General features: G+C 52.5%; 103 protein-coding genes and 2 tRNA genes. 52 read left to right on the top strand and 53 right to left on the bottom strand.

Going from position 1 to position 115,343, the window contains the following annotated elements; translation table 11 throughout:
• Positions 1–17 precede the first annotated feature (17 nt).
• Positions 18–1,406 (bottom strand): replicative DNA helicase, encoded by a 1,389-nt coding sequence (gene dnaB, locus BLS94_RS00535; RefSeq protein WP_072766227.1) that lies wholly within the window; start codon positions 1,404–1,406, stop codon positions 18–20.
• Here dnaB and BLS94_RS14745 point away from each other — a divergent pair.
• Positions 1,405–1,569: a hypothetical protein gene (locus BLS94_RS14745; RefSeq protein WP_176767752.1), complete on the top strand. Its 165-nt coding sequence runs from the start codon at positions 1,405–1,407 to the stop codon at positions 1,567–1,569. The two genes, dnaB and BLS94_RS14745, sit on opposite strands and share 2 nt — an antisense overlap.
• A gap of 70 nt (positions 1,570–1,639) precedes the next feature.
• On the opposite strand, the gene rplI is transcribed toward BLS94_RS14745, so the two are convergent.
• The 6 genes from rplI to rnr all read right to left on the bottom strand — a co-directional run bounded on the left by rplI (position 1,640) and on the right by rnr (position 6,332).
• Entirely contained in the window at positions 1,640–2,095 is a 456-nt protein-coding gene (gene rplI / locus BLS94_RS00530; protein ID WP_090957316.1) for a 50S ribosomal protein L9, read from the bottom strand.
• Positions 2,096–2,106: 11 nt separating this feature from the next.
• A complete protein-coding gene (gene rpsR, locus BLS94_RS00525; RefSeq protein ID WP_025041625.1) occupies positions 2,107–2,391 on the bottom strand; it encodes a 30S ribosomal protein S18 in 285 nt (94 codons plus the stop codon).
• 35 nt (positions 2,392–2,426) lie between these two features.
• On the bottom strand, positions 2,427–2,723 hold the full coding sequence (gene priB / locus BLS94_RS00520; protein WP_090957315.1) for a primosomal replication protein N: 297 nt from the start codon (positions 2,721–2,723) through the stop codon (positions 2,427–2,429).
• 12 nt (positions 2,724–2,735) lie between these two features.
• A complete protein-coding gene (rpsF, locus tag BLS94_RS00515; protein ID WP_072766230.1) occupies positions 2,736–3,113 on the bottom strand; it encodes a 30S ribosomal protein S6 in 378 nt (125 codons plus the stop codon).
• Positions 3,114–3,253: 140 nt separating this feature from the next.
• Positions 3,254–4,039, bottom strand: a complete 786-nt coding sequence (gene rlmB, locus BLS94_RS00510) for a 23S rRNA (guanosine(2251)-2'-O)-methyltransferase RlmB (protein WP_090957314.1) — start codon at positions 4,037–4,039, stop codon at positions 3,254–3,256.
• 97 nt (positions 4,040–4,136) lie between these two features.
• Positions 4,137–6,332 (bottom strand): ribonuclease R, encoded by a 2,196-nt coding sequence (gene rnr, locus BLS94_RS00505; protein ID WP_090957313.1) that lies wholly within the window; start codon positions 6,330–6,332, stop codon positions 4,137–4,139.
• Positions 6,333–6,412: 80 nt separating this feature from the next.
• Here rnr and BLS94_RS00500 point away from each other — a divergent pair.
• The 5 genes from BLS94_RS00500 to BLS94_RS00475 all read left to right on the top strand — a co-directional run bounded on the left by BLS94_RS00500 (position 6,413) and on the right by BLS94_RS00475 (position 13,297).
• Positions 6,413–6,499, top strand: a tRNA-Leu gene (locus BLS94_RS00500).
• A 1,282-nt stretch (positions 6,500–7,781) separates the two neighbouring features.
• The gene (locus BLS94_RS00490; RefSeq protein ID WP_090957311.1) at positions 7,782–8,555 is read left to right on the top strand and encodes a PEP-CTERM/exosortase system-associated acyltransferase; all 774 of its coding nucleotides are present in this window, start codon (positions 7,782–7,784) and stop codon (positions 8,553–8,555) included.
• A 165-nt stretch (positions 8,556–8,720) separates the two neighbouring features.
• A complete protein-coding gene (locus tag BLS94_RS00485) occupies positions 8,721–9,170 on the top strand; it encodes a type 2 periplasmic-binding domain-containing protein (protein ID WP_256325220.1) in 450 nt (149 codons plus the stop codon).
• Complete coding sequence (locus BLS94_RS00480; protein ID WP_090957310.1) at positions 9,151–10,377, top strand: porin family protein; 1,227 nt, start codon at positions 9,151–9,153, stop codon at positions 10,375–10,377. The genes BLS94_RS00485 and BLS94_RS00480 overlap by 20 nt, the downstream gene beginning before the upstream one ends.
• 28 nt (positions 10,378–10,405) lie before the next feature.
• The gene (locus BLS94_RS00475) at positions 10,406–13,297 is read left to right on the top strand and encodes a bifunctional diguanylate cyclase/phosphodiesterase (protein ID WP_256325219.1); all 2,892 of its coding nucleotides are present in this window, start codon (positions 10,406–10,408) and stop codon (positions 13,295–13,297) included.
• A 194-nt stretch (positions 13,298–13,491) separates the two neighbouring features.
• On the opposite strand, the gene aroC is transcribed toward BLS94_RS00475, so the two are convergent.
• Positions 13,492–14,664: a chorismate synthase gene (gene aroC, locus BLS94_RS00470; protein WP_090957308.1), complete on the bottom strand. Its 1,173-nt coding sequence runs from the start codon at positions 14,662–14,664 to the stop codon at positions 13,492–13,494.
• 215 nt (positions 14,665–14,879) lie between these two features.
• Here aroC and BLS94_RS14740 point away from each other — a divergent pair, with 215 nt between their 5' ends.
• Complete coding sequence (locus BLS94_RS14740) at positions 14,880–15,041, top strand: hypothetical protein (RefSeq protein WP_176767751.1); 162 nt, start codon at positions 14,880–14,882, stop codon at positions 15,039–15,041.
• Between the two features lie 74 nt (positions 15,042–15,115).
• Here BLS94_RS14740 and BLS94_RS00460 read toward each other — a convergent pair whose 3' ends face one another.
• A complete protein-coding gene (locus BLS94_RS00460) occupies positions 15,116–16,585 on the bottom strand; it encodes a M17 family metallopeptidase (RefSeq protein ID WP_090957306.1) in 1,470 nt (489 codons plus the stop codon).
• Positions 16,586–16,889: 304 nt separating this feature from the next.
• Here BLS94_RS00460 and BLS94_RS00455 point away from each other — a divergent pair, with 304 nt between their 5' ends.
• Both BLS94_RS00455 and BLS94_RS00450 read left to right on the top strand, forming a co-directional pair.
• Positions 16,890–17,684, top strand: coding sequence for a thymidylate synthase (locus BLS94_RS00455; protein ID WP_090957305.1), 795 nt, complete (start codon positions 16,890–16,892; stop codon positions 17,682–17,684).
• Positions 17,681–18,241: a dihydrofolate reductase gene (locus BLS94_RS00450; RefSeq protein WP_090957304.1), complete on the top strand. Its 561-nt coding sequence runs from the start codon at positions 17,681–17,683 to the stop codon at positions 18,239–18,241. Before BLS94_RS00455 ends, BLS94_RS00450 begins: the two co-directional genes overlap by 4 nt.
• 64 nt (positions 18,242–18,305) lie before the next feature.
• Here BLS94_RS00450 and BLS94_RS00445 read toward each other — a convergent pair whose 3' ends face one another.
• The 3 genes from BLS94_RS00445 to apbC form a co-directional block, all read right to left on the bottom strand.
• Positions 18,306–19,481 carry a type III PLP-dependent enzyme gene (locus BLS94_RS00445; protein WP_090957303.1) on the bottom strand — a complete coding sequence of 392 codons (1,176 nt, stop codon included), beginning with the start codon at positions 19,479–19,481 and terminating at the stop codon, positions 18,306–18,308.
• Between the two features lie 412 nt (positions 19,482–19,893).
• On the bottom strand, positions 19,894–20,460 hold the full coding sequence (dcd, locus tag BLS94_RS00435; RefSeq protein WP_025041641.1) for a dCTP deaminase: 567 nt from the start codon (positions 20,458–20,460) through the stop codon (positions 19,894–19,896).
• Between the two features lie 102 nt (positions 20,461–20,562).
• Entirely contained in the window at positions 20,563–21,651 is a 1,089-nt protein-coding gene (gene apbC / locus BLS94_RS00430; protein ID WP_090957301.1) for an iron-sulfur cluster carrier protein ApbC, read from the bottom strand.
• Between the two features lie 251 nt (positions 21,652–21,902).
• Here apbC and metG point away from each other — a divergent pair, with 251 nt between their 5' ends.
• The 11 genes from metG (at position 21,903) to BLS94_RS00375 (ending at position 37,639) form a co-directional block, all read left to right on the top strand.
• Positions 21,903–24,095, top strand: coding sequence for a methionine--tRNA ligase (gene metG / locus BLS94_RS00425; protein WP_090957300.1), 2,193 nt, complete (start codon positions 21,903–21,905; stop codon positions 24,093–24,095).
• Between the two features lie 696 nt (positions 24,096–24,791).
• On the top strand, positions 24,792–26,666 hold the full coding sequence (locus tag BLS94_RS00420) for a TonB-dependent receptor (protein WP_256325218.1): 1,875 nt from the start codon (positions 24,792–24,794) through the stop codon (positions 26,664–26,666).
• A gap of 77 nt (positions 26,667–26,743) precedes the next feature.
• Positions 26,744–27,916, top strand: coding sequence for a molybdopterin-synthase adenylyltransferase MoeB (moeB, locus tag BLS94_RS00415; protein ID WP_090957299.1), 1,173 nt, complete (start codon positions 26,744–26,746; stop codon positions 27,914–27,916).
• Positions 27,917–28,109: 193 nt separating this feature from the next.
• A complete protein-coding gene (locus tag BLS94_RS00410) occupies positions 28,110–28,553 on the top strand; it encodes a M67 family metallopeptidase (protein ID WP_090957368.1) in 444 nt (147 codons plus the stop codon).
• Between the two features lie 114 nt (positions 28,554–28,667).
• Positions 28,668–28,964 carry a MoaD/ThiS family protein gene (locus BLS94_RS00405; protein WP_090957298.1) on the top strand — a complete coding sequence of 99 codons (297 nt, stop codon included), beginning with the start codon at positions 28,668–28,670 and terminating at the stop codon, positions 28,962–28,964.
• 9 nt (positions 28,965–28,973) lie between these two features.
• Entirely contained in the window at positions 28,974–30,860 is a 1,887-nt protein-coding gene (locus BLS94_RS00400) for a CoA transferase (protein ID WP_218124707.1), read from the top strand.
• Positions 30,857–32,530, top strand: coding sequence for a class I adenylate-forming enzyme family protein (locus BLS94_RS00395; protein ID WP_090957296.1), 1,674 nt, complete (start codon positions 30,857–30,859; stop codon positions 32,528–32,530). The genes BLS94_RS00400 and BLS94_RS00395 overlap by 4 nt, the downstream gene beginning before the upstream one ends.
• Entirely contained in the window at positions 32,524–33,726 is a 1,203-nt protein-coding gene (locus BLS94_RS00390) for an acyl-CoA dehydrogenase family protein (RefSeq protein ID WP_090957295.1), read from the top strand. The genes BLS94_RS00395 and BLS94_RS00390 overlap by 7 nt, the downstream gene beginning before the upstream one ends.
• A gap of 132 nt (positions 33,727–33,858) precedes the next feature.
• Positions 33,859–35,064, top strand: coding sequence for an MFS transporter (locus BLS94_RS00385; protein WP_090957294.1), 1,206 nt, complete (start codon positions 33,859–33,861; stop codon positions 35,062–35,064).
• Between the two features lie 78 nt (positions 35,065–35,142).
• On the top strand, positions 35,143–36,303 hold the full coding sequence (locus BLS94_RS00380) for a glucuronyl hydrolase (protein WP_256325217.1): 1,161 nt from the start codon (positions 35,143–35,145) through the stop codon (positions 36,301–36,303).
• A 10-nt stretch (positions 36,304–36,313) separates the two neighbouring features.
• A complete protein-coding gene (locus tag BLS94_RS00375; RefSeq protein WP_256325216.1) occupies positions 36,314–37,639 on the top strand; it encodes an amidohydrolase family protein in 1,326 nt (441 codons plus the stop codon).
• Between the two features lie 6 nt (positions 37,640–37,645).
• Here the strand turns inward: BLS94_RS00375 and BLS94_RS00370 are convergent, their stop codons facing one another.
• The 3 genes from BLS94_RS00370 to BLS94_RS00360 all read right to left on the bottom strand — a co-directional run bounded on the left by BLS94_RS00370 (position 37,646) and on the right by BLS94_RS00360 (position 42,785).
• Complete coding sequence (locus BLS94_RS00370) at positions 37,646–40,738, bottom strand: efflux RND transporter permease subunit (protein WP_090957293.1); 3,093 nt, start codon at positions 40,736–40,738, stop codon at positions 37,646–37,648.
• 59 nt (positions 40,739–40,797) lie between these two features.
• Positions 40,798–41,934 carry an efflux RND transporter periplasmic adaptor subunit gene (locus BLS94_RS00365; protein ID WP_256325215.1) on the bottom strand — a complete coding sequence of 379 codons (1,137 nt, stop codon included), beginning with the start codon at positions 41,932–41,934 and terminating at the stop codon, positions 40,798–40,800.
• A gap of 164 nt (positions 41,935–42,098) precedes the next feature.
• Positions 42,099–42,785, bottom strand: a complete 687-nt coding sequence (locus BLS94_RS00360; RefSeq protein ID WP_072766253.1) for an ABC transporter ATP-binding protein — start codon at positions 42,783–42,785, stop codon at positions 42,099–42,101.
• Here BLS94_RS00360 and BLS94_RS00355 point away from each other — a divergent pair.
• Together BLS94_RS00355 and BLS94_RS00350 are read left to right on the top strand one after the other, a co-directional pair.
• Positions 42,784–43,467 carry an arylesterase gene (locus BLS94_RS00355; protein WP_090957291.1) on the top strand — a complete coding sequence of 228 codons (684 nt, stop codon included), beginning with the start codon at positions 42,784–42,786 and terminating at the stop codon, positions 43,465–43,467. The genes BLS94_RS00360 and BLS94_RS00355 overlap by 2 nt on opposite strands.
• Before the next feature lie 118 nt (positions 43,468–43,585).
• Positions 43,586–44,083, top strand: a complete 498-nt coding sequence (locus BLS94_RS00350; RefSeq protein ID WP_090957290.1) for a universal stress protein — start codon at positions 43,586–43,588, stop codon at positions 44,081–44,083.
• 60 nt (positions 44,084–44,143) lie between these two features.
• Here BLS94_RS00350 and BLS94_RS00345 read toward each other — a convergent pair whose 3' ends face one another.
• Positions 44,144–44,944, bottom strand: a complete 801-nt coding sequence (locus BLS94_RS00345; protein WP_072766256.1) for an outer membrane protein assembly factor BamD — start codon at positions 44,942–44,944, stop codon at positions 44,144–44,146.
• Here BLS94_RS00345 and rluD point away from each other — a divergent pair.
• The 10 genes from rluD (at position 44,943) to BLS94_RS00295 (ending at position 54,469) form a co-directional block, all read left to right on the top strand.
• Positions 44,943–45,941, top strand: coding sequence for a 23S rRNA pseudouridine(1911/1915/1917) synthase RluD (rluD, locus tag BLS94_RS00340; protein WP_090957289.1), 999 nt, complete (start codon positions 44,943–44,945; stop codon positions 45,939–45,941). The two genes, BLS94_RS00345 and rluD, sit on opposite strands and share 2 nt — an antisense overlap.
• A 30-nt stretch (positions 45,942–45,971) precedes the next feature.
• Positions 45,972–46,715: a peptidoglycan editing factor PgeF gene (pgeF, locus tag BLS94_RS00335; RefSeq protein WP_090957365.1), complete on the top strand. Its 744-nt coding sequence runs from the start codon at positions 45,972–45,974 to the stop codon at positions 46,713–46,715.
• A gap of 143 nt (positions 46,716–46,858) precedes the next feature.
• A complete protein-coding gene (locus BLS94_RS00330) occupies positions 46,859–47,665 on the top strand; it encodes a ZIP family metal transporter (RefSeq protein ID WP_072766258.1) in 807 nt (268 codons plus the stop codon).
• A 110-nt stretch (positions 47,666–47,775) separates the two neighbouring features.
• Positions 47,776–49,113 carry a 30S ribosomal protein S12 methylthiotransferase RimO gene (rimO, locus tag BLS94_RS00325; protein WP_090957288.1) on the top strand — a complete coding sequence of 446 codons (1,338 nt, stop codon included), beginning with the start codon at positions 47,776–47,778 and terminating at the stop codon, positions 49,111–49,113.
• Positions 49,114–49,204: 91 nt separating this feature from the next.
• The gene (locus BLS94_RS00320) at positions 49,205–49,687 is read left to right on the top strand and encodes a hypothetical protein (RefSeq protein WP_090957287.1); all 483 of its coding nucleotides are present in this window, start codon (positions 49,205–49,207) and stop codon (positions 49,685–49,687) included.
• A gap of 27 nt (positions 49,688–49,714) precedes the next feature.
• Positions 49,715–50,194 (top strand): hypothetical protein, encoded by a 480-nt coding sequence (locus BLS94_RS00315; RefSeq protein WP_256325214.1) that lies wholly within the window; start codon positions 49,715–49,717, stop codon positions 50,192–50,194.
• A gap of 729 nt (positions 50,195–50,923) precedes the next feature.
• Positions 50,924–52,060 carry an MlaE family ABC transporter permease gene (locus BLS94_RS00310; RefSeq protein ID WP_090957286.1) on the top strand — a complete coding sequence of 379 codons (1,137 nt, stop codon included), beginning with the start codon at positions 50,924–50,926 and terminating at the stop codon, positions 52,058–52,060.
• Between the two features lie 11 nt (positions 52,061–52,071).
• On the top strand, positions 52,072–52,854 hold the full coding sequence (locus BLS94_RS00305) for an ABC transporter ATP-binding protein (RefSeq protein WP_090957285.1): 783 nt from the start codon (positions 52,072–52,074) through the stop codon (positions 52,852–52,854).
• A 9-nt stretch (positions 52,855–52,863) separates the two neighbouring features.
• Positions 52,864–53,769: an MlaD family protein gene (locus BLS94_RS00300; RefSeq protein WP_090957284.1), complete on the top strand. Its 906-nt coding sequence runs from the start codon at positions 52,864–52,866 to the stop codon at positions 53,767–53,769.
• Between the two features lies 1 nt (position 53,770).
• The gene (locus BLS94_RS00295) at positions 53,771–54,469 is read left to right on the top strand and encodes an ABC-type transport auxiliary lipoprotein family protein (protein ID WP_090957283.1); all 699 of its coding nucleotides are present in this window, start codon (positions 53,771–53,773) and stop codon (positions 54,467–54,469) included.
• Positions 54,470–54,500: 31 nt separating this feature from the next.
• Here the strand turns inward: BLS94_RS00295 and BLS94_RS00290 are convergent, their stop codons facing one another.
• The 12 genes from BLS94_RS00290 to BLS94_RS00235 form a co-directional block, all read right to left on the bottom strand.
• Positions 54,501–55,181 (bottom strand): DUF4197 domain-containing protein, encoded by a 681-nt coding sequence (locus tag BLS94_RS00290; RefSeq protein WP_090957282.1) that lies wholly within the window; start codon positions 55,179–55,181, stop codon positions 54,501–54,503.
• Positions 55,182–55,265: 84 nt separating this feature from the next.
• Positions 55,266–56,210, bottom strand: coding sequence for a lipoyl synthase (gene lipA, locus BLS94_RS00285; protein ID WP_090957281.1), 945 nt, complete (start codon positions 56,208–56,210; stop codon positions 55,266–55,268).
• Positions 56,211–56,417: 207 nt separating this feature from the next.
• Complete coding sequence (gene lipB, locus BLS94_RS00280; RefSeq protein ID WP_090957280.1) at positions 56,418–57,059, bottom strand: lipoyl(octanoyl) transferase LipB; 642 nt, start codon at positions 57,057–57,059, stop codon at positions 56,418–56,420.
• 38 nt (positions 57,060–57,097) lie between these two features.
• Complete coding sequence (locus BLS94_RS00275; RefSeq protein WP_072766268.1) at positions 57,098–57,418, bottom strand: YbeD family protein; 321 nt, start codon at positions 57,416–57,418, stop codon at positions 57,098–57,100.
• Between the two features lie 163 nt (positions 57,419–57,581).
• A complete protein-coding gene (locus BLS94_RS00270) occupies positions 57,582–58,457 on the bottom strand; it encodes a D-amino acid aminotransferase (protein ID WP_090957279.1) in 876 nt (291 codons plus the stop codon).
• Positions 58,458–58,504: 47 nt separating this feature from the next.
• Entirely contained in the window at positions 58,505–59,644 is a 1,140-nt protein-coding gene (locus BLS94_RS00265) for a D-alanyl-D-alanine carboxypeptidase family protein (RefSeq protein WP_090957278.1), read from the bottom strand.
• An 89-nt stretch (positions 59,645–59,733) separates the two neighbouring features.
• Positions 59,734–60,009, bottom strand: coding sequence for a hypothetical protein (locus BLS94_RS00260; protein WP_072766271.1), 276 nt, complete (start codon positions 60,007–60,009; stop codon positions 59,734–59,736).
• A 197-nt stretch (positions 60,010–60,206) separates the two neighbouring features.
• Entirely contained in the window at positions 60,207–61,730 is a 1,524-nt protein-coding gene (locus BLS94_RS00255; protein ID WP_090957277.1) for a helicase HerA-like domain-containing protein, read from the bottom strand.
• A 103-nt stretch (positions 61,731–61,833) separates the two neighbouring features.
• Complete coding sequence (locus BLS94_RS00250; RefSeq protein ID WP_090957276.1) at positions 61,834–62,745, bottom strand: CobD/CbiB family protein; 912 nt, start codon at positions 62,743–62,745, stop codon at positions 61,834–61,836.
• Between the two features lie 42 nt (positions 62,746–62,787).
• A complete protein-coding gene (gene sucD, locus BLS94_RS00245) occupies positions 62,788–63,666 on the bottom strand; it encodes a succinate--CoA ligase subunit alpha (RefSeq protein ID WP_090957275.1) in 879 nt (292 codons plus the stop codon).
• Between the two features lies 1 nt (position 63,667).
• Complete coding sequence (sucC, locus tag BLS94_RS00240; protein ID WP_090957274.1) at positions 63,668–64,867, bottom strand: ADP-forming succinate--CoA ligase subunit beta; 1,200 nt, start codon at positions 64,865–64,867, stop codon at positions 63,668–63,670.
• A 131-nt stretch (positions 64,868–64,998) separates the two neighbouring features.
• Entirely contained in the window at positions 64,999–65,796 is a 798-nt protein-coding gene (locus tag BLS94_RS00235; RefSeq protein ID WP_090957273.1) for a Stp1/IreP family PP2C-type Ser/Thr phosphatase, read from the bottom strand.
• A 207-nt stretch (positions 65,797–66,003) separates the two neighbouring features.
• Between BLS94_RS00235 and nirK the strand changes: the two genes are divergently transcribed.
• Complete coding sequence (gene nirK, locus BLS94_RS00230) at positions 66,004–67,398, top strand: copper-containing nitrite reductase (RefSeq protein ID WP_176767749.1); 1,395 nt, start codon at positions 66,004–66,006, stop codon at positions 67,396–67,398.
• A 102-nt stretch (positions 67,399–67,500) separates the two neighbouring features.
• On the opposite strand, the gene BLS94_RS00225 is transcribed toward nirK, so the two are convergent.
• The 8 genes from BLS94_RS00225 to rpsU form a co-directional block, all read right to left on the bottom strand.
• Positions 67,501–68,394: a hypothetical protein gene (locus BLS94_RS00225; protein WP_090957272.1), complete on the bottom strand. Its 894-nt coding sequence runs from the start codon at positions 68,392–68,394 to the stop codon at positions 67,501–67,503.
• 281 nt (positions 68,395–68,675) lie between these two features.
• Positions 68,676–68,927, bottom strand: a complete 252-nt coding sequence (locus tag BLS94_RS00220; RefSeq protein WP_090957271.1) for a hypothetical protein — start codon at positions 68,925–68,927, stop codon at positions 68,676–68,678.
• Between the two features lie 363 nt (positions 68,928–69,290).
• Positions 69,291–70,067, bottom strand: a complete 777-nt coding sequence (locus BLS94_RS00215) for a hypothetical protein (RefSeq protein ID WP_256325213.1) — start codon at positions 70,065–70,067, stop codon at positions 69,291–69,293.
• Positions 70,068–70,394: 327 nt separating this feature from the next.
• Positions 70,395–70,471, bottom strand: a tRNA-Ile gene (locus BLS94_RS00210).
• Positions 70,472–70,503: 32 nt separating this feature from the next.
• Positions 70,504–72,732 carry an RNA polymerase sigma factor RpoD gene (rpoD, locus tag BLS94_RS00205; protein ID WP_256325212.1) on the bottom strand — a complete coding sequence of 743 codons (2,229 nt, stop codon included), beginning with the start codon at positions 72,730–72,732 and terminating at the stop codon, positions 70,504–70,506.
• A gap of 94 nt (positions 72,733–72,826) precedes the next feature.
• Entirely contained in the window at positions 72,827–74,608 is a 1,782-nt protein-coding gene (gene dnaG / locus BLS94_RS00200; protein WP_090957269.1) for a DNA primase, read from the bottom strand.
• A gap of 139 nt (positions 74,609–74,747) precedes the next feature.
• The gene (locus BLS94_RS00195; RefSeq protein WP_072766281.1) at positions 74,748–75,194 is read right to left on the bottom strand and encodes a GatB/YqeY domain-containing protein; all 447 of its coding nucleotides are present in this window, start codon (positions 75,192–75,194) and stop codon (positions 74,748–74,750) included.
• A 70-nt stretch (positions 75,195–75,264) separates the two neighbouring features.
• A complete protein-coding gene (gene rpsU, locus BLS94_RS00190; RefSeq protein ID WP_004179462.1) occupies positions 75,265–75,477 on the bottom strand; it encodes a 30S ribosomal protein S21 in 213 nt (70 codons plus the stop codon).
• Positions 75,478–75,627: 150 nt separating this feature from the next.
• On the opposite strand from rpsU, the gene tsaD reads away from it, so the two are divergent.
• Positions 75,628–76,668, top strand: coding sequence for a tRNA (adenosine(37)-N6)-threonylcarbamoyltransferase complex transferase subunit TsaD (tsaD, locus tag BLS94_RS00185; protein WP_090957268.1), 1,041 nt, complete (start codon positions 75,628–75,630; stop codon positions 76,666–76,668).
• A 6-nt stretch (positions 76,669–76,674) separates the two neighbouring features.
• Here tsaD and plsY read toward each other — a convergent pair whose 3' ends face one another.
• The gene (gene plsY / locus BLS94_RS00180; protein WP_090957267.1) at positions 76,675–77,268 is read right to left on the bottom strand and encodes a glycerol-3-phosphate 1-O-acyltransferase PlsY; all 594 of its coding nucleotides are present in this window, start codon (positions 77,266–77,268) and stop codon (positions 76,675–76,677) included.
• Between the two features lie 426 nt (positions 77,269–77,694).
• On the opposite strand from plsY, the gene BLS94_RS00175 reads away from it, so the two are divergent.
• Positions 77,695–78,054: a dihydroneopterin aldolase gene (locus BLS94_RS00175; protein ID WP_090957266.1), complete on the top strand. Its 360-nt coding sequence runs from the start codon at positions 77,695–77,697 to the stop codon at positions 78,052–78,054.
• A gap of 126 nt (positions 78,055–78,180) precedes the next feature.
• Here the strand turns inward: BLS94_RS00175 and BLS94_RS00170 are convergent, their stop codons facing one another.
• The 7 genes from BLS94_RS00170 to aroA form a co-directional block, all read right to left on the bottom strand.
• Positions 78,181–78,894, bottom strand: a complete 714-nt coding sequence (locus tag BLS94_RS00170) for a CBS domain-containing protein (protein ID WP_256325211.1) — start codon at positions 78,892–78,894, stop codon at positions 78,181–78,183.
• A 130-nt stretch (positions 78,895–79,024) separates the two neighbouring features.
• Positions 79,025–79,741: an orotidine-5'-phosphate decarboxylase gene (gene pyrF / locus BLS94_RS00165; RefSeq protein ID WP_090957265.1), complete on the bottom strand. Its 717-nt coding sequence runs from the start codon at positions 79,739–79,741 to the stop codon at positions 79,025–79,027.
• Between the two features lie 267 nt (positions 79,742–80,008).
• Positions 80,009–80,266 carry a LapA family protein gene (locus tag BLS94_RS00160; RefSeq protein WP_090957264.1) on the bottom strand — a complete coding sequence of 86 codons (258 nt, stop codon included), beginning with the start codon at positions 80,264–80,266 and terminating at the stop codon, positions 80,009–80,011.
• 160 nt (positions 80,267–80,426) lie between these two features.
• The gene (locus BLS94_RS00155; RefSeq protein ID WP_072766289.1) at positions 80,427–80,711 is read right to left on the bottom strand and encodes an integration host factor subunit beta; all 285 of its coding nucleotides are present in this window, start codon (positions 80,709–80,711) and stop codon (positions 80,427–80,429) included.
• 9 nt (positions 80,712–80,720) lie between these two features.
• Entirely contained in the window at positions 80,721–82,436 is a 1,716-nt protein-coding gene (gene rpsA / locus BLS94_RS00150) for a 30S ribosomal protein S1 (protein WP_072766290.1), read from the bottom strand.
• Positions 82,437–82,826: 390 nt separating this feature from the next.
• Positions 82,827–83,507, bottom strand: coding sequence for a (d)CMP kinase (cmk, locus tag BLS94_RS14420; protein ID WP_143021622.1), 681 nt, complete (start codon positions 83,505–83,507; stop codon positions 82,827–82,829).
• An 11-nt stretch (positions 83,508–83,518) separates the two neighbouring features.
• On the bottom strand, positions 83,519–84,859 hold the full coding sequence (gene aroA, locus BLS94_RS00145; RefSeq protein ID WP_143021621.1) for a 3-phosphoshikimate 1-carboxyvinyltransferase: 1,341 nt from the start codon (positions 84,857–84,859) through the stop codon (positions 83,519–83,521).
• A gap of 600 nt (positions 84,860–85,459) precedes the next feature.
• Here aroA and cysK point away from each other — a divergent pair.
• The 7 genes from cysK (at position 85,460) to BLS94_RS00105 (ending at position 93,881) form a co-directional block, all read left to right on the top strand.
• Complete coding sequence (gene cysK / locus BLS94_RS00140; protein WP_090957263.1) at positions 85,460–86,437, top strand: cysteine synthase A; 978 nt, start codon at positions 85,460–85,462, stop codon at positions 86,435–86,437.
• Positions 86,437–87,387, top strand: a complete 951-nt coding sequence (gene epsC, locus BLS94_RS00135) for a serine O-acetyltransferase EpsC (protein WP_072766652.1) — start codon at positions 86,437–86,439, stop codon at positions 87,385–87,387. Before cysK ends, epsC begins: the two co-directional genes overlap by 1 nt.
• Positions 87,388–87,614: 227 nt before the next feature.
• Positions 87,615–88,448: a tetratricopeptide repeat protein gene (locus tag BLS94_RS00130; protein ID WP_090957262.1), complete on the top strand. Its 834-nt coding sequence runs from the start codon at positions 87,615–87,617 to the stop codon at positions 88,446–88,448.
• A 301-nt stretch (positions 88,449–88,749) separates the two neighbouring features.
• Positions 88,750–90,165, top strand: a complete 1,416-nt coding sequence (locus BLS94_RS00125; RefSeq protein WP_090957261.1) for a dihydrolipoyl dehydrogenase — start codon at positions 88,750–88,752, stop codon at positions 90,163–90,165.
• 345 nt (positions 90,166–90,510) lie between these two features.
• Positions 90,511–90,993, top strand: coding sequence for a hypothetical protein (locus tag BLS94_RS00115; protein ID WP_090957260.1), 483 nt, complete (start codon positions 90,511–90,513; stop codon positions 90,991–90,993).
• A gap of 2 nt (positions 90,994–90,995) precedes the next feature.
• On the top strand, positions 90,996–91,388 hold the full coding sequence (locus BLS94_RS00110; RefSeq protein ID WP_090957259.1) for a SirB2 family protein: 393 nt from the start codon (positions 90,996–90,998) through the stop codon (positions 91,386–91,388).
• A 162-nt stretch (positions 91,389–91,550) separates the two neighbouring features.
• Positions 91,551–93,881: a penicillin-binding protein 1A gene (locus BLS94_RS00105; RefSeq protein WP_090957258.1), complete on the top strand. Its 2,331-nt coding sequence runs from the start codon at positions 91,551–91,553 to the stop codon at positions 93,879–93,881.
• A gap of 142 nt (positions 93,882–94,023) precedes the next feature.
• Here the strand turns inward: BLS94_RS00105 and hemB are convergent, their stop codons facing one another.
• The 4 genes from hemB to BLS94_RS00085 all read right to left on the bottom strand — a co-directional run bounded on the left by hemB (position 94,024) and on the right by BLS94_RS00085 (position 97,736).
• Complete coding sequence (gene hemB / locus BLS94_RS00100; protein ID WP_090957257.1) at positions 94,024–95,028, bottom strand: porphobilinogen synthase; 1,005 nt, start codon at positions 95,026–95,028, stop codon at positions 94,024–94,026.
• Positions 95,029–95,113: 85 nt separating this feature from the next.
• A complete protein-coding gene (yihA, locus tag BLS94_RS00095) occupies positions 95,114–95,794 on the bottom strand; it encodes a ribosome biogenesis GTP-binding protein YihA/YsxC (RefSeq protein WP_371130194.1) in 681 nt (226 codons plus the stop codon).
• Positions 95,795–96,000: 206 nt separating this feature from the next.
• Positions 96,001–96,762 (bottom strand): type III pantothenate kinase, encoded by a 762-nt coding sequence (locus tag BLS94_RS00090; RefSeq protein WP_256325209.1) that lies wholly within the window; start codon positions 96,760–96,762, stop codon positions 96,001–96,003.
• Positions 96,747–97,736 (bottom strand): biotin--[acetyl-CoA-carboxylase] ligase, encoded by a 990-nt coding sequence (locus tag BLS94_RS00085; RefSeq protein ID WP_090957255.1) that lies wholly within the window; start codon positions 97,734–97,736, stop codon positions 96,747–96,749. Before BLS94_RS00085 ends, BLS94_RS00090 begins: the two co-directional genes overlap by 16 nt.
• 129 nt (positions 97,737–97,865) lie before the next feature.
• On the opposite strand from BLS94_RS00085, the gene BLS94_RS00080 reads away from it, so the two are divergent.
• The 5 genes from BLS94_RS00080 to BLS94_RS00055 all read left to right on the top strand — a co-directional run bounded on the left by BLS94_RS00080 (position 97,866) and on the right by BLS94_RS00055 (position 103,585).
• Positions 97,866–99,593 carry a glutamine--tRNA ligase/YqeY domain fusion protein gene (locus BLS94_RS00080; protein WP_090957254.1) on the top strand — a complete coding sequence of 576 codons (1,728 nt, stop codon included), beginning with the start codon at positions 97,866–97,868 and terminating at the stop codon, positions 99,591–99,593.
• Positions 99,594–99,903: 310 nt separating this feature from the next.
• On the top strand, positions 99,904–100,230 hold the full coding sequence (trxA, locus tag BLS94_RS00070; protein ID WP_072766303.1) for a thioredoxin TrxA: 327 nt from the start codon (positions 99,904–99,906) through the stop codon (positions 100,228–100,230).
• A gap of 142 nt (positions 100,231–100,372) precedes the next feature.
• Positions 100,373–101,632, top strand: a complete 1,260-nt coding sequence (gene rho, locus BLS94_RS00065; RefSeq protein ID WP_025041073.1) for a transcription termination factor Rho — start codon at positions 100,373–100,375, stop codon at positions 101,630–101,632.
• A 132-nt stretch (positions 101,633–101,764) separates the two neighbouring features.
• Positions 101,765–101,989, top strand: a complete 225-nt coding sequence (rpmE, locus tag BLS94_RS00060; protein ID WP_072766304.1) for a 50S ribosomal protein L31 — start codon at positions 101,765–101,767, stop codon at positions 101,987–101,989.
• Between the two features lie 111 nt (positions 101,990–102,100).
• Positions 102,101–103,585: a M48 family metalloprotease gene (locus BLS94_RS00055; RefSeq protein WP_256325208.1), complete on the top strand. Its 1,485-nt coding sequence runs from the start codon at positions 102,101–102,103 to the stop codon at positions 103,583–103,585.
• 263 nt (positions 103,586–103,848) lie between these two features.
• Here the strand turns inward: BLS94_RS00055 and BLS94_RS00050 are convergent, their stop codons facing one another.
• Together BLS94_RS00050 and BLS94_RS00045 are read right to left on the bottom strand one after the other, a co-directional pair.
• Positions 103,849–104,511 carry a glycerophosphodiester phosphodiesterase gene (locus BLS94_RS00050; protein ID WP_090957253.1) on the bottom strand — a complete coding sequence of 221 codons (663 nt, stop codon included), beginning with the start codon at positions 104,509–104,511 and terminating at the stop codon, positions 103,849–103,851.
• 21 nt (positions 104,512–104,532) lie between these two features.
• Entirely contained in the window at positions 104,533–105,417 is an 885-nt protein-coding gene (locus BLS94_RS00045) for an alpha/beta hydrolase (RefSeq protein WP_256325207.1), read from the bottom strand.
• 144 nt (positions 105,418–105,561) lie between these two features.
• Between BLS94_RS00045 and ppa the strand changes: the two genes are divergently transcribed.
• The 3 genes from ppa to BLS94_RS00030 all read left to right on the top strand — a co-directional run bounded on the left by ppa (position 105,562) and on the right by BLS94_RS00030 (position 107,705).
• Positions 105,562–106,110: an inorganic diphosphatase gene (gene ppa, locus BLS94_RS00040; RefSeq protein ID WP_090957252.1), complete on the top strand. Its 549-nt coding sequence runs from the start codon at positions 105,562–105,564 to the stop codon at positions 106,108–106,110.
• 96 nt (positions 106,111–106,206) lie between these two features.
• A complete protein-coding gene (locus BLS94_RS00035; protein WP_090957251.1) occupies positions 106,207–106,839 on the top strand; it encodes a GNAT family N-acetyltransferase in 633 nt (210 codons plus the stop codon).
• A gap of 143 nt (positions 106,840–106,982) precedes the next feature.
• Positions 106,983–107,705: an intradiol ring-cleavage dioxygenase gene (locus BLS94_RS00030; protein ID WP_256325206.1), complete on the top strand. Its 723-nt coding sequence runs from the start codon at positions 106,983–106,985 to the stop codon at positions 107,703–107,705.
• A gap of 82 nt (positions 107,706–107,787) precedes the next feature.
• Here the strand turns inward: BLS94_RS00030 and lon are convergent, their stop codons facing one another.
• Complete coding sequence (gene lon, locus BLS94_RS00025) at positions 107,788–110,163, bottom strand: endopeptidase La (RefSeq protein ID WP_090957249.1); 2,376 nt, start codon at positions 110,161–110,163, stop codon at positions 107,788–107,790.
• A gap of 452 nt (positions 110,164–110,615) precedes the next feature.
• On the opposite strand from lon, the gene BLS94_RS00020 reads away from it, so the two are divergent.
• Complete coding sequence (locus BLS94_RS00020) at positions 110,616–110,927, top strand: hypothetical protein (RefSeq protein ID WP_090957248.1); 312 nt, start codon at positions 110,616–110,618, stop codon at positions 110,925–110,927.
• 27 nt (positions 110,928–110,954) lie between these two features.
• Positions 110,955–111,314, top strand: a complete 360-nt coding sequence (locus BLS94_RS00015; protein WP_090957247.1) for a cupin domain-containing protein — start codon at positions 110,955–110,957, stop codon at positions 111,312–111,314.
• Between the two features lie 91 nt (positions 111,315–111,405).
• Here the strand turns inward: BLS94_RS00015 and BLS94_RS00010 are convergent, their stop codons facing one another.
• Together BLS94_RS00010 and BLS94_RS00005 are read right to left on the bottom strand one after the other, a co-directional pair.
• Positions 111,406–112,317: a DUF6209 family protein gene (locus BLS94_RS00010; protein WP_090957246.1), complete on the bottom strand. Its 912-nt coding sequence runs from the start codon at positions 112,315–112,317 to the stop codon at positions 111,406–111,408.
• Between the two features lie 29 nt (positions 112,318–112,346).
• The gene (locus BLS94_RS00005; protein ID WP_090957245.1) at positions 112,347–115,082 is read right to left on the bottom strand and encodes a 3-keto-alpha-glucoside-1,2-lyase-like domain-containing protein; all 2,736 of its coding nucleotides are present in this window, start codon (positions 115,080–115,082) and stop codon (positions 112,347–112,349) included.
• Between the last annotated feature and the right edge of the window lie 261 nt (positions 115,083–115,343).

The raw sequence follows: 115,343 nt of genomic DNA, 5'->3' as shown, positions 1-115,343 counted from the left end.
GCGTTATTCAGCGGTTCTCAATAATGTCCGGATTTGGCGCAGCTCTCAAATCTGGTGTATTCGCCAAGGAAAGTAAGATCCACTTTGCCAATCGGACCGTTCCGTTGCTTGCCTATAATGATTTCAGCGATTCCCTTGTCTTGTGTGTCAGGGTTGTAGACTTCATCCCGATAGATAAAAAGAATCAGATCCGCATCCTGTTCGATGGCTCCCGATTCGCGTAGGTCGGACATGATGGGGCGCTTGTTAGGACGCTGCTCCAGGCTGCGGTTCAATTGCGATAACGCGACAACAGGCACTTGCAGTTCTTTTGCCAATGCCTTCAGCGAACGGGAAATTTCGGAAATTTCGGTGGCCCGATTCTCGCCTTGACCGGCTGAGGACATCAGCTGCAAATAATCGACCACGATCAATCCCAGTTCGCCATGCTGGCGATGAAGCCGCCGCGCCCGCGCTCTCACTTCAAGCGCATTCAGTGCCGCGCTTTCGTCAATAAAAAGCGGCGCCTCGCTCAGCTTGCCCAGGGCATGGGTCAGCTTGGACCAATCCTCATCCTGCAAGCGGCCGGTGCGAACCTTGTGCTGATCCAGGCGCCCTACCGAGCCCAGCATGCGCATGGCCAGCTGCGCCCCCCCCATTTCCATACTGAATACGGCTACGGGTTTTTCCAGTACCAGCGAAACATGCTCGGCAATGTTGAGCGAAAAGGCCGTTTTGCCCATGGAAGGCCTACCCGCGACAATAACCAGGTCACCCGGTTGAAAGCCGGAAGTCTTCTGATCGAGGTCATGGAATCCGGTAGCGATACCGGTCACATCGCTGGGATTATCCTGATTGTAGAGTGTCTCGATACGCTCCACGACCTGCTTGAGGAGTGGCTGGATATCGATGAAACCCTGCTTTCCCCGTGCCCCTGCCTCGGCAATTTCAAACACCTTCGCTTCAGCTTCATCCAGCAAGGTCGCCGCAGAGCGACCTGCAGGACTATACGCGGAGTCGGAGATCTCCGAGCCGACCTGAGCCAATCTGCGCATCACTGCCCGTTCGCGCACGATTTCCGCGTAACGCCGAATATTGGCTGCAGAGGGCGTATTTTGAACGATCACACCTACATAGGCCAATCCGCCTACGTTTTGCAGCTCAGCTGATATTTCAAGCGACTCGGCGACGGTCACCACGTCCGCAGGTTTGCTGTGCTCCACCAATTTGCAAATGTGACGATAAATGAGCCGATGGTCCTGCCGGTAAAAATCATCCTCGGTGATGACGTCAGCCACCTTATCCCAGGCATAATTATCAAGCATCAACCCGCCCAGCACAGACTGCTCCGCTTCAACCGAATGCGGCGGCATTTTGTATGATTCAAGCAACTGATCGTTGGTGGCTGCGGTAAGGAATTGAGCCATGGGATCCGGGTGGCGTTACGGGGAAGAGGAAGATTTTACCATCCGTACGATATGGAATACGGAAAAAGGAGAAAATTGCAGTGTAGCAGCCCTTGGGATACCTCTAAAGGAATCCGCTGTCGAGCCCCTGGTTGTCAACGCTGAGTTGGCAACCAGGACTTGAAATCAAGGGACTATTGACGGGTATTCAGAAGTACCCTGCAGGAATACCCCTGGTGCGGATGGAAGTGCTTTCAGGAAGCAGTCTCGCCCAAAACGGAGACAATAATATTTGCCAGCACCTCACTATGCAATGCAATAGTGACAGGATGATCTCCCACCTGCTTTAATGAACCTTGCGGCATGCGTATCATTGCCCGTTCAATCTCGAAGCCCTGGGCTTTTAACGCCGCCTCGATATCAGCATTGGTTACTGAACCGAACAGTTTGCCGTCAACGCCGGCCTTCTGGCTAATCTGCACCATTAGTCCGTCCAGTTTTTCTGCACGTGCCTGAGCAGCAGCCAGGACGTCCGCATGGGTTTTTTCCAATTCCGCGCGCTTCACCTCGAACTCGGCAATGGCCGCCTGCGTCGCCCGCTTTGCTTTGCCTTGCGGGATAAGGAAATTTCGCGCATACCCGTTTTTTACTTTGACAACGTCACCCAACTGGCCGAGATTGAGAATTTTTTCCATCAGTATGATCTGCATATCGTCGCTCCTCAGTGCAAATCGGTGTAGGGAAGCAACGCGAGAAAGCGCGCGCGCTCAATAGCAATACTTAGCTGGCGCTGATAACGCGACTTGGTACCGGTAATGCGGGCCGGAATGATCCTGCCGTTTTCATTGATGAAATCTTTCAATAACTCGACATCCTTGTAATCCACGGTTTTAATACCTTCTGCAGTAAAACGGCAGAATTTCCTGCGCTTGAACAATGGGCGGTTGGCTTTTTTGTCCTTGTCTTTGTCTTTGCCATCTTTACGTCTTGAGATAAAGCGAGCCATGATTTTTCCTGTCTTGAAATGAGGGCCTGAATAATTTAAATAAGGTCAATTTTGTTCACATGCAGCACCAGTTGCAAGCTCATCCGGCTTTTTTTTGCCAGAAAACCCGCGAGTTTCACTAGCGTACCGGGCGCTATGCCCGCAATCGCTTCAGCCATCTGTGCTAGCGCCACTGCCGAAATTTCGCACTCCACCTGGCGTGGCCTATCGGCTTCGATCTGTCGGGAGACGTGGCTAATCTTGAATTCCGTCACCGCCACCCCTGCTGGTGTGTAACGCAAACTGCCGATTTCGACAATTTTTCCGCAAATTACAGTCTGGTTGCAGTTCAATTATTGCCGAGCCTACGTCGCGAGTGTGGTTTCTTTAAGCTCCTCTGCTGCTGGCGCGGCTGACCTTGGTTTTTCTTCGCGCATCATCGGCGAAGCAGTCGTTACCGGGCCGCCCATTTTAGTGGTGAGATGCCGCAATATAGCATCGTTGAATTTAAATGAATGATCCAGTTCGTCCAGTGTTTCCTGATCACATTCAATGTTCATCAGCACGTAATGCGCCTTGTGAACCTTCTGGATCAGGTAGGTGAGCTGGCGGCGCCCCCAATCTTCCAGGCGGTGAACCTGGCCATTTCTGGCAGTAACGATTCCGCGGTAACGCTCGATCATTGCGGGAACCTGCTCGCTCTGGTCAGGATGGACAATAAAAACGATCTCGTAATGTCGCATGCAGTCTCCTCATGGGTAGAGCCTCCCGCGATGCGAACACGGTGAGGCAAGGGTTGAAAAACCGAGTACTATACTGAACCGGGAAAGAAATATCAATTGGCAAAGGCATTTAAACAGGCATCAATGAAACTCGGATAGTCTCACGCGGGCGCGGCAGTGGCTTTTGTAGCGGGCTGCCCGGCGGCTTCCTGCGCAGCGCGCTGCCGGCGATTCTCGAAGAGGCATATGCCGGCGCTGACAGAAACGTTCAGGCTTTCTACGCTGCCCAGCATGGGGATGGCAACAAGGCGATCACAGGCCTCGCGGGTCAGCCGGCGCATACCTTTTCCTTCCGCGCCAAGAACCCAGGCAACAGGTCCATCCAGCTTCACAGAGTTGAGATCGATGTCCGAATCGGCCGTTGCTCCGATTATCGATATACCGCGCTGTTTCAGTTCCCGCAACGTCCGGGCCAGATTAGTCACGGAAACATACGGCACGGCATCGGCTGCACCACTCGCTACTTTGTGCACCGTGGCGGTGAGCCCGACGGCACGGTCTTTCGGCGCGATCACGGCATGAACGCCAAAGGCATCCGCCACCCGTAGGCAGGCGCCCAGATTATGCGGGTCCTGTATGCCGTCCAGCACCAGAAGCAACGCAGGTTCAGTCAGCGTATCCAGCACATCGTCTATATCCACATAACTGCGAGAGGCATCTATATTCGCCGCCACGCCCTGATGGCGCGCACCACCGGCCATCGCCCCAAGCCTGGTGTTATCGCATGAGATCAACCGGACCTCCTGGGTTTCGGCAAGCTTTGCCAAGTCACGCGCGCGCTGGTCCCGGCGCTCGGCATCGAGAAAAATTTCCTTGATGCTGGCAGGATTTTGCCGCAGCCGGCTAGTAATAGCGTGGAAGCCGAATATAAGGCGTATATGGGACATCTATAAATAGGTCAATTGAGTAAGTGGACGGGTCAGGAATGTAGCGACTCCGGCTGATCGGAGCCCAATCCATCCTGCGCTCCGGGTTAACGCCGAGTTAACTCTGATCTCCCGTATCGCGCGAGCTGGCTCCAGCCAGAACAAAGTCGATCTTGCTGGACTCCAGATCGACCCGCACCAGCTTGACGCTAAGCCGGTCGCCGAGGCGGTAACGCTTGCCGCTGCGCTCACCCAGCAACATGTGCTTGCCGGCGTCGAAATGAAAATAGTCGCTGGGCAATTCGGAAATATGAACAAGCCCTTCCACATAAATACCATCCAGCGCCACGAAAAGGCCAAAACCGGTTACGCCGCTGATCACGCCTTCAAAGCGCTCCCCTATTCTATCCTGCATGTAATAGCATTTAAGCCACAACTCCACATCGCGGCTGGCATCGTCCGCACGACGCTCTGTCTGTGAGCAATGCACACCCAGTTCATGCCAATCGCCGGGAGAATACGTCCCGCCATTCAATACTGCCTTGATCGCACGGTGCACTAGCAGATCGGGATAACGCCGGATAGGCGAAGTGAAATGCGTATATGACTCATATGCAAGCCCGAAATGGCCAACGTTGTCGGGGCTGTAAACCGCCTGGCGCAAGGAGCGCAACATCACCGTCTGCAAGAGCTGCGCATCCGGCCTATCCTTGATCTTGCTCAATGTCTTGGCGTAATTCTTAGCGCTCGGCTCGTCCCCACCGCTTAGCTGTACGCCGAATTCCTTGAGGAAATCCCGCAGGGCAAGCAGTTTTTCCGGGGTAGGGCCTTCGTGGATACGATAGAGCGTGGGTTGTTTATGTTTCTGCAAGAAATCCGAGGCACACACGTTCGCCGCCAGCATACATTCTTCGATCAACCGATGGGCATCGTTGCGCTTCACGGGAAGAATGCACTCGATTTTTCCCTGATCGTTGAAAATCATCTGGGTTTCAATCGTTTCAAAATCGATTGCGCCCCGTTTGCCTCGCGCCTTGAACAACACCTTGAATAGTTTGTAGAGCAACTGAATGTGCGGAAGAAGGCTCTTGTATTGCTGGGCATCCTCACCCTTGGGATCTTCCAGCATCGCTGCCACTTTGGTGTAAGTGAGCCGTGCCTGGGAAAACATGACTGCGGGATAAAAACGATACTCCTGAAAATCGCCCGCTGCATCAATGCTCATCTCGCATACCATGCACAAACGCTCCACCTGCGGGTTAAGCGAACATAGACCGTTTGAAAGCACTTCCGGCAACATCGGAATAACGCGGCGCGGGAAATAAACCGAGTTGCCTCGATTCAAAGCCTCGCGATCGAGCGCATCCGTGGGGCAAACGTAGTGGCTGACATCCGCAATGGCTACATATAGCTTGTAACTTTTCCCGTCGCGCTCGCAATACACCGCGTCGTCAAAATCGCGTGCGGTTTCCCCATCTATCGTCACCAGCGGTAAATGACGAATATCCTCCCTATCGGCCAGATCCGCTTCCAGCACGCTATCGGGGAATCTGACTGAACGCTCTTCCACTTCTGGTGGAAACTGATGGGGCAAATCGTGTTTCCGGAGAGCAATTTCGATCTCCATGCCGGGGGCGGTATACTCACCCAGAATCTCGACGATGCGGCCGATGGGCTGCGCGTTCTTGCTGGGCTGCTGGATGATTTCGACCATCACCACCTGGCCCGCCCTGGCGTTCATGGATTCTTCCGGCGGGATCAGAATATCCTGGCTGATACGCCTGTTCTCCGCCTCCACGAACAAAATGCCGTGATCGGCGTGCAAGCGGCCAACCAGTTGAGTGACGGCACGCTCCAGCACCTCCACAATAGTGCCTTCCCTGCGTCCACGCCTATCCACCCCAATTTCGCGCACCATCACACGATCGCCATGCAGCGCCTTGTGCATTTCCTTGGCGCTCAAAAACAGATCCGGACTACGATCGTCGGGTACCAGGAAGCCGAAACCATCCGCATGCCCCTGGATCCTCCCCTTGATAAGATCGAGCTTGTCCACCACGCAGATATCGCCCTTCCGGTTACGCATAATCTGACCCTCGCGTAACATCGCGGAAACACGGCGACTGAAAATTTCGTTTTCTTCGTCCGTAATTTCCAGCAGGCTCTGCAATGCTTTCTCATTCACGGGAACGCCATGCTCTTCCAGAATCTGGAGCATGAATTCGCGGCTCGGCAGCGGATGACCATATTGAAGCTTCTCGCGCTCAAGATGAGGATCAAGATCGCGGAGTTTGCGTTTCTTCTTAATTGACAAAGCAATGGTTTCCTATAAAATTGCGACCTCTGCCCCGCACCCTGTATCGTAAGTCCCACTCCGGACAGGATGCGAGCATTGCCCAGATGGCGGAATTGGTAGACGCACTAGGTTCAGGTCCTAGCGGTGGCAACACTGTGGAGGTTCGAGTCCTCTTCTGGGCACCAGGTTATATTCTTCAAGACCCCTCTCTCCGGCGTGTTCATTGCCTATCAGGCATGTTACGCCTATCACTTGATTCAACTATTGCGGTATTCAATCCACTCCATTTACTGCCTGCTCCGTCATTTTTCCGTCAGGAATTTCATTGCGGCGTATATCAGGAAACAGGGCAAAGGGCGGTACGTCGAAATAGACAAAGAAGACATTCGGAAGCACGCTACTTCTGACTCAAAAACAGAAGCGCTAAATAAACGGCTGATGCCGAGGTCTTGATTATAGCAGCGAGTATCGCCACTTCTCGAACAAGCGCTGAACTTGCCGGAACTGTGTCGTCTGACGAAATCATTGCAAGTGGTGAATCGCCACTCGCAAACATCAGCAGTGTGACAGAAATGCATCAGTCTTGAAATAGTTCTCTTGTATGTATCCTGTATCGGCCCTGTATTTCTTATGATAAGCGGGTTGATCAGGCTTGTATCAGCCGAACTGTGCCGGATCAAGTAATTTCTAGCTGTAAAATCTTACAGCTATCCATGAACGCCAATCCATTGTCTCATAGCGTACTTACCTGCCATTCAATAGATGGCCGAATCATGGTTCTTTAACAGAAGAAAATCTATGCCATCCAGGGCTTTAACCGGACTTCAATCTCTAAAGCCGGCGAATGGAGCATGTCGGAATATTCATAACTGGACTTGGCGCGAAATCGCGGTGATGACCAGCCGATTTTTCCGCCGCAATGAGTACCGTTTCCCGAGCTCCTTGCCCTGAGTATTACGTCCGCTATTTCCCATCGCCAAAGGAACAGCGGCAACGCCACTAAAGGCCAAGTCCTGCGTATTTCTTATGACGCTGCAAAAACAAGCCCAAGTTTTGCCGTACGGAAACCCTGCGAGAGAAAACAGAAAGAGGCAATCTTATTTCTTTCAATTCGAATTGAAATAAAGTGAAGCAGATTTTCGTCGTTAACTATGTAGCGACTCACTCGAAATCGGTGTCTATCGCACATGGCAAAATTTTTCTATTCTTTATAAGCGATACGCATATGCCTGGCTTGTTTCCACACTCATCAATAAGCGATGCCGAAGCAGGCCAATTTGCCCAGGAAGCATACCCCGATCCTCGCTTTCCAACCTTTGGCAAGAACTTCTCCATTAAGAAATTGGCGGCCAGAAAGACGAGCAAATGGGGTTCAACCGGGCTGACCTGCGTTCCCCGGTCAGTCGGCCAGCAAAAAAAACTCATAAGTAACGAATTCCTAGCAACGTTACTTATGGACTCTTCCAAATGAACGATGTCGTGGCCGCTTTCAACGAATATTTCGAAATTATCCATGTCGATTCTCCGGAATTGCTACGTGATGTATTTCGCCTGCGCTATCAGGTTTTATGCATCGAGCAGCGCCTACCCGGATTTGACGTGTCCTGTTATCCGGAAGGGTACGAACGCGACAGCTATGATGACCATTCATCTCATATTCTTCTACAGCACCGTTCCTCTGGTGATTATGTAGGAACAGCACGTCTGATATTGCCCGATCCGGTGAATGCGGAAAAACCATTTCCCATCGAGCAGCATACCCGATTTGATCCGGCACTTATTGATGTCGATGCGTTACCGCGACGTAATACAGCCGAAATATCGCGCCTGCTTATCGTGCGACGGCTTCGCCAACGCAGAGGTGACAGCGAAAAAAAACCTCAAAGAGAGCTTGTTGAAGGGAATAAGCGGCGCTTTCCTCATCCCATCCTGGCGCTTGTTGTTGGCATCATACAAATGTCCGCTCAACACAATATCACACACTGTCTTTCGGTAATGGATCCTTCATTGAACAGATTGTTAGCTCCCTATGGACTGCAGTTTGATGCCATCGGACCATTAGCGGACTATCACGGCCCACGTCGACCCTACATCATTGACTTGATCAAAATGCTGGAAACCATTTATGTAAACAATAGCGAGGTATGGGAATTGATTACGAATTACGGCAGCGTCCGGCTAGGGCCTCTAAAGCATACCTGCGAAATATCATCGCTGGAAATATCAATAGCGAGACTTTAGAGTAGAGATGTAGAGATCACTCACTTAGAAGTCAATCACTTCTATCACAACCAGGTGCGTTCTCAATTGCGCCCACTCTTTCATTCTGCCAGCTATCTCAACGGTGGGGGTTTCAGCCCGGCCGAGGTGCACGATGGCATGAATGACAGATTAATAATTTAAACCGTGACAATTAAAAAAAATACCGGTCGCCTTATCCTGCTTTTATATCTGCTGCTCAGCATGCTGTGCACTATAAGCATTGCTCGGGCAACGGATCACTATGAGATCGTGACTCACCCCGGAGTTAGCGAGAAAACGATTACCAGGAGCGCCCTACGCGCCATCTTTGGAATGCGCCTCCATGAGTGGCCGGACGGCACGGCCATACGGATATTCGTAATGCCAGACGACACGCCTCTACACGCCACCTTTGCTAAAGAGGCACTGAATGTCTTTCCCTACCAGCTTCGCGCCGCCTGGGATCGATTGGTGTTTTCGGGAACCGGTCAAGCCCCCAATACAGTAAGTTCTCCTCAGGAAATGCTTGCCAAGGTCGCCAGCACGCCTGGAGCAATTGGTTATTTAACTAAGTCCAGGATGGACGGTAGTGTCAATGTACTCCATATCAAATAGCCACTCTCACAACCGTTTCCTGATGGCTATCAGGCTCGCTGTCGTGCCGTGCATGCTGTGGGGCTATGCTGTGCAAGCTGAAAAGTTGCCGCAAAATCTGCAAATACATGGCTTTGCAAGCCAGAGCTGGTTGAAGAGCTCCGGCAACAACAACGTTTTCGGAAAAAGCGCTTCTGATGACGGCAGCTTTGACTTCAGGGAGTTGGGATTAAACGCTTCGATGAGGCCACTACCCAAGCTGCAGTTTTCAGCACAGATGCTGTCGCGCTGGGCGGGCAAAGGCAGCCCCGGCAATATCCGGCTGGATTACGGTTTTCTCGATTACACGATGTTCTCCGGCGAGAGCAATCAACTGGGAATACGCCTGGGCAGGATGAAAAACCCAATCGGCTTCTATAACGATACCCGCGACGTACCCTTCACGCGGCCAAGCATACTGCTGCCACAATCCATTTATTTCGACCGCACGCGGAAGCTGGCATTAGCCGCAGATGGCGCACATCTATATGGCGAACAACGCTCTGATATCGGAAACATTTCATTTCAGCTAGGGGTGGCACGCCCATTGGTCAGAGGTGCGGAAGCAGAGGTAGCCTTGTTGGGTTCGGATAGATCCGGCAGATTCGTGTCGGAAATGTCTTATATCGGCCGTGTCGTTTATGAGCTCGACGAAGGTAGATTTCGCTTAGCATTCAGTGGATCGCAACTCAATATAGGATATAGCCCGACAGTAAGTGATCCAATTCAAGCCGGTTCTATCCGCTTTACGCCGCTCGTTTTCTCGGCTCAATATAATGCCGAGCGTTGGAGCCTCACTTCCGAATATGCTCTACGCCATTTCGAATACAAGAACTTCGGTGTAGCGCCACTCGCATTGGATTTCTACGGGGAAAGCTATTACTTCCAAGGTGCGTATCGTTTTACTCCTGAATGGGAGGCCGTGGTTCGATACGACGTGCTTTATACCGACAGAAACGATCGTAGTGGAAGCAAATGGGCTGCGGCTTCCAGACGTCCTGCACATAACCGCTTCGCCAAGGATATAACAGTTGGCCTGCGCTGGAATGTCACGCCCGAGTTCATGCTGCGCGCCGAATATCATCGGGTCAACGGTACGGGCTGGCTCTCCACCCTTGACAATCCTGTGCCTGGCGATCTGTCCCAGAACTGGAATCTCTTCTCAATCCTCGGTTCCTATAGGTTCTAGCGATAGCTTGATGGAGCATAATTTCCACATGAACAAGGCTCAGCCCGACGGCACGGCACGCTCCGCGCCGCCTGGATTTCTGAGCCTGAAATGGAAAGTTCTGCTGCTGAGCAGCTTGATATTAGTCTTTATCGTAGTTTCGTTCACTGGAATCACTTATTTGAGCCTGATGAGCGATTTTGAGTCTCAAAGGCGCGCGCAGCACAAGCGTTATGCCAGTGAAGTTGAAGGTTTGATAGATCAGATCTTGAAAGATCTTCATCAGCTTGCTGAATTACTTCCTTTGCTGGAAGGAATGGGTACAGACCTGCTGGCAGCCAATGGAGAAAATATCGCCGAAACATTCGACCCATATTGGGCATCATTGCAGCTTAACAAGGGTATCGAACTGATACGTTTTTACGATAACTCCGATCAGCTATTGGCAAGCTGGGGTATTCCGGAATCCGACACTCATGAAGGCGTAATGCTGAACTGGATTCGTGAGGTGAATGCGCGAGAACAGCCTGTCAGTTCGCTGAGCTGCCAAAAAAAATGCATCCAGTTCATGGCGGTCCCTCTGCTGGTAGAGGGCAAGAGTGTTGGCGTTGTCATCATCGGCGCGCCTCTGATCGACGCCGTCTTGGGATTCAAGGATATTTCCGGCGCTGATATCAGCTTGCTTACCAGTGAGCACGACAGTGACAGGAAGAGCACCGAGATGATAATTCCCCACTGGAATGTCCGAATCGCCGCACATAGCAAAGAAATGAATACGGCAATTCTCATTAAAGTCGCAGAGCAGTATCCCGACTTTAGCCACCTGGAAAATGGTATTCAGATTTCCTGGGATAACCAATATCTGCAGGTCAAATCGCTTTCCGTGAGCAAAATAGATGAGCACGATAAGGCACAGTTTATAGTCATCACCGATATCACCTCCACCATGCGTACCATCCAAAGTTCGACACGGCAGAGCATAATCATCGGGGCGGTGGGGCTTATGCTTTCCGAGCTGTTATTATTTTTCATTCTTAGCAGGCCATTGTCGCGGCTCAAGCATATCGCCTTCACATTGCCGCTTCTTGCGCGGAGCAGCTTCAAGAATTTCCGGGCGGAGCTTCATACCGATGGGCAGAAACTATGGTTGAAAGATGAAATTGGCATGCTTGACGAAACAGCCGTGGCCCTATCCTATCAACTGGAGAAACTTGAAGACCAAGTCGCCGATCGGACTCAGATTTTGGCGAGAAAAATGAATGAATTAAGCAAAGAGCGTGATTTCATCACAAATCTGCTCGACATCGCGCAAGTCATCGTAATGACGCAAAACGCCAGTGGTGAAATTCTCACACTCAATGCTTACGGCGAAACGCTTATCCAATATACAGAAAAGGAACTGCAGGGAACACCGTTCGTCAATCTTCTCACGCCTGATGGAGATATGCGCGATCTTCCCGCCTACCTTGAGGAGGTACGCTCTGAACACAGAGACCAATTGCGTCATGAAGCCAACGTCCTATGCAGGGATAAATCGACGAGGCATATCCTCTGGTTGCATTCTCGCCTGACGCGACATAGCGAGAATGACCCCGCAATGCTCTCGGTAGGGCTTGATATGACCGAACATAAACGCACAGAAAGCCGACTGGCATGGCTGGCCGATCATGATCCCCTCACCAACTTGTATAACCGGCGCCGCTTTCAGGAAGAACTGGAGCAAATGCTGAATCTGGCTGCCCGCTATGGACATTCAGGTGCGCTGCTATTTTTTGACTTGGATCAGTTCAAGTATATAAACGACACCAGCGGACACCAGGCGGGCGATGCTTTGCTGAAAATGATCGCACACATGCTGCATGGCAGCGTACGCAGCGTAGACATACTCGGGCGCTTGGGCGGTGACGAGTTTGCAGTGATCTTGCCTCAAACTACTGCGGAGGGGGCGATAGAAGTCGCAAAAAATACCCTCACTTGCCTGAACCACGGGAAAATTACCATAAACGGCCGGAGCCATAAGGCTTCAGCCAGCGTTGGTATTGCAATTTTTCCCGAGCATGGAAACAACGTGCACGACCTTTTGGCGGCGGCCGATCTCGCCATGTATCAAGCCAAAGAAGCGGGACGGGGGGGGTGGCATCTGTTTTCGAACGAGGAAAAGACCCGGGAGCGCATGCACACTCTGGTATATTGGAAAGAAAAGATTGAGTATGCGCTTTTGAATGAACGGTTCTTGTTCTATTTCCAGCCCATCATGCATATCGCGGACAAAACCGTTGACCATTACGAAGTGCTCCTACGCATGCTCGACGATAACGGAACCGTGCTTGCTCCTCAATATTTTATACCGGCAGCAGAGCAAACCGGCCTTATCCATGCAATCGATCATATGGTGTTACGGAAATCCATTGCTCAAGCGGCGGAAATTCAACACAACGGGCTCCGTGTCCGTTTTTCGATAAACCTTTCAGCCCATGCATTTCATGATCCCGAATTGCTATCGATCCTGAAGGAAGCTTTTACTCAATATGATGCGGATCCTTCAAACTTCATGTTTGAAATAACCGAGACGGCAGCGTTAGAAGATTTGTCCGCGGCGCGAGAGCTCATGGAAACGATTAGAAAGCTTGGTTGCAGCTTTACGCTGGATGATTTCGGCGTCGGCTTCTCTTCGTTCTATTACATACGACAGCTTCCCATTGATGTTGTGAAAATCGATGGTTCGTTTATACGAAATCTGGCGGATAGCCCGGATGACCAGATACTGGTAAAAGCGCTATGCGACGTGGCGCGGGGATTTGGGAAGAAAACAACGGCCGAGTTCGTGGAGAACGCTGCGACTTTCTCTCTTCTGGAGAAAATGCAAATAGATTATGCGCAAGGCTTTTTTATAGGAGCGCCGATCCCGGCGCATGATTCGCCGTTCAAAGATTTCTTGTAGGCGAGCCTACAGTGGTCCTGTTCGGCTCACTTTGAGAGAACACAAGGCTGGGAGCAATGGCAAAGGATCAAGCAGTGGCGGGTTCAGTGCACATGCCAGAGCATTACGAGCGCTGTGGATCTGATAGATAGGATTATCGCTTGACTGGAGCGTGGGGCGCGATAAAGATGCGGCTGACGCCCGCATAACCCATCTCAGGCTTCTTCAGGGTCGGGGTTTTCCGTGAATTCCGGTTTTAGCTCGGCATCGGCTAAACTGGCTCCTTCAAGGCCGGTTTTGCCGGGAATTTTTGGCGTTTCACACGCTACATCCGCATTTTGCGCACGATGGCGCAAGGCGTGATCCATCAATACCAAGGCCAGCATTGCCTCAGCGATGGGCGTGGCGCGAATACCTACACAGGGGTCATGCCTGCCGTGGGTTTCCACCAAGGCCGGATTCCCAGCCTTGTCCACCGAGCGTCGCCCCAGGCGGATGCTGGAGGTCGGCTTGACAGCAATATTCACAACGATTTCCTGGCCGGTAGAAATCCCGCCCACTATACCACCCGAATTGTTGCTCAAAAATCCCCCGGGAGTTATCTCGTCAGAGTGTTCGGTCCCCCTCTGGGTTACGGCGGCAAACCCGGCGCCGATTTCGACACCTTTTACCGCATTGATGCTCATCATGGCGTAAGCGATTTCCGCATCCAGGCGATCATATACCGGCTCTCCCCAACCTACCGGCACGCCTTCCGCCACGACACAGATCTTCGCACCGACAGAGTCGCCCGATTTGCGCAGCTTATCCATGAACTCTTCTAAGCTGGGCACCAGATCAGGATCAGCGGCAAAAAATGGATTTTGCCCAACCTCATCCCATCGTTTAAACGGAATCTCTACAGGTCCCAACTGCGCCATGAATCCGCGTATTACTGTGCCATATCTCGTGTATAGCCATTTCCTTGCAATCGCCCCTGCCGCAACCCTTACCGCGGTTTCGCGGGCAGAGGCGCGTCCACCACCGCGGTAGTCGCGTATCCCGTATTTTTGCCAATAAACATAGTCCGCATGGCCGGGCCGAAAGGTATCCATGATTTTGCTGTAATCCTTGCTGCGCTGGTCCTCGTTTCGGATCAGCAGCGCAATCGGGGTACCCGTGGTCTTGCCTTCAAACACCCCAGAAAGAATTTCCACTGTGTCCGATTCCCGCCGCTGGGTTACATGGCGCGAGGTGCCGGGCTTGCGCCGGTCCAGATCCTGCTGGATATACTCGGCGGATAATTCCATCCCTGGCGGGCAGCCATCGACCACGCAACCTATCGCAGGACCATGCGATTCGCCAAAAGAAGTAACGCAAAAAAGCTTGCCAAGGGTATTGCCGGACATTTTATTTCCTCGCTAAATCAATGCTTCGAGTTTAACATATCCCCCATATTTCGCCATTTGCAACCCCATAATCTGATTATGGACAAACCTGATCCCGACAAGATGACAGGTCCTGGTGGTCTGACCTTGACCCAGATTCATACACAAGTAAAACTGAGCACAGCTCGTGATCAACGGGAAATCGCGCAAAATAAATTCGCGCCACCGCCTACCCGGTGGCAACGATTTATCCGCTACGTCTGGAGCGGGAAAAGAGAAAAAAAATGAGGGCTGTGCTGATGAATGCGCCGGATGTGTTACCGCTGGACAGATCGGCCGAAGCTCACCGGCGTATTGAAGCGGGGCATACCTGGTGCAAGACAGTGATGCAGGTTTGAACAGCCATCAGATTCAGCCAGCGATGTATTGATCTACCTTTTAACGCACTCAAGGAGTTTACGGGAGAAGCCGTTCAGGAATTCCCAAGCATCTCGACTCCCCAGGCCACGCCAAAGCCGGTGACGTCGCTTCCTACAACTCCTAATCCGCCTTTGTTATTGCTGGCGGACAGATCCATGTGCAACCATGGTATATCGCCCACAAACCGGTTGAGGAAGCGGGCAGCGAGAATATGGTCGGCCTCGCCCTCCGTCGAGCACTGTTTGGTGTCGGCAATTTTGCTTTCCAGCTCCGCATCGTAATCGGAATCCAGCGGGAACGCCCAAATTCGCTCCCCGACCCGCTTTCCGGCATTCAATGCTTTCTGTGCCAAGTCCTCCCGATTGCTGAAAATACCACTATAATGCGATCCGAGTGCGACGTGCATACTTCCCGTCAATGTCGCAAAATCAATCATCACATCGGGCTTCTGCCTTGCCGCCAAAGTCAGCGTGTCCGCCAGCACCAGTCGTCCTTCTGCATCGGTATGGATAATCTCGACAGTGGTACCATTCAGGGTTGTTATGACGTCGTTTTGTTTGTATGCATGCGGACTGATGTGATTTTGAGCAATGGCGAGCCAGCAATCGATATTTACCAACAGATTGGCGCGAGTTGCAGCCAATAAAATGCCCAACGCAACTGCCGAACCGTTCATGTCCTCATGCATGCCGTGCATGTGGCGGGCCGGCTTCAGATTATGACCGCCCGTATCAAAGCAGATACCTTTTCCCACCAGCGCCACGGTCTTGTTCGCCTTCTTCACGCGCCATTGTAAATGCACGATGGCAGCATCTTCAGGATCGCTACCCTGGGCTACGGCAACGAATGCTCCGGCACCCATTTTACGCAGCGCCTTGACATCGAATTCCTGATACTTCCAGCCTTCGGTGGCAGCGAGCTTCTTGACATGCTTGCGATAGAGCTCCGGCGTTAATTCGTTGGGCGGTAGTATCGTAAGTTCACGCGTAAGCAGATTACCTTCCGCTTTGGCGGCTAATAGCGCAAAATTGTCCGCCTCCTTATACCCGTGCACGACAATTCTGGCGAGCGGCCGCCTCCGCGTGTTTTTTTTGTCCGTTTTCCGGGAGGGTAGAACCGGGCCGTTTATCCAGGCCGCATATATTGCGAGCTGCGCGAAAGTGCGCCTTTGGTCATCATCGCCATATACCGCCAGATTTATTTCCGCAGGGGTTTCCTCCAGCAACAATTGCACGGCTTTGCGCATTGATGTGTGCTGCTCGAATACAGATTTGCTCAAATCCAGCGTCACCCAAACGCATAATGAACCACTTTCGAGATTGGCCGCGACTGGAGTACCCGCGATTTCCCCTAGCTGCATTTTACGACGCGATAATAAGGTTTCCAGTACGTTCCTACCCAAAAAATCAGGCTTATTCTGAAGCTTATCCGATGGGGCGAACTGCGGCAGCACGACCAGAATATGCGTTGCTTTGGTGGACGGGCTTATGGATGAAGCGTTTTGTATCAGTGATGCAAGCATTGGCCGTCCTTGAAATAAGTTATAAGCGATACTAGCAGCCTGTCGGACTCAAAGGAAATCGGCTGCAAAAGCGTCTGGCTGGTTCATATTTCGCTGCTTTTTCGACCGATAGAATAACTATTGGTCTTCAAAATCCCTAAAATCTGCCCTCACCCAAGCACTTTTTCGCTGCGATTCTTCAAGTCCGACAGGCTGCTAGGTATGAATGCTATTATAATACAGGGAATACTCTTGAATCCTCTATGCAGGTTACGTTGACCCGTACTTTCTCCTACCATTCCCATCGCCCTATCGTTCACCCGTAATGCGCCAATATCTTGAACTCATGCAGCACGTGCTCGAGCATGGGCACAAGAAATCTGACCGCACGGGCACGGGCACGCTTTCGGTATTTGGCCACCAGATGCGCTTTACCTTATCAGAAGGCTTTCCGCTGGTCACTACCAAGAAATGTCATTTGAAGTCGATCATTTATGAATTGTTGTGGTTTTTGCGCGGCGATACGAACATCAGGTATCTCAACGAAAACGGTGTTTCCATCTGGAATGAGTGGGCTGACGAGAATGGCGATCTGGGCCCGATATACGGCCGCCAGTGGCGAGCCTGGCCGGTAGAGGGCGCAGGCCATATCGATCAGCTCACGCAGGTAATCGAGCAGATCAGGAGTGCCCCCGATTCGCGGCGCATGATTGTTTCTTCGTGGAACGTGGGTGAACTGGCTGAGATGAGATTGGCGCCGTGCCATGCATTGTTTCAGTTCTACGTGGCTGACGGCATGCTCTCCTGCCAGCTTTACCAGCGTAGCGCGGATATATTTTTGGGTGTTCCTTTTAATATTGCGTCGTACGCCCTACTGACCTTGATGACAGCGCAAGTCTGCAATCTAAAGCCCGGCGATTTCGTGCACACCTTGGGAGATGCGCACCTTTACCTCAACCATTTGGCACAAGCCCGGGAACAATTAAACCGGAAGCCAAAGCTTCTGCCCATGATGAAATTGAATCCGGGGGTCAACAGCATTTTTGATTTCAGATATGAAGATTTTACGCTGGAAGGCTATGACCCTCATCCGGCCATCAAGGCGCCGGTCGCGATATGAACGCCCGACTTTCCGCCTTGGTGGCGGTGGCGAAGAACCGAGTCATCGGCAAGAATAATGCAATGCCGTGGCGGCTATCGCCCGATCTGAAGCACTTCAAGGCGCTTACCATGGGGCATCCCATTATCATGGGGCGTAAAACGTATGAATCCATCGGCAGACCGCTTTCCGGACGTACCAGTATTATTATTACAAGCCAAACTGAATACGAAGTTCAGGGTGCTATCGTCGTGCATTCAATAGCTGAAGCGTTGAGAGCCTGCTACGATGACAAAGGAAACGAGGAAAAGCCTGTAACGACAGTTGATACGGAAAGCTTTGTTATTGGTGGAGCGGATATATTCCGGCAAATGTTGCCGCTGTGCGACCGATTGTACGTTACCGAAATTCAAAGGGATTTCGATGGCGACGTGCTATTTCCTGAATTCAATCAGGAGGAGTGGAAGGAAACGTCTCGGGAAAAACACCGTTGGGATGACAACGGGCTGGAATACCATTTTGTGGTATTTGACCGCAAAACAGGCAAAGGAACTTATCCTGGCGGTTATACCAGATGATGCTGAAAAACAATGGCGGAACCCATTGATTGGGTCCCGCCATTGTTTACCCTATGATCAGCAGTTAGAGAACAACCACATCCGGTAGCGGAAAACCATTGAAATTGCTGGCGTAGGCCGTGGTGTAAGCACCGGCATTGGGAATATAGATGAAATCTCCTTCCTGGATATCTTCCGGCAGCATTTCATCGCGCATCAGAATATCCACCGAATCGCAGGTTGGCCCGGCGACGCACCAGGGAATGTCGTGTCCGGTGCGGTCGGAAAGAATTTCATAGCGTAGACCTTCCGTAACTTCGATCACGCCGCCAAACATACCCGCGTCCCAATACATCCAGCGCTTACCGTTGCGGGTGGCTGTGCCTACCACGCGGCAAACGAAATAAGCCGCATCGGATACCAGATAACGTCCCGGCTCGGCCATGACGCGCACTTCCTTCGGCAGGTCCGCGATAGCCGCATTCACCACATCGCCTATTACCTCTATTGATGGGATGGGCTTGATATGGCGAACAGGATAGCCGCCGCCGATATTGAGCAGGCGGGGGGATAAGCCAACCCGGCGCATATCCGCGAAAACCTTTTTGGCCCGCTCGATGCCCACTCGCCAATTCTGCGGGTTGCGGCATTGCGAACCGACGTGGAAAGTCACTCCCGCAAGATCGGCCTTGAGTTTTACCGCTTCATTGATGATGCCCTTGATTTCGGCGGCATGCGTACCGAATTTTCCTGCCAGCGGCCAATCACTGCCGATGTTCGGTGTGTCTATGCGCAAATACAACTTTGCGTCAGGCTTGACGCTCACAATTTTGCGTAGCTCCTCGATACTATCCAGCACATACCATTCCACGCCTTTTGACGCCGCATATTCCAGATAAGCGCGCGACTTCATCGGATTACTGTAATAGATTTCCGCAGCGGGAACGCCCAGGCTGAGCAGAAGATCCAGTTCCGAAATGGAGGCGATTTCAAACCCTACGCCTTCCTCGATCAATGCGCTGAGCACGCGCGGATCTGGATTGGCCTTTACCGCATAGTGCGGCTGCACCTGTGGCATGGCAGTTTTGAAGCGGCGGGCTTTGGTGCGGACTATATGGCTGTCAACCAGCAGAAACGGCTTGCTGTAGCCTTTTTTCAAGGCTGCCTGGACATGTTCAAAATCCAGGCTGACTTCGGGATGGGTGTCGAATATTTCTTCGGCGTCTACTTTGCGCCGTAGGGCCGTGGTACGCATTTGCATGAGAGTCATCCTTCTTTAAAAGACGCTACGTGACGGGAGTATGAATATTTACCAGATCAGCCGGTACGAAGTAGTTTGCTTTGCTTTTCATGATGACCTCCTGTTCCTAATTACATATCGGGAAAAAAGCGGATTATAAACTTCATTCCACTGGAATCAAGCGTTTTTTTCGACTCTGAAAAAAATCATATACCCGCCCGGAATGTTCTCAAAAAAACCCCCGCTGGCAAATGTCATAATTGCCGGCGCCAAGGGAGAATTCCCGAGCTATCTTATGGATAAATATATTGCAAAAACAGTGGTTTATAATTTTTTTGACACATATCGGGTGCAAGGCGGGTTGACCGGTCCTTGCTGCATTTATTGCAGGTGCCGGATAGTGGGGGCAAGGTGCGGCTATGGCTGAAAAAAATCAGATTTTCGGCAACGTCACACCGTGCTGCCCCTGATATTTTCCACCCCGATCTTTATACGAAACCTCGCATACTTCGTCGGACTCGAAGAAAATTACCTGAGCCACTCCCTCATTTGCATAAATCTTCGCGGGAAGCGGTGTCGTGTTGGAAAACTCCAGCGTGACATAACCTTCCCACTCCGGCTCAAATGGGGTGACGTTGACAATAATGCCGCAACGGGCATAGGTAGATTTGCCGAGGCAGATGGTAAGCACATTGCGTGGAATGCGGAAATACTCAACGGTGCGTGCAAGCGCAAAGGAATTGGGCGGGATAAGGCAAACGTCGCCTTTCACGTCGACAAAAGAATTCGAATCAAAATTCTTGGGGTCGACAATAACAGAGTTTATATTGGTAAACAGCTTGAATTCATCCGAGCAGCGAATATCATAGCCATAACTCGATGTCCCGTATGAAACGATCCGGTGGCCATTGGCGTGCTTGACCTGATTGGGCTCGAAGGGCTCGATCATGCGGTGTTCGGCCGCCATGCGGCGAATCCACTTATCCGACTTTATGGTCATTTTTAAAAAGAAGAGAGTGCCGGAAGAATGTTAATCGTGAATGGAAGGGGCGTATGGAGGGACCACGTACCCTCATCCATTTCGTTTGTTCTCCTGGGGAAATCAAGTATCCTCAATTACAATCTTTGCAAACAGCGCTGAATGATCCAGCGATAATTCATCGACCTTCACTGCGATGCGGCGCGCAATACTGCGATAAGTTTCTGCTACCCTCCCGCCCGGGTCTGCGACAACCGTCGGCATACCGGCATCGGTATGTTCGCGGATTTTTATGTCGAGCGGCAAGGACCCAAGAAATTCGACATCATAATCCCCGCACATCTTCTCCCCACCGCCAGCGCCAAAAATATGCTCCTCGTGACCGCATTGTGAACAGACGTGAGTACTCATATTCTCGACAATACCGATAATGGGGATACCCACTTTCTGGAACATCTTCAGCCCCTTGCGAGCATCGAGCAGAGCAATGTCCTGAGGGGTGGTAACGATGACGGCGCCGGTAACCGGTACTTTTTGCGCAAGCGTCAACTGGATGTCGCCGGTTCCCGGCGGCATGTCCACGATAAGATAATCCACATCTTTCCACCGGGTATCGTTCAACAACTGCTGCAATGCTTGCGTAACCATCGGTCCACGCCACACCATTGGCGTTTCCACGTCGATCAAGAAACCAATTGATATGGCCTGAATGCCATGTGCCTTCATCGGTTCCATGGTCTTGCCGTCGAGGGATTCGGGACGGCCGGCAATGCCAAGCATCTGGGGCTGCGAAGGGCCGTAAATGTCGGCATCGAGGATGCCGACGGAAGCGCCCTCCGCGGCAAGCGCCAGCGCGAGGTTTACTGCTGTGGCAGACTTGCCCACACCGCCCTTTCCTGACGCTACCGCGATGATATTCTTAACCCCCGGAATGAGCTTTACGCCACGCTGCACGCTATGAGAAACGATCTTGCTGGTAACATCGACATTCACGTTACCAATACCGGGAGTACTTTTAAGCTTTTCCACCACCTGCTTGCGAATACTTTCCACCACGCTTTTTGCCGGATAACCCAGCACGATATCAAGCGAGACGTTATTGCCATCTATTTTGATATTACGCGCTTCATTGCTGGTTACGTAATCCTTACCCGTGCTGAGGTCGATAATTTCCGTGAGGACAGACTGTATTTGCTGTTCCGTGATAGGCACGTCTACACACTCCTTTATCTGCAGCACAAATGATGACCTCGAATATTAACAAATATCGAGGTCGAGAGTCTGTCCAGATGAAGATAAAGCATCCATCCGTTATGCAGAATCCGGCCAGGACATATTCTTATAGCGAAAGAAAGCAGGGCTCGCTTCGCCCTGGCCAATAACAACTGTTTCCTTCAGTTCAACAAGTTGCCGGGCTTACAGTTTGTTACAATCATGTTTGGCGCAATCTCTATAGGCAATTGATGAACAAGCGAAAAATTCTGGTTACTTCAGCGCTACCCTACGCTAACGGCAGTATTCACCTTGGGCATCTGGTGGAATACATCCAGACCGATATCTGGGTTCGTTTTCAGAAAATGCAAGGCCACGAGGTACATTACGTGTGTGCCGACGACACTCACGGCACACCGATCATGCTGCGCGCCGAACAGGAAGGCATTACGCCCAAGCAGTTGATAGACCGTGTATGGCAAGAGCATAAGACCGATTTCGATGGCTTTCATGTTGGTTTTGATAATTATTACACCACGGACGCACCCGAGAACCAGGCATTTTGCGAGGATATCTATCGTCAGCTCGAAGCAAAGGATCTGATTGTCAAGCGCTCCGTTGAGCAGTTTTATGATCCGGTGAAGCGGATGTTTTTACCGGATCGGTACATCAAGGGAGAATGCCCGAATTGCCATGCCAAAGAGCAATACGGCGATTCGTGCGAGGCCTGCGGGGCCACGTATTCACCGACCGATTTGATCAATTCTTACTCCGCCGTTTCGGGAGCAAAACCGGAACGCCGCGCTTCCAAACATCACTTCTTCAAGCTTTCGGATCCCCGCTGTAAGGCTTTCCTCAATGGCTGGGTCTTTGAATCATTTTCGAGCCAGTCCGGCGCCAGCCTGGAAATGAAACCGCGGCTCCAACCCGAAGCTGCCAATAAGATGAATGAATGGCTTTCAGCAGGCTTGACGGACTGGGATATTTCCCGTGATGCGCCCTATTTTGGCTTTCCGATACCCGGTACCGCCGGCAAGAAATTTTTCTATGTCTGGCTGGATGCGCCCGTCGGCTACTTCGGCAGTTTTGAAAATTACTTCAAGCAGAAGCAAAAATCCCAGGCAGAGATCGATGAATTTCTTCGGCCCGGCGGCAACACTGAAATGGTGCATTTTATCGGTAAGGATATTCTCTATTTTCATGCGCTGTTTTGGCCAGCGATGCTGGAATTCTCAGGCTACCGCACGCCCACCCAGATATATGCTCATGGATTTCTTACCGTCAACGGGCAAAAAATGTCGAAGTCGCGCGGAACGTTCATTACTGCGGACAGCTATCTGAAGCAGGGCTTGAATCCAGAATGGCTGCGCTATTATTACGCCGCCAAGCTCAATGACAGCATGGAAGATATCGATCTCAATTTCGATGATTTCATCGCGCGGGTTAACAGCGATCTGGTAGGCAAATACATCAATATAGCCAGTAGATGCGCCGGATTCATCACCAGGAAATTCGATGGGAAGCTTACGCACACTATTTCCGAAGCAAATCGAAAATGGTTCAATCAGTTTCTTTTCTGCCAGCTCGGCGAGGGGGATACTTTCCTGGGTCGTCATACCTCCATTGCGAACTTTTATGATCGCAGGGAGTTCGGCAAAGCCATAAAGGAAATAATGCTGGCAGCGGACGTTGCCAATCAATACGTGGATCGAATGAAGCCATGGCTTCTGGCAAAAAATAACGAGAACGACAGAGAATTGCATGAAGTGTGCAGTGTTGCGTTGAACATGTTCCGTATTCTCACCGTTTACCTGAAACCGGTCCTGCCAAAACTTGCCGCACAAGCGGAGCAATTTCTGGGGGTAAGCCCACTCATCTGGAAGGATGCAAATTCGCAAAACAGGCTGTTAGCGGATGGACACCAGATCAACGACTACAAGCATCTGATGACTCGCCTCGACGCCAAACAGATCGAGATGCTTATCAATGCCAATAAGGAAAGCCTGAAGCCGGCGGTACAGCCACTACAAACCACACAAGCTGTACAAGCCGTGGAAAAAAGTCCAGTCGCTCCCTCCATCCCTGTAACGGAGGGAGCGGGTATCAAAAGCACCGCAGCAGCATCGATTACAATTGATGATTTCGGCAAGGTCGACCTCAGGGTGGCGAGAATTGTCAATGCCGAACACGTAGAAGGCGCGGATAAGCTATTGAAACTTACATTGGATATCGGAGCGGAACAGCGTATCGTCTTCGCAGGAATAAAATCCGCCTACGATCCTGAACAGCTCACTGGCCGCCTGACCGTCATGGTAGCCAACCTTGCGCCACGCAAGATGAAATTCGGCATATCCGAAGGGATGGTGCTGGCCGCAGGTGATGGGGATGGGCCTTATCTCCTCTCTCCTGATGAAGGCGCACGGCCGGGAATGAAAATAAAATAGCAGTGCGGCCGGCAATAAGGAAAAAATCAAGCGCCGAGCTTGAAGAGTCATATGCGTGAGCAATATCATAGGCCGCACGTTATTCTCTAGCGCTTCCTTTATGCTATTTGATTTTTTGTAACGACGCGGCAAGCACCGCGTCACTCCGCCTAATTACAAATTCGCAAAAATTCGATCCATTGACCCAGTCCACTGGTCCGTTCCCAACAACTCGGGGATCTCACGTCCCCTGCCTTTCTAGCATTCCATACCCGTAAAGTTACTCTTGGCCACGGCCATTTCCGGTAATACCTATTCCGAAATTTCGTAGTAAAGCATAGCGGTAAAAGGCATATCGCAGCGGGTGCGGCAATATGCCACATGCGACAATATGCCACATTCCTAATTTCATAAATTTGTTTTACATTTCCCATCAGCACGCACATGAGCGTTTGCAATAACGCTCCGAGGAGCTGGTATCAGCCCGGTATATGGTGCTTCTCGGCCTCGCCGCCGTAGGCTGTTTTTCCGACACAGCGAAAAACACATTCGAATTGATGACGTCAACATACTATAGTCATTAAAGAATATGGCAATGACATTGATGGGCTTCATCTTTTGACGCAGCATTCAAGAAAAAGAATAAAAATGAGAATGGGAAAGAGAACGATTCCATCGACCATCACGTTTGTAACAATGGTTTTTTCAGGGTTTACGATGGCACAGACTACAACGCAATCTTCAACTACCGCACTGGCTCCCGTCGTTGTGACGGCGAATCCGATCATCGACCGCGTTCGCGTCGACGCATTCTCAAGCACATCCGCCGTGATCACCGAAAGCCAGTTGCGCGATCAGAATGCATTTGACCTTGCAGCGGCGCTACGTCGTACCCCTGGAGTACAAATATCACGTTACAACCCGGTGGGTGCTTTTGGTGGCGATCAAGGCGGGGCGGTCTTTATACGCGGAATGGGTGTCAGTCGGCCCGGCAGTGAAATCAAGACTTTCATTGACGGCGTTCCATTTTACATGGGCGTTTGGAACCACCCATTGCTCGATCTGTTGCCGGTCAATGGCATGCAATCCATTACAGTCTACAAAAGTCCCCAACCTCAAATCAACGGTAACAACTTTGCCTCGATCAATCTGGAAACCAAGCGCGCAACCGAGGATGGCATACAGGCAGGAGCAAGGATTTCCGGAGGCTATTTCAACACCTTTATCGAGCAAGCGGATCTGGTTGGCCGCAAAGGTGATGTGGATTTCATGCTGGCGCAAGGCCACGCCCAATCGGATGGCCAGCGACTCAATGCGAGCGGCGAACTGAATAATGTCATGGGCCGCGTTGGCATGCGGCTGGGGGCCAACTGGTCGGCTGGCACAAGCTTTCTTTTTGTCACCAATACCGCGCGCGATCCAGGCGATAACCGGCTGCCGAGACCTGCCGTGGCGCCGCAATACAACACCCAGGCAGGAATGGTCTCCGCTTTTATATCGCATCGTCACGATGACTGGCGCGGCGACTTACGTTTTTATTACAGCAAGGGAGAAGGCAACTGGCTGCATCAGTCCGGCTTGGATGGGGATACGCTCACCAATTTTGAAACAATTGGCGTGCGCTGGAAAGAACAATTCTCTCTATGGAAGGGCGGAGCCATTGTTGCCGGACTGGACAGCGACTGGATTTCGGGCAATGCGCGATTCAATAGAGTGGCCCCGGCGCCGCAGGATAGTTTTAAAGCACCCTCTTTCCGCGTCACGTCCCCTTACTTAGCGTTGAGCCATACGATCGAGCTAGCTAAAGGCTGGACGCTTGTGCCGGCCGTTGGCATGCGGGTCTATGATCACAATATGTTCCAGACAAAGACCTCGCCACATGCGGGGCTTTCTCTGATATCAGACTGGATCACCATCTTTGGCAATGTATCGCGCGGCATCAATTATCCGGGATTGGAAGCCCCCGTACTTTCCTCCGTAATACCCGCACTGGGGCAAAGCTGGAGGCACCTTTCCGCGGAAGAACTCGATCACGCCGAAGTCGGCTTCAAACTGAATCCTTTCGAAACAACACAAATTGATGTCAGTGTATTTGCCGATCAGGTAAAAAATCGCTACATCTTCGGCTTCCCGCCCAACGTTCCGCCGCCGCCCCAGTTTCTGAATCTGGGTACCTATACCATACGCGGCACTGAAGTGGCGATTCGACAAAACATTACGCGCAACTGGACGGTTTTTGGCGGAATGACATTGCTTGACCCCAGCATCGATAATTTGCCGTACACACCAAAGAGAGCTGTCACCGCCGGTCTAAATGGACAGATGGGGCCGATTCGCTTAACGATTGATACCCAGTATCAGTCAGGTGTATTAGCGCTCAACCGTCCCCGTGCAGCGGGAGCGGTTAATACCGAGAGAGTGGATTCATTTGTGATCATGAACGCCCGTGTTTCTTACCAGTTGCCGCAACTCGGCAAAAGAGGCGAGATTTTCGTGGCTATGGAAAATCTTCTGGATACCCGTTACGCCTATCGTCCAGGGTATCCCATGCCGGGGCGCTGGGGTCAGATCGGCTTTTCCGCAAGCTTCTGAATGACAAGAATAATGGACTCCTGTTGACCCTTCCGAATGTCGGTGATGAGCTTTGTGAATTAAACGTGGAGGCTTTTATGCAATTATTACCATTAGTACCCCCTTCGAAAGAATTAACCAGAGATGAAGTTTCACGGTACAGCCGCCATCTGCTGATCCCCGATGTCGGCGTGGAAGGACAAAAACGCCTCAAGAACAGTAAAGTTTTAGTGATAGGTGCCGGTGGTTTGGGGTCACCCGTGCTGCTGTATCTCGCGGCAGCCGGAGTCGGAACGCTGGGAATCATCGACTTCGATATCGTCGACGAATCCAATCTGCAAAGGCAAATCATTCATGGGCAATCGGATATCGGCAGGCTCAAGTCCAGGAGTGCGAAAGACTCGATTAACGAGTTAAACCCCCATATTCACGTCCAGCTCCATAACGAGCGCCTTGAAGTGACGAATGCCGTAGAGATAATTTCAGGCTACGACCTGGTTGTAGATGGGACGGATAATTTTTCTACCCGGTATCTTGTCAACGATGCCTGCGTGCTTGCGAAAAAACCATATGTATGGGGATCCATCTTTCGATTCGAAGGACAGGCCTCTGTCTTCTGGGAGGATGCGCCAGGTGGAGTGGGCTTGAACTATCGTGACCTGTACCCCGAGCCACCCCCATCGGAAATGGCGCCTTCATGCGCCGAAGGCGGCGTGCTAGGCATTCTCTGCGCCTCGATCGGCGCGATTATGGCAACAGAAGCCATTAAATTGATCATCGGTTTAGGCGAGACCCTGCTTGGAAGACTCGCTGTCTATGACGCCCTGGACATGACATATAGGTTTATTCCCTTACGGCGCGCACCTGTGAGAACTCCTATAACCGGATTAATGGATTACCAGGAATTTTGCGGACTGAAACCGGTAACCACAGAAAACATGACTAACCCCTTCATAATCAGTCCACTAGAACTCAAGAAAATGCAGGATAGCGGTAAGGATATGCGGCTCATCGATATTCGTGGAATCGAAGAATGGAATATTGTCCGCATAAAAGGCGCCAACCATATTCCCAAAAATAAAATTATGACCGAAGAGGTTTTATCGCAACTCAACAAAGAGGATTTCATTGTAGTGCATTGCAAAATGGGCGTCCGTTCGAAAGATGTTCTCGTGGAGATGAAAAAACAAGGCTTCACCAACGTCAAAAGCCTGGACGGTGGAATCCTGGCGTGGATCAGGGACGTCGATCAGTCATTGCCCAGTTATTAGCTGAGTATTAGCTGAGCGGCCGGCAGACGGGCTGACCGCTATTCTTGTCGCCATCGCTTACCAGGCTGATATTCAAACCACAAATAACACAAGTCGTTACCTGTTTTAGACCGGATTTCGGGCCAAGAATGACAAAATCATAATGTTTCCATTCGCCGCTTGAATAAACAATGTCATGGAGGTTAAAAAAATTATGCTGACCATACACACCAAACTCGTTGAGGCAATGATTACTCAAGCACATAAAGATCATCCCATCGAAACCTGTGGAATCATCGCCGGTCCCCAGGGGTGCAATCTTCCATTGCGCCTGATCCCGATGCGTAATGCGGCCCGGTCGGCGGTATTTTTCAAGTTCGACCCCAATCAGCAATTGCAGGTCTGGAGAGACATGGAGGCACGGGACGAAGAACCTATCGTTATCTATCACTCCCACACTGATACGCAGGCCTATCCAAGTCGTACCGACGTCAAGTTTGCGGCCGAGCTTCAGTCCCATTACGTCATCATTCCGACAAATCCCGTTTATGGAGACGAAATTCGCAGTTTCCGGATTTGTGACGGCATGGTGACCGAGGAGCGAATCAGAATGCTGGACTCATACAAATCGGAATGGGAACTGGCAATGGTAGCTTGATGGACCTGCCTGCTACGCACTTTAATTTTAACGCTGAAAGGCAAAATCAGGTCCAGCCGCGTCACTTCCAATTGCGGTTTCTTCAAAATCATAAAATCAGAAAAAGGAAAAAGCATGCAGGTTACTGTACACATCCCAACCATATTAAGACCACTTACCGAGAATCAAAAACGTCTCACAATTACCGGCTTCAGTGTACTCGAAGTCATCGAGCACATGGAGGAGCGGTATCCCGGCATCAAAGAGAAGCTGATCACCGGAGGAAAGGCGCACTACTTCATCAATATATACGTGAACGACGACGACATTCGTTTTACCGACGGTCTTTCAACCAGCCTGAGCGATGGCGACTCGTTAACCATTTTGCCGGCGGTTGCTGGGGGTGCTGAACCGGCCCTACTCCACACATAAGGGATGAGTATGAATCGCCCATTAACCAGCTGTGCAATAACTGGGCCGCTAAAAAGCGCTGCTCCGGATTATGCCGCGATAGTGTCCTCGCTTCTTTACCAGTCCGGCGCGCTGGGCATGAAAATCGAAGCAACCGAAAATTGCTCAAACAATGCAGCACTTTCTTTTGAATTCAAGACTCCACATACCACACCCATAACATGTAATGTAACCAGATGGGGTGATAGCTCCAAACAAGCTTCTGTGACCGAAAATATCATGCAGGCAGCTTGCGGATTGATGTCGGTACATGGACGAGCCAGCGGTAAATCCCAACCGCTGGGATTGAATTACGTTTCGACGCTGACGGCCGCTTTGGCGCTTCAGGGCGGGGTTAGCGCCTCGATTGGCCAGCTGCGCGGCCTCTCTGTATCGAACAGTAACGTCTCGATGGCATCCGCAGCCCTGTTAAGCATGGGGCAGTATATCGCGGGCGCAACAACTTCAGAGTCTCACGAGAGTTCAGGGCCACGCCATATCCCACATCCGGCTTGTTTACCTTTCATTTCACTGGATGGCGTCCTCTTTGAACTTGAAACACTTGACGCTGGCCCTTGGCAAAAATTCTGGTCCGAGATCGGAGTAAGTTCAGCAGTCGCCGGCAAAGGATGGACTGCTTTTTTGCTGCGGTATGCCAAAGCCATTTCCCCTCTGCCTGATGAGTTATTCGGTGCAATATCAAACATTACATATCACCGTATCTCCCAAATATGTGCCAGAACCGGTATGGCTATTTGTCCCGTACGATCCATAAATGATAGAGCCCAGGACGAAGATAGCCGGCACGTGTGGCTTCAAGGCCCGTGGGAGTTTCTTTTCGAGACGCGCCTCAAGGATGGAAGGTCAAGTCCTTCCACGGATAATTTACCGTTAAGCGGGCTCACCGTCATCGAATCGTGCCGGCGGATCCAAGGCCCTCTTGCCGGGCACCTGCTAGCGCTGCTGGGCGCGGAAGTCATCCGGATAGAACCACCAGGCGGAGATCCTCTGCGAAGCATGCCGCCAATAGCAGGTGATTGTTCTGCACGATTCGATGCCCTTAACCGTTTTAAAACTATTCGAGAAGTCGATATCAAATCCTTGGCAGGACAAACAGAAGTCAAGGAACTGGTGCAACGTGCCGACGTCTTTCTGCATAACTGGGCGCCTGGCAAAGCGGTACTGTTAAATCTCGACCATGAAGATCTGGCTGCAACCAATCCATCCCTGATTTATGCCTATGCCGGTGGTTGGGCGACAGACAGCACGGCACATTCTCCCTCGAGCCAAATGCCTGGCACAGACTTCATGGCTCAAGCCTACTCCGGAATCGCCAAAAAGATCGCGGAAACCTCCGGCACGCATGGCGGGTCCTTATTTACGATACTCGATGTGCTTGGAGGCGTTGTTGCGGCACAAGGGATCACCATCGCGCTGCTCAATCGATGTATGAATAACATGAGCGCGAAAGTCACATCATCGCTAATGAGTGCGGCGACGCTTTTGTGTGCAGATGACTTTCAGAGCCTATACGAGTTGCCAGGCTCCGGCTCAGCCTCAAAAAGCATTATTGATACGATCTATGCGACGAAGCAGGGAAAAATTGCGGTTGAATGTCGCGATTTAAAGACCGCGGTACGATTAGCCGAAGCCCTGGGTGCCGCCATCGTTATTGAAGAAGACAATTTTGAGCATTGCCTGAGCGACTTGTTCCTTTCAAGAACGGCAGATGAGTGGGTAGGCATCTTTGAACATGCGGGCGTTCCCTCAGCTGTTGTCATTGAAGACCTTGCAGACCTGCAAACCATGGCACATCTGCGGCCGGCCCTGAGCCCCGGAGCTTATACGAAAGTCAATTCCCCCTGGAGCTTCAAATGAACCATTCCGGAATCATGGATCTGGTTCCTGCCGAGGTTCGCAACCGGTGGGCCCGGAATGGAACCTATCCCAATAAATCGTTATACGAGTTGTTCTGCGAGCATGTGTGGCAGCATCCAGATACCCCGGCGGTCATGTCCCTCGACCACACCATCACATACGCAGGGTTATCGAATAAGGTTCGTCGCCTTGCTGCAAGTTTCAGGGCACTCGGAATTGTTCCCGGAGATGTCATTGCATACCAGCTCCACAACACCTGGCATAGTTGCGCAATCGATCTCGCGGCTGCGGCGCTGGGTGCGATCGTAGCGCCCTTCCCGCTGGGGCGCGGTCGCCTCGATGTTCAGTCTTTACTGAGAAGATGTGATGCACGTGTAATTATTATCGAAGGGCAATACGCAAACATCGATCTGTGCGAACTTATCGAATCGCTGCGCCCCACCCTGTTGTCACTTCGTATTCTGATCGTTGACGATATAGCCACCCGGGAAGGCTGGCACACGCTGGATGATCTCTTTCTGGCCGAGCCCATCGAGACCGGTAAGTTGCCGCCAGTTTCCCCTGATTCGCCCGTTCGCTTCCTGATCTCCTCCGGGACCGAAGCCGAGCCAAAATGGATTGCTTATTCTCACAACGCACTGGCTGGTGGACGGGGACGCTTTCTGCAACACATACATCCTGACGGCAGTTCCTTCAGAGGGCTTTACCTGATGCCGCTCGGCACGGCATTTGGCTCAACCGCGACATTCGGCATTTTATCCTGGCTCGGTGGATCGGTTATCGTCCTGCGGCAATTCGATGTCGCGGCTGCCATCCAAACTATTGCGGAACTGAAGCCTGCCTATATATTTGGGGTTCCGACAATGTTTCAACGCATCGCTGCAGACCCGGCATTATCGAAAACCGATACTTCCAGCCTGATCGCTATCATCAGCGGTGGTGCGAAAATCGATGCCGCCTCGATTCGTCGCTGTACCGAAGCATTTGGATGTGGTTTTATCAGCCTATACGGTTCAGCGGATGGCGTTAATTGCCACACTATGCTTGACGACGATCCGGCAACCGTTTTTTTCAAGGCGGGCCGGCCTCATCCCGACGTTTGCTCCATTCGGATAGTGGATGACCAGAAGCAGGAACTTCCGCAGGGTTGCGTGGGTGAAATCACGGCCAGAGGTCCGATAAGCCCAATGCAATATGTCAATGCGCCCGACCTGGACGCCCTATACCGAGACAAAGATGGATGGGTTTATACAGGAGACCTGGGACTTATTGACGATGATGGGTATCTGGTGCTGTCGGGGCGTAAAAAGGACATAATTATTCGTGGCGGCGTCAATATCAGTCCTGCACAAATCGAAAACATTGCTGTCTCCCATCCAGCTGTCGTGAGCGCCGCCTGTATACCGGTTGCCGATCCGGACCTGGGGCACCGCGTTTGCCTCTGCCTGGCATTGCGAGATGGAGCAGAACGTCCCTCACTATCGCAATTCACTCGCTACTTGTGCAATCAGGGCCTGGAGACCGCCAAGCTTCCGGAATACTTGCGCTATTACCGGCAGTTACCGCTCAGCCCAGCGGGAAAGATCGATAAAAAACAGCTGACCGCGGAAATAGAATTTACCCAGCCTGTCGCTGAGCCCGGCGTTACTCATGGGGCCAACCAGTGTTGAGCACACATGAAAAATCGACGCATACAGGGTCGGCTAAAGCGCTGTCGAGCAAGGTGAGAAAATTTGTCGATGAAATGATTATCCCGAACGAATCACGGTTGGCGCAAGACGACGAGGGGTCAAACCGGCTGCACGCGGAACTGACTGAAAAAGCCAGGCGTGCCGGACTATGGGGTTTATTTTATCCACCCTCGCATGGTGGAAAAATAGCTTCACTTGAAGACTACCTGATCGTTGCTGAACAGGAGGGACGAACAGAATTCTCTCCGGCAATCTTCGGCAGTCACTCCGCGCTTGACGCGCATATGCTCCTGAAATTCGGAACGGATGAAGTCTGCAAGCGCTTTCTCGAGCCCATGGCTTTCGGGAAAGCCACCCCCAGTTACGGCATGACGGAGCCAGGGCATGCCGGGTCTGTTCCCGGCCTGATAACGACATTCGCATATGTTTCAAATGGGAGCTGGATTATCAATGGCAGAAAATGGTTTGTCAGCAATACGGACCGGGCGACATTCATTACTGTGCTGGCGCGTACCGCCGGGGAAGACATCGCTCTCGGCAAAGCCCTCTCGATGATTGTCGTTCCGACTGATTCGGCGGGATTCAGGATCGAGCGCCGGATTACCATGATGGGCCGCTCGCTGGATCAAGGCGAGATATCGTTTAGCAATGTACAGGTCCCTGAGCATAATCTGCTAGGAACCTGCGGCAGCGGTATCGAATTAATGGGTCAGCGGCTGAGCGTCGGCAGATTGCTTCGTGCGATGAACTGGGTGGGACTGGCACAGCGGTGTTTCGATTTGATGGGAGCTAGAATCAATTCTGAGCGTGGCAGATCTGCTCGATTACCTGAGAAACAGTTGGTGCGCCAACACATTGTCAACGCGTATCAGGCTATTGCAAGTGCGCGTGAACTGATTCGGGTTGCGGCGAGAGGCGTCGACGCTAAGCGTTCAAATAATGTCGAGATCAATGTCGCCAAAATGGCGGCATCACAAGCTTTGTGCATCGCCTCGGACTCGGCGGTACAGATTCACGGTGCTGAAGGCGTCAGTGATCTGACCCCACTTTCCGGTATTTATAGAATCGCACGCACGTCACGCATTCTTGACGGTACAGACGAGTCGCTTATCAGTTCCGTGGGCCGCCGACTCATCAATTTATATAAAGAAAAGGGCGCATATCATTTTGCCTGATTCAATTTCTGCAAATCTGTCAAATTTCTCGAGCTACTTACTGTGCGGGTGCAGCATGCAGCGTGGGTGTCGTTACCCCCTTGTATCAGCGTATGGGGGTCGATATCCATTCGGCAGCACAAGGTGCGAACCATGCCGGTAACGACCAGCGACGCTCGGCATGCAAGCATTGCGGGCGTTTGGCTTCGAGTAGTGCTGGTGTTCGCTATGACCTTGCCAATGCTGATTTTATATGCCATCAGCACGCTTGGGCCCCTCCTTGGCCATGACTTGCACTTTGAGCCCGCATTACTGGGTTATCTGGTAATGAGCTCATTTGGTCTGGCAGCAATTTTGTCGCTTTGGGCCGGAATTTTCGTAGACCGTATTGGTTCACGTTATGCATTGATAGCGCTTTTCTTCACCATCGCATCAGCTTTTGCGCTGATGGCATCGGCTGAAAATTTTTATGGCTTGGTCGCGGCCGCCGCTGTTTGCGGCATCGCTCAAGCCCTTGCAAATCCGGTTACGAATCTATTGATCGCGCAGCAGGTTCCGCCGGAAAAAAGAGCGCAAGTCGTAGGGCTCAAGCAATCTGGCGTTCAGGTCGCGGCCCTTTTCGCCGGCCTGGCACTTCCCAGCATCGCAATTCAATATGGCTGGCGTGTCGCGGTAGGCATGATTGTACCCGCTGCAATATTGTTCGGGATAACGGCGCCTTTCGTCACCCCTAAAATACACGCAAGGACGGGTAAGAGCTTCATTTTTTTGCCGCCGAATTCGCTGTTGCTGCGGCTGATGGGCATTCAGTTCTGCGTTGGCATATCGCTTTCCGCCTTCGTCACATTCTTGCCCACTTTTGCTACCCAGCAATGCATGCCGCTATCGCTGGCCGGCACCTTGATCGCCGTCTTCGGTGTAATGGGAATAATCTCGCGCATGGTATTGACACCCATGGGCGCCAAACTTGAAGACGAGTCGCTACTTTTACTCGTACTGATCGCTATTGCGGCTTGCGCGGTGATGGCAACAATGCAAGCAGGGCCGGAAAACCTTTGGTGGCTGTGGGTTGGTGCAGCCGGCATGGGACTTACCGCAGTAGGCACTAACGCAATAGCGATGAGCATGCTGATCAGAGATCCAGCTTTTGGTCCCGTAAGTGCCGCGTCCGGCCTCGTTTCAGCTGCTTTCTTCGGCGGCTTCGCGCTGGGTCCGCCACTTTACGGTGCCTTGTCCAATTATTCCATTGGCTTTCCGCTTGGCTGGAGCATGCAGGTTAGCTCGCTTTTACTCGCATGTGCCCTATCTTTGGTATTGGCATCCGCCCGTCGCCGCAAAGTACAGGCCCCCACTTGCTGATCCTTCATCAACCGGAATCCGGCAGTACCGATATGGCTTACATAAATTTCAACCCGGTTTCCTGAAAAAGCATTGTTGATGCGTATACCCGAAATGAAGTCGGATAATAACGATGTACATAGGCCTGATAAACAGTTATTGAGCCGTAAAGAATTGACAAGTGCGCTTGAGTTGATGATTCGCCGTATGGAGACCATTGACTCTCACGCTATGGGTGGCTTTCCCCTTTATTCACCGGGACCTACTGATCGGTGGGTTGTCTCCCCGGGCGGTTCCTGGGCCGGAGGATTCTGGAGCGCGTTGTGGTGGCTGCGCTCGCGGTTAACTGAATCAACGGCGGATCAGCGCAAGGCATCGGATATCTGTCAACGCTTATCCCCGAAAATCAGCGTCGATTCCGTTAATCGAAGCCTGATTTTTTGGTATGGCGCATCCCTGGGAGCGCTTTGGTTTCACGATGCCGATGCACGCAAGCTTACAGGAGAGGCCATCGCCGCGCTTGCGGCTTCCTATGATCCGGAAATAAATTGCATACCCCTTGGTACCGGTATGGGTGGCGGAAAAAAAGGAAATAAACTCGTTACGACGGATACCTTTGCTTCCTTAATGCAGCTTCTTGGCGGCAGTGACCGTGGTGATCATGCACACATCTCCCAATGTCATGCGAATACGATATTGACGGCATGTCACACGGAAGATGGCGTATTTCATTCCGTCGCACATTTTGAACAAGGGCGTTTTCGTCCCTCTGATCGAGCGGGCATGTGGTCTCGTGGTCAGGCTTGGGCCATGTTGGGATTGAGCCGAGCGGCAGCGCGATGGGGAGAACCCTACTTAACTCATGCTCGATCGGCCTGTGAATATTGGAAGCGTTCACGTCCGGAGCCTCTGCCTCCGAATCAGCTCGACAACACCTTGGGGCTTTCCGATCCCTCGTCTACCGTGATTGCGTCTCTGGCAATGCTGTCCCTGGCTGATCTTGTATCGGATGGAAGTCCATGGCGTATTCATGCCCATCAACGGCTGACTGCAATCGTTCGCAGTCGATATTTCACCGACTTTGACGAAAACAGTGATCGTAAAATAATTTTAAACAGGATCGCTCCGGGAAAATTCTGGGGCTGCTGTTACAAAACCAACGAAGGAAAGGATGAGCTGGTCGAATCGGCCTGGGGCAGCTTTTTTCTCATGGCGGCACTCTGCGTGCTTATTGGCGCCATCGAACCACACCACTGCTAAAGGATATGAAATGGGATATGAAATGATGAAATGCATGCGCTTCCGCTTGATCAGCCACATCACGCCTTGCTTATTGCTGATTCTGGCAATCTTTACTTCTTCCGGGTTTACTTCTTCCAGGGCCATCGCCCGGGAAACAGAGCATGAATCTGTTCTGCTGCACGCGGCAAGAGTTTTCGATGGCTATAACATCAGAACCAACACATCGATATTAGTGATAAATGGGCGAGTTGCACGAATTGATACGCGCGAATCACTTGAGTCCAGTAACGTGAAGGTCATCGATCTGGGCGATTCAACGATACTACCCGGCTTTATCGAACTGCACGCACATCTTTCATTTCAAAATATTCCTGCGGATACCGTCCTGAAGCATGGCGTTACGACGATCCGGGACGTCGGCGGGCCCATACATAAGCCCTATGGCGGAGATGGAGCTTTACGTGTACTCACCTCCGGACCAATAATTACCGCACCGAATGGTTATCCTATCCCGATGTTGGGAGATACCAATGTCGCAACATCGGTCTCAACGGAAGAAGAAGCACGCTCAACCGTCCGCGATCTTATCAGGGGGGGCGCTGTCGTGATCAAAGTCGCGCTGGAACCCGGCGGTGAAGCGGGTGCCCCGTGGTCCTCCAGTCATGGCCATGATTCAAATCATGGCCATCATGATCCAGCAGCTGCCGAACACGTGGATGCCCGGCATCCACATCCACATGCCCATGATTCTTCCCACGCGCAACATACATGGCCACTGCTATCGGAGACTATCGTAAGAGCGATTGTGGATGAAGCGCATAAAAATAATCGTCAAGTGACAGCACATATTGCTGAGGTAAAAGGCGCACAAATTGCAATCGATGCAGGTGTTGATGAGTGGGCTCACATGCCATGTAACGTTATTCCTGAATCGTTGTTAAAACAGGCAGTGGCACAGAATGTAAAAATAGTCGGTACGCTGGACACGCTATCAAAATGTTCCGGGATTGCGGCTAATGCCCGCAACTGGGCGGCGCTTGGAGGAGAACTTTTATACGGCGCCGAGGTTGCGCATCCGGATATCCCCAGGGGTATCGATGCGCAAGAGCTTATGTACATGATGCAAATGGCAAAGCTGGGCGTAATGGACGTGTTGCGTGCAGCGACTTCGAAAGCAGGCCAACATCTGAGCTTGCCGCTACTGGGTACACTGCAAAAGGATGCGCCTGCGGATATTATTGCAGTCCGGGGAGATCCCGCACATAACCTTAAAATTTTGGAATATCCCGACCTCGTGATGTCCGGAGGTGAAATTGTAGTAAATAATTTCAAGAACCCGCATGTTTCGCCATAACCGTCATCAATTTTTTCCGAAGGCCGATTCCAGATCGCCCTCCAGCTTGAGCGGTCCCTCGCCGGAAAAACGGTCCAGATAAAGATAGATTACCGGTGTAATGAAAAGTGTGATGACTTGTGAAAACAGCAAACCTCCTACCACGGCAAGTCCTAGAGGCTGACGCAGCTCCGCACCCGCGCCCAAACCGAGTGCGATAGGAAGCGCGCCCATCAGTGCTGCCAGCGTAGTCATCATTATGGGCCGGAAGCGCAACAGACATGCGGTCCGGATCGCCTCATACGGGGATAGGCCATCGCTGCGTTGAGCATCGAGTGCAAAGTCGATCATCATGATCGCATTCTTCTTGACGATACCGATCAGCATCAGGATGCCTATCATGGCGATAATCGACAGTTCCATATCGAACAACCATAACATCCCCAGCGCGCCGACGGCTGCGGAAGGCAATCCGGACAGGATCGTGAGCGGATGGATATAGCTCTCATATAGCACGCCAAGCAACACGTAGATTACCAGCAACGCAGCGACAATCAGGACCACCTGGCTCGTTTGGGAAGACTGGAACGCCGCAGCGTCTCCCGCATAACTGGTGAGAATGCTGGCTGGCAGATTCAGCTCGCGCTTGAACTGGTCGATAAGGGCAGAAGCATCGCCCAGGGATGCGCCGGGAGCCAGATTAAACGATATCGTCATCGCTTCAAGCTGGCCCGCATGATTGATTGCAATCGGTCCCACTTCGCGCTCGACTGTCGCAACGCTTGATAATGGCACCAGCATGTCGTTCTTGGCGCGAAGATAGATTTTGCCGAAAGCGCTTTCATCGAACTGATGCTCAGCGGCAACTTGCAAGATAACCTGATAGCTATCGCTGGAGGTATAGATTGTCGAGACCTGGCGTTCACCGAAGGCGCTATAAAGGGCGGAACGGATATCGGCCATTTGCACGCCCAGCAGATTTACCTTGTCGCGATTGATATTGACCCTGGCCTCCAGGCCCTTCAATTGCGCGTCGCTGGTCACATCCCGGAAGATGGCATCGTCGCTCATGCGTGCGATAAGACGATCGGCCGCGGCGCGCAGTTCTTCGGCCCGAACGCTGCGCATGACGTATTGATAGCGGCTTTTGCTCATGCGACCGCCGAGCCTGAGATTTTGGATGGGGTTGATAAATACGTTTACGCCTGGGATCACGCGCACATCCCGCCGCAGCTCTTCCGTTATTTTTTCGATGGACGAGCGTTCGCTACGTGGCTTAAGCGTCATGTACAGCCGCGCACTATTGCTTTCGCTGGCGTAAATAATCAGCGTATCGACCGCGGGATGGGCGCTGATCACCTCGCCGGTACGCTGCAACAACTCGGTCATGGCGGGGAAGGAAATATCCTCGACAGCGTCCACCGTGATCAGCGCCTGGCCAATATCCTCATTAGGAAAAAAACCCTTGGGCAAGACCATGAACAACACGCCCGTGGCAAAGAATGTACCAAATGCCATGCCCAGCACCATGCGCCGGTGTATCAGCGCTGAATCGAGTACGCGCTCATAGATTGCCAGAATTTTATTGAATCCGCGATCGAACCATTCAGTCCACCTCAGGCTGAAGACTTCGGCCTCGTGCCGGGCAACGTAGCGGCTGGTCATTACCGGCACTAATGTAAGGGATACGACAGCAGACATCAGAACAGCGATGCCTACGACAGCGGCAAACTCATGAAAAAGCAGGCCAATGACACCCGGCATGAAGAAAATAGGAATAAAGACAGCGACCAGCGACAGTGAAATGGAAATGATGGTAAAGCTGACTTCCTTTGAACCCTGCAGCGCAGCCTGCAGAGGCGGCATTCCCTTCTCGATATGGCGTACGATATTCTCGAGCATCACAATGGCATCGTCCACCACCAACCCGACCGCAAGGGTGATTGCCAACAGGGAAATGTTGTCCAGGCTGTAATCGAGCACACGCATCATCGCTACGGTTCCCAGCAGGGAAATCGGGAGTGACAACGCCGGGATCAAGGTGGCGGAAGCCTTGCGCAGGAACAGGAAAATCACCAGCAAGACCAGGAAGATAGTGATTCCCAGCGTGACCTGAACATCATGTATGGAATCGCGAATAGAAATTGAACGATCGGTGGTTAGCTTAAGCTGAACGGATGATGGCATTTGAGCAACTAACCCGGGTATGGCCGCCTTGACGGCATCGACGGTCGCCACGGTGTTAGCGCCTGGCTGGCGCTGCACGGAAAGGGTAATGGCGCGCTCTCCGTTGATCCAGCTTGCTGTCTTGAGCGATTGGACGCTGTCTTCAACCTGCGCCACCTCCGAGAGCCTTACTGGATTTCCATTGGGCGACGTCGCAACAATCAGTCTTGCAAAAGCCGCCGCATCGCTGAGCTGGCGATTGGCCTGGATGGTAAGCGCTTGGCGCGGCCCTTCCAGTGTGCCAATCGGAGAATTGGCGTTGGCGGTTTGCAGTGCCGCGGCAATGTCATCGAGCGTCAAATTGCGCACGGCAAGCGCGTCAGGGTTCGCGAGCACACGCACAGCATATTTTTTCTGACCGTTGATTTGTACCTGCGCCACGCCGGAGAGCGTCGACAGTGTTGGGGAAATAAGGTCTTCGGCAAAGCTGTTCAGCTCCGGCAATGACATGGAAGGGGACGTCAGTGCCAAAAAAATGACGGGCGAGTCAGCCGGATTGATCTTGCGGTAGGATGGCGGGGCGGTCATTTCGACTGGAAGCGATCGCTGGGCACGCAGTAACGCTGCCTGCACGTCTATGGACGCACTGTCGATATCGCGGTTCTGGTCGAACTCCAGCGTAATCGTGGTGTTGCCCAGCGTACTCGTCGAACTGATTACCGAAAGGTCCGAGATCGTGGCAAATTGACGCTCAAGTGGGGCCGCGACCGACGAGGCCATTGTCTCCGGGCTGGCCCCAGGCAGCACTGCGCTCACGGAAATGGTTGGTGAATCGTAACTTGGCAATGCGGCGATGGATAGGCCACCGTAGGCAATAATTCCGGCCACGACTGCGGACGCTGACAACAGCACCGTCATTATCGGGCGGCGAATACATAATTCTGAGAGATTCATTGCTTATTTGTGGGACCGCTTTGACGGCTGGCCAGATACGCTTTGATACACTGATTTGCTCACCTGGTCTGTGGGCCGGTTGACCCCATGGCCGACCTCCTGGCCACAGCTTCGGCCACCAGACTGCCCGGCCTGAGATTCTGCGCGCCTTCCACGACAATGCTGACGCCTGGAATGATGCCTTCCCCTTCTATTACCGCGAGCCCATCCTGGACTAGAACTACATTGATCGGAATGGAATTTACTTTACTATCGCCGCCGACCATGTAAATGAATTTTCCCTCCGGGCCATTTTGCACCGACTGCACCGGAACCGTCAGTGCACGCTCCACTGTGCGTGGAGAGAGCGTCACCGTGACGAACATGCCTGGCCATAGATGTTTGTCCGCATTGGGAAACTCTGCCTTGAGGCCAATTGTGCCGCTTGCCGTATCGACCGCGTTATCGATAAATATGAGCCGCCCCATTCTTGTCTGCGTCCCCCCGGGACCGGGTTTCACAGCCACAGGCACTTCACCTTTCGCGCGGGCTTGTTGCAGGGGAATAAACTCCCGCTCCGGCAAGGTGAAACTGACGTTGATGGGATCGATCTGGGTGATGCTCACCAACGCATCAGTCGGTTGCACTAGACTCCCCTGGTATACGGGTATGGCGCCCGTCCGCCCGGCAATCGGCGCGGTAATCACGCTGAAACCGCGAGCAATGCGGTTCGCCTGGACAGTGGCCTGGTCAACAGCAAGCTGACCACGCAGCGCGTCGACCTGGTTCTCCGCTACGTCGAGCGCAGCCTGTGAAATGAAGTTTTGCCGATACAACTCACGCTGGCGTTCAAGGTTGCGCTCGGCATTTCTCAGGTCAGCCCTGGATTTTGCAAGTTGTCCTTCAGTCTTGCTGAGATTGGCGTCCTCGGTGCGTGCATCAAGCGAAAATAGCGTCTCACCCTTTTGCACGAATTGTCCTTCCTTGATACGCACTTCCTTAATGACCGCACTAAGCTGAGGCCGAACCACAACCGTCTGCTGCGCCGATACCGTGCCGTTTGCCGTGAGTCTCACCGGCACGTCGCTTTGTGCAACCACGTCGGTCACTACAGTGGTCACCTCAGCCGGCTTGCTCTTGGCTTCAGTCGCAGCGCCGTGGTTACGCCAGACCCAGGAACTGGCAATCAACGTGGCCAGCACAAGGCCAAACATCATCCATTTCCGGCGGGACCTGGCGGGTCTTTCAGGTTTTGTTCGAGAAATAACTTCCATGGCGATGTCTCACTTACCTGCGATTGAATCAGCAGCAAAAAGCGAAGCAGTATGCCATAGTGCCATTATTGTTTCCCTGCACCAATCATGCGCTCTGCTACATTCCATCAATCCACGATCCTCCCCCCGGCCAGGCGTATCCGCCAGGCACAGCGGCTTGAAATGGCTTCGTCATGAGTCACTAGAACCAAAGTGGTGCCGCGCTCGCGGTTCAGCTCAAACATGAGTTCGATGATTTGTGCCCCTGTAGTGGAATCGAGGTTGCCGGTCGGCTCATCAGCCAGCAGTAATTGCGGTTGTGTCACGAATGCGCGTGCAATGGCGACACGCTGTTGCTCACCGCCGGAGAGTTGCCTGGGATAGTGCGTAAGGCGCTTTCCGAGGCCGACTCGTTCAAGTAGTTTCAGCGCGGCGGCCTCTGCATTACCTGTACCGATCAGCTCCAGTGGCAGCATCACGTTTTCAACTGCTGTCAATGCAGGCAGTAACTGAAATGACTGGAATACAAACCCTAGCATGCGCCCACGCAGCGCCGCCCGCGCATCTTCATCCAATAAGAAAATATCTTCTCCGTAAAGATGAACCTTACCGCTGGAAGGCGTATCTAATCCTGCGAGCAGCCCCAGCAGTGTCGACTTACCCGAGCCTGACGCTCCCACCACAGCAACCGAGTCACCTGCATTTATCTCCAGATGGATATTCTCCAAAATGGTAAGCTGTTCACTGCCCGTACTTACTTGCTTGGTCAACCCGATTGCCTGCACAATAGGCCGCACAATAAAATTATCTGTCATGAAAAATTTCCTGATTATTCTGTATATCCTGTCAAGTATCGGAGTTGCTGGCTCAGGCGCGGCAGCGCCGCCGGAGTCCGCCGCCACAGCCGGAACCACTACTATTATGGTATTTGGGGACAGTTTGTCCGCTGGCTATGGCCTGCCGCACAATGCGGGATGGGTCAGCCTGCTGAAGAGGCGGCTGCAAACAAAATCCCAGGTCTCGCTGATCAACAATAGCATCAGTGGCGAAACGGCGGCGGGAGGGCGAAACCGGATCGAGCAAGCGATCAAGACCCATCGACCCGACATCGTAGTTATCGAACTCGGTGGTAACGATGGGTTGCGAGGAGCGCCCATCGAATCCATCCGTAATGATCTCGAAGCTATCATCGAAGCCTGCCTGCGAAATAAAACCGCAGTACTGCTGGCCGGGATGCAACTGCCGCCTAATTATGGCATAGCATATACTCAAAAGTTTCAGGATATATACCCGCAACTGGCGAAACGCCATGGACTTAAACTGGTGCCTTTCCTGCTGGATGGATTTGGCGACAAACGTGAATTTTTTCAGGCAGACGGGATACATCCAAGTGCCCAGGCGCAAGAAAAAATCGTGGATAATGTGTGGAAAATTTTAAGGACGATGATCAAATCCCCCGAAGCCGTTGCTTATGAAGAACCTGAAATTTCACGCTGATCAGCTACGCGGGCGCCAGCGATTATACTTTCAATAATCCAAATCCGCACCATGCTATTCGGCATTGCAACCGTTTTTGACTAATTTTAATGTCGTCTTTTCCTCTCCCCGGCTCGTAATGAATAATGGAAACTATCAGCATATTTTACTCGCAGTAGATTTTTCGGAGCATGGAAACCATGTCGCGCGAAAAGCAGCACATTTAGCAGAACTATTCCGCGCCAAATTGAGCATGATTCATGTGCTGGATAACATACCCATGCCCGATACAGCCTATGGAACCACAATTGCCCTGGATGAATATTCAACAAACGAATTGCTGGAGGCGGAAAAATTCAAGCTGAAGCAGATCGGTGACGGATTGAACGTGGACCCAACCCGTCGATGGATGGTTTGGGGTGTGCCCGGACAGGAAATTGTACGCATGGCCGAGCGGGAACATATCGACTTAATAGTCGTGGGCTCGCATGGTCGTCATGGCCTTGCCTTATTGCTGGGATCAACAGCAAGCAATGTGCTGCATCATGCCGGATGCGACGTCCTGGCAATGCGTTTACACGATGAAGCTGCGCACGAACGTCCTTCAGAGGAAGTGGCGTTTAACCCCCAAGGCTAGCTCTTCAACGCCTTTCCAAAGGAAAGCATCTGAAACTGTCGCCCGCCGCCTATCCTGGTGTTACCAGAATCTCCACCAGGGTTCACCGCTTTCTCCAGTAGAATCCGCGAAGAACCGGCTATCGGGGAAATTTTTTTTCATCACACGATGCGCATCGTCACGCAAATCGGTCATGCCCAGCGCATCGTACGCTTTCATCATGATGAATAACGCTTCTTCCGTCGCCGGCGTCTGCGGATATTCCTTCAGCGCATATTGAGCACGATTGGCAGCGGCAACATAGCCGCCCCGCTTCATGTAATAACGTGCCACCTGAACTTCATTTAAAGCCACCACGTTAACCAGATGCTTCATTCGCTGTACCGCATCGGGTGTGTATTTGCTTTTGGGATAACGGGAAACCAGTTCCTTGAAATTTTCAAACGATTCGCGCGACGCTTTCGGATCACGCTCGCTCATATCCTGATTGAGAATTTTTTCCGACACGATGCCCATCAATCCGAGATCGTCATTGAAATTCGACAGTCCCTTGAGGTAATACGCATAATCGACATTGGTATGATTGGGATGAAGCTTGATAAAACGGTCGGCAGCCGCAATAGCCGTGGCCTGTTCACCGTCTTTATAGTATGCATACGCGACTTCAAGCTGCGCCTGCTGCGCAAAGCGGCCATAGGGATAACGTGCCTCAAGCGCCTCGAATAGTTTGATCGCGCCTCCATAATTCCCTTCGTTCAATTCCGACTTTGCTTCAGAGTAGTACTTGCTTGCGGACCAATTCTTAGAGTCCTTCACGTCTTTGGACAACAGACCGCATGCTGATAGCAGCAACATCAGAAATAAAGCTACACTACGTGACATGATGAGTTATTTGGAAACCAAAGATGGATTTGCCCATTATAGCGCAAAGCCCATACGGTCTGAATCGACTGAAACCACGATCGAGCTGATAATCCCCCTGCATTTTGCCGGAGCGCGGCTTGACCAGGTTCTGGCGCAATTGCTGCCTGATTGGTCTCGCAGCCGTCTGCAGACGTGGATACGGGAAAAACGTATCAGCGTTGATGGTAGAGATGCTATTCCGAGGCAAAAAGTATGGAGTGGAGAAAAGATCGAGGTCAAGCCGGCGCAATGCTCCATCGAAACCAGCCACGCGGCCGAAGCTATCTTGCTGGATATCGTCTACGAGGATGACGAGCTGATTGTCATCAACAAGCCTGCCGGGCTGGTAGTTCACCCCGGCAGCGGCAATTGGCGCGGAACCATGCTGAACGCGCTGTTGCATCACGCCGCGCAATTGGCCGCAATACCCCGCGCCGGCATTGTTCACCGGTTGGATAAGGATACCAGCGGCCTGCTGGTAGTGGCAAAAACCCTTGAAGCCCAGACCAGCCTGGTGCGGCAACTGCAAAAGCATACCGTAACGCGCGATTACCTGGCGCTGGTGCTGGGCCAGGTGTCGGTGGGTGGATCGGTCGATGCCCCGGTAGGCCGGCATCCGGTACAGCGGACGAAAATGGCTGTGATTGCGAGCGGTAAAGAAGCGCGCACCCATTACCGCATACAGGAAAAATTCGATGAAAGCACTTTGCTCCGGTGCAGCCTGGAAACCGGACGCACCCACCAGATTCGCGTGCATATGCATTCAATCGGTCATCCACTTCTGGGAGATCCCGTGTATGGGGGCAAGCCTAAGAAGAGCATTCTCGAGGCCATGCGGTTGATTGGTTTCTCAAGGCAGGCGCTGCATGCACAAAAACTGGAGCTCACCCATCCACAAAGTGGCATAAGGATGGGTTGGGAAGCGCCATTGCCCGAGGACATGAGCAACCTCCTGCTGATGCTGCGACAACATTAATGAAAACATTCGATACAATTCATGAGCAGCATGAACGATTGGATCATCCCTGACTGGCCCACGCCGAGCAATGTCAAATCACTGTTCACCACGCGTAATGGCGGGGGCAGCAGTGCACCTTATGCCAGCCTCAACCTGGGCGATCATGTTGGCGATGAGCCATTAATCGTTAAACAAAACCGCGCCCGGCTACGCCGGTTTTTGCCTGGCGAACCTGAATGGCTGCAACAGGTACACGGCACAAAATCCGTAAACCTTGATGAACATGATTTCGCATCCCCATGTGAAGGCGATGCGGCTTTCAGCCGGTGCCCGGGAGTTATCTGCACGGTGCTCGTAGCAGATTGTCTACCGATACTATTGTGCGACCGCGCGGGCACCGTGGTTGCAGTAATTCATGCCGGGTGGCGCGGAATGGCTGCGGGAATTATCGAACGCACGGTATCGGCGATAGGTAAGTTGAACACTCCCCTCAAGGCCTGGCTCGGTCCGGCAATCGGACCCGATCATTTTGAGGTCGGTGAAGAGGTACGCAAGGCCTTTATTGAACACGATGAAACATCCGCTCTCGCCTTCACCTCCCGCAGCCCGTGCAATAATGGCAAATGGTTAGCCGATCTCTTTCTGCTGGCGCGACAGCGATTAACGAACGCCGGCGTGGCGGAAATTTACGGCGGCGGAGAATGCACCTTTAGCGACCCGGCGAGATTTTTTTCTTATCGCCGCGATGGCAAGACCGGCCGCATGGCGGGACTGATCTGGCTGGAGCAGTAAGTCAGCGTTGGCAGGGCACGGGAACGTAGCTGAAGAAGATTATGAACATGCCATCCCAGGTCCGTTGCAGTGTGATCGCGCTATCGTCTGATTTTGCATCCTGCAAGGGCGTATAATCCTGCATTTTTCACGAATCGCAGTAAATGTCCATTCTTGCCTGGATCATAGTCACCAGCCTTTTCGGCGGTATGTTAAGCGTGCTGTTCGCGGCCGCGCTGACGCTTAATACACGCGCCTCATGGGTACAAATGCTGGTCTCATATGCCATCGGCGCGCTGCTGGGGGCAGCTTTCCTCAATGCGTTGCCGGAGGCGCTCGAGCTTTCAAAGAATCCTGGGCAAATGACCGCCACAGTGCTGTTTGGCATCCTGTTATTCTTCATTCTTGAAAAGCTGGTATTGTGGCGCCACTGCCATGCTGCGGAATGCGAGGCCCATGATCGCCTGCCCGGCGCTGCCATCGTTGCAATACCGAGCCGTGATCAGCATGATCATGGTCGTAGCGGTATGATGATCATGCTAGGCGATACGTTTCACAATTTTGTCGACGGCATACTCATTGCTGCGGCATTCATGGCCGATGTGCAATTGGGCATTGTTACATCCATTGCAATAATCGCCCATGAAATCCCACAGGAAGCTGGTGATTTTCTGATCCTGCTCAATTCGGGCTATACTCGCCGGCAAGCACTTCTCTTTAATCTTTTTTCCAGCGCCGCCACTTTGCTCGGGGGCTTGTCGACCTATTTCATGTTGCAGGACATGAACCACTTCATCCCCTCCCTGCTGGGGCTGGCCGCGGCCAGCATGATTTATGTGGCGATGTCGGATTTGATTCCCGGTCTGCATAAGCGCCCGGAAATCGGCGCGACTGTTCAGCAGGTGGCGCTCATCACGCTGGGCATCAGCTCCATTTGGCTGGCTGGCAGTCTCTTCACTCATCCCGCATAATTTTTAAATATTCGAAAAGTCTTGACGCCGGCCCTCTGGTCTGAACATAACCCCTCCGGCTTTTTATTCTCATTCGTCTCGAATTTCATTTATTCCCAGAAATTTCTCATATGACAGCTCTCAAGCAACTTCCCCCAAAAATCGGCTTTGTCTCGCTTGGTTGTCCCAAGGCGCTGGTGGACTCCGAGCAAATCCTTACTCAACTGCGTGCCGAGGGTTATGAAACCTCCTCTACGTACGAGGATGCCGATCTGGTGGTCGTCAACACCTGCGGCTTCATCGACAGTGCAGTAGAAGAATCTCTGGATGCCATCGGGGAGGCATTGGCGGAAAATGGCAAAGTTATCGTCACCGGCTGCCTCGGCGCTAAAGGCGGCGGTGAGGTGGTAAAACAAGCCCATCCGCAGGTGCTTGCGGTTACCGGCCCCCATGCTCTGCCGGAAGTCATGGCGGCGGTACATATGCACTTGCCGCAACTGCACGACCCTTATACCAGCCTGATTCCTCCACAGGGAATAAAGCTCACACCCAGGCACTATGCGTACGTCAAGATTTCCGAAGGTTGCAATCATCGTTGCACCTTCTGCATCATTCCTTCCATGCGCGGCGACCTGGTCAGCCGTCCCATCAACCAGGTGATGCAGGAAGCGGAGAATCTGGTCAATGCAGGCGTAAAGGAATTACTGATAATTTCACAAGATACCAGCGCTTATGGCGTGGATATAAAATACCGCACCGGCTTCTGGCAAGGCAGGCCACTGAAGACCCGCATGACCGAACTGGTTCGCGCGCTGGGCGAATTTGGCGTTTGGGTACGGTTGCATTACGTGTATCCCTACCCGCACGTCGATGAAGTGATCCCTCTAATGGCCGAGGGGAGAATCCTTCCCTACCTCGACGTACCGTTTCAGCATGCCAGCCCGCGCATTCTAAAGGCCATGAAACGCCCTGCGAGTTCTGAAAACAACCTGGAGCGTATCAGGCAGTGGCGTGAGGTGTGCCCCGACATCACGCTGCGCAGTACCTTCATCGTCGGCTTTCCCGGTGAGACTGAAGAGGAATTCGAACAGCTTCTGGAGTTTCTCGAAGAAGCGCAACTGGATCGCGTCGGCTGCTTTGCCTACTCTCCGGTGGAGGGCGCTGTGGCGAACGCGCTACCCGGCCATGTTCCGGAAGAGATAAAAGAAGAACGGCGCGCCCGCTTCATGGCGGTACAGGAAAATATCAGCACCGCGCGCCTCGCCCGGAAAATCGGAAAACATATGACTGTGCTGGTGGACGAGGTACAGAAAAATAAGGCCGTCGCCCGCAGCACTGCCGATGCGCCTGAAATCGATGGCGTGGTCTACATCAATAACGTGAAAAATGCGATGCCCGGTGAGTTTATGAAGGTTGAGATTATTGGCTCCGACGCGCATGATTTACGGGCTCGAGAAATGAAGCAATAGCTTGTTGCGCTAGCCGTTCCGGGCCAATGCACGGGTTCGAAAATTATTTCATTCATATCTAGTCGGATTCCTATCTGCAAAAGCAGTGACAATGTCTAAACCAAACAAACGTCGAAGAGAGCTTAACCGAATCAACCGGAACCGCGCAGATCTAACAGAGATTAGAGCAACCGAAAAAGACGAGCGACGTCCTTTGAAGAATTTTGAATCGAACTATGAGATAACCCGCGGAGGTGAGATTTTCTCCAAAAGGTTAAAGCGTTTTATCAAACATAGAGTTTCACCACATAGCGAATACTCTACATATATCAGATTTGAATTGGCTGGAGAGACTAAAACACTCGGTGTAGGCAAAGCAATCGCCGAAACATGGTTGTCCGATACCGATATTAACAATATCATTAGGAGCATACCTGAAGAAATAAATTCGATTGAAACTGCAAGACAGGCGGGTCTAATTCAGGTAATCGGCAAGAATTACGACGTATCAGCACGAGCGATCTTCTATGTGTTAAAAACTTTCTTCGGGGCGCCAGACACATATGACGACAGAATTGCATCGACTGTCATATAAAAAGCTATCTCATCTATTGGAAATTAATTGAAGAAAACCGTAGCTATCACGCTAAGCTTCATCGCTGCTACCGCAGCAGCGGGTGAAGCTGATACGCGCCGGGTCCTTCCGCTTACCGAGCATCAACGGGACCACGTGCTCACTGAAATGCGCGCCCTGCTATCGGGAACGCAGAATATCCTGGATGCGCTTTCTAAAGAGGACATGACTGCGGTGGCGCGGGAGGCACGCTCGCTTGGCATCGGTATGGCGCATAAAGGCGAGGATCATCTCAAGGCTGTATTGCCTAAGGAATTCATGCAGATGGGCATGTCGGTCCACAAGGCCTTCGACCAGATAGCTACTGACGCAGAGTCTATGAAAGATACCAAACATACCCTACGGCAACTGGGTAAAGCGATGCAAACGTGCAATGCGTGCCACGCCGGTTATCAGATTCGCTTGACGGGACATTCGACTGGGCGGGAAACGCAATCCTCCCATCATCAGCACCAGCACCAGCATTAACGACGACTGGTTTCGTCGCTGGTGCGCCAAAGGGGTTTGGAGCTGTTGCTTATCCCACTTCTAAAGCCAGACCTGATACGAAAAACAATATTTCCGCTATGCTATCCGCTTCAAGGCAGTGATGAGGCAAAAAAATAATCAGAGTCAGAGCATGGTCTCATTACTGAAACATACTCCAAACCCTGATTATGCGATTGTTATTATTATTGAATTATTATTATTGTTGTTAACTGCCCCTTCTCACTTCTTTACTGCTGTGCTGCCAAGAAAATCCAGTTAGATGGACTGGCCTCGTCAGAGCCCGACAAACCTTCGCATTGCCTACCGACTTGATGTCTCGCTCTATCTAAGCATTTTTTATGCCAGGTGTTATAGGTAAGATAAAACAGAGGCTTATACACACAATCCGAACAGTGTGAATATTAGTGTAAGAATTTTCGGCATCTATCGCGTTGGAACCGTATCATGGTAATGTGACTGGAATTGCCATTCCGGAGAAGAGTGCCTAACGATTGCCCGAGATCTTTTCGTCGTGACGACACTGGCGGATGAGCTGAAAATTTTAGTATTTATTGGCACCCACTCGCACAGTTCAGATAACGGATTCATGCAAGCGAACGACTAAACGAACGATTCGCTTTGCTTTTACAAAGGGCTAGAATAGAAAACAATAAGCAGGGCTGCGGAAGCTCGATATCCTATCATTAGCATTGTCCAAGGACAGCCACCATGCCGGAGAATGAGGGCAGCAATTCGTCGATAGTATTGCGCCGCGTAACCGGCGACGACGGCGCGCCGCGTTTGACGCTCACGGGGAGCTGCACTCTGGCGGCCCTTGGAAAACGGCTTCAGCCGCTATCCGCCGAACTTAATAATGAAGCAGCCGATCCGGAACTACGCTGGGACCTCACCGGAGTCCGGCAAATGGATGATGCAGGTGCGGTGCTGCTATGGCGAGCCTGGGGCAATCAACGCCCTCGGCATTTGCGGCTGCGGCGCGAGCATGAAAGACTTTTCGATCGGCTGGAAAAAATACCCGCTCCGCCCGCGCCTGTGCCGCGCGATTTGCTGTGGCCCATTACAGTCCTCGGAAACGCAGTTTTTCTACTGTGGGAGCATTTGACCAGCCTCATCATTCTATCAGGCCAATTATTGCTGGACGCGATTTACCTCGCTGGCAATCCTGCACGGATCCCCTGGCGCGAAATATCCGCGAACCTGTATCGCACTGGCGCGCAGGCGCTGGGTATCACCGCGCTGGTAGGATTTCTCATCGGTATCGTGCTGAGTTATCTTTCTTCCAAACAATTGCAGATGTTCGGCGCGGACATATTCATCATCAATATTCTCGGCATCAGCATCGTTCGCGAGCTCGGCCCGGTGCTGGCCGCAATACTGGTCGCAGGACGCTCCGGTTCATCCATGACCGCACAACTGGGCGTCATGCGGGTTACCGAGGAGCTTGATGCGCTGACAGTGATGGGTATACCTCACAGTCTGCGCCTGGTACTGCCCAAAGTCATGGCGCTGGGTATCGCAATGCCGCTCGTAGTGTTATGGACAAGCGCTATCGCCTTGATAGGGGGCATGGTAGCTGCCGAGATTCAGCTAGGGCTTGGCTATCAGTTTTTTTTAAGCAAGCTTCCTGATGTGGTACCTATTGCCAATTTGTGGTTGGGGTTGGGCAAAGGCGTTGTGTGCGGCATGGCGATCGCGCTAATCTCCTGTCATTTCGGCCTGAGAATCAAATCCAATACGGAAAGCCTGGGTGAAGGAACGACGAATTCAGTCGTCACGTCGATTACCGTTGTTATTATCATCGATGCGATTTTTGCTGTCGTTTTTTCCAATGTTGGAATAAGGTAAGGCGATAATTGATGACGAATGGAAACTACGTTATCGCGGTTGAAGGACTGTATACCCGCTTCGGCAAGCATGTAGTGCATGAAGATATTAACCTGTGCGTACGCCGTGGCGAGGTCCTCACGCTGGTTGGCGGTTCCGGCAGCGGCAAGACCGCTTTGATACGACAGATGCTGGGCCTGGAAACACCCGCACAAGGTACGGTCAGGATCTTTGGCGAGCCCGTACATGGTCGACAGCACAAACAGCTGCAATACATGCGCAACCGCTGCGGGGTATTATTTCAAAAAGGCGCCTTATTCAGTGCATTATCGGTATATGACAATATTGCATTGCCGATGCGCGAGTTGCGGACACTTGACGAGGGCATGATCCGTAACCTGGTTATGCTCAAACTTAAAATGGTGGAAATCGACACAAAACATGCGATCAGAATGCCTGCCGAGCTTTCCGGCGGCATGATCAAACGCATCGCGCTGGCACGGGCCATGGCACTGGATCCCGAATTGCTGTTTCTGGACGAGCCCACCGCGGGGCTTGACCCTGAGCTGAGCGATGGCTTCGTCAAGCTGATCCAGACGTTGCGCACTGAATTGACGCTGACCATCGTCATGGCAACGCATGATGTGGAAACGCTGGTTGCACTTTCCGACCGCGTGGCGGCACTGGATGAACAGCGCATGGTGGCCCTTGGAACGCTCCGGGAAGTGGTCAATACGAGGCACCCATTTATTGCAAAATTTTTCTGCGGTGAGCGTGGCAAGAAGATACTGGAAAATAATCGCTATAATTTATAGGGGATCATTATGGAAAACCGTGCCCATGCCCTTGCGGCGGGTTTATTCGTAATTTTTCTGAGTGCAGCCATGGCTGGCGTGGCAATGTGGTTAAGTGGCGACAGACTAACGCGTGATAAATACTTGCTGGTGTCGGCATTCCCCATTACTGGACTTAACCCCCAGGCAACGGTGCGTTACCGTGGGCTAACTGTCGGTAAAGTGGAAAACATCCGCCTGGACCCGAAAGATTCCCACACCATTCTTATCCAAATTTCAGTGGACAAGGATCTCCCGTTGACCAAAAGCGCATACGCGCAGCTTGGCTATCAGGGACTGACAGGCCTTGCGTTTGTGCAATTGAATGACGAAGGCGGCGAATCTGAGAGGCTGAAAACCGATTCGGAAAATCTGGCACAGATTCCCTTTCGCCCCTCCGAGCTGGATAGCATAACCACTTCCGCACAGCGACTGCTCAGCACTGCCAACGGACTGGTGGAACGGCTGAATCTGGTTTTTGACGATCAGAACCGGTCACGGTTTACACGCATAATGGAAAATACAGAGGGAGCCACCGGCCAGATGCGCCGCCTCATCAATCAGCTGGAACCCGGGATCAAGAAATTGCCGGGGTTGGCTAACGATGCAAGTTCCGTACTGAATCATACTGACCAACTTGTAATCGGGCTCAACCAGATTACAACTAAATTGAATCAGCAGGGGGGGACTATCGATAACTTTTCTCAAACTGCCGCAGAGCTTTCCGGCACCATGCACAAACTGAACGGAGTAGCTGAAGGGCTTACACGCAACTCCCGTAATGTGGATCGCATTCTTTTGCAACTGGAAGAGCAACCCGGGAGTCTTTTGTTTGGCAGATCACCGCCGCCTCCCGGCCCGGGAGAAGATGGCTTCGTATCCCCTGGGAGTCATTAAAATGAAAATATTTGTGGTTTTTGCAATGGTAGCGCTTGCCGGATGCGTCACGCCGCGGATGCAAACATCCACGGCGGTATATGATTTCGGCTTACAGCGGTTTGCGACTTCCGCCAAGGCCGAAGCACCTGGCAATGCGCGGCTACAGGCCAGCCTCCTGATGGCGGAGGCGACAGCACCAGCATGGCTGGATAGCACCGCGATCCATTATCGGCTCGCCTATTACGATCTTGCGCAGACTTATACCTACGCCAGCAACCGCTGGGCTTCCCCGCCGGCAACATTGCTCACCCAGTGGATCAGGAGTCGAATTGCCGGGATCAGTGATGGCGGAGTGATGAGCGCTGCGGATAGCGTGCAAACAGATTATATTTTGCGTCTGGAACTTGAAGAGTTTACCCAGGTATTCGATACCGCCGACCAAAGCCGGGCGGTAGTAAAATTGCGCGCCAGCCTCATCAATCGTGATACGCGTTCGCTGGTGGCCCAGCGTAGTTTCCATATCGAGCAGGCGGCACATGCGCCCAATGCTGCAGGCGCAGTGCGGGCGTTAGCAGAAGCAAGCGATAAGCTCATCGGAGACCTGCTTGGCTGGCTTGTCGAGGAACTGCGAGAGGAAAATAATATCGTTACGCCCAGAAGATTGGATCGCCCAGCAAAAGCGTCAGGCGTCGGACAGATTGAAGCGCCAAGTCTTTGAAAAAAACTCGGTAATTTTCTGCAAGACTGAATTATTTCAGCGGTCCAAACACTCGCTGGATTAATTTACTGCCCTGACCCATCGGGTCGCTTCGGATTGCGCGCTCCTCCTCCGCCATCATCAGATAGAGTCCGTCCAGCGTTTTTTGTGTAACGTAGTTTTCAATATTCGCGTCCTTTTCCCCAATCAAACCCAATTTCGCGCCCTTTCCCGCAAATTCATTGTATTTCTTTATCAGGCCCACCTGATCGGTTGCATTTTTTACGATCGGCAAAAATTTTTGAGACAATGCCTCTGAAGTCGTATTACGAAAATATTGTGTTGCCGCGTCGTCGCCGCTAGCCAATATGGTGCCGGCATCTTCCACGGACATTTTTTGCACCGCATCCATCAGTAGCGGCTTAGCTTCGGCTGCCGCTGTTTCCGCTGCATGATTCATTGTCACGATCAACCCATCTGCATATTTACTCATGCCCAGGGTACGCATGATGCCCTCCACTTTCTGCAGCGATCCGGGTAGCGGAATTTTAACCTTGGGGTTATTGAGAAATCCATCCGCTACCCCGAGCTTGTCCACCGTTGCATCAGCGCCTTGAGTGAGTGCTTGCTTCAGCGCCTCCGTCGTATCCTGGCCCGAAACAGGACCGCTTCCCGTAGCGCAGGCAGGGAGAAAAACGCATAGCCAGATAATAAATACAGTGATGGTACGCATTCGGGCAACTCCTGTTGGGTGTGCGCTACTTGCTGGCCGTAAAATATCCTGGTCGTTTAGAAAAAAGTACCGTGGAATTAGCAGTTATCGGATACCAGCCTCATGTGCCTGCTGGTCGGCATGGTAGCTGGAACGAACCATGGGGCCGCACGCCGCATTGCTGAATCCCATTTCCGTCGCGGCACGTTCCAGCTCTTTGAATCCTTCTGGTGGTACGTAGCGTAATACAGGTAAATGTCCGGTGCTCGGTTGCAGATATTGGCCAATGGTGAGCATCTCGACATCATGTTCGCGTAAATCGCGCATAACCTCAAGAATCTCATCGTCGGTTTCTCCCAGGCCCAGCATCAAGCCGGATTTGGTCGGAATATCCGGAAATTTCACCTTGAAGTCTTTCAGCAATTTGAGCGAATGTGCGTAATTGGCGCCCGGACGGCACTGCCGGTAAAGCCGCGGAACAGTTTCCAGATTATGGTTCAACACGTCTGGAGGACAGGCAAACAATTTTTCGAGGGCGACTTCCAGCCGCCCACGGAAGTCCGGCACAAGAATTTCTATTTTGGTCTGCGGCGAATGGGCCCTGACCTCACGTATGCAATCTGCAAAATGCTGAGCGCCGCCATCACGCAGATCATCCCGATCAACGCTGGTGATGACGACGTATTTCAGCTTCATGGCGGCGATGGATTGCGCAAGATGCAGAGGCTCCTGCGCATCCGGCGCTAGCGGCTTACCATGTGCCACATCACAGAACGGGCAACGGCGGGTGCAGAGGTCGCCTAGAATCATGAATGTCGCGGTGCCTTTACCGAAGCACTCGCCGATATTGGGGCAGGAAGCTTCTTCGCATACGGTATGCAGCTTCTGTTCCCGAAGAATACGTTTAACCTCGTAGAACTCCTGACTATTGGATGAGCGTACCCGTATCCATGAGGGTTTACGCAGCACCTCGTCGGCGGATTGCGGCAAAATTTTGACGGGATTTCGCGCGGTCTTGGCCGCACCTTTCTGGCGAGTTTCAGTTGTCATGGATAAAACGAATTATTCCTCTTGGTGGGTACACAGTTAGGGTACATAAAAAGCGCACATGTGGCGGATATTCATTGCAAGTTTCCCGTATGCGTTCCGCCCCCCGATTCTGGCGCTATAAATTACTTCTTGAATGTAATCAAACGCTGCACGAACATTTTCCGCATTTATTGCCGCGTCGGCTTGTTCCTGAAATGTCAGGATCCTCTATCCCGGAAGTCTGGCCTGTAATTTTTCGGCGAGCTTCCTGCACAGCGTTTCCAATCCATCGGTTACGCCAAGGTCTCTGGTTTGGGTTACCTGTAATCCGGAATAGCCACAAGGATTGATCGCTGCAAATGGCGCCAGGTTCATGTCAACGTTGAGAGACAGTCCATGATAGCAACAACCGTTTTTTATTTTTAGCCCCAACGCTGCGATTTTCGCCCCATCCACATATACGCCCGGCGCATCCTTGCGACCCACTGCGCTTATGCGATAGTCCCATAGCAAGTCTACTACTGCACTTTCGATTTTCCTGACCAGCTCGCGCACGCCGAGTTTGAGGCGGCGCATATCCAGCAGCAGGTAGGCGACAATTTGACCAGGACCGTGGTAAGTGATCTGGCCGCCGCGATCTGTCCGAATGACGAGAATACCGTCGTTATGCAGCAGGTGCTCCGGCTTACCTGCCACACCCTGAGTGTAAACTGGCGGATGTTGCAGCAACCAGATTTCGTCCGGCGTATTTGTCGTACGAGAACCGGTAAAATCCTTCATCGCTTGCCAGGTGGAAAGATAGTCCGTCAGGCCGGCATATCGGATTTTAATGTTTGAACTTACCGGTTCAAGACATGGGGGGTGCATCATCGAAAAAGTATTCGGGATTTCCAGAACTCGCGGCCTCGTTAAAGTACCATTAATACCAATGGATGATCGCACAGTTCCTGGTATAGCGCATCCAGTTGTTGGCGGGAAACGGCGCGTATCGTACAGGTGAGGCTCAGGTAGGTATTTTTTTTGCTGATCCTGACCTCCATATTCGCCTCATCATAATCGGGTGCATGCCGTTTTACGATCATCAATACTGCCTGGGTAAACTCCTGCCGGCCATGTTCCAGCGACGCCGCGCCGGGTAGGGAACCCGGCAAAGACCCGACGCGCCCTATGATTTTAATAGGAAAATCACAGGGGTATTCGATTAGCGTGGGTTGCTCGGGCGAGCTCATAGGTTGTGGCTTTCTAGCCCGGATGTTTCATGAATTTGCATGATGATTGCGCAGGATTCTGTTTTGCAGGGAGATTTTGTGAAAGAGTGGCGCAGTTATTCATACTGCCCGACTGAACGAAATTTTCATACGAAATAAAAGACCAGCGAGGGCGCGCGTCAATTTATGAAACATCCGGGCTAGATATTGGAAAGTTGCCTCGCATCACATTGTGCTTATAGCTCTGGTAGAGCCGGTACAGTAATGCGAACATCGCCCCGGGTTTACCGTCGCCTACCGGTTTATCGTCGAGGCAAGTAATCGGCATGATTTCTTTGGTTGAGGATGTAAGCAAAAGTTCCTGGGCGGTACGTACTTCATATTCAGAAATCGCTCTCACTTCATATGGAATTTTTTCAGCCACCGCCAGCTCAAGTACGATGTCATAAGTAATGCCCGGCAGCATGAGATGATTTTTCGGCGGAGCCAGCAGAACGCCATTTTTCGCCACAAAAATGTTGCTCGCCGCTCCCTCCGTCATAAAACCTTCCCGCAACAACACTGTTTCCATTGCGCCCGCATCAACCGCCATTTGGCGCAGTAATACGTTGGGTAACAGTGAAATCGCCTTGATGTCACAACGTAACCATCGGTTGTCATTGGCTGTGATAGCGGCAACGCCAGCAGAAAGTAATTCCGCCGGCGGCGCCAGCAAGGGATTACTCATGATGAATACAGTGGGAATCACCCCTTTTGGAAAAGCATGATCCCGCCGCGCGACACCGCGGGTAACATGGAGGTAGAGATACTGATCGTCATGTTCATTGGCCGCGATGACTTGCTCCAGCAAGCTGCGCCACTCATTGGCCGAATGCGGGTTTTGCAGACGAATCCCGTCAAGGCTGTGCTGCAAGCGGAGCAGATGCTCGGCCAGGCGAAAAGCTTTGCGGGAATAGACAGGAATTACTTCGTATACGCCGTCGCCAAAAATGAAGCCCCTGTCCAGCACCGGAACCCGGGCTTCCTCGATAGGCATGAAATCACCGTTCAGATAAATCATGATGAGCCTTGTTCGTAAAATCTGCTGCCGAGCACACTAGCCCAACGCTAATTAAAGATCAGTCGTATACTATCCCAGGCGCGGCCAAAAATATTCGCGGAATTCACTGTTTCCAACGCCACCAGCGGATGTTCTGCTACGGGTTTGCCATCAAGCGTAAATTTCGCCCTGCCCACTTTTTGTCCTGCAATGATGGGAGCGACCAAAGGCTGTTTATATTCCACCCTGGCTTTCAGCTTATCGGCCTGGTATCTCGGAAGCGAGAAATAAACATCATACCCGAAACCGGTCCTGAGCTTGTCCTGCGCGCCTTTCCATAGCTGGATCGCAATCACTTCCTTCTCCTTCGGATATAGCCGGATGGTATCGTAAAACTGGAAGCCATGATTCAGCATACGCTGGCTTTCCATGGCGCGCGCACTATCGGAGGCTGTTCCCATCACTACCGAAACCAATCGACGCTCGCCGCGCTTAGCTGACGCAATAAGGCAATAGCCCGCAGCTTCAGTATGCCCTGTCTTCAGTCCGTCCACATTAGGATCAAGCCACAGCAGGCGGTTACGATTTGCTTGCGTAATTTTGTTGTATGTATATTCACGCAGAGAATAAAGCGGATAATATTCAGGGAAATCCCTGATCATGGCAGCTGCCAGCAGGGAGAGATCGTAAGCCGTGCTGTAATGCTCGGCATGCGGCAAACCGGTTGAATTGGCAAATCGGGTATTCTTCATGCCCAAACGGCTCGCCTCTTTGTTCATTATCTGTACGAAGGCACTCTCCGAACCCGAGACAGCTTCTGCCAGCGCTATGCACGCATCATTGCCGGATTGAACGATCATGCCGCGCATTAATTCATCAACCGTTACCGCCCTGCTGGGCTCGATAAACATGCGGGAACCCTGCGCGCGCCATGCGCGATCCGACACTGCCACGCCCTGCGTCAGGGTAATGCGTTTCTGGTGGAGTGCGGAAAAAACCACATATGCCGTCATCAGCTTTGTAAGCGACGCGGGCTCGACACGTTCGTGAACATTTTCGCCGAACAAAGTCTGCCCGCTTTGAAAGTCGGTGAGAATATAGGACGTGGCAGCCACTGATAATGCCTGAGGGGCCGTGGAAAACTGAGCTTGCTGTGCCGCAGCAGGTAAGGCTAGCACGCACAGCAATAGAGGAAGTAAACGTCTCATTGATAGTGGCAAAAAACGTTATTATATCCCAGCCACATCGATCGCGTTACCAGGGTACGGATTGCCGGCAATTTCGCGGGCATTCGGCTCTACTGCTTGCCCCGGCAAATGCTAAAGCCGTCGTTCCATCCCAGCCTGTATTGAGTATCAGCAGAAAACCGGCTCGTGTTCTTGAGCCCGAAACGCGTTTTCTTCGCGGTCTCGCAGCCATCGATATAGCCATCCTTGAAGGCTGGCGAGTAACCGGTGAGGTTATAGACGGGCCGCGTGGTCGCAGGCATGGGTCCCGGTGGTCGCTCGCTCTGCCCGGTGGCCGTACAACCTGCGAATGTCATAACCAGAAAAACTGCCGCGATCAAACGCATCACCGCTCTCCTTTAATTGACGGGGATATGATACCCGCACTACTCCCAGGCTAAAGATAGCGCCGGGGGAACGACAGAATCCTGCATTCTTGCTTGTTCGTATGTTGGGCAGTCTTTGTATCGAGCAGCCTGCCGCGCTACACCATGCTAAGCCGATTTGCTTTCGGGCTCAGGAGGTTCAGGATGCGATGTAATCGTCAACGCCTGCGCCCGCCTCCGAAGATACCACCTAAAGCGCCTCGAAAGATCTCGCGGCCGACCTGTGAACCAGCGGAGCGAGCTGCGCTTTTGGCAAGGGTATCGAGAATGCCGGGGTGATGCCCTCCGCGCGGACCTGTCTTGCCGAGCAGCATATCGCCCAATATATCCATCACGCCACCGCTGGCGCCCGTTGAGCCCGTCCTGGCCGGTTGTGGGTCTGCCTCACTTTCTGCATTCTGTTTTACGGCTGTACGGCTCCTGATTATTTCGTATGCCGACTCGCGATCCACTATCTGTTCGTAATGACCGAAAATAACTGACGATCTGATGATGGCCGCGCGCTCCGCATCGGTAATGGGGCCAATTCTCGATCCCGGCGGCAAAATAAACGCACGCTCAACCATGGTGGGACGCCCTTTCTCATCCAGAAACGACACGAGAGCTTCACCGACAGCGAGTTCGGTGATTACCTTTTCGGTATCAAAACCGGGATTGGCGCGCATGGTTTGGGCTGCGGACCTGACTGTCTTCTGGTCCCTCGGAGTAAACGCGCGCAATGCGTGCTGTACCCGATTGCCAAGCTGGCCTAAAACACTTTCGGGGATATCCAGCGGGCTCTGCGTGATAAAATATATCCCTATTCCCTTGGAGCGTATCAATCTCACCACCTGCTCAATTTTCTCCAGCAACGCCCTGGGCGCTTCGCTAAACAGCAAATGGGCCTCGTCGAAGAAAAACACCAGCTTTGGCTTTCCTTCATCGCCAACTTCGGGAAGTTGCTCGAACAGCTCCGATAATATCCACAATAGAAAAGTTGAATACAACTTGGGCGAGTTCATCAGCTTTTCGGCGGCAAGAATATTGATCATGCCGCGCCCATTGCTGTCGGTTTGTATCAGGTCGCTTATGTCAAGCATCGGTTCGCCGAAGAAGCTGTCTCCACCTTGTTGCTCGATCTCCAGCAATGCGCGCTGAATAGCGCCTATCGAGGCTGCTGAAACGTTGCCATACTGGACAGTGAAATTCTTCGCGTTTGTGCCGATAAATTGCAGCATCACGCGCAGATCCTTCAGGTCAAGCAGCAGTAGTCCGTTATCATCCGCTATCTTGAACACCATTGTCAGCACGCCCTGCTGCGTGTCGTTCAGGTTGAATAACCGCCCGAGCAACAGCGGTCCCATATCTGAAATCGTTGTACGGACAGGATGACCTGCTTTTCCGTAGACGTCCCAGAATGCAACAGGACATGCCATCCATTGCGGCTGATCAAGTCCCAGATGCGAAAGCCGCTCCGTCAGTTTTGGCGAACCCTCGCCTGGAGCGGAAAGTCCCGCCAAGTCGCCTTTGACGTCAGCCATGAATACCGGCACCCCGATTGATGAGAATCGCTCGGCCAGCACCTGCAAGGTAACGGTTTTGCCGGTACCTGTCGCACCGGTAATCAGCCCATGCCGATTGGCGAAATTGGGTATCAACCCGATCGCCCGGTCCGAACGGGCGATTACTAACAAATTTGTCATGAAAACCTCAGGGATTGCTCCTGGTATTGTTCAGGGTCGATCCGGCATTACTCCAATGCATCAGTAATGCTGCTTTTGCAATCCGGCAACCTGCTCTTTTTGCTTACCCGGCCCAACCGGCAACTTCCAGCATTAGAATCAGCAGAAGCCACAACACCAGCGTACGCCAAACCAGGCCTGCGGTACTTTGCAGAAAGTCCATGTCGGCTTCTTCGCCTACACCCAGTTCGGGACGATAATGCTTGCCACCGGCTTCTTCGGACGGATCACCCAGGCAAACTCCAAGGGCGCCGGCGCCGCTGGCGAGAATGATGCCCTGGTTTTGGTCCACCCATGATGCCGCCTGCGCACGCCAGCAATAAACCGCATCCTCGAAATTCCCTGCAATGGCGAAACTCAAAGCAGTCAACCTTGCCGGAAGCCAATCGATTATCTCGAATGCTTTTGCGGCGAAGTCCCCAAAAGCGTCAGGGCGGTCGCTCCAACGCTCATTCAATAATTCCGCCAGTCGATACAACACCGGGCCAAGCGGTCCCGGCAGGACGGCAAAACAGACAATAATCCCAAATACATAACGGTGCGAATAGACAAGCCCCATCTCGATGGTAACCCGCGCGATTTCCTGGCTGTCGAGCTTGTCCGCTTCGACTCCGTGCAACTCCTTCAATAACTTGCGAGCGAGGAGCAAATCCCCATTTTTGAGCGCATCCTTGATTTCGGTGAATGAATAGCTGAACTGGCGAAATCCCATGGTGAGATAAAGCGTAATTACATTCCACGCCCACCCCAGCAAGGGGTTGAGGCCATGCAATAAATAGTAGACCCAACCCCAGAGTATCAGTACAGGCGCCATTGCGGCGATCCAGGCCGCTATGCCGTGGCGGCGCGCGCCGGTATTGAAATATTGCTCCAGCCAATCCGCATAGGAGAGAAAGAGCAAAACGAAACGATTGCGATCGCTGCCTGGACGCCACTGGTCCAGCAGAAAAGCGGAGATCAAGGAGAAAAAGGTCATTGCGAAAAAATCATACAGGTTTCTGAACTCCGTTCTTATATATTATCGCAACACTGATTTGAGCAACTTGCCCATCTCGGCAGGATTTCGCGTTACTTTAATCCCGCACTCTTCCATGAGGGCGAGCTTTTCCTGTGCCGTGCCCTTACCACCGGAGATGACCGCGCCGGCGTGCCCCATGCGCCTGCCCTGCGGTGCGGTAACACCTGCAATAAAGCCCACCAATGGTTTCCTCATGTGCTCCTTGGCCCAGCGGGCGCAATCTTCCTCATCGGAGCCGCCGATCTCACCCACCATCAAAACCGCATCGGTTTCATCGTCGTCATTGAACAATTTCATTACATCAAGGTGCTTCAACCCATTCACCGGGTCACCGCCAATGCCGATACAGGTGGACTGGCCCAATCCCTGCTCCATCAGTTGCGCCACAGCTTCATAAGTGAGCGTGCCGGAACGCGATACTACGCCCACGCGTCCTTGCTTGTGGATGTAACCCGGCATGATGCCAATCTTGATTTCGCCGGGTGTGATAATGCCTGGACAGTTGGGACCGATCAGCCGGGTTTTCCGTCCCTGCATCTTGTGGCAGGTGCGCAGCATGTCGCGAACCGGGATGCCCTCCGTAATGCAGATTACCAGGTCCAGCTCCGCGTCCACGGCCTCGTCTATGGCGGCGGCCGCAAATGGCGGCGGCACGTAAATGACGGAAACCGTCGCACCGGTTGCGTGTTTTGCTTCCTGAACGGTAGCAAAAACTGGGATGCCTTCGAAATCCTCGCCTGCTTTCTTTGGATTCACCCCCGCGACAAAACAATTCTTGCCGTAGGCATAATCCCGGCACATGCGGGTGTGAAACTGCCCGGTTTTACCGGTAATACCCTGAGTCATGACATGGGTATGGCGGTCGATGAGGATAGCCATACTACACTCCTTTTGTTGCAAATTCTGTTGCTGGCGCTGTCGACTGTGCCGCCATGACAGCCTTCTCCGCAGCATCCGCCATATTCCCTGCGGAAATTATCCGCAGCCCGGATTCACCCAGGATTTTTTTGCCCAGATTCACATTGGTTCCTTCGAGGCGCACCACAAGCGGAACGTTCAACTTCAGCTCCCGCGCCGCCGCCACCACCCCTTCCGCGATCACGTCGCACTTCATGATCCCGCCAAATATGTTTACGAGTATGGCTTGCAGCTTGGGGTTGCGTAGCATCAGCTTGAACGCTTCCGCTACCTTTTCGGCAGTAGCACCCCCGCCGACATCCAGAAAATTGGCCGGATTTCCACCGTAGAGCTTGATGATATCCATGGTTGCCATCGCCAGACCCGCGCCATTAACCAGGCAACCAATGTTGCCGTCCAGTGAGATATAGGAGAGACCATGCTGGGATGCCTCGATCTCCGCCGGGTCTTCCTCGTCAAGATCCCGCAGGCCAGCAATGTCAGGGTGGCGGAAGAGCGCATTGTCGTCAAAACTCATCTTCGCGTCGAGCGCGACGATATGATCCTCAGCGGTAAGAATCAGCGGGTTGATTTCGACCAATGAAGCATCCGTGCTGTCATAGGCCTGGTACAAGCTCTGAAAAAGAGTGCGTGCTTCTTCCACCGCTGTTTCCGCGATGCCGATCTTGCCGGCAATGTCGTCAGCATCCTGGACGGTTAGCCCGGCAAGCGGATCGATCAATACTTTGTGAATCTTTTCCGGATTCCTCGCCGCGACCTCCTCGATGTCCATTCCCCCTTCGGAACTGGCCATCAGGCAGACGCGCCGGCTACTTCGATCAACTACGAGGCCGATATAAAACTCTCTTCGAGTATCAATCCCCTGCTCTACCAGAAGACGCCGGACGACTTGGCCACGCAGACCAGTCTGGTGCGTAACCAGCGTCATACCCAGTATTTTCTCAGCGAATTGTTTTACCTCATCAAGTGACCTGGCTACTTTTACGCCACCGCCCTTGCCACGCCCTCCGGCGTGAATCTGCGCTTTAACCGCCCACACGCTACCACCCAGCTTTCTGGCAGCCTCAACCGCTTCCTCAACACTAAAACAGCCGATCCCTTGGGGCGTGTTAACGCCAAATCCCCGTAAAATCTGTTTAGCCTGGTATTCGTGGATTTTCATGGCCTCTCCGGTAACGCGGAAAACCAAGTATATCCTATTCGTTTAGCGACGTTGCGTGAAGAAGGCGGTAGTTACTGATTACCGACACGTATATTGAATTTGCAACAGGTTATCCCTACTGAATTGTTGGGTTACATGCCAACATCATCGATCGGCGAAATCGCAGTCTTTCTTACTGGTAAATCTGCTGAATCCTGGTCGATGTTTACTTCACACAGTATTACCGTCACATTATCTCTTCCCCCTGCAGCAATAGCCGCCGCGATCAGCTCTTTAACCTTGTGCTGGATCGATATTGAGGAAACGAGGATATCCTGGATCGCAGAATCAGCGACCATATCCGTTAGCCCGTCCGTGCATAACAGAAAAATGTCGTGACTGAGCCCCGCGCCCTCCAGAATATCGAACGACACTGAAGGATCGATCCCAAGCGCTTGCGTGATGATGTTTTTCCGCGGATGGTGTTTCGCTTCCTCCGGTGTAAGAATTCCATTGTCCACCAGCCGTTGCACAAAGGAGTGGTCTTTGGTTAACTGCCGCAAGATGCCATCCCTCAGCAAGTAGATTCTGCTGTCTCCGGCGTGACCGACAACATATCCATCCCCATCAAACACGAGAAGATCACCGGTACATCCCATCCCTTCGTCATCGGGATACTGTGCAGTATGTTCGAATATCCGCTCATTTGAACGCCTGAAGACTTTTCGGGCGAGTTCATGGTTTGTTTCACTGAATGAAGGAGCACGGCTGCGAAAAACAGCTTGCGCCGTTTCAATAAAATAACGACTGGCAATTTCACCCGCCGCCGCGCCGCCCATCCCGTCCGAGATTGCAAAAAGCCCGGCTTCAGGCATCACCAGGTAGGCATCCTCATTATTTCCGCGCAGCAGTCCTATGTCAGTTGCGCCTGTCGAGATTAGCTTGATCATATAGTAGTATCCAGGCGATCAAAATCCAGGGAATTCAAAGTCTTGGGCAAATACATTCGATAGCACCTGATCAACCACCTACACGTTCGACATACTGAGCGGATATACAGTTCTAATTAAAGCGGATATTCTTACCGAGAAGGCGAGCTTAGCGGAAATATCCACAGTTACGGGTACTGCCATGCCCAACTTGTCAAAGGAAAAAGCATGCGAGCATTGATCCTTTTGTTGGCAGCGGTTTGTATACCGGGCCTCAGCTCGCTATCTTTTGCCGCCGAACACAATCACGGCAGTGATGCTGTCACTTACACGCCTGATGTTACCTTTACGTTGCGCACCGACATCGCGGACGGCAAGCTGGTCTTTGTCGGTGAAACCGATGCCATTGCAGGCAAGATCAACCCCGATCTGAAGGTGCCCGAAGGCGCGGTTGTCCAGATCAACCTGATCAACGGCGACGGCGCCGTCCACGATATTGCCATTCCCGAATTCAGCGCGAAGTCCGGCAATATCACGGCAAAAGGCGCGGCCACCACCATAGTATTCCGCGCAACCCATACCGGCAACTTTGAATACCTCTGCACGCTGCCTGGCCATAAGGCCGCCGGCATGTTCGGTCAACTCATTGTGGGCACCCCGGAGGAACGGGCAAAAAGCAGTGCAATAGATGTCGCACAAGATCCCCATGCCGTAGGCGAACCTGTCGGTAACCGTGGGCCAAAACACGTGATGCTGGATCTCGAATCCACCGAGATCGAAGGCCGCCTCTCGGATGGCAGCACCTATAAATACTGGACCTTCAACAACAAAGTTCCGGGCCCGTTTGTGCGCGTACGGTTGGGCGACACGGTTACCGTCAAACTGCGCAATGCAAAAAACAGCGCCCATATTCATTCAATAGATTTGCACGCGGTTACGGGCCCGGGCGGAGGCGCAACAGTCACCCAGGTTGCACCTGGCCAGAACAAGAGCTTCACTTTCAAGGCACTGCATCCAGGGCTTTTCGTTTATCATTGTGCGACGCCCATGGTCGCCCAGCACATCGCAAACGGCATGTATGGAATGATCCTGGTTGAGCCTGAAGGCGGCATGCCCGAAGTCGATCGGGAATTCTACGTCATGCAGGGAGAGCTCTACACCGCGCAGCGGCATGGGGCGCCAGGCTTGCATGAGTTTTCGCTCGAAAAACTTCTTGCCGAGAATCCGGGTCACCTTATGTTTAATGGAAACATGGATGCGCTCACAAAAACGTACAAAATGAAAGCTAACGTGGGCGAAAACGTGCGAATATACTTCGGCGTGGGCGGTCCCAATCTAACCTCGAGTTTTCACGTCATCGGGGAGGTGTTCGATAAGGTATATGATCACGCTTCGCTGACCAGTCCACGATTAACCGACGTACAAACCACGCTTGTCCCGCCTGGAGGCGCCGCCATAGTGGAGTTCAAGGTGGATTATCCCGGTCAATATATCCTGGTCGACCACGCGCTATCGCGCATGGAGAAAGGGTTGGCGGGATTTCTGACAGTTAATGGCAAGCCAAACCCGGCAATATTCAACAGCAGCGAAAATACCGGCGCTCCATCCGGACGCCAGGAATAATGCTGGCGGTGAAGCAGGGAGCGTTGAAGCTTCAAGCCGTGCAGTTACGCCCCCTCAAAGCTTTTCACGCTACTACGCTGTCCAGGACCCGCAGCCAATAGATCAGCGAAAGGTCCCTAGAAAGCCGTGCGTGTGATTGTAGGAATCAACATATTCCCCTACGATCTCTCCTGCGTCATTGATGCCAAATGCGCGTGTATGCTTTGCTCGCGGGACATTAAATGTTTCCAGGCCACGCGCTTCCGTAAATATAAACCCTCGGTCGATACCATTCCTGGTATAGGTCCCGACGTGCTTGACCTTCTCCGGTGCTTCGGCATCGTTGATGCCGTAAGCGTCGCTTCTGGTGGCGCCCGGGATAACGATGCGCGCGGCGCTTGCAATGTCAGGTCCAGACAAATAAAAAGCGCTGGATTCACCCGTAGCCTCCTGCACCGTCCCTACCATTCTTCGCGTGTGGTTAATGCCAAAGGTCTGCGTCGAAAGGTCGTTGAATACGCTGATGGGGGCGCCGGGCCCCGGCGGAAAGGTAAAACCGTAATTCCTTCCTGCCATGTCCGAGAAGGAGCCGACGATGAGCCCGCCATCGTTAATGCCGTAGGCACCGGGGATAAAGGGATCGCCAGGGTAGGAAATAACGCCGCCATCCAGCAGAAAAGCACGCTGGCCGGATGCGTCGCGAACAGTACCCACAATCTCGCCGGGTCCCGAATTATTGATGTCAAACGCTTTAACCTCAATGGCTTCATTGATGACAAGCGTGGCAAAACCGGTTTGGGAATCCCGTCGGAACGCCTTGATATTTCCTGCCTTATCGACATAGTACCCAACAATGGAAGCGGATCCCGCCGGGCTGACGTTGTTAATGCCACGCGGATGAGTGGATACCGCCCCCGGAACGTCAATATCGGTAAAGACAGTGGGTGTACTGGAGCAACCGACAATTCCGCTTACCAATCCGAATCCAGCGATCCAGACGATTAATTTGTTTTTCATCTTCGTCTCCTCTAGAAAGACCATTCCCTCGAAACGCCGCAGCCTTGGCAAGCTGTCACTAAAATTGCGCATCGGAAATTGCACGGTCAGCTCTATTAACGATAGCCAAGATTCTGAAAAATGCAAGGATGCTAGAGGTTTCGCTCAGGGGATCCAGGGAAAGGGCATAGCGGCTGAAACACGGGAAAGCTCATGAGAAAGCGCCCCTGAATCTGGCTTAGAATTCAGGGGCGCCAACAAGAAATCTTTATTAACTTGCACGATAATTGATGGCGGCGGCGTTACTCCTTTAGAACTCCACGATGCTGTCCTTCACTATGCTGGGTTCCCGTATGCTGGGCATCGTTTTCATGACTCATTTCGGGAGGGCAATCGCGGCCCTGCGTCCCGTTCGGGTTAACATTCTTATCAGATTTAACCTGAGACTGTTCTTTTCCAAAAACTGCGGTATTAGGTTCCCCAGCCCATGCAGCAGGGAAAGAGAAGCCAACAGTAGTTACCAAAGATAGCAATAACAATTTTGCGGTCTTCATTTGAACCTCCTCTACTATGCGCAACACGGTATAAATAAATAACCAGCGTCAACCATAGTTGGACAGCCTTACTTATGTTCACGGTTCGCCAACTACTGGAAATTTCGTCTGCTGGCCGCCACGATTATTTATAGCATATAAAACCCTTTTTTAAAGGTGGTTTTATCGCGAACCTGGGAAATCATTTCCGATTGCATTACTTCCGGGTGAGCCGCATTGTGAAACAGAAGCGATTGTTCCCTTGGTGATATCACGCCAGCAGAATTTGCGGCCACACATCAATTTGCAAACCAGGGTTCTACTGCACCGTGTAGCGGGAGCAGGTCAGTTACAAAGAACTTTCTAACAGGTCAAGAAAAAATATTAATTCCCCCTCATAAGCTGGCGAAAGGTTTCCCAACCGAAACACCTCAAATAAGGTTCCTGCTTTAGCATCGTTTTATAATTATCCGGTAGATTTTCCATGACTTCCTGTATTTCCCGCTCATCCTGTGAGGTAATCACCGTGGGTCCGACAAATGGAGTTTTATTCCTGCGCAAATTCATATCGAAACGTCGTTTATGGCGTAAATCGAAAAATTGGAGCATTCTCCTTAATACTCCTTCGTCCTTTAACTGTGCATCAACGTCTATAAAAAACACGCGATCGTGCCATTGATTCTGTTTAAGTAGTCGCATTGCCCGGTATTCGATTTCAATCCATTGCAGCAGATAAAACTGGAATCGACTCAAGGTATGCCCGGTGTAATGCCGATAGATGGTTTCCTTTCCAGTTAACGCCCAACGAAAATAACGGTCGCCTGTATCGCTTTTATAATCGACAAAGGGGATCCGTGCCTTGTATATCAATTGCTCCCGCAGTAGCTCGCTTTTAGCCACCTTCGCGGGATGACGAACAAGGTGAATGAAACCCACATTTTTTAAAAGGGCGCCCGCATGACGATCGAATGCCTTTAGGAAGGCATGATTGGATTCGAAATATACTGGTTCCTTACAGTTGGCGATAAATCTGCATTTCCGCATCAGCACTGGCAATAATGCGTTATCGTCGTGTCGCGTATTCCAGTCTATCGGCTTTCCAAACAGAACAGGATTTCCGGGAATAAGGTAGGGTTCATGGGTGCTATAGCACTGTTGCACATTTTTCGAAAAGAAGTCAGCTAGATAACTTGTGCCGGAGCGACCACTTGCTAGAGCAAAAAGCGTTAATTTAGTAATTGATTTAGGGCCTATAAAAGCACTTTAAGTAAAAGTTATAAATCTCTGCATTCCAACTACAACTCGCTTGAGGTTTAGCTGGCATCTATAAGCCTGAATGTTGCGGAAATCGAAGCAATATTCAAAAGCAGGGTTTGAACAGACTGAATGAGTATACTCCGGCCCGCTTCCTCACTCATCGCAATGTAGGCTATGTGTAGCCTGTAAAAACAAAAGGCTTACGATCTTACCCGTAAGCCTTTATTTTATTGGTGGGTCTGGCTGGACTCGAACCAGCGACCAAGGGATTATGAGTCCCCTGCTCTAACCAACTGAGCTACAGACCCGATTTAGACACCAACAGTAAATACCGAACTTATCACCCTTCGGTATCCAGGAAACTACGCAGGCGTTCTGAACGCGAAGGATGGCGCAGTTTGCGCAATGCCTTGGCCTCGATCTGCCGAATGCGTTCACGGGTCACGTCGAATTGCTTGCCGACTTCCTCCAGTGTATGGTCAGTGTTCATTTCTATGCCGAAACGCATGCGCAGTACTTTCGCTTCACGCGGCGTCAGCGAGTCGAGAATGTCTTTCGTTACATCCCGCAGGCTGGCATATACCGCCGCGTCGGCGGGCGCCATGGTAGCGGCATCCTCGATGAAATCGCCAAGATGCGAATCTTCGTCGTCGCCTATAGGCGTTTCCATTGAAATCGGCTCTTTGGAAATCTTGAGGATTTTACGAATTTTCTCTTCCGGCATTTCCATTTTCTCTGCCAGCAGGGCAGGTTCCGGCTCCTGTCCGGTTTCCTGCAGAATCTGGCGTGAAATGCGGTTCATCTTGTTGATGGTCTCGATCATGTGCACTGGAATGCGTATCGTGCGAGCCTGATCGGCGATGGAACGGGTAATGGCTTGACGAATCCACCAGGTCGCATAAGTCGAAAACTTATAACCTCGCCGGTATTCGAATTTATCCACTGCTTTCATCAGCCCGATATTGCCTTCCTGAATGAGATCAAGAAACTGCAATCCTCGGTTGGTATATTTTTTGGCGATAGAAATCACCAGCCGCAAATTGGCTTCGGTCATTTCGCGCTTGGCCCGGCGTGCCTTGGCTTCACCCGTGGACATGCGACGATTGATTTCCTTGAGGTCTTTCAAGGGGATGCCGACCTGCTGCTGCAGCGTCAGCAGGTTTTGCTGCTGCTCAACGATATCCGGCCGGAAACGCTCCAGCGCTTGGCTATATGGTTTGCCAAGTGCGACTTCCTTGTCTACCCAGTCAAAGTTGCTCTCATTACCAGGGAAAGCTTTAATAAAGTGGTTACGCGGCATCGCGGCCTTGGTTACGCAGAGCTCCAGGATCTTGCGCTCGTAGGTTCGCATTTCATCCACCAGCCCACGCTGGGTGTCACAAAGCTTCTCGACCATCTTTGCCGAGAAACGAATAGCCATGAGTTCGGCTGAAATCTGTTCCTGTATGTCTTTATAGGCTTTGTTACCCGATCCTTTTTTCTCCAACGCCTTCTGCATTTCTATATAGGCGTTATGAATTACAGCGAAACGCTCCAGCGCGTCATTTTTCAACTTGAGCAAATTGGCATTGGCTATCGCGGCAATGTCTTCGTCTTCCCCATTTTCGGCGCTCAGTTCCTGCTCCAGCGACTCATCGGAGATTTCTTCCCTGAGCAATTCCTCGGCATTGGGGTCCAGCAACCCGTCAACCAGCTCATCGATGCGCATCTCATCCTTCGCCACCTTATTGGCGAGATCGAGAATTCCGGCTATGGTTGTCGGACAGGCGGAAATCGCCTGGATCATATGCTTCAGGCCATCTTCGATACGTTTCGCTATCTCGATTTCACTCTCGCGCGTGAGCAATTCAACCGACCCCATTTCACGCATATACATACGTACCGGATCGGTAGTGCGCCCAAACTCTGAATCCACAGTGGAAAGTGCCGCTTCGGCTTCTTCCACTACATCCTCATCGGCCACTGTGGGTGCGGTCTCCGACATCAGCAGCGTTTCCGCGTCCGGCGCTTCATCATAAACAGAAATGCCGACGTCATTGATCATGCTGATGATATTCTCGATCTGTTCGGCATCGAGCATATCATCGGGAAGGTGATCGTTGATCTCGGCATAGGTGAGATAGCCGCGCTCTTTGCCTTGCACGATGAGGCTCTTGAGCCGCATACGCCGCGCCTCGAGATCCTGTGGTGCAAGCGAAGATTTTTCTGCGTCCTTCGACTGGGCAAGCTTGCCTTCCTTTGCTGCCTTGACCTTACCTATTTTGGCAGCAAGCAGACTCGGTTCCTTGGTGGTCATCATCGGCCTCACGATTTCGGTCACAGCGGCCGGGACTTTAGCTCCCGACTTTGCAGTAGTTGTCGTAACATCGTCTTCCAGTGTTTCCGCAGCCGTTTTTACCGGCGCTTTTGCCATCACTTCTTTTGGCTGGCCTTTCGGCGACTTCTTCATATCGTTTGGTTCCTTTTTGGCCGCCATCCGGACGTCATCAGGACGACTCGCAGCTGCAGCCAGTGAAGCTCCGGTCTTTGACTTTACCGCCGCTTTGACTTGTAATTTTGGTTTTACCATGTCTTTTCCAAATAGTATCGCCAGTTGAAATTCGAAAACTCTCTATTATATCAAGATTCAATAACGCTGTCCGTACACTGTCCGACTATCGCCTTCAAGAGAGCGCCATCCGCTGGAGCTCCTGTTTTTCCTCGGGAGTAAGCGTGCTCAAGGACTTGTTGTGTAAGGTCGCCATTCGTTCTTTACGTTTCATTTCACGCAACCGGGCCATTGCACCGGAAAACTCTGCTTCCAGGTCTATTTCACTATCCCAAGTGAGCGTATTGCTCTCAGCCTTTTCCAGGAGAACGCGATGGGAACTATCGTGAAAATATGCGATAGCCGAAGGTATTGCCGTGTTTCCTCCAACGTTGGGGTGCGTGTCGATAAATTCAACCAGGGCCTTCAGCGCTGCTACTTCTTCAGCGTATTCCTCGTTCTGCATGAGTAATTCTCTATCCAGCTTCTGGATATAGCCAGGGTCGTATAACAACACCTGCATCAGCCAGCGGTAAGGTGAAGCGGGTTGTGGTCGAGGCGCCCTTTCACGCGACCGGGAAGCTGAAACACGTTTGATCTTTAACAGACCTTCCAGCTCCCTCTGATCGAGGCCGCTGATCTCCGCCAATCTTTTTAAGAGCATCAGCGCGAGCCCCGGCGCAGTGACCTTCGCGAGCAACGGCTTGGCGTCCTGTACCAGTTTAGCTCGCCCCTCGCTGGTTTTGATGTCCGTGCGCCCAGACAGTTCCCTGAACAGGAAAACGGATAGCGGCAATGTTTGCTTTAACAAGGCTTCAAAGGCGTCCTTGCCGAAATTGCGAACGTAGCTATCCGGGTCCTCACCCTCGGGCAGGAAAAGAAAACTGACGTTCTTACCGTCCACAAGCTGCCCAAGGCTATCCTCTAACGCACGCCATGCCGCTTTCCTGCCAGCATTGTCCCCATCGAAACAAAACACGACATTATCGGACTGACGCAAAAGTTTCTGGACATGATACGGCGTTATCGCCGTGCCCAGCGCGGCCACTGCGTACTCGATGCCATGCTGAAAAAGCGCCACTACATCCATGTATCCCTCTACCACGATGACACATCCCGCCATGCGGATTGCCCTGCGGGCCGTGAAAAGGTTATAGAGTTCACGGCCCTTCTGAAACACGGGTGTTTCGGGAGAGTTAAGATATTTGGGCTCGCCCTGTTCCAGCACTCGGCCACCGAAACCTACAATCGCTCCTTTGAGGTTAAGAATGGGAAACATGATGCGGTCGCGGAACCGGTCGTAGTATTTACTATCGTCGTTCGCAATGACCAACCCGGACTCCACCAGCAGTTTTTTCTGTGCCTTTGTCGGGGCGCCGGAAAATACGGCATCCAGGTTTTGCCAGCCGGCCGGCGCATACCCAATGCTGAAGTGGGCAGCGGTCTCGCCCGTTAGGCCACGCTTCTTCAGATAAATAATGGCTCCTTTCGAATGCTTGAGCTGTTCCCGATAAAACTGGCTGGCCACATTCATTACCTCGAGCAAATCCCCGGAAGAGTTTTGGCCTCCTTGCGGCTTGTCTTGGGCCGACTCCGACTCTACTGCTCCAGAGCGGGATTCCGTTTGTTGCACAGGAACCTGAAGCCCGATCCGGGCCGCCAGATCATTCACCGCTTCGACGAAATTCATGCCGTTGTATTCCATGACGAAGCCGATGGCGTTGCCGTGAGCACCACAGCCAAAACAGTGATAAAACTGCTTGGTGGGGCTTATTGTAAAAGAGGGTGTCTTTTCGCTATGAAACGGACAGCACGCGGCATAATTTGCGCCGCCTTTCTTGAGCGGCAGGTCTCGTTCAATGACATCAACGATATCTACACGGTTGAGCAGTTCGTGAATGAATGATTGTGAAATCATTTATAGTGGATTAAACAATATTACCCCAGCGCAGGGCGCAGGAAAGCACTTTATTGAAAGCAGGGACACTACAGCAATCTCGATACGCGCAATATTTGTAACAGCCTTTGCAGCAATCCTGCAGCGATAAGCTGCGTTATCAGGCGATAAGCCTGGTTTTGACCAGAGCCGATACTTTTCCCATATCGGCGCGCCCTGCAAGTTTGGGTTTGAGTATGGCCATTACCCGCCCCATGTCCTGCTGTCCTTTTGCGCCAGCAGCGGAAATTGCTTCGCTTACGGCGTTTTCCACATCGTTGTCGCTCAACGCCTGGGGCATATAATGTTGCAGCACGCCCATTTCGTATTTCTCTACATCGGCTAAATCCTGACGATGAGCAGCCTCATACTGGGAAATGGAATCCTTGCGCTGTTTCAGCATCTTTTCGATTACAGCGACTACTGCAGCGTCATCCAGTTCGATACGCTCATCCACCTCACGCTGTTTGATAGCCGCCTGCAATAGCCGGATAGCATCCCGCCGCCGCGTATCGCCTGAACGCATGGCGGCCTTCATGTCTTCGGTGATTTGTTTTTTCAGATCCACAATAAACCAGACCGGGCAGTGCTTATTATTTTATCATGGAAGTTTTAATCGTTTTTTCGACTGACTTTGACTAATAAAGTTTCGGAGGGAGCAATTGGCTGCGCAGACGTTTGTAAGTACGCTTAACTGCTGCCGCCAGCTTGCGCTTGCGTTCGGCAGTCGGTTTTTCGTAGAATTCCCGGGCACGCAACTCAGTGAGCAGGCCGGTTTTTTCTATGGTACGCTTGAAACGTCGCATGGCAACTTCAAACGGCTCGTTTTCCTTGACTTTAATGGTGGTCATGAAGATTTGGTTCCTTTCTAGAAATGTTAAATGACTGACAAACAGGGGCTGGATAAACAGTATCGTATGGTTGATCTAACTATAGACAGCGCGCTATTATATAACAAGTGCCAAATGCTGTCGTAAAAGAGTAATTTCTCCCATATTCCATTGCTCATACTTGGCATTGAAACATCCTGCGACGAAACCGGCGTCGCGCTATATCACACTCAGCACGGGCTATTGAGCCACGCGCTTCATTCCCAGACGGAAATGCACGGAGAGTATGGCGGGGTGGTGCCGGAACTTGCCTCCCGCGACCACATCCGGCGGGTATTGCCTCTCGTCAGGCAAACGCTTACGGCGGCCGGGCTCGACCTGAAAGCCCTCGACGCCATCGCCTATACTCAAGGACCGGGACTGGCGGGGGCGCTACTCGTGGGGGCAAGTATCGCAGCCGCTCTGGGTTTTGCACTGGAAATTCCCGTGCTGGGCGTCCATCACCTTGAAGGACACCTCCTGTCTCCGCTGTTATCCGATCCCGCACCGGCTTTTCCATTCGTGGCGCTGCTCGTATCGGGCGGCCATACACAGTTAATGGAAGTGGGCGGCCTCGGGCTATATAAATTACTGGGTGAAACGGTGGATGATGCAGCAGGAGAAGCTTTCGACAAGACCGCCAAGCTGTTGGGGCTGGGCTATCCCGGGGGGCCGGTGCTCTCAAAACTTGCTGACGAATTTTTTCGGTCAGGCCAACCAAATCAATTCAAGCTTCCCCGCCCCATGCTCCGCAGCGGCGATCTTAATTTCAGCTTCAGTGGGCTCAAGACAGCAGTATTGACGCTGGTCAGAAAACAACCCCTAACCCAGCAAGTCCGAGGTGCCCTCGCCTCTGCTTTTCAGGAAGCCGTCGTTGATGTGCTGACGGAAAAGTCGTTGGCGGCACTTTTAAAAACTGGCCTTACTCAACTGGTGGTTGCAGGCGGGGTCGGGGCGAACTGTCAACTGCGGAGCAATCTCTGCCGGGAAGCCGAAAAAATGGGCGCCACTGTTTTTTTTCCCGAACTCGAATTTTGTACGGATAATGGTGCCATGATCGCATTTGCGGGAGCGATGCGATTACAGGCATCAGAAACGTGGAATAAAAAGCCGGATAATACGTTCACGATAAAAGCACGATGGGATCTGGAAATGCAGGACGCCGCAGGGTGATAATTATCACGCGCTGTGCTTGCCGATGCGTGGTTCACCGCCCGCAATCAAGCTGGCGATATTTGACTTATGCCGCCAGATGAGCAACGCGGACATGATAAAAACGACAAGGGTGCGTGCTTCAAAACCGAAAAAAAATACGGCGTAAAGTGGCGCGAACCCAGCTGCAGCTAAAGCGGCCAGCGATGAGAAGCGCCAGATCGCAGCAACGATGATCCAGGTGGCGATCGCCAGCAGCCCTATCCATGGGTTGAATCCCAATAATACGCCCAGGGCCGTCGCCACCCCTTTCCCACCTTTGAAACGCAAGAATATCGGGAATAAATGGCCCAGAAACACCGCGAGCGCCACTACGGCAATCGCTTCCTCACCGAGTGCAAAATGTTGCGCCAAGGCGACCGACAGCCAACCTTTGCCGACATCGCCCAGCAGCGTGAACACGGCCGCCGCTTTCTTTCCACTGCGCAGCACATTCGTGGCTCCAGGATTTTTCGAGCCATATGTACGGGGATCGGGCAGGTGGAAGAGCCAGGCTGCCAGCACTCCAAAGGAAATGGACCCCAGCAAATAGGCCAGCAGGACAAGGGCCATCGGCATCATTTAATTAGCGGCATCTTTGCAGGCAGAATAAAAATTTCCGTGATTCTACTTGAAAATAACTTCGGCCACGCGCGCCGTTGTTTCTGGTTGCCGCCTTTAATAAATGCTATAAGGATTTAATTGACAACTGAACTGGTAGAATCTGTGCGCCTTCAAGAGCGCGGCCACGGCTATTGCTGGACTTCGAGCTATCGTTTGTAACGGCGACATCAGAGAGAGCAGGTTTAGCTTACCTCACACAGGGGGTGCGCAGAGGGAAGGTTATGGGTAGCTTTCACTTTCCGGGTTCCTGGGTAACGAGGAATCAGCGGAGCCGGCCGTTACGCGCTCGCTTTCCTCCCGCAGGGAAATCTGATCCTGTCATGCTGCTACACCGTCGTCGTGCCCCTCCGGCAAACTCAGGGATTTTATTCAGAGACTTCATATATGGACATTATTTTTTTACACGAGCTTAAGGTCAAAACCTTGATTGGGATCTATCCATGGGAGCTCAACACTGCACAAACCATCCAACTCGATTTGGAGATCGGGCTGGTGACAAGCATGGCCTGCCAAACCGATAATATCGAGGATGCGTTGGATTATGCCTTTATTGTCCAACGCATCAACGAAACTCTCTCGCAGAAACATTTCTCTCTGCTGGAAGCCTTGGCCGAGCATATCGCCCAAATCGTCCTGACCGAATTCAAATCACCCTGGATAAAAGTCAGCGTGGCGAAACTCAGCGCGATACGCGGCGTGAAAAAAGTAGGAATATGCATCGAAAGAGGATCGAAGCTCGCGTAGAAACGCGAACGCTTCAGGTTGGGAACGTTCAGTCAGCTAATACAGGCCCGGATGCGGTGGAATTATATGCCAAGGGTAGTTGAATGGAGCTATCGCTCGCTTACTACCCCGCAACGCGCCCACACGCTAATTTGCAATCAATGCTTCTTCAATTTCAGTAAAAGTCCTCGCCACCTCTATAGGCAGAATTGCGGAGCCAAGTTGCTTCTCGATCTGCGTCAACGAAAAAATACCGCACACCTCGAGATTACCGTCGGGATCGTTCTCTATCACTAAAGAATGTTGCCGCCCGGCATTGCGCAAGCTGGCAATAACATTTGCGACTTTGCCATGCCGAACCTGTTCGATCGGAATAGCTTCCACACGATCGAGCGGTGTCATGATATCGGCGACCAGAATTTCATTGTGTTTCATACGGCGCTCCTGAACGAAGCGGAGCGGCTTTTCACCGAGAATATCGGTCGCGGTAATCATGCCCACCAGAATCTTGTCCTGGTTTAGCACCAAGAGGGAGCGTATACCTCGTTCCATCATGTGCGTATTTGCGCATTCCATTGTTTCATTGGGTTCAGTTATACCTGCCTCGATAGTACGGAAGTCGGTCATCACATCAAGGGCGGGCGACATCAGAGTGACAGATTTAGGCGGAGTGGGACGGGCGACCCGGACAGCGCCCGCCAGACGCTGTGCAGGGAGAGGGTGATATTCGGACATGGCATTATCCTCCAGTAGTGGTGGATGGGATGCGCTTGAAATGCTTGAAATCAGAAATACAATACAAGCCTCCCGTATTTGAACTCTACGCGCAACGAGACGACGGGTCAATTCGGTAAGCAGCATATATCACCGCCGCAAAACCTAGGCCGCTCATAAACTTGAGGGGGATAATTGTAAAAGATCGGAGAAACGGATGCTCTGGCAGGAACCGGGGAAATTCAAATTCAACCAAACGCAAGGCTATTGCAACATTTCATGCAGATAATCCCTGCTCATCCTTCAATCCACCGATTTCCTCGTTCAGTCGTCGCAGCATCTGTACAGGATCTTCCGCCTGGGTGACAGGCCTGCCAATGACGAGGTAATCCGCGCCATTTTCAATCGCTTGACGCGGAGAGGTTACCCGCTTCTGGTCTCCCTGAGAAACGTCGACCGGGCGTATCCCCGGTGTGACGAGGCAAAAACTCTCGCCCGTCATTTTCCTGAGCATGGGCGCCTCTAGCGCCGATGCTACTACCCCATCCAGTCCACAGTCGCGCGCCAGCAAGGCTAATCGCTGGACCACATCCTGAGGGCTGCCTTTGAGGCCAATCTCGTCCATATCCTCCGGCCCCATACTGGTGAGGAGGGTGACGCCGATGAGCCTGGTTTTTCCCGTCGGCACGGCTTCCCGGGCTGCCAATAGCATTTTTCTCCCCCCAAGCGCATGGATATTCATCATCCACACGCCCAACCCCGCTGCAGCCTTGCATGCACCCGCCACCGTACTGGGAATATCGTGAAATTTCAAATCGAGGAAAACCTCAAATCCGTTATCCATCAATTTTTCGACCAATTGCGGGCCCGCGGCGGTAAAAAGCTCCTTTCCCACTTTAACCCTGCATGATGCAGGGTCAAGCTTGGCCGTTAGGTCCAGTGCCTGTTTTGCGTCAGGAAAATCCAGGGCAATAATAATTCTTGGGTCGCGCATACGATCAGTCAGGCGTTCTCAATAAATTCGGCGAGCGCATTTATAACCGCTCAGTTCCTATTCAATAGATAGCTTTCGGATAAATATTGTAGCTTCGCGTTATTTCCAGCAGGCGGTGATGACACCAGCAGCCGTCATGACGGTAGTTATAAAGGATCTGATAAACGATGATCAAGAGTAATGCCGTGGGTTGATGGCGGCGCATCTATACATGTCGACCATTTCCGCCCTGCCTGAACGGGCAGATCGGATTGACGCTTCCTTATCTTATCGATGCCCATCCAGCGAAGGATATCTTTTTCTGTATGTCGAAATTTCCCGCCTTTGGCTGAATATCTTGCCGAGGCAGGATCCGATGCCAATAGCCACGCCGAGGGCGAAAAACAATAATATTATCAGTACCAGCGGCGCGTGCCATTCATAACCGAAATAATAATGTAGCGTTACCGTTTCGACATTTCTCACGGTAAAGCCAAGCAGCAACAGAAACAGCGCGATGCGCAAGAACCATCTCAGGTAACGCATGATTCCTTTTCCCCGGGGCCAGACGTCGTTAACAGCATAAACCGTGCAAATACCCCAATCTCTGCGCATCGCATCGGTTGAATCGCGTCAGCCATAAGTTAAAAAACGGCACGGTCCTTCGACCCTGCCGTCATTATACCTACCCATCCAATACGATTTTTCAGGTTTTGTTATCGACCCGCTCACGCATTTCCTTCCCCGCCTTGAAATGGGGAACATACTTTTCCGGCACCTTGACCTTCTCTCCGGATTTGGGATTGCGCCCGATACGCGGCGGCCGGTAGTTGAGATCGAAGCTGCCGAATCCACGAATTTCAATACGCTGTCCCTGCGCTAAACTCTTGGCCATCGCATCAAGTATCACCTTGACTGCAAGCTCGGCATCCTTCGCGCCCAACTGCGGGTAGCGGGCTGCAAGCCTCGAGATCAGTTCAGACTTTGTCATGGACGCCCTTTATTGTTCAGTATTTTTAACATCCATCTTGGCTTTAAGCAACGCGCCCAAACTGGTGGTTCCCGCGCTCGCAGCACTATCCACTGTGACCTTGTGCATGGCGTCGGATTCTTCCGCCATATCCTTGGCCTTGATGGAAAGATTAATGCCGCGGTTCTTGCGATCGACATTGATGATCATTGCCTCGACCGTATCGCCTTCCTTCAAGTGCGAGCGGATGTCCTCGACCCTGTCGCGCGAAACTTCGGATGCACGCAGGTAGCCTTCGACGTCATTCTCCAGCGCGATTACCGCACCCTTGGCATCAATTGACTTGACCGTGCCTTTGACGAGACTATTCTTATCGTTTATTGAGACAAAACTGTTGAATGGGTCGCCTTCCAACTGTTTGATACCCAGCGAAATGCGTTCACGTTCGACATCGATGGATAGCACCATGGCCTCAACTTCGTCGCCTTTTTTATAATTGCGAACTGCTTCTTCACCCGGCTGACTCCAGGATAGATCGGAAAGATGCACCAACCCGTCTATTCCGCCCTGCAATCCGATGAAAACACCAAAATCCGTGATGGACTTGATTTGCCCGCGCACTTTGTCGCCTTTTTGATGGTTCATCGCAAAGTCGTCCCATGGATTGACCTTGCATTGCTTCATGCCGAGCGAGATACGCCGCCGCTCCTCATCGATTTCCAGGATCATCACTTCCACTTCGTCACCCAACTGCACCACTTTGGATGGGTACACGTTTTTGTTGGTCCAATCCATTTCAGAGACATGCACCAGCCCTTCGATACCCTGCTCAATTTCAACAAACGCGCCATAATCAGTCAGATTGCTGACTTTTCCGAATAGGCGGGTATGCGGCGGATAACGCCGGGAGAGCCCGACCCATGGGTCTTCGCTCAATTGCTTCATGCCTAGTGATACGCGATTCTTTTCCTGATCGAACTTAAGCACCTTGGCGGTCACTTCATCACCAACGCTGATGACCTCGGAAGGATGTTTTACTCGCCGCCATGCAAGATCCGTAATGTGCAACAGTCCGTCTATGCCGCCCAGGTCCACGAATGCGCCATAATCAGTTATGTTCTTGACAATACCCTTGACTATTGCACCTTCCGTCAAATTCGCAAGCAGCGTTTGGCGATCCGCGCCCTGGCTTTCTTCCAGAACCGCGCGACGCGATACAACCACATTGTTGCGCTTGCGATCAAGTTTGATGACCTTGAATTCCATCTCTTTGTTTTCGTATGGCGTCGTATCCTTGACCGGACGGATATCTACCAGCGAACCCGGAAGAAAAGCGCGTATGCCGTTAATCATGGCAGTCAGACCACCCTTGACCTTGCCGCTTACGATGCCGGAGACAATGGCGCCGCTTTCCATCGCGGCCTCCAGGTCATGCCAGGCCGTGAGCCGTTTGGCCTTGTCGCGCGATAAACGGGTTTCGCCGTAGCCATCCTCGAGCGCTTCGATGGCGACACTAACGAAATCGCCGGCCTTGACCTCGATTTCGCCTTTATCGTTCTTGAATTCTTCGACAGGGATGAAGCTTTCCGATTTCAGTCCGGCGTTTACAACCACGATGTTGTAATCAACACGAACAACCTGGGCGGTGATGACTTCACCGACACGCATTTCCTGGCGGGAAAGACTTTCTTCAAATAACGCCGCAAAACTTTCGGAAGAATCTATAGCGGGGGAAGCGATAATCATTGTAAAAGATACCTGGTTTGGGATCCCGTCAAGGAAAATCGACGGGGTTAAAAGTTAATAATAAGCGCCCGATCAGAACACGCTCTCCTTTTGCTCGGAAAAAGCGTGATCAGACAGCACCAGCCATACTCCTTGACTACTTGATCAATTACCTGGACAACTCTATTTCAATATTTCAACTATTTCTCATGCGCCGAGACCTGAATCTTCGCCATAACGCACCGTTTTATCCATAACACGTATTAGTCGAACGTGCTATTATCATACTGTAGCGTTGCGGCGCCTGCATTCTTCTTTTACTTTCTATTCTTTTTTTTTCGGCTCGCTCGCTGCGGCTGCTGCCTACCTGATGATGCAAGTGCATTGACAGGCGCAACTGGCTTCAATTCTTCATTTGCGGGCTTTTGCACGGATTTCAGTATATTGCTTTAGTACGCTATCCACTGCTTGTGTTATATCGAGGAAAGTCGTATCCAGCAACGTTGTATCCGTACCCAGCTGCAGGGGCGCCACGCTCCGATTACTGTCGCGGGCATCGCGGTCTCGTATATCCTGCAAAAGGGTGGCAATATTAGCACCTATCCCTTTTTCCATCAACTGCTTATGGCGCCGTTGCGCTCGCGTTTCAGCGCTTGCGGTGAGAAATATTTTGAGAATGGCATCGGGAAAAACGACCGATCCCATATCACGGCCGTCCGCCACCAGGCCGGGAAGCTGGCAAAATGCACGCTGCCGCGCTAATAGCGCGGCTCTAACCAGCGGATAAGCAGCTATTCTGGAAGCCGAGTTGCCACACTCTTCCGTGCGGATCGCATCGGTGACGCTTTCATTGCCCAGTCGGATTTCTTCATCCTTAAAGACGACATCCAGGTCTGCGGCAACATCGCTTATTGTCCTTTCATCGGCCAGGTCAACCTTAGCACGCATCGTTGCCAGCGCCACCAGCCGGTAGAGCGCACCACTGTCGAGATAGTGAAATCCCAGTTTTGCCGCCACCCGTTGCGCAACCGTACCCTTGCCGGAAGCCGAAGGGCCATCAATTGCGATAACGGGAACATCATTAGTATTCATGAAATACAACCTCAATAAAATTCACCCGGCTTCTGCCGGTCGGGATTGACTATGGCCGCGAACTTTTCAAAATAGTCGGGAAAAGTCTTGGCGACGCAACCGGGATCGTTTATACGCACAGGTGCGCCAAAAGACGCCAGCGAAAAGCACATGGCCATCCGGTGGTCATCATACGTATCAATTGCTGCATCCTTGGTGAGCCTACCGGCTGGCGGAGTGATACGCAGGAAATTCGCGCCCTCCTCCACCACTGCACCCAACTTGCGCAATTCCTTTGCCACTGCCGCGAGACGATCGGTTTCTTTCACCCGCCAACTGGCGATATTCCTGAGCGTGGTGGTACCAACAGCAAACAACGCCGCCACCGCAAGCGTCATGGCTGCGTCCGGAATATGGTTGCAGTCGAGGTCAACGGCTCGCAAGCCACCAGATGCTGGGGCGCTTGCCTCGATCCAGTTAATGCCCACGCTGATGCGCGCTCCCATTTCTTCCAGCACTTCGGCAAAACGGACATCTCCCTGAAGGCTGTCCTGTCCGATGCCCTCTACTCGCACCGGGCCGGTACCGATGGCGCCGGCGGCAAGGAAATACGAAGCGGAGGATGCGTCGCCCTCGACAAATATCTCCCCGGGGCTGCGATAGCGTTGGCCTGAACGCATAGTGAAGCGCTGCCATTCCTCACGCTCCACCTGCACGCCGAAACGAGCCATCAGTGCTATGGTCAACTCGATATATGGTCGCGAGATCAACTCTCCCGCCACCGTTATCGTCGACGTATGATTGAAGCGCATTGCGGATAAGGGCAAAGCCATCAGCAGACCCGTCAGGAACTGGCTGGATACATCACCCTTCACCGTTATCTCCTCTCCGTGGATGCACCCTGGCTTGATTTGAAGCGGCGGAAAACCTTCATTTTCCAGATAGGTTATCTCCGCCCCCCACTGGCGTAGCGCACTCACCAGATCGCCGATAGGGCGCTCATGCATGCGCGGTACACCGGATAATTTGTAATATCCCTGAGCCAGCGCCAGCACGGCCGTCAAAGGACGGAAAGCCGTGCCTGCATTGCCCAGGAATAAACTCGCTTCACTGACGGGAAAACGGAGAGGCAACTGTCCGCCTATGCCTTGCACCCGATAACTATTTTCATTGATCCGGACGATGGGCACACCCAGCGCCTCAAGTGCCTCCAGCATCCGCGCCGTATCGTCGGAAATAAGCAGATCACGTATGACTGTCGCGCCGTCGGCCAATGCAGCAAGCAATAGTATGCGGTTGGAAATGCTTTTAGAGCCAGGCAAGCGCACCGCGCCCTGAGCAGTCTTGACTGCCGGGAGATCAATAAAACTCACGCCGTGCCTTATAGGTCGTGGGGTCATCTTCGTCGATATGAATAAGGGTTGCATGAAGACTCGAACATTATCCTGCCCTCTCTTTAAGATTCAATGCAGTGTCAGCGTTAATGAGATTCAATGCAGTATCAGCGTTAAGAAGCAGCGCCGTTCCTGGTTTACAATACTTGCGGATGCTGGACGCACGGCTTGAATAAGTGCTCTCGTTTCCGGAGCAGGCTGCAAGCATCAAAGTAGTGCCTGAAGAGTTGGGCCTCGCCTGCGTCCTCCGGTAAACCTCAGCCAAATGGTTACTCCGACGCTTATACTCATGTTAAAATAACTCAATGATTTCAGACGGATATTATAGGAAAAACAGCGTAAACCCTGCGATAAACCAAGTATTATAATCAATACGTCTTGAATAAACATTAAACCTGCTGTTCTGATGGACGCGCAGCTTCCGGTTGCGTCATCACCCAGGTTGCAAGAAAGCCTATCTCGAACGGGTTGGGCAGATTGAAACGATTTTAAGTTTTGTCTTCCAAACATGCCCCATCCTCACGTGCGTCATATTCGCGAGCAGGTTGGCCCGGAATCCATACTGAAGGAAGTCGCAGCATGCCGCGTTGGTTCAAGGATAACTCGCTGTCTATCGGACATACGCCGTTGGTTCAGCTTAACCGCATTACCGACGGCGCTCCCGCAACGGTACTGGCCAAGATCGAGGGACGTAACCCTGCTTATTCCGTAAAATGTCGAATTGGCACGGCGATGATCGAGGACGCGGAAAAGCGCGGACTACTCCATACGGGAACAGAACTGGTAGAACCGACGAGCGGCAACACCGGCATCGCACTGGCTTCCGTTGCGGCCTCCCGCGGCATACCGCTGACCTTGACCATGCCGGAAACCATGAGCGTGGAACGGCGTAAATTGCTTGGCGCCTATGGGGCAAAACTGGTATTGACGGAAGGCGCACGGGGAATGAAAGGCGCCGTGTTGAAAGCCGAGGAAATTGTTGCCTCTGATCCTGACCGGTATGTATTGCTTCAGCAATTCAACAACCCAGCCAACCCGGCCATCCATGAACGCACTACCGGGCCGGAAATCTGGAATGATACCGAGGGCGCCATTGATATTTTTGTTTCCGGCGTGGGTACAGGCGGTACTATAACCGGCGTTTCGCGCTACATCAAAAATACAAAGGGGAAAACGATCATTTCTGTTGCGGTTGAACCATCCGCCAGTCCGGTATTGACTCAATTACGTGCGGGTGAGCCGCTGAAACCCGGACCGCACAAAATTCCTGGAATTGGCGCCGGTTTCGTTCCGGAGAATTTAGACCTGTCGCTGGTGGACGATATCGAGCAGGTCAGCAATGAAGATGCGTTGCGCTATGCCCGCCGCCTTGCCCGCGAAGAAGGCATTATTTCCGGAATTTCATGCGGGGCGGCTGTGGCGGTGGCTATACGCTATGCCAAGCGTCGGGAAAACGCAGGAAAAACCATCGTCGTAATCCTTCCCGATTCGGGAGAACGTTACTTGAGTTCCATTCTCTTCGAGGATGTGCTTGATGGCCAGGGTGCGGTGCAATAATGGCAAAATCAGGAAAGACAGGATACTCATCATCGAAAGGGGCAGGTTTGGAAATCGACAAGGTTGTGGCCGAGCTACGGGCCTTGCGTGTGAAATCACTGGAAAACCGGCAGAGGCGCGACAGGCCGCCCAAGCTCCCCTCCCGCAAGGTACTGGTCGGGATCGCGGATGGGTTGAGCGCCGTGTTGTTTCCGAACCGCCTGGGCTTACCCGAACTCACCAATGAGAGTGTCGATTATTACGTCGGGCACACGTTGGATGTCACGCTCCGCGAACTATTGGTTCAAGTGCGCCGTGAACTGCGCTTTACTTCCGGCCTGGAAACCGCAAGCAATTCGGATCGAGAACAGGCCGCGGCTATCACCCAGGCGTTCGCCCGGCAATTACCCCATATCCGAACTTTGCTGGAAAGCGACATCCAGGCAGCGTACGAGGGCGATCCGGCGGCCCGCAGCCTGGACGAGGTATTGGTCTGTTACCCGGGCATTATGGCCATTACGCATTATCGCCTCGCGCATGAACTGCACTGTCTGGGCGCACCGCTGATTGCACGCATGATTTCGGAAATCGCCCATTCCGCCACTGGTATTGAGATTCATCCAGGGGCGAAGATTGGAGGCAGTTTTTTTATCGATCACGGCACCGGTGTAGTCATCGGCGAAACCGCCATCATTGGCGAACACGTGCGCCTGTATCAGGCCGTGACGCTGGGCGCAAAACGCTTCCCCACGGATGAGCATGGTGCGCTGGTAAAAGGGAACATTCGGCACCCTATTGTCGAGGATGATGTAATTATCTACGCTGGCGCCACCATTCTTGGCCGTATCACCATCGGGCGCGGCTCGACCATCGGCGGCAACGTCTGGCTTACGCGCAGCATTCCGCCCGGCAGTATTATCTCGCAAGCGCAAATACGTAATGAGGTATATGACGGCGGCGCCGGCATTTAAGCGGGTAATCCATATCGACATTGATACTGAAATCATTCAGATGCGCTGGATCAGGTTGGGAATGGATGCGCAGCCAACCGAACTCATCAGGGAGTTAATTGCATAGAGATGTGCTTGGGCTTTCTGCCCGGGTTGACGTTAGGTCAGCCACTACTTAGACTCCATAGAGTGTGCAAGATACAGGAACGCCTCACTTTTCGAGTAGAACAGCAACAATACAAAATATTATGCACCCGAATTGCATTAAGTGCGGAAGTAAAAAAACGCACGGCTCTCGTGCCCGGCCTGGGGAACGGACAGTGTCCATGCTGTTCCTTCGGCCTATACGCTGCCGCGATTGCAGACAACGCTTTTGGGTGCGAAACCCCCATGCTTATGTTGCAGTGGGATCTGCCCTAACCGTGGGTGCGATACTGATTGCGTTGGTCTGGCTAGTCATAGAACAGAACATGGCTGACTATTACGTCGGGCCCGTATCTGAAATCGAGCTGGAGAATCCCGCTATTCCCGGCAATGGCAACCCCGGACGCGATCATGAAGAACACTTGAATGCGGCGACCACCGGCGTCAAACCTCCTGCCGGAACGGCAGCGACGCGTAACACAGGGCCAGCCTCTCCTGCGACACCAGGTCCGGCGGATGATCATTATTTTACGGTGCGGTTGTATCAAGAGAGTGCTGAGAAGGGGGATAGCGATGCGCAGTATAAGCTCGGCCTGTTATATTTGACTGGAAATGGCGCCCTTCAGGATTTCGCCGAGGCTGCGAAGTGGCTTAAACTGGCAGCACAACAAGGCTACGGCCCGGCACAGTATGAGCTAGGCCTCATCTACCGCACCGGATATGGCGTGGCTGTCGATCAGGTACAGAGCTACGTATGGCTGAATCTCGCCGCTGCCGCCGGGGTTCAGCAAGCGGTAACGGCTCGGGACGAAATCATGCACGCTCTTAGCCCCAAGCAACTTTTGCAAGCGCAAAAAATCTCGCGTGATTGGCTCTCTGCAAGACTCAAGCCCAAAACAACCGGCGAAAAGGCTAACCAGGCGGAGCCAGGAGATTAGGCAATATATTAAAAGACCAGGAGCCCCTGCAAGGTCGCCTTAACGCTATACCGGGACATAATGCCGGGCAATAGGGCGATGGCAGGGATTGTGTCTGCGAAACAGCGTTGGCTTACTGGTTACCTCAGCGGGCTTTTCGGTTCATACTCGCCGCACTTATCGTTACCTGGGGTTATTTGAAGTTACAAGTTACCTTAGGCAGCCGCTGAGCTAGCTCTTGGCCAGCCACCATGTCATGTTTTTTGCCCTTCCACCTCCAGTCGCTTAGGTTCAATGCAGTTATATTGCCGGAGAAGCCGCCATGAATGAATCATACGATGTCATCATTGTCGGGGCCGGCACTGCGGGTCTGGCTGCATTGAATGAAGTGAAGAAGCAGACATCCAACTTCATCCTCATCAACGATGGACCATGGGGAACGGTCTGTGCCCGGGTGGGTTGCATGCCTTCCAAAGCGCTGATCGAGGCAGCGAATACCTTTCACTCTCGCAGCACGTTTGAGGAATTTGGTATTCGGGAAGCGAGTTCTCTCACACTTGACATTCCTGCTGCGCTGTGGCAGGTACGCCGGCTACGCGATGATTTTGTTGCCGGCACGCTGAAGATTTCCGAAGCACTGGGCGAGCACGCGATTTCCGGTCGTGCGCGCTTGCTTGGACCAGGAAGGCTGGAAGTAAACGGGCGTGAACTTCGCGCACGCAGCATTATCATCGCTTCCGGCTCACGCCCGGTCGTGCCTGAGCCATGGCGGGTTTTCGGGAAGCAATTGCTCACTACGGATACATTATTCGAACAGCAAACGCTGCCTTCCCGCATGGCAGTGATAGGCTTGGGCCCGGTGGGCGTGGAAATGGCCCAGGCGCTTTCCCGGTTGGGCGTGGATGTCGTGGCGTTTGGCGAGCAAATCTCGATTGCGGGATTGAAAGACCCCAGCGTGAATGCCGCGGCGATAGAACTTTTGAAACAGGAATTTCCCATTCATCTGGGGCAAAAGGCTGAGCTACGCGCAACTAACGGCGGTATGCAAGTACATGCCGGAAGTAAAGAGGCCATGGTCGACAGCGTTCTCGTCAGCCTGGGCCGTCGGCCCAATATCGACAGCCTTGGGCTGGAAACATTGGGTGTCGAACTCAATGAGCAGGGGCTGCCTTCAGTCGATCCTCATACTATGCAAATAGCCGATCTGCCGGTTTTCATGGCTGGCGACATCAACGACCACACTCCTCTTCTGCATGAGGCAGCGGATGAGGGATATATCGCCGGAGTCAACGCGACTCAGCGTGATCCCCTGTATTTCAAGCGCCGGGTCCCACTTGCGATAGTCTTCACCGATCCGGGCATTGCGATGACAGGCACGCGCTTCGATTCGCTCGACGGCGATACGATACTGACGGGAGAAGCGCGTTTTGAACATCAGGGCCGCGCCAGGGTGGCTCAGCGCAACAAGGGCATCCTACGTCTTTATGCCGAACCGGAAAGCGGCCGGCTACTCGGTGCCGAAATGTGTTCCCCCGCGGGGGAACACATGGCACATTTGGTGGCGCTAGCCATCGAGCGTTCGCTCACGGTACATGATATGCTGCGATTGCCGTTTTATCACCCCACTCTGGAAGAAGGTTTGCGCAGCGCTTTGCGCCAACTATCGGCACAAGTTCCCGCTTGCGGCAAATCGGATCTTGCCGGCTGCGATGCATTCGATTGCGAGGCTCTTAATTAATCCTGTTTTGGTCAAACATAGCCGGTTGCGCCGCTCCTTCAATGAGAAAAGGCGCTGAAAGCGCATATAGCAGGGCCCGTATACGGCACGCCTGAAACAGTACATAAGCAAAGGGACGAAAATCCAGCCAAGGCGGCGCCTCCGCTTCATGTTTATGTGTGAAATACTTGAACATTTTAGCGTCCAGGCTGCCAAACTCAATCACAAGCATTAACAACCTGTGGGTCAGGAGTAGCAACCCAGGCAGACAACAGGGGTGAATCCTGGTCATATTGGTGCTGGCATGGGTATCGAGAACATTTTTGCATAAGCGTTTCGAGCAGGAAAGATCGGGGGATTATTTCTATGGATGAGTTCGCTTTTGCCAGAGCGGTCCATGTGTTGGGCGTTGTGCTATGGATTGGTGGCGTGGCGATGGTCACTACCGTGCTGATTCCAGCCATGGCACAGATGAGATCGGCATCCGAACGAACGGAGTTTTTTGCGCGTATCGAAGGCCGCTTTGCACCTCAGGCTCGCTTCGTCACGGTGCTCGTGGGTTTGAGCGGATTCTACATGGTGCATTTTCTGAACGCATGGAGCCGTTTTGCCGAACTGGGCTTCTGGTGGATGCATGCCATGGTCCTGGTCTGGCTAATCTTTACCTTGATGTTGTTTGTGGTGGAACCGCTGGTATTGCGGAAACGGACCCCGAAAACGGCGCAACACGACGCCGAAAAGACTTTTCACCGGATGCGGCGCATGCATTGGATATTGCTTTGTTTAAGCCTTATTACTATTGCGGGAGCGGTGGCGGGGAGCCACGGCTGGATGTTGAGCGGAGAGTGAGCATGAGTTACGCAGCATTGAAAATGATTCATGTCACCAGCGTGATAATCAGCTACCTGTTGTTTTCGTTGCGCAGCATATGGAAAATGCGTGAATCATCCGCTTTGCAGCGGCGCTGGGTAAAAGTTACACCGCACGTGGTGGATACCGTACTGCTGACGAGTGCCATCATGCTGGCCATCAGTATTCACCAGGATCCGATACATGATTCATGGCTCAGCGCTAAAGTCATCGGTCTGCTTGCTTATATCGGCCTGGGGATGATGGCGCTGAAATTCGGCAAAACCCGTAAAGCGAGAATGTATGCGTGGATCGCGGCTCAGTTGACTTTTCTTTATATCGTACTGGTCGCCCTGACTAAAAATCCGGCAGTAGTTTCCTTTGCGTCCTCGTAAACGGACAAGTCTGCAATTTGACGACCTCCCGCCTCACTTCCCTGAAAAATACTTCAAAATGTGCCCTAGCGTTCCCAGCGTTCGCTTCTACCGCATTGCTTCACGTAATACCTTATAATTGCATATGTTCGTCTTAACTCTCTTTTTCAAAATTCTTCTTACATGCTAGCACGTTGGTGGGTTTACCTGCTCGCCGCATTTTTAGCGCTAGGTCTTATTGGAGTCTTGCTAGCCGGCTTTGCCGCGCTGGTTACCATTCCCACATTGCCCTCGCTTGAAGCGCTGACCGATTACCGTCCGAAAATCCCTTTACGGGTTTACAGCGCTGAAGGTCTCCTGATCGGGGAATTTGGCGAAGAGCGCCGCGAGGTGGTTAAAATCAGTTCGGTCCCGGAGCGCCTGAAACAGGCGATTCTGGCCGCTGAGGACGACCGCTTTTATCAGCATGGCGGAGTGGATTATCCCGGCATATTGCGGGCGGCCTATTCGAATTTCACTTCCGGCGGTGCCCGGCAAGGGGCCAGCACCATTACCATGCAAGTCGCGCGTAATTTTTTCCTGACCAAGGAAAAAACACTCACTCGGAAATTCAGCGAGGCTTTGCTGGCGTTTAAAATTGAGCACAGCCTGAGCAAAGACGAGATTCTTGAACTTTACTTCAATCAGATATATCTCGGGCAGCGCGCTTATGGCTTTGCTGCCGCGTCGCAGGTCTATTTCGGCAAGAACCTGGACAAGATCAACCTCGCAGAAGCCGCAATGCTCGCGGGATTGCCCAAGGCGCCTTCACGCTTTAACCCGGTAGTCAATCCCAAGCGCGCGAAGATGCGGCAACTTTATGTCCTCCGGCGCATGCACGAACTCGGCTATATTTCCAGTCCCGCGTTCAAAGAAGCGGAAAAACAACCGTTGCAGGTCAAGCGCGAATCGCAGGAATTTGCAATGCACGCAGGCTTTGTGGCAGAAATGGCACGTCAGGCGGTATATGAGCGCCATCATGAAGACACCTATACTAAAGGTTTCAAAGTCTATACCACGATACGACGGCTGGATCAGGACGCAGCCTACAAGGCGGTGCGGCAAGCCGTGATGGATTATGACAGCCGACATGGTTATCGCGGCCCTGAAGCATTTATCAATTTGGCGCAAGCCGACCTGGATCGCGAAGAGATTCTGGAAGATGCGTTACAAGAAGTGGCCGACAGTGACGATATCCAGGCTGCCGTAGTGCTGGCCGCCAGCACGAAATCGGTCAAGGCGTACCGAAGGGGCGGCGAAATCATCGAGATGACCGGTGATGGTCTCAAGTTCGCCCAGAAATCCCTTTCCAGCAACAGCAAGGCGGGCTCTGGCCAGCAATATATTCGTCCGGGCTCGCTAATCCGGATACGGAAGAACGAAAAAGGCGTGTGGCATATCGTGCAACTTCCTCAGGTCGAGGCCTCGCTGGTTGCAATAAACTCGCATGATGGGGCAATTCGAGCCATCGTAGGCGGGTTCGACTTCAACCGAAGTCAGTTTAACCACGTTATACAGGCGTGGCGCCAACCGGGCTCCAGTTTCAAACCGTTCATTTATTCCGCATCTCTGGAAAAAGGCTTTACGCCAGCCACGGTCATCAATGACGCGCCACTCTCCTTTACCGCCGAGGAAACAGGAAGCGATCAGTGGGACCCACGAAATTTCGAGGACACTTATGAGGGGCCGGTACGCATGCGTGAAGCGCTTGCCAAATCCAAAAATCTGGTTTCCATTCGCATTCTTCAGGCAATTGACGTTCAATACGCGCAGGATTATGTTGCCCGCTTCGGCTTCGACCCCAAGCTGCACCCCGCCTACCTGCCGATGGCATTGGGCGCCGGTTCGGTGACTCCGATACAGATGGCGGTGGGTTACGCCGCGTTCGCCAATGGAGGCTTTCTCGTAACACCCTATTTCATCCAGCGCATCGAGGATGAGAAAGGCAATATACTGGAGCAGCCAAAACCTGTACTGGCGGGGGAAAGCGCCAAGCAAATCATAGATCCGCGCAACGCCTTTCTTATGACCAGCATGATGCGGGATGTGGTGCAGCGGGGAACCGCGACTAGAGCAAAACAGCTAGGCCGTGCCGATCTGGCTGGAAAAACCGGCACTACCAGCAATTATGTCGATGCATGGTTTTGTGGCTACCAGGCCGACCTGGTCGCTATTGCCTGGATCGGCTTTGATAACCCGAAATCATTGGGAAACAACGAAACCGGGGGCCGGGCTGCCCTGCCGATGTGGATGAGCTATATGAGCAAGGCATTGAAAGGCGTCCCGACAGCGGCTTATACGCCTCCTGCCGGCATCACCACAGCAAAAATCAACCCTGAAACCGGTTTGAGGGAAGCCCACGGCGCCATGACCGAATATTTCCTGGAGGAGCAACTACCGCCCGAAGCAGACAATAAGGTGGATGAAGCTATAAAATCGGTGGAAGACGTGATAAAGGAGTTTTTGTCACCGTGATTTTTGTCATCGTGAAATGATGAGGCCCATACCTCACGCCAACCCAAGAAATAGGTAGGTCGGGCTCCGCCCGACAACCAAAGAAAGACAATCAAAGAAACGATGTCGGGCAGAGCCCGACCTACTATCACTCCTCGATACTTCAGGCGCTCCTCAACCACTCCGCCGCATCAAGGGCGTAATAGGTGAGGATGCCGTCAGCGCCAGCACGCTTGAAAGCCAATAATGATTCAAGGACGCAGGTTCTTTCGTCCAGCCAGCCGTTTTGCGCAGCAGCCTTGAGCATGGCATATTCACCGCTTACTTGGTAGACAAAAGTGGGAACGCCAAACCGGTCCTTTACGCGACGTACGATATCCAGATAAGGCAACCCGGGCTTTATCATCACCATATCCGCGCCTTCTTCCAGATCCAGACCTACTTCCCACAACGCCTCGTCTGAATTGGCCGGGTCCATCTGATATGTACTCTTATTACCCGCGCCCAGATTGGCGGCTGAGCCCACCGCATCGCGAAAAGGGCCGTAAAAACCGGACGCATATTTCGCGGAATAAGCAAGAATACGGGTATGAGTGCACTTCTGACCTTCAAGCGCCTCGCGGATTGCTGCAATGCGCCCATCCATCATGTCGGAGGGCGCCACCACGTCCGCGCCGGCCTGGGCGTGCATCAGCGCCTGTTGTGCCAGCACGGTAACAGTTTCATCGTTCATTACATAGCCATGGGCATCGATCAACCCATCCTGGCCATGGCTGGTATAGGGATCGAGCGCGACATCGGTAATAACGCCAAGCTGCGGAAATTGCTTCTTCAGCTCGCTCACTACCCGTGGCACAAGACCTGCGGGATTGAAGGCTTCCGAGGCGGTGAGATTCTTGAGGCCAGGCTCGATAACCGGAAATATAGCGATAGCCGGGATACCGAGCCGCAGACATGTTTCCGCTCGATGCATCAGTACATCCAGGCTTTGCCGCACAACACCTGGCATTGAGGATACAGTTTCCTCCCGATTCTTTCCATCCAGTACAAATACGGGATAAATCAGGTCGTCCGGATGCAGACGATTCTCTCGCACCAGGCGACGCGAGAATTCATCGCGGCGCATGCGCCGCATCCTCTTCTGTGGAAACTGGTTTAAAACTGGCATGATCTACCTAAAAAAAAGAAAATTGATAAAAAATGAAAAAACGGGAACTTGTACTCGAATTCTGTATCTTACTTACAGACGTTGCTTAATTGTCTCCCGCTTTTCCTCCCTGAGCGGGTACCTTAATCCCTATTAAGGTATGTTTGCCCCCGGTTTTATTCCCCTTTAACCGGGGGTTTTTTATTTTTGGCTTTGGAACGGCTTTTGGTTCCTGGATCAAATCGGCTTCCAATCCAAACCATGTGCCAAGCAAGGCCGTAGCGTCTTTCACCCCTTCCCTGGTTTTACTGGAAAACAGCTGTACGCTGCATTGCGGATAAGCTTCACGTAAATAAGCCAGCACCTCTTTGAGTATTTTCTCCGCATGCTGCCTGGTCAGCTTATCCGATTTGGTGAGCAGTACATGCACCGGTTTTCCTGTTGACGCGAACCAGGCCAGCATCTGGCGATCAAGTGGCGTCAACGGGTGCCGCACATCCATGATAAGCACCATTCCACAGAGCGATTCCCGCGTCTGGAGGTAGGTGCTGAGCAGGTGCTCCCAATGTCGTCGCACATCAATGGGTACTTTGGCATAACCATATCCTGGAAGGTCTACCAGAAAACGGCCGCCTCCCAGCTGAAAAAAATTCAAATGCTGAGTGCGTCCGGGCGTTTTGCTGACGAAAGCAAGGCGGCCACGAGTAGCCAGCGCGTTGATTGCGCTGGACTTTCCCGCATTCGACCGCCCGGCAAAGGCTATCTCCACCCCGTCAGGCGCCGGCAAACAGCTCAGCTGATTAACAGTGGTATAAAACGTTGCATGCTGAAAAACGGACATATTTCAACCAAAAGAGTAAACGCAGACAGCTAAAAACAAAATTTCCAAATGGCTTCCAAATAAGTCTCCAAGGATACGAACGGACCGAAAAATCGCACGAAGGGAGGAGACCTATTCAGAGGCTTCCAACTTGCTGCGGATGAGAGCTGAGTTTACAGCGGTGCTTTCGGGTTCTCCTGGGCGATCGCCAGCAGACCTTGCAATACCAGATTATCCATCACTTTGGCATTGACGTTAAGTTGCGGCAGCAACCGCTGTGCCGAGCCCCCGCTTAAAATACAGTCAGGCACGCGACCCAGCGTGCCTGCAAGCGTCACGGCCATCCGTTCGATGGCGCCAGCCATTGCATGCATCGTGCCGCTGCATATGGCGTCTGCAGTGCTGTCGGGGTAATCGCAAAATTTCCCCTCCCCGGATGTCAGGGATACGATATTCCTCATCAGTATTTGCTGCATCAGATCAATACCCGGAGTAATAATGCCGCCAAGAAATTCACCCGTATCAGTAAGGGCGTCAACAGTCATTGCGGTCCCGGCATCCACTACCAGGCATCCTTGCCGTTCCGATTCCCATGCACCAATCAGCGCCGCCCAGCGATCACTGCCGAGTTGGGCAGGATCCGCATAGTAGTTGCGCACACCGCACTGGTAAGCAACCGCATGGATCCATTCCGGCTGAATTTTCCATCTAACAAATAGCTCGGACAGATCACTCCTGGCCTGTGCGTCGGCAACATTGGACACCATGATACGCGAAGGTTCCTCCAGAACCTCCCATTCTCGCTCTAGCAATACCTTTTTTCCTTGCGCCGCGACTCCTTGTTTCAGCGGGTTGCCTCCATCGTACAGCCCCCACTTGATATGAGTGTTGCCGGAATCAACTGCCAGCAAAAGTGGTTTCAGGCTATTCGGCATAGCGTAATCTCGCCACCGCTGTAGCTACGAATACCCGCTGAAGTTTGCAGCAGCAACGATCCGTCATCCGCCACGCCATGTACAGTGCCCTCCTGACTTGAGCCGTCGGGAAAGCGAAGACTGACCGCCTTATTTTCACAAAAATGGTGGCTCATCCATTCTTCCTTGAATGGCGCAAAACCTCGGCGCTCAAACTCTCTCAACGCAGCGGTGAGATCGATCAATAGCGCAGCCAATAATTTATTGCGGTCAGGCATTTTACCGGTAATCGAATACACGTCCGTCACACCCTGGTCTATACGCGCCTGTATATTATCCGACAGCTTCAGGTTTACGCCCACGCCAATGACGGCAGCGGAGGGACCAAGCATATCGCCGTGCAATTCGATGAGTATGCCTGCAAGCTTGCACAGGTTGTACATGACGTCGTTGGGCCACTTGAGTACCGCGTCCTTGATTCCTGCTGACTCGAGCGTGCGTATGATCGCCACTCCAATCGCGAGACTTAGGCCGGACAGGAAGCTGGCACCCTGCTGAAATTGCCAGGACATCGAAAAAGCAAGGCTACCGCCCAAGCCCGAATGCCATTGCCGTCCGCGCCGTCCACGTCCGCTGGTTTGCAATTCTGCCGCAACCACATGAATACCCGCTCTGCCGCGATTTATCCCCCTCGAAGCCTCATGGAGCAAAAAAGTGTTGGTTGAGTCGATGCTATCCATCACTTCAAGGTCGAAATTGTTCGCCTCGCTGCCGAGATGCTTCAGAATCACCTCCCGTTCCATCCATTGCACCGGATCGAGCAGGCGGTAGCCACGGCCGTGAACCCTGTGTACCGTCAGACCGGCTTCATCCACATCTCGTAGCGCGTTGGACACGCTGGCCCGCGAAACACCCAGGGTTTGTGCAATGGTAGCGCCCGAATGGAATTCATTATCGCTCAACAGGCGCAGAATGGAAAAAGTGAGCGGCTTCATATTAACCAGTGTAGTGCAAATCTTTCCAGCCTGCGCTACAGCTTGCGCATTGATCGGCGTGAAGGTTTTTTATCCGATTTAGCGTAATGCGCTAATCTCTCTATAATAGGTGAATCGGCGCCAAGCATAATGAATGACACGAGAGAGGCTAATTTGAAAGATAACCCTGCAACCGGTCCCGCCGCGCTGCCCGTTTCCAACTTCATCCGTAATATCATCGAAGAAGATAACAGGACAGGCAAATGGAGCGGACGCGTAGAAACCCGTTTTCCGCCCGAACCGAATGGCTACCTGCACATTGGCCATGCCAAAAGCATTTGCCTCAACTTTGGCCTTGCCCATGATTATAACGGCATATGTCATTTGCGTTTTGACGACACCAATCCCGAAAAAGAGGAGCAGGAATATGTCGATTCGATACTTGATTCGGTTAAATGGCTGGGCTTCAGCTGGGACAGGCACCTCCATTACGCTTCCGACTATTTCGATAAGCTTTACGAGTTTGCCGAACACCTTATCAAGCGGGGCAAAGCGTATGTAGACAGCCTCACTGCCGAGGAAATACGCGCATTACGCGGAACGCTGACCGAGGCGGGGGAGAATAGCCCTTATCGCGAACGCGTCATTGAAGAAAACCTTGACTTGTTTCGACGGATGAAAGCGGGAGAGTTTGCAGACGGGACGCATGTTTTGCGCGCCAAAATCGACATGACATCTCCCAACATCAACCTGCGCGATCCTGTCATATATCGTATCCGTCATGTTCATCATCATCGCACCGGCGATAAATGGTGTATTTACCCGATGTACGATTACACGCATTGCCTTTCAGATGCGCTGGAAAAAATTACTCACTCGCTTTGCACGCTGGAATTCGAAGATCACCGTCCGCTCTATGATTGGGTATTGGATCAATTGGCGGATATCGTCCCCTGCCACCCGCAGCAAATCGAATTTGCGCGGTTGAATCTCACCTATACTGTTATGAGCAAGCGCAAGCTGATCGAACTGGTTGAGGGGGGCGTCGTCGATGGTTGGGATGACCCGCGCATGAATACGCTGGCGGGGGTACGACGCCGGGGCTACACGCCAGAATCCATTCGACTTTTTGCCGAGCGCATCGGCGTCAGCAAGGCCGATTCATGGATAGAGCTGGGTATGCTGGAAGACTGCCTTCGCGAAGACCTGAATGAACGTGCTCACCGGCGACTCGCTGTCCTGGAACCGCTAAAGGTCGTTATCGATAATTATCCGGAAAATAGCGAGGAGGATTGCATGGCGCCCAACCATCCGCAGAAGCCGGAGTGGGGAAACCGCGTTGTGCCTTTGTCAAAAATCATCTATATCGAGCGCAGCGACTTCATGGAAACACCGTCGAAGGGCTACTTCCGCCTCTTTCCCGGTGCGGAAGTGCGGCTGCGTTATGCTTATATCGTAAAATGCGTGAATGTCGTGAAAGACGCCGCCGGAGAAATTATGGAAATTCACTGCACCTATGATCCCGACACCAGGAGCGGCACAGCAGGCGCGGACAAGCGCAAAGTCAAGGGCAACATACACTGGCTTTCGGCAAACCATGCGCGGCAGGCCGAAGTACGAATTTATGACCGTCTGTTTTCCCATGCTCATCCTGATGCGGGAGGACAGAATTACAAAACTTTTCTGAATTCCAATTCAAAGAAAATTATCACTGCCTATGTAGAACCGGCACTCGATCAGGCTCAACCGGAAGACCGCTTTCAATTCGAACGCCACGGTTACTTCATCGCCGACCGTGAGAGTACGAAACCGGGAAAACCGGTGTTCAATCGAGCGGTAACACTGCGGGATTCATGGAGCAAGCCAGCTACGGCCTGAAACACGGCGGTTGAAAACACGGCAGGCGCTCATACCGAACTTGTGCGGTTTCTGCTGTGGTATGATGCGGATTCAGCGTAAACCCGTCTTTCTTGAAAAAGCTGCTTCCCTTTCGTGCATTTTTTCGATAGCATATAAAAAATACAAAAGCAAAGCATCCGGAAAAGAAGCAATATATAATTTCTGATATTGCCACAGACCCCTGACTGAACTGCAGCTTCTTCATTTTCAGCATTATCGCATCGATGTCGTTTGATCCTGCCCGCCGTAGTCATTAGCCGCATCTATTTAACTTGAATGAGAAAGTCACATGAGCCAGCATATCCTTTATATTTCCGATGGGACATTTGAAGCCGAAGTACTGCAATCCGCCGTGCCGGTTCTGGTTGACTACTGGGCGGAGTGGTGCGGACCATGCAAGATGATCGCGCCGATCCTGGATGAGGTAGCCCAGGAATATGGAGATCGTCTGAAAGTGGCAAAACTGAATATTGACGAAAATCAGGCCACCCCGCCAAAATATGGCATCCGCGGTATTCCCACGCTTATGCTTTTTAAAAACGGCAATATCGAGGCGACCAAGGTTGGCGCGCTATCAAAATCCCAGCTTACCGCTTTTATTGACAGCCATATCTAAAATCGCTAATCTTGTAAAGAACCGCCTCCCCAAGCGGAATCCTATTCGATCTACCGCTTCTAATTCTCGCTCTGCCCCATCAGTTTTTTCCAACGCGTCCTGACGCTTTACGTCCCTGTTCTTCACCCACGAGTTCCACTCAATGCACTTATCCGACCTTAAGAACTTCCACGTCACCGAACTGGTAGAAATGGCCATCGCCAATGAAATTGACGGCGCCAACCGGCTGCGAAAACAGGACTTGATTTTCGCCTTACTAAAAAACCAGGCACGCAAGGGGGAAAGCATTTACGGCGAAGGCACCCTGGAAGTGCTTCAGGACGGCTTTGGCTTCCTGCGATCTCCAGATACCTCATATCTGGCTGGACCCGATGATATTTATGTCTCCCCCAGCCAGATAAGGCGCTTCAACCTGCACACCGGGGATTCCATAGAAGGCGAAATTCGCACTCCCAAGGATGGCGAACGCTACTTTGCCCTGGTTAAGGTGGATAAGGTCAACAGCGAACCGCCAGAAAATTCCAAGCACAAGATTCTGTTTGAAAATCTCACCCCGCTATTTCCCACCGAGCGATTACTGCTCGAACGTGACATCAAAGCCGAGGAAAACGTTACCAGCCGCATCATCGATCTCATTGCCCCCATCGGCAAAGGCCAGCGCGGCCTGCTGGTAGCGAGCCCCAAGTCGGGGAAAACGGTCATGCTTCAGCATATCGCCCATGCGATAGCGGCCAATCACCCCGACGTCATTCTGATGGTATTGTTGATAGACGAGCGTCCCGAGGAAGTAACCGAGATGATCCGCTCCGTCAGGGGTGAGGTAGTCTCCTCCACTTTCGACGAGCCTGCGGTACGTCACGTGCAAGTGGCCGACATGGTGATCGAAAAAGCAAAGCGGTTGGTCGAGCACAAGAAAGATGTCGTGATACTGCTGGACTCCATCACGCGACTGGCCCGTGCTTACAATACCGTGGTTCCTGCTTCCGGCAAGGTATTGACCGGTGGCGTCGATGCCAATGCACTGCAACGCCCCAAGCGTTTCTTTGGGGCCGCACGCAACATCGAAGAAGGGGGCTCCCTTACCATCATCGCCACCGCCCTGGTGGATACGGGCTCGCGCATGGACGATGTGATTTATGAGGAATTCAAGGGTACCGGCAACATGGAGATCCACCTTGATCGGCGCATGGCGGAAAAACGCACCTACCCCGCCATCAACGTGAACCGCTCCGGCACCCGCAAGGAAGAATTGCTCATCAAACCGGATGTATTACAGAAAATCTGGGTGCTGCGCAAATTGCTCTACCCGATGGACGACATGGAAGCAATGGAATTCTTGCTCGACAAGATCAAGGCCACGAAAAATAACGCGGATTTCTTCGATTCCATGCGCCGGGTATAGTGTTTCCGGAACAAAAACCCCGCCTTAATCGAATACATTGTTGCAACCTCTCCCCGGACTATAAGATAATAAGAGTTTTTCCTGCTCCGCAGCTATCCCCTGCCGATCGGGCACAGCTCAAGGACATTCGCCATGAAAGCAAACATCCACCCAAACTATCAGGAAATTACCGTTACCTGCAGTTGCGGTAGCATATTCCAGACCCGTTCCACCATGGGCAAGCCGTTGCATATTGAAGTATGCTCGGTCTGCCACCCCTTCTATACCGGCAAGCAAAAAATCGTTGACACCGCCGGGCGAGTAGAAAAATTCCGCCAGAAATATGGAAAAAAGGTCGAAAAACAGCCAGCGGCATAAAATCGATCGTCGGAGACTTGCTGAGGTAGAGCAGGCAGAAAAAAGAGCAGCTTCAAGCTGCTCTTTTTTCTGCCTGCTTTTTTATTTTCAGCAGTCGATTAAAATAATACGATGAGAATCCTGACCGCGCTTCAATTGGCCCTCGCGCTCAGCTGCCTGATTCAGTTGACAGGGTGCGCGGTAAATCCGGTTACAGGTAATCGGAATTTCACGCTCATGTCGGAAGCCGATGAGATGCGCGAGGGGCGGCAAGCCGCTATCGAGATAAGCAAGGCATACAATACTTATGGCGGTCTGCCGGCTTTGCAAAATTATGTCAACGAGATTGGGCAGAAGCTTGCCAGGAAAAGCCACCGCCCTCAGCTCGACTATCATTTCACGGTCGTAGACAGCCCTGAGGTAAACGCCTTTGCCTTGCCTGGCGGTCATATCTACCTCACACGAGGCATCCTGGCTTATCTTAATTCCGAAGCGGAACTTGCCGCCGTGCTAGGGCATGAGATTGGTCATGTTACGGCACGCCATAGCGTGCAGCAATATAGCGCTGCCACTGCAGCCAATGTTGCCGCCGCCGTTGGCGGCCTGGTAGCGGGCATATTCGTGCCGCAGCTGGGTGGACAGTTGGCACAAGGCGTTCAAAGCCTTCTCGGGATTACTGGCAGCGCTCTTCTTTCAGGCTACGGCCGCAGCCACGAGCTGGAGGCGGACCGTCTGGGTGCGGAGTATCTTGCGCGAAGCGGTTACGATCCGCAAGCAATGATCAAAGTCATTTCCGTGCTGAAAAATCAGGAGCTGTTCGATATCGAAGCTGCGAAGCAGGAAGGACGCGAGCCGCGCCGTTATCATGGTATTTTTGCCACTCACCCCGACAACGACACGCGATTGCAGGAGGTGGTTGGTGAAGCGAATCGATATGTCCAGCCGGGAAAAATCGATGATCGCCGCGCGGAATTCCTGCACCAGACCGAAGGCATGATTTTCGGCGATGCCGTCAGCCAGGGAGTTGTGCGAGGAAATACGTTTCAACATAAGCAAATGGGTTTCAGGCTATCTTTCCCATCCGGCTGGCGTATCCGAAATAAGCCGGATGAAGTTGTCGCGGTGAGTCCCGATGGGGAGGCCATGGTGGTGTTAGGACCTCTTGGTGATCAACGCGGGGCGCCAGCCGATCTTGCCCAAGAGCGCTTTCGCCCTGAATCCCCTGCGGAAATTCTATCGATGACCCATAATGGGCTGCCAGTGGCTGTCGTAACGTCCATTGCGCAGGGTGAGCGACCCTTCAAGGCGGCCGTGATTTATCACGAAGACAAGGCATATCTCGTTGCGGGGCGAGGTGACTCCCCCGCCGCCTTCGCCCGCTACCGGGATGCCATCTCCAGCACCATTGAAAGTTTTCGTGCGCTTACCGATGCGGAAAAAAAATCTGCCAAGGCACTTGAGATCCTAACCATCAAAGCCACCAATGGCTTGAGTTATGCCGGACTGGCCAAAGAGTCTCCCCTAGGGATTAACGCCGAAAGCTACTTACGCTTGCTCAACGGCCAGTATCCCGAGGGAGAGCCCGCCGCTGGCCAGATCATAAAAATCGTCAAATAAATCATACGCTAACGTTACCATGCATTACCTGAAGTCAACATGATGATTTTATCGCGCGTAATTCTCAAAGTCCTGTTTCGTCAGCCGCGCCAGCGTCCTGTCGGGCTTGAAGAGTCGCAGCGAAAAATCAATGGGTGAGGGCAGATTTTGCGGATTTTGAAGGTCAATAGTTATTCTATTGGTCGAAAAATCGGCGAAATATGAACCGCTCATGGACGCTGTGCGCTTTTGCGGCCGATTTCCTTTAAGCCCGCAAGACTGTGCTAGGCATTTTGCACCAGAAGCGGATAATCGGTAATCACCCCATCCACGCCCAGTTCCCGGCAATCGTCGTGCTCGGCTTTGGTGACGGGACCATAAACGAAATTGCGGAAACCATCCAACGACGCCTGTTTCAACAGGTCGCCGTCCAGCACATCATAATCCCATACGATATGATTGATCCTGGGATTGCCGTTATAGTTCAAGTCTGCCAGCAACGAACTCAGCGTTCGCGGCCGATGCGCCAGCAAAAGGCCGCAATTGACCTTGAGCGACGATGCACAGATCGCCACCAGGTCATGGCGAAAAGACGTGACGATAATACGGTGACCGGCCTGGTGCTTTTTGATAACGCCAATTACGGAGGATAGCGCCTTTATTGCCTTGATCTCGACATTCCACAAGATGCCGGGAAAATGTTCCAGCGCTTCATCCAGAGTGGGCACCTGGTGCCCCGCGATTTGCTCGATGTCGCTCCGTATCAACTCCGCCACCGCTTGTCCGGAGGCAATAATACGGTCATGAATCAGCACCGGCAAACCATCGAGGCTGATGCGCACGTCGGTTTCAATGCCGTTCGCGCCCACCGCCACCGCCGCCTCGAAAGCAGTCATAGTGTTTTCGGGAACCGCATCGTGATACCCGCGATGAGCGATTACCAGCATGATCTGCGATCAGGAACCATATTAGTTTGTCGAACCTCCCGACGCTTCAGGTGCAGGCACGTATCTGTCGATAAATTCATTCAACACGTTCACCCATTCGTCCCGCATGTAAATGAAACCATTATTGTGGCCGCCCTGTAACTCCAGAAATTGTTTTGGATCGGGCGCTGCCTGGTATAACGCCTGGCCATGCGCAAACGGCACAATTTCGTCCTGTGGACTATGAGCGACAAATACGGGGCAGGTAACATTTCGCAAGTAGTCAATCGTGTTGTACTCGAAACGGGACAGCAGCCGTACGGGCAAAAACGGGTACATTTCTGCCGCCATGTCGGGTACCGAAGTGAACGCGGAAGCCAGCACCAGCAAAGCTGGCTTTTCGTTTGCCGCAAGCCACGCTGCTATAGCGCCACCGAGGGATTCACCGAATAAAACGACATTATCAGGCGGCAAAGTTCTTTTTTCGATAAGGTATTGCCAGGCGGCCTGAGCGTCAAGATAGGTGCCAGGCTCGGATGGCGTTCCACTACTTTCGCCAAAACCGCGATAATCGAAAATAAATGTATTGTAACCGAGCCGGTAAAACATCGGCAGATAGTCCAGGCGGTGTGAAATGCTTCCGGCGTTGCCATGCAGAAACAAAACGGTTGCGGCTGGGGTTGCGGTTGGGGTGGCGGGAGCCGGCACAAACCAGCCGTGCAGGATTTCGCCGTCCGCAGTAGTGATCTCCACGGCCTCGTAGGCAAGTCCCAGATCATCTGGTGTTCCGGTAATGCTTCGCCCAAATTCCGGATAATAGATAAGACGCGGTTGCACAAAAAAGATTGCCGCTGCGAAAACGGCATACCCAACCATAGCCACGAGGCTTAAATTGAATAGCATATTGGTGCCCGATAGGAATGGCATTGGGAAACCTGTGAATATTTCCCGGGCTTATCTGCTCAGTTGCCGGTCATTCGCTACACGGAAGCTTATTCAGAGGTTTCTGGGTTAATCCGCCTGCTCATAGTTATAATAGCGGCTTTTCAGCCATCAGTAACAGGAACGCAAATGAATCTTGACCGGGTTGGTTCTGGCCGCGACGTGCCCAACGATTTCAACGTCATTATAGAAATACCCATGAACGCCGATCCTATCAAGTATGAAGTTGACAAGGAAACCGGTGCATTGTTCGTGGACCGCTTCATGTCAACGTCGATGCACTACCCTTGCAACTATGGTTATATTCCTCACACGCTATCGGAAGATGGAGATCCGGTGGATGTGCTCGTAATCTCGCCGGTTCCGCTCATTTCCGGCGTGGTGGTGCGATGCAGGGCTCTGGGAATGTTGGAAATGACCGATGAAGCCGGTGAAGATGCCAAAGTATTAGCTGTGCCTGTTGACAAGCTGTGCAGCCTCTACCGCAAGAAAAAATCCCATGATGATTTACCAGATCTGGTGCTTTCACAAATTGCGCATTTTTTCGCTCATTACAAAGATTTGGAACCCAACAAGTGGGTCAAGGTAAATGGCTGGGTTGGTGTCAAAGAAGCAAAAGCGGAAATTGTGAACGGTGTAAAGCGCTATAACGCAGCCAAAAAGAAGCCGATGTTTTAAGAAAGCCGCTGAGCAGGCCTCAGGCGTGAAGTATGGAAACTGATACGGCACAGGTTAACCCAGGGTAAGTGAAAGGCAATGTGAACGCATGTGAAAATGAGCTGGCTTGAATATATACAACTCAAGGGGACGCTTGTAACCCTTGAACCGCTCGATTTCAATCACATCGATCCGTTAAAGGCAGCGGTAATGGATGGAGAGTTATGGAAGCTCTGGTTTGCCAATGTGCCCTCCCCTGCCAAAATCGGCGACTATGTAGCTAAAGCTGTTGAAAACGCCAGGAACGGAAATATCGCGTTTGCAGTTCGGCTCAATAATGCGAACAGGATAGTGGGAACCACGCGCTTCTATAACGTGGACGAAAAGAGCAGACGGCCGATGCTCGGCTATACCTGGTATGCAAAATCCGCCTGTAAAACAGGGGTAAATACCGAAAGCAAGCTCTTGTTGCTGGAACATGTCTTCGAGCAAAAAAAAGCCATCGCGGTAGAGTTCAGGACGCATTTTTTTAACCAGGCCTCAAGAACGGCGATTGAGCGGCTAGGCGCCAAGCAGGACGGGATTTTACGCAACCACCAGATAATGCGTGACGGTTCGGTTCGTGATACGGTTATCTATTCCATACTTCAGCATGAATGGCCCTCGGTAAAAAACAATTTAACGAGCAGGCTTTCGTTCCACAAACACGGCAATGAAGCCGCTGCGGCGCAAAATACGCCAGCCTCATAACCTCCATGCCGAATTTAAATCGATTTCATGAACTCGGAGACAGAGGCGCTATCAAAGCGTATATCGACCGACAACACCGCTGATGCCACTGTCTATCAATTTATGGAAAAAGCATGAATTTCGACAGTTGCGAGGAATCGTTCATGAATCGACGGAAAATGCTCACCTTGATCGGCGCAGCCGGCATAAACAAGTTCAGCGGATATTCGTCCGCCAACGAGTCGGTGCGCAGGACCCTCTCATGTGTTCTCACTCCTCAGCAGACCGAAGGTCCCTACTTCGTCGATGAGCATTTGCATCGTTCGGATATTCGATCCGATCCTTCGGATGGATCGATAAAAGAGGGACTGCCCCTCGCGCTTGAGATTCGTGTTTTTGCCGCAGGGACAGGTACGAAGGCCGGCAATGGAATCGACTGCAAGCCCCTTGCGGGCGCTTCTGTGGATATTTGGCATTGTGATGCCCAAGGGATCTATTCTGATGTGACGGATAGCAGCTTCAACACCGTAGGCAAGAAATTCCTGCGCGGCTATCAAGTGACGGACACAAGCGGCAGCGTGCGATTTCTCACTATTTACCCCGGCTGGTATCCCGGCAGAACTGTTCATATTCATTTCAAAATACGTACCGACCCGGAATATGCGCGGGCCCGCGAGTTTACGTCGCAGCTCTATTTCAACGACTCGATTACGGACCTGGTGTATGCACGGCAGCGGGCGTATGCAAGAAAAGGGGGCTACCTGCCCAGAACGAGAAATGAGGGCGACAGCATATTCCGCGAAGGAGGAGACCAGCTAATGCTTACGCTTCTGGAAACCGGAGAAGGGTACGCGACAACATTTGATGTCGGGCTCGAAACGGGCTAGGCGAATGCCGCACAACAAGTTCGGGCGTCATTGAATCACATACATGGGCTCGGTGCCCGAAGGCGGCTGGTTCAAAAACTTCTTATATCAGCTTGAATTCGGAAGCGGGGCGACCGGTGCCCCGTTGACCCAGCGACGCCTGTATAGCATCATCCACCGTTTCCAGGAAAACGAATTCCAGTGTGGCACGCGTCGCTTCGGGCACATCCCGCAGATCTTTTTCATTGCGCGCCGGCAGTAGTACCGCGCGCAGACCCGCGCGCTGCGCCGCAAGCACCTTCTCCTTGATTCCCCCTACGGGCAATACCATCCCGCGCAAACTGATCTCACCGGTCATTGCCACGTCGTGATTTATCGGCCGATCGGTAAAAAGCGAGGCGAGCGCTATAAACATGGCTACCCCGGCGCTGGGGCCGTCTTTCGGGATGGCTCCCGCCGGCACGTGCACATGAACATCGACACCGTCGAACATTGCCGCCGGAATATGCAAATCGCCCGCAAGCGCCTTCACCAAGGTGAGCGCCGCCTGAGCGCTCTCCTTCATGACGCCGCCAAGTTGCCCTGTCAGAATCAGTTGGCCGCGCCCACTGACCCGCGTAGCTTCGATAAAAAGAATGTCACCGCCGGCCGGCGTCCAGGCAAGGCCAGTAGCCACGCCCGGCAGGCTGGCGCGCAAGCCGATCTCATGCTCATATTTGGCAGGGCCCAGAATACCATCCAGATCTGCAACATCGACGCGCACCCTGAGCTGCGCCCCATCGGCAACCCGCATGGCCGCATGACGCATCACACGCCCGATTTCGCGTTCGAATTGGCGTACCCCGGCCTCACGGGTGTAATTCGCTATGATGCTATTCAACGCCTCGACTGTTATTTCACACTGCCCTTCGATCAGGCCGTTGCCCTCGCATTGGCGAGCCACCAGGTAACGCAGCGCGATTTGAAGTTTTTCCTCATGGGTATAGCCTGGGATGTCGATTATTTCCATGCGATCGCGTACCGGGGGCGGCACGTTGTCAATTACATTCGCCGTCGCAATAAAGACGACACGGCTCAAGTCAAAAGGCACGCCGAGATAATTATCCCGGAAAGTCGAATTTTGTTCCGGGTCCAGCACCTCCAGCAGTGCGGCCGATGGGTCTCCGTGAAGACTGGCGGACATCTTGTCTACCTCGTCAAGCATCATCACGCAATTGCGAGCTTTGGCCTTGCGCAGACTCTGCACGATATTTCCCGGCATGGCGCCAATGTAAGTGCGGCGATGACCGCGCATTTCCGCCTCGTCATGCACGCCACCCAAAGATACGCGAACAAACGGCCGCTGCAGTGCCCGCGCGATGCTCTGGCCGAGCGAGGTCTTGCCCACCCCCGGCGGGCCGACAAAACAAAGAATCGGCGCGCGCCCCTGAGGTTTCAGTTTTTGTACTGCCAGAAACTCGACAACGCGCTGCTTGACGCGCTCAAGCCCGAAGTGATCGGCTTCCAGGATCTCGCGCGCTGCATTCAGGTCGATCGGCATGTCAGCCGGAAGCCGCCACGGCAACTCAGTCATCCACTCAAGATAAATGTGAAGCATTGAATATTCGCTTGAGGCCGAAGGCATGCGTTGCAGTCGTTGCAGCTCCTTGCGCGCCTGGGCCTCGATTTCATCCGGCATGCCGGCCTTGGCGATAGCCTCATCCAGTTCCGTGATCTCCTGGTCGCTTCCTTCAGTTTCACCCAGTTCCTTCTGGATCGTCTTTAATTGCTCACGCAGCAAGAATTTGCGCTCGCGGTCCACCAGCTGTTCTTTCGTCCGCTCACCAATCTCCTGCGAGAGCCTGAGCACCTCGATGCGGCGCGACAAGATCTGAAGCACTTTTTTCAGCCGTTCTTCCGTACTCAAGGTTTCGAGCAGCATCTGCTTCTCACCGACTTCAGCATCGAGCAGGCTCGCGGCAATATCCGCCAGATGCGACGGCGCCCGTGTAGCTTGTAGCGCGTGCGCAAGCTCCGCAGGCACCCCAGGCAACAGCGAGAGAATTTCTACGGTGCGTTCACGCAACTGCATTGCCAGCGCTTCGGCCTCGGTGGATACCTCGGCCGGCTCGGCAATGCGCCGTATTCGAGCGGCAAGAAACGGATAGCCCTCGACCAGTTCTTCAATGCAAAACCGCTCCAGACCCTGGCACACGGCGTGACGCAGTCCATCGGCCGAAGTGAGATGCCGGACGATGCTTATTATCGTGCCCATGTTGAACAATGCGTCGAGCGCCGGCTCATCGACGGCCGCGTCCTTTTGCAGAACGATGCCCAGCGGCCAGTTGGAGTGTAGAGCATGCTCCACTGCCGCGATTGACTTTGCTCGGCCAACGGTGATCGCCGTCAATACATGGGGAAACACCACAAGGTTGCGCATAGGCACTAGCGCGATCACGTCCTTGGGTAACTCGAATTTGGTGACGGCAGGCTGTTCCATAACGATTCCCTCGGCAATAAGCGATTCTTTGCTAAAGTGTATAAGTCATATGGATCTGCTCAGCCTCTACTGTCGTGCATGGTGCATGGTATAAAAGACCGGTAGCCGAGCAGGATGAAAGACGATAAATTATCGCTCCATGTTCCAGTCTAGCATTCGCTGGTCGAGCGTCAACTTGATTGAATTTTTTCTGACTAACACAAATATTTTTACGCTTTCGGAGGGACAGCCATAATGTGCGCGGCGACGCCTGAAATGCGGGCATTCTCATTCGCGCATTCGTTATGTCCTGCATTGGAGCCGGGGGCAGGAAGCGCTTCAGATATCTGCAGGACTGTGGGCAGTATCTGATTAAAGCGCTGAATAAATCTCACGCAGGCCCGGATTATTTCATACAATGAAGCGGTAGCGGCCGAGCTTCGGCAAGGTTCAACCCATTGCCAGAGAAATAAATGAGCAGATATCTCGTACAACTTAACTTCATTTCCTTCGTAAAGTTCAATTCACTGGCATTCTGTTGTGCCAATACGTTATTTTCTCCCTTAAACGCATTTTTCACTTTTCAAAGTAGCGGTATGGGGAAAGCGCTTCTTGTTCTCCTTTTAGCGCCGTTTGCGGGTTTGCTTCTGGGCATAATCTTTGGCGCTCTCGCGTTCCCGCTTTATAAGGTGCTGACGACCCATAGCCAATTCCTGGCGTCTCTTACCGGTAGATTCCAGGAAATACCGAGCAGTTCCGCAGATGAGCCTGTCAGGGATGACTAAGCGCGGTCCTACTAGCGAGGAGGGCAATTGAAGGTTAAAGCAACGTTTGAGGAAGTATTTTCCCGCATTCCAGGTCCTGTCACCGCAGAATGGCCCATGGGTGAACGATTCGCCGTTGCGCTTGCTCACGGCAGCATGTCGGTCGAGTATTATGCGCCCAGGGACCTTGATCCCCAGACACCGCATGAACAGGATGAGGTTTACTTCATCCATAAAGGAACAGGTGAGCTTGTTATCGGCGACTATCGTCATTCGTTCAAGGCGGGCGATTGCCTGTTTGTAGCCGCCAACGTTGAGCACCGGTTCGAGAATTTTTCCAGTGATTTTGGAACGTGGGTTGTATTCTGGGGGCCTAAAGGTGGCGAAAACGATGGTGGAAGGGGTTGAGGAAAATCCCTGATTCACCAGCCTGTTCAAGCATGGTCATGTATTAGTCATGTCTTCGTTAAATGCTTTGTCATCGCTGCCAGCCTGTTCATCAATGTGGTGTCTTGTGGGAGTGGGCTGAATGGGCTGAGTGCGCCGAAGTGTCAGCATCCTCGGGAAGATGAAGTTGATGCAGGATGCCGTCAGTGAAGACCTGGTAATTTATGTCGTAATACAGGCGATACTGGATTTTTCGTGCGTCGGGTCGTGGCTGTACGGATCCCGGGGTGGCGGTTGAACCTTGATAGACCTTGCCCGAGAACTCGTAACTGAATACCGGACCAAAGCCGCTATAAGGCAGCGTCAACGTTTCGGAATGTATCAGCTTGTCGCCATCGTCAAAGGTATGAACGTCAATCCATGCGTTGGCGCCGAGAGTGGTTTCTCTGACCCATGCGGTCACCTTCAGAATCGTCTGCAAGTCTGTTCCTTGGCGGGGGCCGCCTTCCGGCAGTGGTGGAAAGACGTTGACCTTGACAGCACTGTGCTCCAGCACATTAACCGTCTCCGGACTTGTTATCGCGCCGCTGCGATAAGCGACCGGCTGCATCGGGGCTCGCGCCGGCGCACCGTCGATCTCGAACCAGTAATTGGAGCCAAACCGACTGTCCCAAGCGTCGCAACGCGTGCTGGTCTGATAAAAATTGTGGAACCAGATCTCCGCCTGTGCAGCGTCATCCGGCACCGCGGTTTCAAATGGCGCAGGCACATGTCCGATAATCATGCCAGGTGGGCTTTCCTGGTTTCGGACCGGGGCAATCACACTGCCGCTAACGACCTCCCCTCGAGGATGAAACCGGATATATGCAGTGATATCGCCGAGCCCGGCGCCATGCCATGTCGTGAAACAATGCGGTAGTCTGTGCATGTCATACTCGACCTTGAGCCGTCCACTGCGCTCGATCATGCCATGCTGAAACTCGCGCCAATCCCCGAGGAACTGAATCGTTGCTTTTGATTTCATAATTTCCCCCTGCTTTCTGCTGGTATGGGCTAAGCGGTCTTGATGCGGACATGGCGCCAGGCGACTGTGCTGCCCGCATAAGCCTGGATGCCGATGAATCCGGGGGATAGGCCGCGGTTTGCATCGGTATTGTGGAATATCGTCGTTTGCTTCCGTTCCCCGGTCTCGATATTGGTAAGGAAGACGACATAGTCGTTGCCCTGTACGACGATCTCATATTCAAACCAGGTGGTAGCGGGAACGAGCGCGGGGCCGGGCGTATAGTTCTGCACGGCCGGTTCGTTGAAATTCAGGTGCCAGACCCTATCGCCAGCCTGAATTTTATAGATCGCGCCGGTACGATTTTTAAATAACCCATCTGGCTCAGGCTTGATGCCATAAAAGTCCTTGCCGGAATCCCCGCGGGCGTTGTCGTCGATCTGGACCTCAAAACCAGCAATCACAGGTTTCCAGGCAGGATTTGACGCATCGAAGGAAGGTTCGGGCGACGGTTGCTGCGAGACGCGATTTTGGAGAGCCGCGGTCAGGCCAAGCGTCGGGCGCGGGAAGCGGACGAATACGCCGCTGTTGTGGTTTGTGGCGTCGAAGATGCAAAACTGCAGGCGCAACGTGAAATCGCCAAAAGCTTCCTGGGAGTAGTAGAACAGCCGTAGTGCACCGTCGCCATAGCTGACCATCTCGCCGTTGAGGTGTAGCATGCCACCGCCGCCGGGTCCGGCAAGCGTCCAGTTTTTGAATGTTGCCGCCGTGCCGTCGAAGAGAGGGCGAAAACCAGTCTCGTCCTGAGGACTGATGACCGGGTCGGGGCTGAAGAGCACGCCACCGTTGAGCAAATCTCCCGTCCGACGGCCCAGCGCGACACCCGTGAGCATCGGGTTTGGTGAACCCAGAGAGGGGAAGAGCGCCGGGCTGGCGATGTAGCAATTGGTGGTGTCGTGGATACGACCAAAATCATTGGTTACAGCGTCCGCGATGTTGTCGCCCATGCGCATCGTGCCCGCGTCGTGGTGCGTTGTACCCAGGTCGTCGCGGCGGTTCTTGAACGCGGAGAGTATGGCCAGCCGCTGCGCCCGGGTACCAGAAGGTACCGGAATGGCGCCGTCAGGATTGGCCAGAAGTATCTCGAACGGTTCATTGCCCGCAAAGATGAGCGCGATCTTATCGGCTACCGCATCCATGGCATCCCATGTGGCGCGATCAGTGTTGGTCTGTGCACTGCCGGGAAACTGCTGTGGACTGGCTTTGGCGTTGCCGAGATGAACAACAGCCTTCGGGCGCCCAAAGTCGCTATCCTGCGTCGAAAGATCAATGAAGCTGTCAGGATTGCGAGTTGTCATTTCGCCGATGCCACGGATGGTGATGACGACGGTCGCATCGTTCGCGCGGCGCATCGCTTCGAGGAGCTCCAGATCCGGGATTTTCTTGAAAAGCTCGGCTTCGGAATCGCTGCCCAGCTTGCCCAACCCGGAGGCGGTGATCTGGAAGTGGTAAGTCCGGTTATTGGGCGCCTTGCCTTTGATGAGCAACGCCGATGCCTGGAGGCTAGGAATCAACGTAGCAGGCAGGTTGGCCGCAATGGCCGCGCGCGGTACCCGTATGGTGAGGTTGGTGCGCAGATGTGCAATAAGATTTTCACCCATGCGTTGCACAGCGCGCCCAGCAAGAGACTGCTGAAAGGTAGTCAGCGCTACGCGCGTGGTTTCAACCGTCCCAAGCGCGATTACCGCCGCACCCTGCCTGCCGTTTCGCGGTGGCGCGAGCAGAATATCCCGTGATGCGCCATTCTGCCAGATACGCGCGCCCGTCACTCGCACCCAATTATCGGCTTGCGTCTCGGTGATGAGTTCCTGTACGTGGCAGTTTGGCACAATCATGAGCCGCTTGCGTGCGTCCGCCACCGGTCCTACTCCGTCCGCCTCTTTGTTCGCCAGCCTTGCTGCGCTGATCAACCCGGGGATCGCGCTGAATTTATTGGTTGGAAAGAATCCAGGCAACGTTGTCGACTGTACCGCAAGTGGTGCTTCAAGTTTGAAAAGTTCGTGCAGGACCGCCTCGGGAGTGGTGTCGGTGCTGGGCAAACCCAGCCAGTCACGAAGCAGCGCTGCGGTCAGCGGCGGTTCTCCGGGGTCGGGGTAGCGCACCGCCGGATGCTCAAGGAGCTGAGCGAAGGTAAACCCTGTTTCATTGCCTGGTGTGTTGAGCCCGGCGTGGAGTTGTTTGCGCAGCGCAATGTGGAGCGGCCCGTAGATGAAGTCGTTAGTCTCTTTTACGCCAATCTGCCGGCTCGACTGTGCGAAATAACCCTCAGCGGGAGGTGGCGGCCGCAACGCCGTTTTTACCGCTGGTGGCCATGCCGCCATTTCCTCATCAAGCATCTCGGGCGACCACCCGCCCCATGTCAGCGAGCGCCCTCCGACAGCGAAGATCAGGCCGAGGTAGTTCAGTGCGGGATGATTGACCCATGGCACACGCAAATCCGGCGCACCTCCCATAAACGGCATGTTTTGCACGTGCTCGGGCACTACGAATGGCCCTGCCTCGAGTACGAGAATCCGGCGGCTGCGCGTGGCATCGGTAATAAAAAGATGTTCCGCCATCACTGCGCCGAAGGTGCCGCCGCCAATGATAATTACATCAAAGCCGCGCTGGCGCCCACCGACGGTTTGCGCCGCACTATCGACTGCTTCCTGCAAGGTGTTGCAGAGGAACCTCCCCATGTTGTCCAATGTAAACGAAGTGGATTCAGAGGCCAGCAATTGGGGCATGTCGTTTCCTCCAGATTAGATAACTATTGATCATTGCTTCGGTTGATTGACAGTGAGCAGGAAAGTGCCATCGCAGTGTTGATGACCTCTGCGCTCATGGATCAAACATTCATATCACTATAGTTCACAAACTCGCGCATTTCCGAAAATGAATTATTTGCGAATTGCGCCGAATTAAATGTAACCGAAAGGTATTCTGAGAAATAACGTTGCGCCATATTGAAGGTTACCGAAAAGGAGACCTTGATATGGTAAAGAGTG

It is taken from the genome of Nitrosospira sp. Nsp18 (assembly GCF_900103145.1).
Classification (GTDB): domain Bacteria; phylum Pseudomonadota; class Gammaproteobacteria; order Burkholderiales; family Nitrosomonadaceae; genus Nitrosospira.
The sequence above is the reverse complement of the archived record's forward strand: the minus strand, read 5'-3'. Positions and strand labels throughout refer to the sequence as shown.

Coding starts and splice junctions, on each gene's coding strand:
- BLS94_RS14745 (WP_176767752.1), top strand. CDS start 1,405: ATGGGATCCGGGTGGCGTTACGGGGAAGAGGAAGATTTTACCATCCGT.
- dnaB (WP_072766227.1), bottom strand. CDS start 1,406: ATGGCTCAATTCCTTACCGCAGCCACCAACGATCAGTTGCTTGAATCA.
- rplI (WP_090957316.1), bottom strand. CDS start 2,095: ATGCAGATCATACTGATGGAAAAAATTCTCAATCTCGGCCAGTTGGGT.
- rpsR (WP_025041625.1), bottom strand. CDS start 2,391: ATGGCTCGCTTTATCTCAAGACGTAAAGATGGCAAAGACAAAGACAAG.
- rpsF (WP_072766230.1), bottom strand. CDS start 3,113: ATGCGACATTACGAGATCGTTTTTATTGTCCATCCTGACCAGAGCGAG.
- rlmB (WP_090957314.1), bottom strand. CDS start 4,039: ATGTCCCATATACGCCTTATATTCGGCTTCCACGCTATTACTAGCCGG.
- BLS94_RS00490 (WP_090957311.1), top strand. CDS start 7,782: ATGAACGATGTCGTGGCCGCTTTCAACGAATATTTCGAAATTATCCAT.
- BLS94_RS00480 (WP_090957310.1), top strand. CDS start 9,151: ATGTACTCCATATCAAATAGCCACTCTCACAACCGTTTCCTGATGGCT.
- BLS94_RS00475 (WP_256325219.1), top strand. CDS start 10,406: ATGAACAAGGCTCAGCCCGACGGCACGGCACGCTCCGCGCCGCCTGGA.
- aroC (WP_090957308.1), bottom strand. CDS start 14,664: ATGTCCGGCAATACCCTTGGCAAGCTTTTTTGCGTTACTTCTTTTGGC.
- BLS94_RS00460 (WP_090957306.1), bottom strand. CDS start 16,585: ATGCTTGCATCACTGATACAAAACGCTTCATCCATAAGCCCGTCCACC.
- BLS94_RS00455 (WP_090957305.1), top strand. CDS start 16,890: ATGCGCCAATATCTTGAACTCATGCAGCACGTGCTCGAGCATGGGCAC.
- BLS94_RS00450 (WP_090957304.1), top strand. CDS start 17,681: ATGAACGCCCGACTTTCCGCCTTGGTGGCGGTGGCGAAGAACCGAGTC.
- BLS94_RS00445 (WP_090957303.1), bottom strand. CDS start 19,481: ATGCAAATGCGTACCACGGCCCTACGGCGCAAAGTAGACGCCGAAGAA.
- dcd (WP_025041641.1), bottom strand. CDS start 20,460: ATGACCATAAAGTCGGATAAGTGGATTCGCCGCATGGCGGCCGAACAC.
- metG (WP_090957300.1), top strand. CDS start 21,903: ATGAACAAGCGAAAAATTCTGGTTACTTCAGCGCTACCCTACGCTAAC.
- BLS94_RS00420 (WP_256325218.1), top strand. CDS start 24,792: ATGGCACAGACTACAACGCAATCTTCAACTACCGCACTGGCTCCCGTC.
- moeB (WP_090957299.1), top strand. CDS start 26,744: ATGCAATTATTACCATTAGTACCCCCTTCGAAAGAATTAACCAGAGAT.
- BLS94_RS00410 (WP_090957368.1), top strand. CDS start 28,110: ATGCTGACCATACACACCAAACTCGTTGAGGCAATGATTACTCAAGCA.
- BLS94_RS00405 (WP_090957298.1), top strand. CDS start 28,668: ATGCAGGTTACTGTACACATCCCAACCATATTAAGACCACTTACCGAG.
- BLS94_RS00400 (WP_218124707.1), top strand. CDS start 28,974: ATGAATCGCCCATTAACCAGCTGTGCAATAACTGGGCCGCTAAAAAGC.
- BLS94_RS00395 (WP_090957296.1), top strand. CDS start 30,857: ATGAACCATTCCGGAATCATGGATCTGGTTCCTGCCGAGGTTCGCAAC.
- BLS94_RS00385 (WP_090957294.1), top strand. CDS start 33,859: ATGCCGGTAACGACCAGCGACGCTCGGCATGCAAGCATTGCGGGCGTT.
- BLS94_RS00380 (WP_256325217.1), top strand. CDS start 35,143: ATGCGTATACCCGAAATGAAGTCGGATAATAACGATGTACATAGGCCT.
- BLS94_RS00375 (WP_256325216.1), top strand. CDS start 36,314: ATGGGATATGAAATGATGAAATGCATGCGCTTCCGCTTGATCAGCCAC.
- BLS94_RS00370 (WP_090957293.1), bottom strand. CDS start 40,738: ATGAATCTCTCAGAATTATGTATTCGCCGCCCGATAATGACGGTGCTG.
- BLS94_RS00365 (WP_256325215.1), bottom strand. CDS start 41,934: ATGATGTTTGGCCTTGTGCTGGCCACGTTGATTGCCAGTTCCTGGGTC.
- BLS94_RS00355 (WP_090957291.1), top strand. CDS start 42,784: ATGAAAAATTTCCTGATTATTCTGTATATCCTGTCAAGTATCGGAGTT.
- BLS94_RS00360 (WP_072766253.1), bottom strand. CDS start 42,785: ATGACAGATAATTTTATTGTGCGGCCTATTGTGCAGGCAATCGGGTTG.
- BLS94_RS00350 (WP_090957290.1), top strand. CDS start 43,586: ATGAATAATGGAAACTATCAGCATATTTTACTCGCAGTAGATTTTTCG.
- rluD (WP_090957289.1), top strand. CDS start 44,943: ATGATGAGTTATTTGGAAACCAAAGATGGATTTGCCCATTATAGCGCA.
- BLS94_RS00345 (WP_072766256.1), bottom strand. CDS start 44,944: ATGTCACGTAGTGTAGCTTTATTTCTGATGTTGCTGCTATCAGCATGC.
- pgeF (WP_090957365.1), top strand. CDS start 45,972: ATGAACGATTGGATCATCCCTGACTGGCCCACGCCGAGCAATGTCAAA.
- BLS94_RS00330 (WP_072766258.1), top strand. CDS start 46,859: ATGTCCATTCTTGCCTGGATCATAGTCACCAGCCTTTTCGGCGGTATG.
- rimO (WP_090957288.1), top strand. CDS start 47,776: ATGACAGCTCTCAAGCAACTTCCCCCAAAAATCGGCTTTGTCTCGCTT.
- BLS94_RS00320 (WP_090957287.1), top strand. CDS start 49,205: ATGTCTAAACCAAACAAACGTCGAAGAGAGCTTAACCGAATCAACCGG.
- BLS94_RS00310 (WP_090957286.1), top strand. CDS start 50,924: ATGCCGGAGAATGAGGGCAGCAATTCGTCGATAGTATTGCGCCGCGTA.
- BLS94_RS00305 (WP_090957285.1), top strand. CDS start 52,072: ATGACGAATGGAAACTACGTTATCGCGGTTGAAGGACTGTATACCCGC.
- BLS94_RS00300 (WP_090957284.1), top strand. CDS start 52,864: ATGGAAAACCGTGCCCATGCCCTTGCGGCGGGTTTATTCGTAATTTTT.
- BLS94_RS00295 (WP_090957283.1), top strand. CDS start 53,771: ATGAAAATATTTGTGGTTTTTGCAATGGTAGCGCTTGCCGGATGCGTC.
- BLS94_RS00290 (WP_090957282.1), bottom strand. CDS start 55,181: ATGCGTACCATCACTGTATTTATTATCTGGCTATGCGTTTTTCTCCCT.
- lipA (WP_090957281.1), bottom strand. CDS start 56,210: ATGACAACTGAAACTCGCCAGAAAGGTGCGGCCAAGACCGCGCGAAAT.
- lipB (WP_090957280.1), bottom strand. CDS start 57,059: ATGATGCACCCCCCATGTCTTGAACCGGTAAGTTCAAACATTAAAATC.
- BLS94_RS00275 (WP_072766268.1), bottom strand. CDS start 57,418: ATGAGCTCGCCCGAGCAACCCACGCTAATCGAATACCCCTGTGATTTT.
- BLS94_RS00270 (WP_090957279.1), bottom strand. CDS start 58,457: ATGATTTATCTGAACGGTGATTTCATGCCTATCGAGGAAGCCCGGGTT.
- BLS94_RS00265 (WP_090957278.1), bottom strand. CDS start 59,644: ATGAGACGTTTACTTCCTCTATTGCTGTGCGTGCTAGCCTTACCTGCT.
- BLS94_RS00260 (WP_072766271.1), bottom strand. CDS start 60,009: ATGCGTTTGATCGCGGCAGTTTTTCTGGTTATGACATTCGCAGGTTGT.
- BLS94_RS00255 (WP_090957277.1), bottom strand. CDS start 61,730: ATGACAAATTTGTTAGTAATCGCCCGTTCGGACCGGGCGATCGGGTTG.
- BLS94_RS00250 (WP_090957276.1), bottom strand. CDS start 62,745: ATGACCTTTTTCTCCTTGATCTCCGCTTTTCTGCTGGACCAGTGGCGT.
- sucD (WP_090957275.1), bottom strand. CDS start 63,666: ATGGCTATCCTCATCGACCGCCATACCCATGTCATGACTCAGGGTATT.
- sucC (WP_090957274.1), bottom strand. CDS start 64,867: ATGAAAATCCACGAATACCAGGCTAAACAGATTTTACGGGGATTTGGC.
- BLS94_RS00235 (WP_090957273.1), bottom strand. CDS start 65,796: ATGATCAAGCTAATCTCGACAGGCGCAACTGACATAGGACTGCTGCGC.
- nirK (WP_176767749.1), top strand. CDS start 66,004: ATGCGAGCATTGATCCTTTTGTTGGCAGCGGTTTGTATACCGGGCCTC.
- BLS94_RS00225 (WP_090957272.1), bottom strand. CDS start 68,394: ATGAAAAACAAATTAATCGTCTGGATCGCTGGATTCGGATTGGTAAGC.
- BLS94_RS00220 (WP_090957271.1), bottom strand. CDS start 68,927: ATGAAGACCGCAAAATTGTTATTGCTATCTTTGGTAACTACTGTTGGC.
- rpoD (WP_256325212.1), bottom strand. CDS start 72,732: ATGGTAAAACCAAAATTACAAGTCAAAGCGGCGGTAAAGTCAAAGACC.
- dnaG (WP_090957269.1), bottom strand. CDS start 74,608: ATGATTTCACAATCATTCATTCACGAACTGCTCAACCGTGTAGATATC.
- rpsU (WP_004179462.1), bottom strand. CDS start 75,477: ATGACCACCATTAAAGTCAAGGAAAACGAGCCGTTTGAAGTTGCCATG.
- plsY (WP_090957267.1), bottom strand. CDS start 77,268: ATGATGCCGATGGCCCTTGTCCTGCTGGCCTATTTGCTGGGGTCCATT.
- BLS94_RS00175 (WP_090957266.1), top strand. CDS start 77,695: ATGGACATTATTTTTTTACACGAGCTTAAGGTCAAAACCTTGATTGGG.
- BLS94_RS00170 (WP_256325211.1), bottom strand. CDS start 78,894: ATGCTGCTTACCGAATTGACCCGTCGTCTCGTTGCGCGTAGAGTTCAA.
- pyrF (WP_090957265.1), bottom strand. CDS start 79,741: ATGCGCGACCCAAGAATTATTATTGCCCTGGATTTTCCTGACGCAAAA.
- BLS94_RS00160 (WP_090957264.1), bottom strand. CDS start 80,266: ATGCGTTACCTGAGATGGTTCTTGCGCATCGCGCTGTTTCTGTTGCTG.
- BLS94_RS00155 (WP_072766289.1), bottom strand. CDS start 80,711: ATGACAAAGTCTGAACTGATCTCGAGGCTTGCAGCCCGCTACCCGCAG.
- rpsA (WP_072766290.1), bottom strand. CDS start 82,436: ATGATTATCGCTTCCCCCGCTATAGATTCTTCCGAAAGTTTTGCGGCG.
- cmk (WP_143021622.1), bottom strand. CDS start 83,507: ATGAATACTAATGATGTTCCCGTTATCGCAATTGATGGCCCTTCGGCT.
- cysK (WP_090957263.1), top strand. CDS start 85,460: ATGCCGCGTTGGTTCAAGGATAACTCGCTGTCTATCGGACATACGCCG.
- epsC (WP_072766652.1), top strand. CDS start 86,437: ATGGCAAAATCAGGAAAGACAGGATACTCATCATCGAAAGGGGCAGGT.
- BLS94_RS00130 (WP_090957262.1), top strand. CDS start 87,615: ATGCACCCGAATTGCATTAAGTGCGGAAGTAAAAAAACGCACGGCTCT.
- BLS94_RS00125 (WP_090957261.1), top strand. CDS start 88,750: ATGAATGAATCATACGATGTCATCATTGTCGGGGCCGGCACTGCGGGT.
- BLS94_RS00115 (WP_090957260.1), top strand. CDS start 90,511: ATGGATGAGTTCGCTTTTGCCAGAGCGGTCCATGTGTTGGGCGTTGTG.
- BLS94_RS00110 (WP_090957259.1), top strand. CDS start 90,996: ATGAGTTACGCAGCATTGAAAATGATTCATGTCACCAGCGTGATAATC.
- BLS94_RS00105 (WP_090957258.1), top strand. CDS start 91,551: ATGCTAGCACGTTGGTGGGTTTACCTGCTCGCCGCATTTTTAGCGCTA.
- hemB (WP_090957257.1), bottom strand. CDS start 95,028: ATGCCAGTTTTAAACCAGTTTCCACAGAAGAGGATGCGGCGCATGCGC.
- BLS94_RS00090 (WP_256325209.1), bottom strand. CDS start 96,762: ATGCCGAATAGCCTGAAACCACTTTTGCTGGCAGTTGATTCCGGCAAC.
- BLS94_RS00085 (WP_090957255.1), bottom strand. CDS start 97,736: ATGAAGCCGCTCACTTTTTCCATTCTGCGCCTGTTGAGCGATAATGAA.
- BLS94_RS00080 (WP_090957254.1), top strand. CDS start 97,866: ATGAATGACACGAGAGAGGCTAATTTGAAAGATAACCCTGCAACCGGT.
- trxA (WP_072766303.1), top strand. CDS start 99,904: ATGAGCCAGCATATCCTTTATATTTCCGATGGGACATTTGAAGCCGAA.
- rho (WP_025041073.1), top strand. CDS start 100,373: ATGCACTTATCCGACCTTAAGAACTTCCACGTCACCGAACTGGTAGAA.
- rpmE (WP_072766304.1), top strand. CDS start 101,765: ATGAAAGCAAACATCCACCCAAACTATCAGGAAATTACCGTTACCTGC.
- BLS94_RS00055 (WP_256325208.1), top strand. CDS start 102,101: ATGAGAATCCTGACCGCGCTTCAATTGGCCCTCGCGCTCAGCTGCCTG.
- BLS94_RS00050 (WP_090957253.1), bottom strand. CDS start 104,511: ATGCTGGTAATCGCTCATCGCGGGTATCACGATGCGGTTCCCGAAAAC.
- BLS94_RS00045 (WP_256325207.1), bottom strand. CDS start 105,417: ATGCCATTCCTATCGGGCACCAATATGCTATTCAATTTAAGCCTCGTG.
- ppa (WP_090957252.1), top strand. CDS start 105,562: ATGAATCTTGACCGGGTTGGTTCTGGCCGCGACGTGCCCAACGATTTC.
- BLS94_RS00035 (WP_090957251.1), top strand. CDS start 106,207: ATGAGCTGGCTTGAATATATACAACTCAAGGGGACGCTTGTAACCCTT.
- BLS94_RS00030 (WP_256325206.1), top strand. CDS start 106,983: ATGAATCGACGGAAAATGCTCACCTTGATCGGCGCAGCCGGCATAAAC.
- lon (WP_090957249.1), bottom strand. CDS start 110,163: ATGGAACAGCCTGCCGTCACCAAATTCGAGTTACCCAAGGACGTGATC.
- BLS94_RS00020 (WP_090957248.1), top strand. CDS start 110,616: ATGAGCAGATATCTCGTACAACTTAACTTCATTTCCTTCGTAAAGTTC.
- BLS94_RS00010 (WP_090957246.1), bottom strand. CDS start 112,317: ATGAAATCAAAAGCAACGATTCAGTTCCTCGGGGATTGGCGCGAGTTT.
- BLS94_RS00005 (WP_090957245.1), bottom strand. CDS start 115,082: ATGCCCCAATTGCTGGCCTCTGAATCCACTTCGTTTACATTGGACAAC.